The 112,447-nt window shown below is 68.1% G+C and carries 104 protein-coding genes (2 of these 104 running past the window's edge); 41 read left to right on the top strand and 63 right to left on the bottom strand.

From position 1 onward, the window contains the following. The 5 genes from I0K15_RS18210 to I0K15_RS18190 form a co-directional block, all read left to right on the top strand. On the top strand, window positions 1–468 hold the 3' portion of the coding sequence (locus tag I0K15_RS18210) for an HpcH/HpaI aldolase family protein (RefSeq protein ID WP_196102897.1). Its footprint begins 315 nt before the window's first position; the window shows 468 of its 783 coding nt (coding positions 316–783); the start codon falls outside the window, past its left edge; its stop codon occupies window positions 466–468. A gap of 61 nt (window positions 469–529) precedes the next feature. Beyond that, the gene (locus I0K15_RS18205; RefSeq protein WP_196102896.1) at window positions 530–1,444 is read left to right on the top strand and encodes a helix-turn-helix domain-containing protein; all 915 of its coding nucleotides are present in this window, start codon (window positions 530–532) and stop codon (window positions 1,442–1,444) included. Between the two features lie 65 nt (window positions 1,445–1,509). Further along, window positions 1,510–2,535 carry an NAD(P)H-dependent flavin oxidoreductase gene (locus tag I0K15_RS18200; protein WP_230374178.1) on the top strand — a complete coding sequence of 342 codons (1,026 nt, stop codon included), beginning with the start codon at window positions 1,510–1,512 and terminating at the stop codon, window positions 2,533–2,535. Next, a complete protein-coding gene (locus tag I0K15_RS18195) occupies window positions 2,532–3,740 on the top strand; it encodes an amidase family protein (RefSeq protein WP_196102895.1) in 1,209 nt (402 codons plus the stop codon). Before I0K15_RS18200 ends, I0K15_RS18195 begins: the two co-directional genes overlap by 4 nt. Window positions 3,741–3,781: 41 nt before the next feature. Further along, the gene (locus I0K15_RS18190) at window positions 3,782–4,498 is read left to right on the top strand and encodes an MOSC domain-containing protein (RefSeq protein ID WP_230374177.1); all 717 of its coding nucleotides are present in this window, start codon (window positions 3,782–3,784) and stop codon (window positions 4,496–4,498) included. 48 nt (window positions 4,499–4,546) lie between these two features. On the opposite strand, the gene I0K15_RS18185 is transcribed toward I0K15_RS18190, so the two are convergent. The 5 genes from I0K15_RS18185 to I0K15_RS18165 form a co-directional block, all read right to left on the bottom strand. Then, window positions 4,547–6,436 (bottom strand): FAD-dependent monooxygenase, encoded by a 1,890-nt coding sequence (locus I0K15_RS18185; RefSeq protein WP_196102893.1) that lies wholly within the window; start codon window positions 6,434–6,436, stop codon window positions 4,547–4,549. A 158-nt stretch (window positions 6,437–6,594) separates the two neighbouring features. Beyond that, a complete protein-coding gene (locus tag I0K15_RS18180; protein WP_196102892.1) occupies window positions 6,595–9,672 on the bottom strand; it encodes an efflux RND transporter permease subunit in 3,078 nt (1,025 codons plus the stop codon). Further along, on the bottom strand, window positions 9,669–10,850 hold the full coding sequence (locus tag I0K15_RS18175; protein WP_196102891.1) for an efflux RND transporter periplasmic adaptor subunit: 1,182 nt from the start codon (window positions 10,848–10,850) through the stop codon (window positions 9,669–9,671). The genes I0K15_RS18180 and I0K15_RS18175 overlap by 4 nt, the downstream gene beginning before the upstream one ends. Before the next feature lie 329 nt (window positions 10,851–11,179). Beyond that, a complete protein-coding gene (locus I0K15_RS18170; protein ID WP_196102890.1) occupies window positions 11,180–12,520 on the bottom strand; it encodes an ATP-binding protein in 1,341 nt (446 codons plus the stop codon). Next, on the bottom strand, window positions 12,517–13,329 hold the full coding sequence (locus tag I0K15_RS18165) for a response regulator (protein ID WP_196105523.1): 813 nt from the start codon (window positions 13,327–13,329) through the stop codon (window positions 12,517–12,519). The genes I0K15_RS18170 and I0K15_RS18165 overlap by 4 nt, the downstream gene beginning before the upstream one ends. 198 nt (window positions 13,330–13,527) lie before the next feature. On the opposite strand from I0K15_RS18165, the gene I0K15_RS18160 reads away from it, so the two are divergent. The 5 genes from I0K15_RS18160 (at window position 13,528) to I0K15_RS18140 (ending at window position 17,737) form a co-directional block, all read left to right on the top strand. Next, on the top strand, window positions 13,528–13,692 hold the full coding sequence (locus I0K15_RS18160; protein ID WP_196102889.1) for a hypothetical protein: 165 nt from the start codon (window positions 13,528–13,530) through the stop codon (window positions 13,690–13,692). Between the two features lie 229 nt (window positions 13,693–13,921). Continuing rightward, window positions 13,922–14,935, top strand: a complete 1,014-nt coding sequence (locus I0K15_RS18155) for a DUF3500 domain-containing protein (RefSeq protein WP_196102888.1) — start codon at window positions 13,922–13,924, stop codon at window positions 14,933–14,935. Window positions 14,936–14,947: 12 nt separating this feature from the next. Continuing rightward, window positions 14,948–15,817: a hypothetical protein gene (locus I0K15_RS18150; protein WP_196102887.1), complete on the top strand. Its 870-nt coding sequence runs from the start codon at window positions 14,948–14,950 to the stop codon at window positions 15,815–15,817. Between the two features lie 118 nt (window positions 15,818–15,935). Continuing rightward, a complete protein-coding gene (locus I0K15_RS18145; RefSeq protein WP_196102886.1) occupies window positions 15,936–16,556 on the top strand; it encodes a hypothetical protein in 621 nt (206 codons plus the stop codon). 39 nt (window positions 16,557–16,595) lie between these two features. Then, window positions 16,596–17,737, top strand: a protein-coding gene (locus I0K15_RS18140; protein ID WP_422393987.1) for an IS3 family transposase whose coding sequence is annotated in 2 segments (ribosomal slippage) — window positions 16,596–16,856 and window positions 16,859–17,737 — 1,140 coding nt in all. Because the reading frame shifts where the segments join, the coding sequence is not laid out codon by codon here. A gap of 1,020 nt (window positions 17,738–18,757) precedes the next feature. Here I0K15_RS18140 and I0K15_RS18135 read toward each other — a convergent pair. From I0K15_RS18135 to I0K15_RS18085, 11 genes are all read right to left on the bottom strand, one after another. Then, window positions 18,758–19,711: a cupin domain-containing protein gene (locus I0K15_RS18135; RefSeq protein ID WP_196102885.1), complete on the bottom strand. Its 954-nt coding sequence runs from the start codon at window positions 19,709–19,711 to the stop codon at window positions 18,758–18,760. Next, window positions 19,708–20,238, bottom strand: coding sequence for a DUF6653 family protein (locus tag I0K15_RS18130; RefSeq protein ID WP_196102884.1), 531 nt, complete (start codon window positions 20,236–20,238; stop codon window positions 19,708–19,710). The genes I0K15_RS18135 and I0K15_RS18130 overlap by 4 nt, the downstream gene beginning before the upstream one ends. A 269-nt stretch (window positions 20,239–20,507) precedes the next feature. Continuing rightward, window positions 20,508–21,491, bottom strand: coding sequence for a nuclear transport factor 2 family protein (locus I0K15_RS18125; protein ID WP_196102883.1), 984 nt, complete (start codon window positions 21,489–21,491; stop codon window positions 20,508–20,510). Next, entirely contained in the window at window positions 21,488–22,498 is a 1,011-nt protein-coding gene (locus I0K15_RS18120) for a LacI family DNA-binding transcriptional regulator (protein ID WP_196102882.1), read from the bottom strand. The genes I0K15_RS18125 and I0K15_RS18120 overlap by 4 nt, the downstream gene beginning before the upstream one ends. A 349-nt stretch (window positions 22,499–22,847) precedes the next feature. Beyond that, the gene (locus tag I0K15_RS18115) at window positions 22,848–23,612 is read right to left on the bottom strand and encodes an SDR family NAD(P)-dependent oxidoreductase (RefSeq protein ID WP_196105522.1); all 765 of its coding nucleotides are present in this window, start codon (window positions 23,610–23,612) and stop codon (window positions 22,848–22,850) included. Window positions 23,613–23,652: 40 nt separating this feature from the next. Continuing rightward, window positions 23,653–24,081 (bottom strand): VOC family protein, encoded by a 429-nt coding sequence (locus I0K15_RS18110; RefSeq protein WP_196102881.1) that lies wholly within the window; start codon window positions 24,079–24,081, stop codon window positions 23,653–23,655. Further along, entirely contained in the window at window positions 24,081–24,455 is a 375-nt protein-coding gene (locus I0K15_RS18105; protein WP_196102880.1) for a VOC family protein, read from the bottom strand. The genes I0K15_RS18110 and I0K15_RS18105 overlap by 1 nt, the downstream gene beginning before the upstream one ends. Before the next feature lie 24 nt (window positions 24,456–24,479). Then, a complete protein-coding gene (locus I0K15_RS18100) occupies window positions 24,480–25,505 on the bottom strand; it encodes an ester cyclase (protein ID WP_196102879.1) in 1,026 nt (341 codons plus the stop codon). Between the two features lie 126 nt (window positions 25,506–25,631). Further along, entirely contained in the window at window positions 25,632–26,942 is a 1,311-nt protein-coding gene (gene hisD, locus I0K15_RS18095; protein WP_196102878.1) for a histidinol dehydrogenase, read from the bottom strand. Window positions 26,943–27,048: 106 nt separating this feature from the next. Further along, the gene (locus tag I0K15_RS18090) at window positions 27,049–27,573 is read right to left on the bottom strand and encodes an ester cyclase (protein WP_196102877.1); all 525 of its coding nucleotides are present in this window, start codon (window positions 27,571–27,573) and stop codon (window positions 27,049–27,051) included. Window positions 27,574–27,688: 115 nt separating this feature from the next. Further along, entirely contained in the window at window positions 27,689–28,054 is a 366-nt protein-coding gene (locus I0K15_RS18085) for a VOC family protein (protein WP_196102876.1), read from the bottom strand. 169 nt (window positions 28,055–28,223) lie between these two features. Here I0K15_RS18085 and I0K15_RS18080 point away from each other — a divergent pair, with 169 nt between their 5' ends. After that, on the top strand, window positions 28,224–29,513 hold the full coding sequence (locus I0K15_RS18080) for an MFS transporter (protein ID WP_196102875.1): 1,290 nt from the start codon (window positions 28,224–28,226) through the stop codon (window positions 29,511–29,513). A gap of 319 nt (window positions 29,514–29,832) precedes the next feature. Here the strand turns inward: I0K15_RS18080 and I0K15_RS18075 are convergent, their stop codons facing one another. Continuing rightward, the gene (locus tag I0K15_RS18075) at window positions 29,833–30,816 is read right to left on the bottom strand and encodes a nuclear transport factor 2 family protein (protein WP_196102874.1); all 984 of its coding nucleotides are present in this window, start codon (window positions 30,814–30,816) and stop codon (window positions 29,833–29,835) included. A gap of 102 nt (window positions 30,817–30,918) precedes the next feature. Here I0K15_RS18075 and I0K15_RS18070 point away from each other — a divergent pair, with 102 nt between their 5' ends. The 8 genes from I0K15_RS18070 to I0K15_RS18035 all read left to right on the top strand — a co-directional run bounded on the left by I0K15_RS18070 (window position 30,919) and on the right by I0K15_RS18035 (window position 40,064). Next, complete coding sequence (locus tag I0K15_RS18070; protein ID WP_196102873.1) at window positions 30,919–31,992, top strand: ABC transporter ATP-binding protein; 1,074 nt, start codon at window positions 30,919–30,921, stop codon at window positions 31,990–31,992. A 56-nt stretch (window positions 31,993–32,048) separates the two neighbouring features. Continuing rightward, window positions 32,049–33,260 (top strand): ABC transporter substrate-binding protein, encoded by a 1,212-nt coding sequence (locus tag I0K15_RS18065; protein WP_196102872.1) that lies wholly within the window; start codon window positions 32,049–32,051, stop codon window positions 33,258–33,260. A 101-nt stretch (window positions 33,261–33,361) separates the two neighbouring features. Further along, window positions 33,362–33,775: a VOC family protein gene (locus tag I0K15_RS18060; RefSeq protein ID WP_196102871.1), complete on the top strand. Its 414-nt coding sequence runs from the start codon at window positions 33,362–33,364 to the stop codon at window positions 33,773–33,775. Continuing rightward, window positions 33,772–34,791 (top strand): carbohydrate ABC transporter permease, encoded by a 1,020-nt coding sequence (locus I0K15_RS18055; RefSeq protein ID WP_196102870.1) that lies wholly within the window; start codon window positions 33,772–33,774, stop codon window positions 34,789–34,791. Before I0K15_RS18060 ends, I0K15_RS18055 begins: the two co-directional genes overlap by 4 nt. Then, window positions 34,791–35,948, top strand: a complete 1,158-nt coding sequence (locus tag I0K15_RS18050) for a carbohydrate ABC transporter permease (RefSeq protein ID WP_196102869.1) — start codon at window positions 34,791–34,793, stop codon at window positions 35,946–35,948. The genes I0K15_RS18055 and I0K15_RS18050 overlap by 1 nt, the downstream gene beginning before the upstream one ends. Window positions 35,949–36,331: 383 nt before the next feature. Continuing rightward, on the top strand, window positions 36,332–37,024 hold the full coding sequence (locus tag I0K15_RS18045) for a response regulator transcription factor (protein WP_196102868.1): 693 nt from the start codon (window positions 36,332–36,334) through the stop codon (window positions 37,022–37,024). 44 nt (window positions 37,025–37,068) lie between these two features. After that, on the top strand, window positions 37,069–38,247 hold the full coding sequence (locus tag I0K15_RS18040; protein WP_196102867.1) for an FIST N-terminal domain-containing protein: 1,179 nt from the start codon (window positions 37,069–37,071) through the stop codon (window positions 38,245–38,247). Continuing rightward, window positions 38,244–40,064, top strand: a complete 1,821-nt coding sequence (locus tag I0K15_RS18035; RefSeq protein WP_196102866.1) for a sensor histidine kinase — start codon at window positions 38,244–38,246, stop codon at window positions 40,062–40,064. The genes I0K15_RS18040 and I0K15_RS18035 overlap by 4 nt, the downstream gene beginning before the upstream one ends. Here I0K15_RS18035 and I0K15_RS18030 read toward each other — a convergent pair. Beyond that, the gene (locus I0K15_RS18030) at window positions 40,024–40,908 is read right to left on the bottom strand and encodes a LysR family transcriptional regulator (RefSeq protein WP_196102865.1); all 885 of its coding nucleotides are present in this window, start codon (window positions 40,906–40,908) and stop codon (window positions 40,024–40,026) included. The genes I0K15_RS18035 and I0K15_RS18030 overlap by 41 nt on opposite strands. Before the next feature lie 113 nt (window positions 40,909–41,021). Here I0K15_RS18030 and I0K15_RS18025 point away from each other — a divergent pair, with 113 nt between their 5' ends. From I0K15_RS18025 to I0K15_RS18005, 5 genes are all read left to right on the top strand, one after another. Continuing rightward, the gene (locus I0K15_RS18025) at window positions 41,022–42,170 is read left to right on the top strand and encodes an ABC transporter ATP-binding protein (RefSeq protein WP_196102864.1); all 1,149 of its coding nucleotides are present in this window, start codon (window positions 41,022–41,024) and stop codon (window positions 42,168–42,170) included. After that, window positions 42,170–43,075, top strand: coding sequence for a carbohydrate ABC transporter permease (locus I0K15_RS18020; protein ID WP_196102863.1), 906 nt, complete (start codon window positions 42,170–42,172; stop codon window positions 43,073–43,075). The genes I0K15_RS18025 and I0K15_RS18020 overlap by 1 nt, the downstream gene beginning before the upstream one ends. A gap of 118 nt (window positions 43,076–43,193) precedes the next feature. Continuing rightward, window positions 43,194–44,087, top strand: a complete 894-nt coding sequence (locus tag I0K15_RS18015) for a carbohydrate ABC transporter permease (RefSeq protein ID WP_230374415.1) — start codon at window positions 43,194–43,196, stop codon at window positions 44,085–44,087. A 104-nt stretch (window positions 44,088–44,191) separates the two neighbouring features. After that, window positions 44,192–45,448, top strand: coding sequence for an extracellular solute-binding protein (locus tag I0K15_RS18010; RefSeq protein WP_196102861.1), 1,257 nt, complete (start codon window positions 44,192–44,194; stop codon window positions 45,446–45,448). A 65-nt stretch (window positions 45,449–45,513) separates the two neighbouring features. Further along, entirely contained in the window at window positions 45,514–46,338 is an 825-nt protein-coding gene (locus I0K15_RS18005) for a phosphodiesterase (protein ID WP_196102860.1), read from the top strand. Window positions 46,339–46,634: 296 nt separating this feature from the next. Here I0K15_RS18005 and I0K15_RS18000 read toward each other — a convergent pair whose 3' ends face one another. Genes I0K15_RS18000 through egtB form a run of 3 tightly spaced genes read right to left on the bottom strand, consistent with a single transcriptional unit; the run spans window position 46,635 to window position 49,498 of the window. Beyond that, window positions 46,635–47,306, bottom strand: a complete 672-nt coding sequence (locus I0K15_RS18000; protein WP_196102859.1) for a DNA-3-methyladenine glycosylase I — start codon at window positions 47,304–47,306, stop codon at window positions 46,635–46,637. Beyond that, on the bottom strand, window positions 47,306–48,244 hold the full coding sequence (gene egtD, locus I0K15_RS17995; protein WP_196102858.1) for an L-histidine N(alpha)-methyltransferase: 939 nt from the start codon (window positions 48,242–48,244) through the stop codon (window positions 47,306–47,308). The genes I0K15_RS18000 and egtD overlap by 1 nt, the downstream gene beginning before the upstream one ends. 3 nt (window positions 48,245–48,247) lie before the next feature. Beyond that, on the bottom strand, window positions 48,248–49,498 hold the full coding sequence (egtB, locus tag I0K15_RS17990) for an ergothioneine biosynthesis protein EgtB (protein WP_196102857.1): 1,251 nt from the start codon (window positions 49,496–49,498) through the stop codon (window positions 48,248–48,250). Between the two features lie 269 nt (window positions 49,499–49,767). Between egtB and I0K15_RS17985 the strand changes: the two genes are divergently transcribed. Then, window positions 49,768–50,637, top strand: a complete 870-nt coding sequence (locus I0K15_RS17985; RefSeq protein ID WP_196102856.1) for a LysR family transcriptional regulator — start codon at window positions 49,768–49,770, stop codon at window positions 50,635–50,637. An 84-nt stretch (window positions 50,638–50,721) separates the two neighbouring features. Here I0K15_RS17985 and I0K15_RS17980 read toward each other — a convergent pair whose 3' ends face one another. From I0K15_RS17980 to pcaC, 4 genes are read right to left on the bottom strand one after another with little or no spacing between them, the layout of a single operon-like run. After that, window positions 50,722–51,582, bottom strand: coding sequence for a 3-oxoadipate:acetyl-CoA acetyltransferase (locus I0K15_RS17980; protein ID WP_196102855.1), 861 nt, complete (start codon window positions 51,580–51,582; stop codon window positions 50,722–50,724). Beyond that, a complete protein-coding gene (gene pcaG / locus I0K15_RS17975; RefSeq protein WP_196102854.1) occupies window positions 51,575–52,168 on the bottom strand; it encodes a protocatechuate 3,4-dioxygenase subunit alpha in 594 nt (197 codons plus the stop codon). The genes I0K15_RS17980 and pcaG overlap by 8 nt, the downstream gene beginning before the upstream one ends. Next, window positions 52,168–52,887, bottom strand: a complete 720-nt coding sequence (gene pcaH / locus I0K15_RS17970) for a protocatechuate 3,4-dioxygenase subunit beta (RefSeq protein WP_196102853.1) — start codon at window positions 52,885–52,887, stop codon at window positions 52,168–52,170. The genes pcaG and pcaH overlap by 1 nt, the downstream gene beginning before the upstream one ends. Next, entirely contained in the window at window positions 52,884–53,261 is a 378-nt protein-coding gene (gene pcaC / locus I0K15_RS17965; protein WP_196102852.1) for a 4-carboxymuconolactone decarboxylase, read from the bottom strand. Before pcaC ends, pcaH begins: the two co-directional genes overlap by 4 nt. An 84-nt stretch (window positions 53,262–53,345) precedes the next feature. Here pcaC and pcaQ point away from each other — a divergent pair, with 84 nt between their 5' ends. After that, complete coding sequence (gene pcaQ / locus I0K15_RS17960; protein ID WP_196102851.1) at window positions 53,346–54,254, top strand: pca operon transcription factor PcaQ; 909 nt, start codon at window positions 53,346–53,348, stop codon at window positions 54,252–54,254. Here pcaQ and I0K15_RS17955 read toward each other — a convergent pair. Beyond that, window positions 54,238–54,852 carry a TetR/AcrR family transcriptional regulator gene (locus tag I0K15_RS17955; protein WP_230374176.1) on the bottom strand — a complete coding sequence of 205 codons (615 nt, stop codon included), beginning with the start codon at window positions 54,850–54,852 and terminating at the stop codon, window positions 54,238–54,240. The two genes, pcaQ and I0K15_RS17955, sit on opposite strands and share 17 nt — an antisense overlap. 88 nt (window positions 54,853–54,940) lie before the next feature. On the opposite strand from I0K15_RS17955, the gene I0K15_RS17950 reads away from it, so the two are divergent. Next, window positions 54,941–56,080, top strand: a complete 1,140-nt coding sequence (locus I0K15_RS17950) for an efflux RND transporter periplasmic adaptor subunit (protein ID WP_196102849.1) — start codon at window positions 54,941–54,943, stop codon at window positions 56,078–56,080. Between the two features lie 3 nt (window positions 56,081–56,083). Next, complete coding sequence (locus I0K15_RS17945) at window positions 56,084–59,233, top strand: efflux RND transporter permease subunit (protein ID WP_196102848.1); 3,150 nt, start codon at window positions 56,084–56,086, stop codon at window positions 59,231–59,233. Window positions 59,234–59,497: 264 nt separating this feature from the next. Here I0K15_RS17945 and I0K15_RS17940 read toward each other — a convergent pair whose 3' ends face one another. The 10 genes from I0K15_RS17940 to I0K15_RS17895 form a co-directional block, all read right to left on the bottom strand. After that, complete coding sequence (locus tag I0K15_RS17940) at window positions 59,498–62,686, bottom strand: efflux RND transporter permease subunit (protein WP_196102847.1); 3,189 nt, start codon at window positions 62,684–62,686, stop codon at window positions 59,498–59,500. A gap of 4 nt (window positions 62,687–62,690) precedes the next feature. Next, the gene (locus tag I0K15_RS17935) at window positions 62,691–63,824 is read right to left on the bottom strand and encodes an efflux RND transporter periplasmic adaptor subunit (RefSeq protein WP_196102846.1); all 1,134 of its coding nucleotides are present in this window, start codon (window positions 63,822–63,824) and stop codon (window positions 62,691–62,693) included. A gap of 147 nt (window positions 63,825–63,971) precedes the next feature. Then, a complete protein-coding gene (locus I0K15_RS17930; RefSeq protein ID WP_196102845.1) occupies window positions 63,972–64,262 on the bottom strand; it encodes a hypothetical protein in 291 nt (96 codons plus the stop codon). Further along, window positions 64,249–64,986, bottom strand: coding sequence for an HpcH/HpaI aldolase family protein (locus I0K15_RS17925; protein WP_196102844.1), 738 nt, complete (start codon window positions 64,984–64,986; stop codon window positions 64,249–64,251). The genes I0K15_RS17930 and I0K15_RS17925 overlap by 14 nt, the downstream gene beginning before the upstream one ends. A gap of 61 nt (window positions 64,987–65,047) precedes the next feature. Then, a complete protein-coding gene (locus I0K15_RS17920) occupies window positions 65,048–65,953 on the bottom strand; it encodes a histone deacetylase family protein (RefSeq protein ID WP_230374175.1) in 906 nt (301 codons plus the stop codon). A 70-nt stretch (window positions 65,954–66,023) separates the two neighbouring features. Further along, entirely contained in the window at window positions 66,024–68,774 is a 2,751-nt protein-coding gene (locus I0K15_RS17915) for a [protein-PII] uridylyltransferase family protein (protein ID WP_196102843.1), read from the bottom strand. Window positions 68,775–68,839: 65 nt separating this feature from the next. Further along, window positions 68,840–69,616, bottom strand: coding sequence for an enoyl-CoA hydratase-related protein (locus I0K15_RS17910; RefSeq protein ID WP_196102842.1), 777 nt, complete (start codon window positions 69,614–69,616; stop codon window positions 68,840–68,842). Window positions 69,617–69,686: 70 nt separating this feature from the next. Beyond that, the gene (locus I0K15_RS17905) at window positions 69,687–70,136 is read right to left on the bottom strand and encodes a cytochrome c-type biogenesis protein (RefSeq protein ID WP_196102841.1); all 450 of its coding nucleotides are present in this window, start codon (window positions 70,134–70,136) and stop codon (window positions 69,687–69,689) included. Continuing rightward, window positions 70,133–72,109, bottom strand: a complete 1,977-nt coding sequence (locus tag I0K15_RS17900; protein WP_196102840.1) for a heme lyase CcmF/NrfE family subunit — start codon at window positions 72,107–72,109, stop codon at window positions 70,133–70,135. The genes I0K15_RS17905 and I0K15_RS17900 overlap by 4 nt, the downstream gene beginning before the upstream one ends. Before the next feature lie 112 nt (window positions 72,110–72,221). Beyond that, a complete protein-coding gene (locus I0K15_RS17895) occupies window positions 72,222–73,136 on the bottom strand; it encodes a LysR substrate-binding domain-containing protein (protein ID WP_196102839.1) in 915 nt (304 codons plus the stop codon). 148 nt (window positions 73,137–73,284) lie between these two features. Here I0K15_RS17895 and I0K15_RS21195 point away from each other — a divergent pair, with 148 nt between their 5' ends. After that, window positions 73,285–74,007 carry a PAS domain-containing protein gene (locus tag I0K15_RS21195; protein ID WP_196102838.1) on the top strand — a complete coding sequence of 241 codons (723 nt, stop codon included), beginning with the start codon at window positions 73,285–73,287 and terminating at the stop codon, window positions 74,005–74,007. 45 nt (window positions 74,008–74,052) lie between these two features. Here I0K15_RS21195 and lpdA read toward each other — a convergent pair whose 3' ends face one another. Together lpdA and I0K15_RS17880 are read right to left on the bottom strand one after the other, a co-directional pair. Continuing rightward, complete coding sequence (lpdA, locus tag I0K15_RS17885) at window positions 74,053–75,447, bottom strand: dihydrolipoyl dehydrogenase (RefSeq protein WP_196102837.1); 1,395 nt, start codon at window positions 75,445–75,447, stop codon at window positions 74,053–74,055. A gap of 91 nt (window positions 75,448–75,538) precedes the next feature. Beyond that, a complete protein-coding gene (locus I0K15_RS17880; protein WP_196102836.1) occupies window positions 75,539–76,117 on the bottom strand; it encodes a DUF924 family protein in 579 nt (192 codons plus the stop codon). 127 nt (window positions 76,118–76,244) lie between these two features. Here I0K15_RS17880 and I0K15_RS17875 point away from each other — a divergent pair, with 127 nt between their 5' ends. From I0K15_RS17875 to I0K15_RS17865, 3 genes are read left to right on the top strand one after another with little or no spacing between them, the layout of a single operon-like run. Continuing rightward, a complete protein-coding gene (locus I0K15_RS17875; RefSeq protein ID WP_196102835.1) occupies window positions 76,245–77,543 on the top strand; it encodes a mechanosensitive ion channel family protein in 1,299 nt (432 codons plus the stop codon). Further along, window positions 77,536–78,681 carry an NAD(P)/FAD-dependent oxidoreductase gene (locus I0K15_RS17870; RefSeq protein WP_196102834.1) on the top strand — a complete coding sequence of 382 codons (1,146 nt, stop codon included), beginning with the start codon at window positions 77,536–77,538 and terminating at the stop codon, window positions 78,679–78,681. The genes I0K15_RS17875 and I0K15_RS17870 overlap by 8 nt, the downstream gene beginning before the upstream one ends. A 10-nt stretch (window positions 78,682–78,691) precedes the next feature. Further along, complete coding sequence (locus I0K15_RS17865) at window positions 78,692–79,078, top strand: rhodanese-like domain-containing protein (protein WP_196102833.1); 387 nt, start codon at window positions 78,692–78,694, stop codon at window positions 79,076–79,078. A 3-nt stretch (window positions 79,079–79,081) separates the two neighbouring features. Here the strand turns inward: I0K15_RS17865 and I0K15_RS17860 are convergent, their stop codons facing one another. Further along, a complete protein-coding gene (locus I0K15_RS17860; RefSeq protein WP_196102832.1) occupies window positions 79,082–79,810 on the bottom strand; it encodes an RNA methyltransferase in 729 nt (242 codons plus the stop codon). 330 nt (window positions 79,811–80,140) lie between these two features. Here I0K15_RS17860 and I0K15_RS17855 point away from each other — a divergent pair, with 330 nt between their 5' ends. The 4 genes from I0K15_RS17855 (at window position 80,141) to I0K15_RS17840 (ending at window position 83,999) form a co-directional block, all read left to right on the top strand. Continuing rightward, on the top strand, window positions 80,141–81,355 hold the full coding sequence (locus I0K15_RS17855) for an NADP-dependent isocitrate dehydrogenase (RefSeq protein WP_196102831.1): 1,215 nt from the start codon (window positions 80,141–80,143) through the stop codon (window positions 81,353–81,355). Between the two features lie 189 nt (window positions 81,356–81,544). Beyond that, a complete protein-coding gene (locus I0K15_RS17850) occupies window positions 81,545–82,897 on the top strand; it encodes an esterase-like activity of phytase family protein (RefSeq protein WP_196102830.1) in 1,353 nt (450 codons plus the stop codon). 60 nt (window positions 82,898–82,957) lie between these two features. Beyond that, window positions 82,958–83,491, top strand: a complete 534-nt coding sequence (locus I0K15_RS17845) for a DUF2799 domain-containing protein (RefSeq protein WP_196102829.1) — start codon at window positions 82,958–82,960, stop codon at window positions 83,489–83,491. A gap of 70 nt (window positions 83,492–83,561) precedes the next feature. Next, entirely contained in the window at window positions 83,562–83,999 is a 438-nt protein-coding gene (locus tag I0K15_RS17840; RefSeq protein WP_196102828.1) for a hypothetical protein, read from the top strand. On the opposite strand, the gene I0K15_RS17835 is transcribed toward I0K15_RS17840, so the two are convergent. From I0K15_RS17835 to recA, 3 genes are all read right to left on the bottom strand, one after another. Further along, window positions 83,996–84,280, bottom strand: a complete 285-nt coding sequence (locus I0K15_RS17835; RefSeq protein WP_196102827.1) for a DUF1330 domain-containing protein — start codon at window positions 84,278–84,280, stop codon at window positions 83,996–83,998. The two genes, I0K15_RS17840 and I0K15_RS17835, sit on opposite strands and share 4 nt — an antisense overlap. After that, window positions 84,277–86,931, bottom strand: a complete 2,655-nt coding sequence (alaS, locus tag I0K15_RS17830) for an alanine--tRNA ligase (protein ID WP_196102826.1) — start codon at window positions 86,929–86,931, stop codon at window positions 84,277–84,279. The genes I0K15_RS17835 and alaS overlap by 4 nt, the downstream gene beginning before the upstream one ends. A gap of 181 nt (window positions 86,932–87,112) precedes the next feature. Further along, the gene (recA, locus tag I0K15_RS17825) at window positions 87,113–88,144 is read right to left on the bottom strand and encodes a recombinase RecA (protein WP_422393991.1); all 1,032 of its coding nucleotides are present in this window, start codon (window positions 88,142–88,144) and stop codon (window positions 87,113–87,115) included. A gap of 231 nt (window positions 88,145–88,375) precedes the next feature. Here recA and I0K15_RS17820 point away from each other — a divergent pair, with 231 nt between their 5' ends. Then, on the top strand, window positions 88,376–88,966 hold the full coding sequence (locus I0K15_RS17820) for a gamma-glutamyl kinase (protein ID WP_196102824.1): 591 nt from the start codon (window positions 88,376–88,378) through the stop codon (window positions 88,964–88,966). Here the strand turns inward: I0K15_RS17820 and I0K15_RS17815 are convergent. Genes I0K15_RS17815 through I0K15_RS17805 form a run of 3 tightly spaced genes read right to left on the bottom strand, consistent with a single transcriptional unit; the run spans window position 88,951 to window position 92,860 of the window. Beyond that, a complete protein-coding gene (locus tag I0K15_RS17815; RefSeq protein WP_196102823.1) occupies window positions 88,951–91,227 on the bottom strand; it encodes an ATP-binding response regulator in 2,277 nt (758 codons plus the stop codon). The two genes, I0K15_RS17820 and I0K15_RS17815, sit on opposite strands and share 16 nt — an antisense overlap. Before the next feature lie 41 nt (window positions 91,228–91,268). Further along, window positions 91,269–92,441 (bottom strand): RsmB/NOP family class I SAM-dependent RNA methyltransferase, encoded by a 1,173-nt coding sequence (locus tag I0K15_RS17810; protein ID WP_196102822.1) that lies wholly within the window; start codon window positions 92,439–92,441, stop codon window positions 91,269–91,271. After that, window positions 92,438–92,860, bottom strand: a complete 423-nt coding sequence (locus tag I0K15_RS17805) for an MAPEG family protein (protein ID WP_196102821.1) — start codon at window positions 92,858–92,860, stop codon at window positions 92,438–92,440. Before I0K15_RS17805 ends, I0K15_RS17810 begins: the two co-directional genes overlap by 4 nt. A gap of 108 nt (window positions 92,861–92,968) precedes the next feature. On the opposite strand from I0K15_RS17805, the gene I0K15_RS17800 reads away from it, so the two are divergent. After that, on the top strand, window positions 92,969–93,829 hold the full coding sequence (locus tag I0K15_RS17800) for a lytic transglycosylase domain-containing protein (protein WP_196102820.1): 861 nt from the start codon (window positions 92,969–92,971) through the stop codon (window positions 93,827–93,829). A gap of 77 nt (window positions 93,830–93,906) precedes the next feature. On the opposite strand, the gene guaB is transcribed toward I0K15_RS17800, so the two are convergent. From guaB to msrP, 10 genes are all read right to left on the bottom strand, one after another. Further along, the gene (guaB, locus tag I0K15_RS17795; RefSeq protein WP_196102819.1) at window positions 93,907–95,358 is read right to left on the bottom strand and encodes an IMP dehydrogenase; all 1,452 of its coding nucleotides are present in this window, start codon (window positions 95,356–95,358) and stop codon (window positions 93,907–93,909) included. 199 nt (window positions 95,359–95,557) lie between these two features. Beyond that, window positions 95,558–96,742, bottom strand: coding sequence for a CaiB/BaiF CoA transferase family protein (locus I0K15_RS17790; protein ID WP_196102818.1), 1,185 nt, complete (start codon window positions 96,740–96,742; stop codon window positions 95,558–95,560). An 89-nt stretch (window positions 96,743–96,831) separates the two neighbouring features. Continuing rightward, window positions 96,832–97,773 carry an NAD(P)H-dependent flavin oxidoreductase gene (locus I0K15_RS17785; protein WP_196102817.1) on the bottom strand — a complete coding sequence of 314 codons (942 nt, stop codon included), beginning with the start codon at window positions 97,771–97,773 and terminating at the stop codon, window positions 96,832–96,834. After that, the gene (locus I0K15_RS17780) at window positions 97,770–98,777 is read right to left on the bottom strand and encodes a phosphotransferase family protein (protein WP_196102816.1); all 1,008 of its coding nucleotides are present in this window, start codon (window positions 98,775–98,777) and stop codon (window positions 97,770–97,772) included. Before I0K15_RS17780 ends, I0K15_RS17785 begins: the two co-directional genes overlap by 4 nt. After that, window positions 98,758–99,411 carry a histidine phosphatase family protein gene (locus I0K15_RS17775; RefSeq protein WP_196102815.1) on the bottom strand — a complete coding sequence of 218 codons (654 nt, stop codon included), beginning with the start codon at window positions 99,409–99,411 and terminating at the stop codon, window positions 98,758–98,760. The genes I0K15_RS17780 and I0K15_RS17775 overlap by 20 nt, the downstream gene beginning before the upstream one ends. Beyond that, a complete protein-coding gene (locus I0K15_RS17770) occupies window positions 99,411–100,592 on the bottom strand; it encodes an acyl-CoA dehydrogenase family protein (protein ID WP_422394020.1) in 1,182 nt (393 codons plus the stop codon). Before I0K15_RS17770 ends, I0K15_RS17775 begins: the two co-directional genes overlap by 1 nt. 198 nt (window positions 100,593–100,790) lie before the next feature. Next, window positions 100,791–101,270 carry a MaoC family dehydratase gene (locus I0K15_RS17765; protein WP_196102813.1) on the bottom strand — a complete coding sequence of 160 codons (480 nt, stop codon included), beginning with the start codon at window positions 101,268–101,270 and terminating at the stop codon, window positions 100,791–100,793. Window positions 101,271–101,334: 64 nt separating this feature from the next. After that, on the bottom strand, window positions 101,335–102,078 hold the full coding sequence (locus tag I0K15_RS17760; RefSeq protein ID WP_196102812.1) for a hypothetical protein: 744 nt from the start codon (window positions 102,076–102,078) through the stop codon (window positions 101,335–101,337). Continuing rightward, window positions 102,075–102,893, bottom strand: coding sequence for a sulfite exporter TauE/SafE family protein (locus I0K15_RS17755; RefSeq protein WP_196102811.1), 819 nt, complete (start codon window positions 102,891–102,893; stop codon window positions 102,075–102,077). Before I0K15_RS17755 ends, I0K15_RS17760 begins: the two co-directional genes overlap by 4 nt. Window positions 102,894–102,966: 73 nt before the next feature. After that, a complete protein-coding gene (gene msrP, locus I0K15_RS17750) occupies window positions 102,967–103,935 on the bottom strand; it encodes a protein-methionine-sulfoxide reductase catalytic subunit MsrP (protein WP_196102810.1) in 969 nt (322 codons plus the stop codon). A gap of 117 nt (window positions 103,936–104,052) precedes the next feature. Here msrP and I0K15_RS17745 point away from each other — a divergent pair, with 117 nt between their 5' ends. Continuing rightward, entirely contained in the window at window positions 104,053–105,855 is a 1,803-nt protein-coding gene (locus I0K15_RS17745) for a sensor histidine kinase (protein ID WP_196102809.1), read from the top strand. Then, the gene (locus I0K15_RS17740) at window positions 105,848–107,200 is read left to right on the top strand and encodes a sigma-54-dependent transcriptional regulator (RefSeq protein ID WP_196102808.1); all 1,353 of its coding nucleotides are present in this window, start codon (window positions 105,848–105,850) and stop codon (window positions 107,198–107,200) included. The genes I0K15_RS17745 and I0K15_RS17740 overlap by 8 nt, the downstream gene beginning before the upstream one ends. Before the next feature lie 53 nt (window positions 107,201–107,253). Here the strand turns inward: I0K15_RS17740 and I0K15_RS17735 are convergent, their stop codons facing one another. The 4 genes from I0K15_RS17735 to I0K15_RS17720 are packed head-to-tail and all read right to left on the bottom strand — an operon-like array spanning window position 107,254 to window position 108,782. Then, a complete protein-coding gene (locus I0K15_RS17735; protein ID WP_422393990.1) occupies window positions 107,254–107,919 on the bottom strand; it encodes a DUF1638 domain-containing protein in 666 nt (221 codons plus the stop codon). Beyond that, a complete protein-coding gene (locus I0K15_RS17730; RefSeq protein ID WP_196102807.1) occupies window positions 107,916–108,230 on the bottom strand; it encodes a YbjQ family protein in 315 nt (104 codons plus the stop codon). Before I0K15_RS17730 ends, I0K15_RS17735 begins: the two co-directional genes overlap by 4 nt. A gap of 1 nt (window position 108,231) precedes the next feature. Further along, window positions 108,232–108,450, bottom strand: coding sequence for a hypothetical protein (locus tag I0K15_RS17725; protein ID WP_196102806.1), 219 nt, complete (start codon window positions 108,448–108,450; stop codon window positions 108,232–108,234). Further along, window positions 108,447–108,782, bottom strand: coding sequence for a winged helix-turn-helix transcriptional regulator (locus I0K15_RS17720; RefSeq protein WP_196102805.1), 336 nt, complete (start codon window positions 108,780–108,782; stop codon window positions 108,447–108,449). The genes I0K15_RS17725 and I0K15_RS17720 overlap by 4 nt, the downstream gene beginning before the upstream one ends. A 78-nt stretch (window positions 108,783–108,860) precedes the next feature. On the opposite strand from I0K15_RS17720, the gene I0K15_RS17715 reads away from it, so the two are divergent. Then, the gene (locus I0K15_RS17715; protein ID WP_196102804.1) at window positions 108,861–109,700 is read left to right on the top strand and encodes an SDR family oxidoreductase; all 840 of its coding nucleotides are present in this window, start codon (window positions 108,861–108,863) and stop codon (window positions 109,698–109,700) included. A 58-nt stretch (window positions 109,701–109,758) separates the two neighbouring features. Here the strand turns inward: I0K15_RS17715 and alaE are convergent, their stop codons facing one another. The 4 genes from alaE to I0K15_RS17695 all read right to left on the bottom strand — a co-directional run. Then, window positions 109,759–110,205, bottom strand: a complete 447-nt coding sequence (gene alaE / locus I0K15_RS17710; protein WP_196102803.1) for an L-alanine exporter AlaE — start codon at window positions 110,203–110,205, stop codon at window positions 109,759–109,761. A 4-nt stretch (window positions 110,206–110,209) separates the two neighbouring features. Beyond that, complete coding sequence (locus tag I0K15_RS17705; RefSeq protein WP_196102802.1) at window positions 110,210–110,914, bottom strand: corrinoid protein; 705 nt, start codon at window positions 110,912–110,914, stop codon at window positions 110,210–110,212. Between the two features lie 286 nt (window positions 110,915–111,200). Then, on the bottom strand, window positions 111,201–112,214 hold the full coding sequence (gene bmt, locus I0K15_RS17700; RefSeq protein ID WP_196102801.1) for a betaine--homocysteine S-methyltransferase: 1,014 nt from the start codon (window positions 112,212–112,214) through the stop codon (window positions 111,201–111,203). A 9-nt stretch (window positions 112,215–112,223) separates the two neighbouring features. Further along, a protein-coding gene (locus I0K15_RS17695) for a SufE family protein (protein WP_196102800.1) crosses the window boundary here: on the bottom strand, window positions 112,224–112,447 show its 3' portion. The gene runs 193 nt beyond the window's last position; 224 of the gene's 417 nt are visible here — the last part of the coding sequence; its start codon lies beyond the right edge, outside the window; its stop codon occupies window positions 112,224–112,226.

Here is a 112,447-nt window from a genome sequence, read left to right as displayed (position 1 = left end):
GCCGCGACGCGCTTCGCCCCGCACGGCCTGCGGGGCGCCTGCCCCTGCTGCCGGTCGGGCGGGCACTTCATCCGCAACTGGGACGACTACGTCACCGCCGAAGAGGCGCGGGTCGGGATCATCGGTCTCGTCGAAACCGTGGAGGGAAACCGGGCGATCCGGGAGATCTGTGAGACGCAGGGGCTGCGCGCCCTCATGTTCGGCCCCTTCGATCTGTCCGTATCCATGGGTCTGAACGGCAACTGGCGCCACAATGACGTGCGCGCGGCGGTCACAGACATGGTTGCCTGCGCGACCGAGGCGGAAATTCCCGTGATGATGCCGGTGTTTTCGCCCGACCCCTCCGAGTGCGGGGAGCTCATGGCGTTCTGGCGCGAGAAGGGCGTGGACTGCTTCGTCATCGGATCGGACAAGATCCTGATCGCGTCGGCCTTTGCGGAGTGGACGACTGGGCTGGCCCAGACCTGACGAGTTGCAGGCGGAGGCCGTCCGCCTCGCCAAGTCGTCCCGGCGGCGCTAGCCTTGGCGAATGGGAAGCTGGACCGTTCAGCCCGATACGCATGTGACCGCCCTTCGACGCTGGCAGTCGGGTCTGGCGCGTGCCTTCGTCCGGCTCGATGCGGAGGCGGTCGGCAGCCGCGATCTGTTCGGGGGGCGGATCGACCAGGTCCGTGCCGGACGGTTGCGGGTGAGCCGCGTCGCCGCTGACGCGCACCGCGTGATCCGCAGGCGGGAGCACGTCGCGCAGGCGTCCCGCGATGTCGTCTTCGTCAACCTCCAGATCGCGGGCCGCGGCGGCATCACCCTCGGCAACACGACGTGGGACGCCGCCCCCATGGATATCTCGGTCGTTCCAACCGGGGAGCCCTACGCGATCCAGCATGGCTCGGCCTTCGAGCTCATTTCGATCGCGCTGCCGGCCGAGACCCTGCCCGAGAGCTTCGCTCCGGGGCGGCTTGCCCTGTCCGCCCACGCCGCCGGGCGGGAGCTTGCAGGGATGATCGCATCGCTCGCGCGCGTGGCTCGGACGCTGCCCGATGATGGCAAGGCGCTCGAGGCGCAGTTCCTCGGCGCCTTGCAGCTTGTCGCCGCGGTGAACGCGCATCGTGCTCACGAGGATCACACGACGCTCCGCGCGGCGGTGAAGGCTCATATCGCGCGGCGGCACGGTGATCCGTCGCTGTCTGCCGCACCCATCGCCGCCGCGTTCGGTCTGGGCGAGCGTCAGCTTCACGCACTGTTCGCGGGCACAGGCCGCAGCGTGGGCGAGCGCATCGAAGCGGCCCGGATGGAGACCGCGCGCGGGCTGCTGGAGGATACCGATCTGCCGGTCTCGACCGTGGCCGCCCGCTCCGGCTTCCGCGATCCGGCCTATTTCGCCCGGGTCTTCCGACGCGCGCACGGCATGAGCCCACGCGACTGGCGCGCCGCGCAATCGTCCTGATCTCTGGCACATCTGTCCTGATCGCCCGTGTCAGCCTGCTGCGAAGCATCAGCGGGGAGCAGACCATGACCGGACTGAACACCAGACTGACGGAGCGCTATGGCGTACGGCATCCCTTCACGCAGGCCGGCATGGCCTTCGCCGGTGAGAAACCCGACCTCGCGCTTGCGGTGGGCCGCGGCGGCGGGATCGGCGCGATCGGCGTGGGCTTCACGCCACCAGCCGTGCTGCGGGAGCACATCGCCCGCCTGCGTGACGCAGACGCGCCCTACAACATCAACTTCATCACCTGCTTCGGAAATGAGGAGCAGGTGCGCGCCACCGCCGAAGAGCGCGTGCCGATCGTCTCCTTCCACTGGGGCCTGCCGCCGGACGATCAGGTCAAGCGGCTGAAGGACTCCGGCGCCGACATCTGGGTGCAGGTCGGAACGATCGAGGACGGCGAAAGGGCCGTCGCGCTGGGCGCGGACGTGATCGTGGCGCAGGGGTGGGAGGCCGGCGGCCACAACTACGGCGGCATGGGATCGATGGCGCTCATCCCAGCGATGGTCGACGCGGTGGGCGACCGGGCGATGGTCCTCGGATCGGGTGGCATCACGGATGGCCGGGGCGTGGCTGCGGCCCTGGCCCTGGGCGCGGACGGCGTCTGGGTGGGCACCCGCCTCGTCGCGGCGAAGGAGGCATGGGTTCATCCGGAGCATCACCGGCGCCTTGTTGCGGCGACCGGCAGCGATACGACCCGCTCGGGCGTGTTCGGCCCCGAAATGCCCGACTTCAATCCGATGCGGCTGATGCGCGTGCGCCCCACGGAGGAATTCGAGGGCCGTCTGGAGGACGTGCCGGTCGAGCGCTCGGAAGAACCGGTGATCGGGCACACCACCTTCCTCGGTCAGCCGCATGAAAAGCGCCGCTTCGACGTCATCCTGCCGACGCCGGACACGACGGGCGATTTCGAGGAGATGGCGTGGTTGATGGGACAGGGCGTGGGCCTCGTCCACGACATCCGCCCCGCGGCCGACATCGTGGAGCAGATGATGGCCGACGCGGCCCACATATTGGGGAGAACCCCGGCCCCAGTGGCCGCCCAATGACGGCACTCATTCGGGAGGTCCGGGTCAGCGGGGCCGATAGCGGCCCCCTCGCCGGCGAAACACTTGTCGTGAAGGCCAATATCGCGGTGGCGGGTCAGCCTTGGGACGGTGCCTCTCCGGCGCTGGCAAGCGTCATGGCAGAGAGCAACGCCCCCGCGGTCGACCGGGCGCTGGCCGCGGGCGCGTCGATCGTGGGACAAGCGAACATGCACGAACTGGCCTTCGGGATCACCTCCGACAACGCGGCGTTCGGAGCAGTTGAAAGCCCTCACGGCGGCATGGCCGGAGGGTCATCGGGCGGCACCGCTGCCGCGATTGCCGGGGGGCTCGCCACGATGGGCCTCGGGACGGATACAGGTGGATCCGGCCGCATCCCCGCCGCCTTTTGCGGTGTAGTCGGCTTTCGGCCCACGACGGGGCGCTATCCCGCCGGGGGTGTGCTCACGCTGTCCTCGTCGCTCGATACCATCTCCGCCATGGCGGCGGACGTGGCCGGGTTGACCCGGCTGGACGCCGCACTCGCCGGTGGCGGGGAGGAGGCCATGCCGGCGGACCTGTCTGGCATTCGGCTGGGCCGGATCAGGGACCCGTTCTGGATGGACCTCGACGGTCGTGTGGAGCGCCGTGTCGAGGAGGCGCTGGACCTGCTCCGCACCGCAGGGGCGACGGTGGAGGAGCGGGACATCGGCGGCATCACGGACGCCATTGAGGCGACGGCACTGCCTCTCGTTGTTGCGGAGGCGCGGCGCTGGTGGGCGCCTTTCCTGCGCGAGAAGCTGCAGATCGCGCTAGAAGACTTCCCGCCCCGGATCGCCAGCGCCGATGTCGCGGAGGTGTTTCGCGCCATAGCCTCGGACACCACCGACGATGCGACGCTCGAAAAGCTGCGTCGCGACGGCATCTCCCGGATCCGCGGCCTGTTGGAGCAGGCGCTCGATGGGCTGGATGCTCTAGTCTACCCGGCCGTTCCGATCGCGGCGCCGCCGGTCGGCACCACCGAGGTTGAGCTGAACGGCACGACCCATGCCCTCTTTCCCCTGCTGACCAACCGGGCGCTCGCGGCGTCGTTGAGCGGAGCACCGGCCATTTCGCTGCCGATCCGGGGGTTCGACGCGCGCCCGCTGGGCCTGGAGCTTATGGGGCGCCCGCAAGGCGACCGCGCGCTGATCGGTATCGCGCTGGCCGCCGAGCGGGTGATCCGATGATGGGGCGCATCAGGTCGCTCTCCCGGTTTCCGGTGAAGGGCATGACCGCCGAACCGCTCGACGCGGTCGAGCTGGTCGCCGGGCAAGGCATCCGCGGTGATCGCCGCTGGGGCTTCGCGCAGCCCGACAGCGGCTTCGATCCTGCCGATCCGAAACCACTGCCCAAGGATCGCTTCGTCGTGCTGTTGCGCGAGGCCGGGCTCGCCCGCCTGCAAACGCGGCTGGAGGGCGATACGCTCACAATCCGGGACGGCGATGCGGAAGGCCATTTCGAGCTGGAGGATCCGGAGGCACGCGGCGCGGCCGCGGACTTTCTCCGCACCCGGCTCGGGTTGGCGGAGACGCCGACCCTCGTGCGCTCGGATCCCCATCGCTTCACGGACGTCTCCGTTGTCTCACCGGAGCTGATGAACGCGGTTTCGATCCTGTCGCAGGACAGCGTGGCGGCCCTTGGCAGCGCGGTGGGCGCCGATATCGACCCGCGCCGGTTTCGCATGAACGTGGAAATCGAGGGCTGGCCCGCCTGGGCGGAACTCGATGCCGTTGGCAGGGAGATCACGCTCGGCACCGCGCGGCTGCGGATCCTTCTTCGGACACGGCGCTGCGCTGCGACGGAGGTGAACCCGGAAACCGCCGAGCGCGATCTGCCGGTCCCCCGCCTGCTCCACAAAGCGGTCGGACACGTGGATATGGGCGTCTATGCGGAGGTACTGGAGGGCGGCACGATCCGGGTCGGGGAGTCTGCGGAACTGCTCTGAGGCTGGCCGACCCGGAGAGGCGGTGCTCGCGACCACCCCGCGCGCACATCAGGACGCAGCGGCAGCAGCGCGTTGTGTAACCATCAGGAATCGCTCAAAGAAGCGCTCCACCTCCGCGACTGCCGTCAGTGGCAGGACCTGCGCGACATGCTGGTCGGGGCGGGTCACGATGAGGGCGCCGCGGGTCCGGTCGATGCCGCGCAGCTCGAAGATGTCGGGGCCAGCGAGTGAAGGACAGAAGACCTTCTCGTAGTCCGTCAGCCCGAGCGCCCCTTTCTTCGGCAGGAGCAGCCCGGGCAGCGTCTCCACAGCCATGTCCCGATGGCCGATCTGAAAGACCGCGCGGATGTCGAAGACGCTGTCGATATCCGCGCCATCCGGCGTGAACCGCGCAATGAGCCCGGACGGCCCCGCGATGGCGCCGCAGAGCGCCGCGACCGGCCCGCCTGCCGCGCCATCATCGCCTTCGGGCGCAAAGACCATCAGCCGCCAGCGCCCGTCGGCCTTCAGCGCGTGCCCGAGTTGCATCGGCTTCGCGTCGGCCAGCCGGATCACGGGGGCGGAGTGGAAGCGCTTGCCGACGATGAGCCCGCGCGCGAGGTCCTGATGCGCCGCGCCGCCGGTGATCAGCGACGGCGCATAGCGGGTCTCGACCCCCGCGGTGTAGCGGCCGTGCTTCTGGAAATACTGCTGAAAGAGCTCCGCCTCCGCCGCCGTTTCCGGCCTAGCACTGAAGAGGCGCGCCATGTCGCGGTCGAAGTCGATCAGCTCCTTCGCCTTCGCCCGCCGCTCCTCCGAATAGGTGTCGAGCAGCGCGGGTCGGGCCTCACCCCGCAGCACGGCGGCGAGCTTCCAGCCGAGGTTGAAGGCATCGGCCATCGAGACGTTCATCCCCTGCCCCGCCTTCGGACTGTGCGTGTGGCAGGCGTCCCCTGCGATGAAGATCCGGGGCATGCACACGCCGCGCTCCGCCTCCGGCACGTCGTCGAAGGCGTCGCAGACCCGCTGCCCGATCTCGTAAGCCGACCACCAGGCGACCTCGGCCACCTCCAGCGTGTAGGGCGCGAGGATGCGCTGCGCCTTTTCGATGAGCATCCCGGAGGTCACCCCGCGATCCGCGGCCCGTTCGCCCTCCGCCAGCGCATCGAGCTCGATATAGAGGCGCACCATGTAGCCGCCCTCGCGCGGGATGATGAGGACGCTGCCCGCATCCGCCGACTGGATCGCGCATTTGAGGCGGATATCGGGGAAGTCGGTGCGCACCAACGCGTCCATCACGCCCCAGAGCTGACGGGCGGACCCGCCCCTCAGCTCATGCCCCATGGAGCGGCGCACCTGGCTGCGCGCGCCATCGCAGCCGACGACGTAGCGGGCGCGAATGGTCTCCTCGTCTCCGTTGCGGTCGAAGGTGGCCGTGACCGGATGCTCCGGATCGTCGGTGCGCGTGAGGGAGATCAGCTCCATCCCGTAATCCGGCGTCAGGCGGCGCGGCGCGTTGCGCATGATCTCCAGGTAGAAATCGTGGATCCGCGCCTGGCTGAGGATGATATGCGGCATCTCGGAGAGGTCGTCCTCGACGTCCTGGATACGATCCGCGCGGGTGAGCGGCGTACCGTCCGCGCCGGGGCGCCAGAACGTGACCTCGTTGACCTGGTAGCCTTCCTTCACGACCTTCTCGGCGAAGCCGAACGCCTCGAACATCTCGACCGAGCGGCAGGCGATGCCGTCCGCCTGTCCGACCTCCAGAGGCCCCGGCTTGCGCTCGGCGATCCGGACGGAGATGTCGGGAAAGGCCGAGAGCTGCGCGGCCAGCGTCAGCCCCGCGGGTCCGCAGCCGACGATCAGCACGTCGACGTCGCGCAGCGTCTCACCCGCGCCGGGTCCGGCCGGGGCAACCGACGGGTCGCCGGGACGAAAGCCGTTCTGGTGATACTGCATGGCGACCTCGCTGAAGGAGAAGCCCCTGCGATTATTGACGTCGGTCCAGATGCGTCAACATGGTCGCGACCCAGTCGCTGTGCCCGGCCTTGCCCCTGCTGGATACGTCCCGCGGTCGAGTTTCATCACCAAGCAAGATATGACGATACCGATGCCAGCTAGCCCGAGTGATGTCTGCTCTCTACCCAGTCAGTGCTACGGACCTCTGTCTTCCGGCCAGGGAACTGAACAAACAGCGCCGGAACAATGACGAGCGTCAGGAGGGTCGATGCAGCGACGCCCGCCAGCACCACCGTCCCGATCTCGATCCTCGCCTCCGACCCCGCACCGCTGGCCAGTACCATCGGCAGGGCGCCCGCTGCCGTCGACAGGCCGGTCATCAGGATCGGTCTGGCGCGCAGGCGCGCCGCCTCCACCGCCGCGTTGCGCGCCGAGCGGCCCTCGGCCTCGAGCTGTCGTGCGAACTCGACCACGAGGATGCCGTTCTTGGCCGCAAGGCCCACCAGCATCAGCAGGCCGATCTGGCTGTAGACGTTGAGCGATCCCGCCGTGAGGTGCAGGCCGAGGAGCCCGCCGCCCATCGCCAGCGGCACGCCGAGCAAGATCGACGCGGGGCGGATCAGCGAGCCGAACTGCACGACGAGCACGAGGTAGACCAGCCCCAGCGCGGCACCCAGAGTGACGTAAACCGCGGCCCCCGCCTCAACGAATTCCCGACTTTCTCCCTTGTAGGAGACGCGCGTCACCGTTTCGGGGGCCTCCTCGGCAATCGCCTGCTCGATGAAGGCCAGCGCCTCGGCAAGGGTGTAATCGCCGACGAGATCGGCCGTGATCGTCACCGTGCGCATTCGGTCCGTCCGGGGAAGCTGCGGCGCGGTCACGGTCTCTTCGAGATGCACCAGCGACGACAGGGGGACGACAGCGCCGGTCTCCGCGGCGCGCAGCGCCAGCCGGTCCAGATCCGCCGGCTGACGGCGCTCGTCTCCCGAAAGCTGGACGATCACGTCGAGCTCCTCGCCATTGAAGGGGAAGGTGGTGACCTCCCGCCCGCCCATCGCCGTCTCCAATGCCCGCCCGATATCGAGGACAGAGATGCCGAGTGCCGCCGCACGTTCGGTATCGATGAAGAGGTCGATCTGCGGCTTCGTCTCCTCGTAGTCCGTCCGGATCGAGGTCAGCCCCGGATTGTCCCGCGCCCGGCGCATCACCGCCTCCTGCGCTTGCGCGAGATCCGCGTAGGTGGCGCCGCCGAGAACCACCTGGACTGGAGCCCCCTCGCGGATGTTGAAGGGCCGCGGCCCGAACACCGCGAAGCGGACGCCCGGAATGCCAGACAGCGTCTCGCGCACCTCGGCGATCATGTCCTGGGCGGAGCGGGTCCGGACGTCCCACGGGTCGAGGACCATCGTGACCCAGCCGGAATTGTAGATCTCGCGCCCGTCGATGCGGGCCGGCGTGCGGACCAGCACACGAATGGCCTCGCCGCTTTCATGGTAGGGGAGCAGGCGGTCCTCCACGGCGCGCATCACCGACTGGGCGTAGGCGTAGCTCGCACCTTCCGGCGCCGTCATCGCGACGCTGAAGCGGCCCCGATCCTCGGGCGGGGCGAACTGTTCCGGCAGGCTCGTGCCCAATCGCCAGATGCCTGCGAAGGCGGCAAGGACGACGGCCACCGCAACGATCGGCCGCGCGGCGAGCGCGCCAACCACCCCGGCATAGAGCCTCGTGCTTCGGCCTCCCGGCCGTGGCGGCACCGCCGCGGGGCGCAGGAGCCGCGCGCTCAGCATCGGAGCAAGCGTGAGGGCGATCACCGACGAAAACATCACGGCCGCAGACACGGCCACTGCGAGTTCGGTAAAGACGCGCCCGAGATTGCCGTCCATAAAGGCGATGGGAACGAAGACGGCGATCAGCACGAGCGTGGTCGACGCGACGGCTCCGGCGACCTGCCGCGTGCCCTCGATGGCGGCCTTCATCGGCGGGACGCCATCGTCGAGGCGTCGCTGGATGTTCTCGATCACGACGATCGCGTCGTCGACGACAAGGCCGATGGCGAGCACCAGCGCCAGCAGCGTCACGAGGTTGAGCGAATACCCCATCGCCCAGAGAACCGTGAAGGTCGCCACGACAGACAATGGAACGGTAATCGCAGGCACGACCGTGGTGCGCCAGCTTCCCAGAAAGGCCCAGATCACGGCAATCACCATGATGGCGGCCATGGCGAGCGTCATGCCGACCTCCTGCAGGGCGGCGCCGATGAAGAAGGTGGAGTCGTAGCTGGTCGCGAGGGTCAGACCCGCCGGGAGCGCAGCGCGGATGAGCTCGACCTCGGCACGCACGTTCTCCGCAACTTCGACGGCATTGGCGCCGGACCGGCGCACGGTGCCGATCCCGACCATCGGCTCGCCGTTGCCGCGGAACTCCGCGCGCGTGTCCCGCGGACCTATCTCCACATCGGCGACATCCCCGAGACGTGTAGTCCCCCGGTCCGCGGCGTGGTGGATGATCATGTTCCGCATGTCATCGGTCGTGTCGAAGCCGCGTGCGATGCGCATGGCGAGATAGCGTTCGGCGCCGTCGATCCGCCCGGCCGGAACCTCCACGTTCTGGCGCCGGAGCGCATCCTCCACATCGGTCACCGTGAGCCCGCGACCCGCAAGCGCGTCGGGATCGAGCCAGATGCGCAGCGTACGATCCATGCCGCCACTGATGATCACGTTGCCCACGCCCGGCAGCGCGCTCAGCCGCTCCGCGATCACATCGCGCGCGTAGTCGGTCAGCTCCATCGGGGACAGGCGGTCGCTCGCAAGGTTGAACCACATGATCGGGCTCGCATCCGCATCGACCCTTGTGACGACCGGAGGATCGATTCCGGGCGGCAGATCGGCCATCGCGCGACCGACGCGATCGCGCACATCGCTGGCCGCCACATCCACGTCGCGGTCGAGATCGAATTCCAGCCGGATCGAGGAGCGGCCATCCTGACTGGTGGACTCCATGGTCCGGAGGCCCGTCAGACCACCGAGCCGCTCCTCGATCTCGCGGGTCACGCGTGTTTCGACGACGGCGGCGGCCGCGCCCCGGTAATCGGTCTGTACCGTGACGATGGGCGTCTCGGTGTCGGGATACTCGCGCACCGGAAGGGCGAGATAGGCGAGCACGCCGCTCGCAAACAGCAGGACGGAAAGGATGCCGGTGACGAGGGCGTTGCGGGCGAAGGCCTCGATGGAGATCATTCTGCATCCCCTTCCGCGAACGTCGCGGTCACGATGTCGGTCGTGCTGCGGTTCCGGCGCAGCGCCGCCGGAGGGAGTGCCGCGTCGGCAGAGGGTGTCTCCACGACGGGTGCGCCGGGCCGGACCCGCATCGCCCCGTCCACCACCACGCGGTCACCTGCGAAGAGATCTCCGGCGACCTCGACCAGACTCTCGTCGCGGCTGCGCACGGCGATCGGTATCCGCTCCGCGATGCCGTCGCGGATCCGAAAGACGTGCATTCCACCGTTGCCGGTTGTGACAGCACCCGCGGGCACAGCGAGCCCATCCCTGTGGCCAAGCTCGATGGTCAGGTTCAGCAGCATCCCGGGCACGAGCCGGCCCGCCGGGTTGGGAATCTCGGCGCGCAGGGGCGCGGTCCGGGATGCGGTATCCACTCTCGTTCCGACCAGCGTGATCTGCCCTTCGAAGACTTCATCGGGCCAGGCCGCCGCCGTCGCCGTGACACGCAGACCGGCGCGGGCCTGGGCGAGATGCCGCTCCGGCAGCGCGAACTCCGCCCGGACGACGGAGACGTCCTTGAGCTCCGCAAGAGGCATCCCAGGTGTCACGAAGGCGCCGATAGAGACCTCGCGCGCGCTCGCCACACCGTCGAAGGGGGCGCGGACCGTGTGATCCGCAAGCGTCGCGCGCAGCCGCTCCACCTCCGCATTCGCCACCGCCTCGGCGGTCCGCTGTTGGTCCCGGAGAGCTTCGGAGATCACGTTCCTGTCGAGCAGCGCAGCACCCCGCTCCTCGGCGACGGCCGCTTCCAGGGCACGGGCCTCGGCCGCGGCAAGCTCGGCGCGGGCCTGCCCGGCATCCACCTGGAAGAGGGTCGTGCCCGCAGCGACCTCCGCTCCTTCCTCGAACCCGATCTGGGTGATGATGCCGGCTACCAGCGGGGTCAGGACGACAGCCTCCCGCGGCACGACGGTCGCGACCGTGGAATAGATCTGCGTGAACCGATGCGCCTCGACCGCTCTAGTCACGACGGGGACGGATGGCACGCTCACCGAAGATGCGGCATTGGCGGAGGCGACGCCGGTGGGCACCAACCAGTTGCCAGCGGCGGAAAGGAAATCGCCGATCACGTCTTTCCGGGCATAAGCCAGAACCGTCGCGGCAATGACGAGGATGAGCGTGAGAGCACGGATCATGGGGGACCTCCGTCGGGTTTCGTCAGGCCAGCAGGGGGCATGGCCGGCCGGCGCGGCAGCGGTGCGTTGCAGCCGGATAAGCTGCTTCTCGTTTTCGGATTTTAGGTGCCTCGGGCGGCTTCGCCGTCTCAGAAGACCGCGATTATGCGACCGAACGTGTCGGCGACCGCATCTGACATCGTTCGACACCAGAACGGTCGTTTTCGATCGGGCAGCGGCCCGGCAACCGGCGGTTTGACGTCTCAGAACGACGGAATGGAGCCGAACCCCGTCTCGGCAAACCGGAAAGCTCTCTCAGTAACGGCGTCCAGAGTGCGCGCCGTATCAGCTCAGCGGGACGACCCGGACGGCAGCTCCAAGATCGCCGCAAGGCCCCCTTTCGGCCGGTTCCGAAGCAGGAGCGCGCCGCCATGCGCCTCGGCCGTCGCATTGGCCAACGCGAGGCCGAGGCCGCTGCCTCCGGTACGCCGCGCGCGGGATTTCTCGAGGCGGAGAAAGGGCTCGACGACATCGGACAGCCGCTCCTCCGGTATCCCGGGGCCGTCATCGGACACGATGATGCGGAGCCTGTCGGCGTCGGCCTCCAGCGCGAGATGCGCACCGTCGGCGTAGCGGTTCGCGTTCTCCACCAGATTGGTGACCGCGCGCCGCAGGCTGCCCCGCTGAACCGGCGCCGAAACATCGGCCATCGTTCCGAGCGCGACGCTCAGATCCGCGTCCTGAAGATCATCGGCCAAGGTCGTGAGGAACGCGCGCAGATCGGCCCTGCGCATCGGCTCTGCACCACCGCCGCGAGCGAGTTCGAGTGCCCGTTCGGTCAGGTCCTCGATCTCATCGAGATCGCGGAGCACGGGGGCACGCAGGTCGTCCTCCGCGATCAGATGGGCGCGCAGCCGCAGGCGGGTCATCGGGGTGCGCAGGTCGTGGCCGAGGGCGGAGAGCATGCGCGTGCGCTCTCCGACCAGGACGCTGATCCGCTCCAACATCGTGTTGAAGGCGGCGATGCTGCGGCCGACCTCACCCGGTCCGCCGACGGTGACCGGCGTCGGCTGGGCGCCCGCGAAGTTGTCGGCGGCCCGGCCCAAAGCCCGCATGGGCCGGATGACCCGGTGCGAGATGCCAACGGCCGCCGCAATGAGTGCGATGCTCGTGAAGAGGAGAGCCGACCAGCTCTGCTGCGCCCAGGGATCGGTCCAGCGGGGCATGGCCAGCGTAGCATTGAGCCAGCCGCCACCGGGCGCAGGCAGGGTGAGAACGGCGGCACGGCGACCGGCATCTGCCAGCGACACCCCGGCGGGACCGGATCGCCAGTCGAGCGGTCCGGCAGGCTCGTCTGCCCACGCCGCGAAGAATGCAGTCCGCTGCGCGGGCTCCAGTGAGGCGACCGCTTGCGGCGGCGCGTCTGACAGACTGCGCGGGCGTTCGGCCGAGGTCCAGACGTGGACGCCCTCCTGCGGCGGCAGATGCGCGCCGGGACCTGCAGCGGCGAGCAGGGACAACTCCCGCGCCAGCGTCTCCGTCGCGACGCCGCGCAGCATGGCCGCGCGCTCATCACAGAACGCCCAGATCGACGCCCACTGCGCCCCGACGAGACACAGAAGCATGAGCGATGCGGTCTGCGCGGTGAGACTGTCGCGCCAGTACAGTCGCATGTTCCTGAGGAAGGTCATGTCCACTCCACCTCAGCATCGAAACTGTAGCCGCCGCCGCGATGTGTCAGGATGAGGCGCGGATCGGCCGGATCGCGCTCGACCTTCCTGCGCAGGCGGGAGATCTGCGTGTCGATGGCGCGATCGAAGAGGTCGGACGACCGGCCCCGGGTGATGTCGAGGAGCTGATCGCGGCTGAGAATGACACCCGCATGCTCGACCAGCGCGCGGAGCAGGCGCGCCTCCGCCTCCGACAGGACGACGCTCCGGTCGCCATCGGACAGCTCGCGCCGTGTCAGATCGAATGTCCGCCCGTCGAACCGTACCCGACCCGAGGGCGCCTGCGCCATCGGCGGCAGCGCCTGCGCACGGCGCAGCACGGCTCGGATGCGGGCGACGAGCTCGCGCGGGTTGAACGGCTTCGCGACATAGTCGTCGGCGCCCATCTCGAGGCCGACGATCCGGTCCGTATCCTCCGACATCGCGGTGAGCAGGATGACCGGAAGGTCAGAGGTCGCGCGGATGTCGCGACAGAGGGACAGGCCATCCTCGCCGGGCATCATGATGTCGAGCACGACGAGATCGAAGCGCGCAGCGCCTGCCGCCTGCCGGAAGGCGGCGGCACCATCGGCCGTCGTCACCCGGTAGCCGAACCTCCGCAGATGCTGGGCAACGAGCTGCAGGATATCTGGGTCGTCATCCACGACCGCCACATGCAGCGCGGGTTCGGAGGCGGCCGGGCCGTCCGGGACAGGATGGCTCCGTGCCGCAGGCGCATTGGGCGGCCGGCCGTCGCGGACAGCCAGGAGCGGATCTGGGGAGGGCGCCATCGGTCTCATGCCCTTCCTTTTAGCGCATCGCGCGGGCCGGTCGGGGCGGAATTTGGTGACAGTCTGTGTCAGGGACGGCCGCTGTCACCGGGCGTCACAGAACGCGTCGCACGCGGCATCATCGTGGAGAGTCCCTGCTGCAGGTTCGAGGCGTGCCGCGACATGTCCGTCGCGACATTGCAACGAAGGAGACATCTCATGCAGATCCGGACCTTTGCCCTGACCCTCGCCGCACTCGGCTTCATCGCAGCTCCCGTCCTCGCCCAGGGCGGCGGCGGGTGCAACTGGGGCGCCTATGACCGGAGCGCGTCGGCCGAGCAGGACACCAACCCGGTCTTCCCGACCGACGACGCGCGCGGCTGATCTTCTAAGTGCGGGGGAGAGGAAGTCGCCCATGCCCGAGAGGCCATGATCGCTGTCTCGGGTGTTGAGGCACTTCCTCCGCCGATCGGCGAGAAGAGCGCAAAGGCGCCCTCGGTACTCGAAAACGGCCGAGGTCGGTCATGCGCGGGCCTCATCGAGCAGAAGCCGCACTGACGGGGCCGGACGGCCGGCCCCGTCTCCTCAAACCTGATCGGAAGGGAGACGACGAGTGCAACTGAAGAGACGCATGGTTCTGGCCGGCGCTGCCGCGGCCACCGCAGCACTCGCGCTGCCCACGACCGCACAGGCCGTATCATCGACATCGGTGGTTGCCCGGGCGCGTGAGTTCGTCGCGCTGCTCAGCCCTGCCCAGCGCGATGTCGCGTTGTTTGGCTTCGACGACCCGCTACGGGCCCGCTGGAACTACTTCGGAGCCCGCCCCAAGCCCGGCCTGCGGCTGGAACAGATGCGCTCCGACAAGCAGGAGGCCGCCCTCGGTCTGCTGTCCGAGTTGCTCGACCGCGACGGCATGGCGAAGTTCGACCGGGTGCGCGTCCTCCAGGACGTGCTGGCCGAGCGCGGCGCGGGGCCGTCGGATCGCAATGCGGGACGGTTCTCCTTCGCGCTGTTCGGATCACCGTCCGACACGGACCCCTGGGGCCTGCGGGTCGAGGGACATCACCTCTCGCTGTCCTTCACGATGCGCGGCAACGAGGTGGTCTCGGTCGCACCGTCCTCCTTTTCCTCCAACCCCAATGCCGTGCGCGGCGGCCGCCATGACGGTCTGGTGGCCCTGCGGATGGAACATGAGGGCGCAGCCCGCCTGCGGCGCGACCTGTCGGCCCGGAATGCCGAGCGCGCCACGATCGCTGCCCGGCCGTTCCGCAACATCCTCGCCACGGCCGGGCGCGAGGGACGGCTGTTCGACGCCGCGCCCGAAGGTGTCGCACTCGGGGACCTGCACCCCGCACAGCGCGATCTTGCCTTGCGCCTCGTCGAAACCTATGCCGTCGATCATCTCGTGGCACCGCTCGCCGCGCAGCAGGCCGCCCGCATCCGCGAGGGCGATCCGGAGACGATCCGCCTCGGCTGGGCCGGGGGCACCGAGGTCGGGCAACAGATGTACTACCGCCTGCACGGCCCGACCTTCGTGATCGAGCTGGCCACGAACCCGCCCGAGCCCGATCACCTGCACACGATCCGCCATGATCCCGAGCGGCATCTCGGCCGCCACGTCGTGTGAGAGGGAGCGATCATGAAACAACTGCTTGTGATTGCGGTCTCCGCAACCATCGCGGGCACCGCGACCGCCCAGACGGCCCCGCCCTGGGATGTCCAGATGCAGCTCGACCCCGCAACCGGGGAGAACCGGATCACCGCGCTGCTGGTTCAGAGAAACGGCACCGTCGAGACCTACGCACCGGACGAATGGATCCGCCCGGTGCTGGAGGGATACGTGCAGGCCGCCAGCCGTATCCTCGTGGCTTACGGCGAACCCGCGGGCCCCGAGATCGAGATCACGCGCGGTGTCACGCGGTTCGACGGCGTGAGCGGAGAGCCCATGGACCCGGATCGCCGCATGACGCTCGTCACCGATGATCTGGCGAACTCCATGCTGCTCAACATTGCCGATGATCGCGACGGCATGACGCTCCGCTTCGAGGGCGGCCTTCCGAATGGCCCCGGCCCCGATCTCGTCGTGCTGGAGGCGAGCCTGCCCACGGGCAGGATCTCGGGCGGATGCCCCGGTGTCCCGTCGCCGGGCGCCGATCCGATGACCATATCCCGTCCTGGCGGCGATCCCGTGACCCTTCCGGCGGAGGCGTTCTGGGACTTCGGCCCCGCCGGACCACAGTTGAACCATGGCATCGCAGACATGGCCGATCCGGACTTCCGCATGGAGGACATCGACCAGCTTCGGGAGCTCGAACTGCGCCCGCTCGCGGCGCTGCACTACTTCAAGGTCTACGGGACGGCGTTCGATCTGGACGAACTCGGCGTCGGCGCAGGCGAGCGCGTCGAGCGGCTGGTGCTGTCCTCCCTCGGAGAGATCATCGAGACCAGCGACGGTCCGCGCCTGTGCTGGACGGCCGATCCGATCCTCGTCGTCGGACTGCCGTCGTGATCGCGTCGGGTCGGCCGTGGGCTGCGGGTGCAGGCAAAGTGTGGGGTCCAGAGCAGGCCGGGATGGCTGGACGGGATCTCGGCCTGCCGGTGCGTCGGCGTCGCGGCGAGCGCCGGACATGATGCGCCTTCCTGTCTGCGCCTGCGCTGCAGCCGTTCTCGCCACCGCCACGCCCGCCCTTGCGCAAGACGCGCCGGATCTCATCCTGCACGACGCCCGGATCATCACGATGGACCTGGACCGGCCGCGTGCCGAGGCCATGGCGATCGCGGACGGTGCGATCATCGCCGTCGGGTCTGATGCAGAGATCCTCGCGCTCGCGGGAACGGAGACGGACCTGCTGGACCTCGACGGTGCGACTGCCCTCCCGGGCCTGATCGACAATCATACGCATGCCATCCGCGGCGCGGGCGGTGATCCGAACAGCTTCCGGGCCTTGGCGGCAACGCTGAACGCCAGCGGCGTCACCACGATTGTCGATGCGGGCGGCTTCAACTTCGATCGGGGCATGCGGTCCGCCGCGACCCGCCTCGACGACGCGGGCGACCTTGCCGTGCGGGTGCTGTTCCTCGAATGGCTCCCCGGAACCACGCCGGACGCGGCCCGCTCGAATGCGGAGCGCCTGCCGTCGCTTGACACGTCTCCCGACGGGTTCACCCAGATCATCGGCGTGGGCGAGACGCTCTATCGCCCGCTTCATGATCGCCCGGAGCGGCCCATCCGTGTCCTTCCCCCCTAGAACTGGGCCATTACATTGGCCGCGAGAGGGGGATTGGGCATGGCGAGGAAGCGACATTCAGACGAAGACATCTTGAAGCTGCTGCGTGAGATCGAGCTGAAGCTGACGGCGGGCGATGACGTGGCCACTGCATGCCGCGGCGTCGGGATCAGCGACGCGACATACTACAACTGGCGGAAACGGTTTGGCGGGATGGGCCGGTCGCAGCTGTCGGAGATGAAGAGTTTGGAGAAAGAGAACGCCCGACTGAAGAAGATCGTCGCCGAGCTCGAACTGGACAAGCTCATACTCAAGGAAAGCCTGAACCACCTAAAGCCCAGGGCCTGACCACAGAGGAGCTTCGTCAGGCCGTCCTTCACACACGCCAGAAGCTTGCCACGTCTGAGCGGCGGACCTGCCGGGTGATTGGCCTGGCGCGGAGCTCCCTGCAATATCAGCCAACACAGAGAGACGATGATGCGCTACGGTTGGCTCTGATCCGGTTGGCGAAGCAGTACGGGCGATATGGCTACCGCAAGATCACGGAGCTGCTTCACATGGAAGGCTGGCGGGTCAATCACAAGAAGGTCGAGCGGCTCTGGCGTGAGGAAGGATTGCAGCTTCCGCAGCGGCACAAAAAGCGCAAGCGGCTCTACCACAAGGGCAGCTCGATCATCCGGCTTCGGCCCACGCACCCGAACCATGTTTGGGCAATAGACTTCGTGCATGACAAGCTCAGCAATGGGCGCAGTTACAAGATGCTGACGGTTCTCGACGAGTTCACGCGGCAGGCCTTGGCTGTTGTGGTCCGCACCAAGATGGGTGCCGACGAAGTTCTCGAAGCACTCTATCCGCTCCTGCTGCGCCACGGTTCCCCGGAGTATATCCGGTCCGATAACGGACCCGAGTTCGCAGCAGAGGCGATGCAGGGCTGGCTTCGGCGTGTTGGGATCAAGCCCATCCGCATCTACCCAGGATCACCCTGGGAGAACGGATACAACGAGCGCTTCAATGGGACATTACGGCGAGAGGTTCTCAATGCGGAGTGGTTCACGACGACCAAGCAAGCTCAGATCGTCATCAATCACTGGCTCAGGCAGTACAATCACACCCGACCGCATCAGGCACTCAACATGCGCCCACCCGTTCCTGAAACAATATTAGAGAAACCCCTGATCAGTGGCCCAGACACAGGGGGCTAGACAGTTGCCTAGCGCGGTCGGTGCAGCAATAACGGCCAATACCAAAGGATGACGAAGCCGCGCCCGGCAAAACGCTATATGTTCAGGGGTTTCGGGTCGTGTAGCGATTACCCGTACGCGTATTCGCGGTAGCGTGTCAAAGCTTTCAGCGGCTTGTGTCATTGCACAAAACTAGGGCACAACGGCCTCTTGCCCAAAATACGATGTAGAAGCAGCCATACCCAGTGTTGTCCGCTATGTCCAACAAAGTTGCTTTATTGGACACCTTTGCACCCCAATTCTATTGAATTCAGCAGAGCGCAAGAGAGACGGGCTGAACTCTGCAAGGAGGCCTTGGCTGCTGATTGATCCGCACAATTGCTAAGCATCCCGAGATGTATACTCGAAAGCTGAAAAAGTGAGTTGCCTCATGCCTCTGTATGTAGAGCAGATAGGCAACCAAGCCTCCAATGCGTTGATTAACTTATTATAGCTTCAAGACTGGAAGAAAGACATCCATATGCGATAGCACGACCGAAACATGAAGACGAGTTGCGCACTCCACAGACTAAGTTTCTGAAATTTCTTGAAAATCATTTTCATTGTCGTCGAGGTGACGAAGAGCCCCGCGTTCTGTTTGATGTTAACATTCGTCTTCGCCCTGCCCGGGTGAGTGCTCTTACGGGCGTATGTTTCAACGGCATCGACGGCGCAACTCCCAACTTGTTTGAACCGCAACTGAAGGTGCGCGGAATCCGGCCCCGGGAAACTGAGGGGTGGGCAGACCGTCGCGCGCAAAACAACGAGGATTGTAAACAGCACAAGCACTGCGTCCGTGGATCACGCATTCGACTATGCTGTTGAGCAAAGTAGAAAGCTCACCGTCGCTCGTCTCTTAGCTCGACTCTCTCTGTACCTGAGGGCGACTGCCAGGGGCGCCTTCTGCTTCCAGACAGTCGCTGGCCCCCTGGCATCCAACCCATCTGCGAGAAGCTATGAGACGCGGCAGCGTAGTAAGAAGCATCTCGGGGTGATGCGGCACTAACCTCGCCACGTCGGCCCGGCCGGATCGGCGGTCGAGCGCACGCGGTAGAGGCTCGCCTCGCCGGTCATCGCGGGGAAGAGCGTGCGTTCCACGCCCGGCGGGATCAGCGCCGTGTCACCGGGGGCGAGGACCTGGGCGTGACCCTCCCACATCAGCCGCCAGTGGCCGCGCATCGCCATCAGCACCTCGTGGGCCTCGCTGACATAAGGATCGGACGGGATCGAGCCGCGGGTGAGGAAATCGACCTCGAAGCCCGGCTTGTCGCGCAGCACCGCATCCGCGCCGATCACCCGCGCGGGCTTGCGGTCGGCGAGCGCCATCAGGTCCCAGTAGCGCGCCACGTAGTGCGGCACGACCTCCGCCGTCGTGGGCTCCGGGAAGCCCGCCAGTTCCTCCTCCGACAACAGCGGCATGGGGCCGACGCCCTCGGGCAGCGCCTCGCCCCGCTTGGTGTCGTAGAGCCGCCCGGTCTCGGCGAGGATCAGGCCGTGGGCCTCCGCCTCCTCGATCACCTGAGGGGCCCAGATCACGCCGCCGCCCGCGTCGTCCCCGCCGAGGATCGCCATGATCATCCCGTAGTCGGTGCCGATATTCTCGAACCCGCGGAAGATGCCGGTGGGGATGTTGAAGATGTCGCCCTCCTCCAGCACCACCTCGCCGGCCGTCCCGTGCCGCCCCCAGAAGAAGCGCCAGCGGCCCTTGAGCACGAAGAAGACCTCCGCCGTGCGGTGCGAATGCAGCGAGTTGCGGCATTTCGGCGGCTGGCCCGCGGCGCCGATATTGAAGCCCGGCGTCTCCTGAATGTGGACGTGCTGGTCCGCGGCCTCGCTCACGCCACCGCCGATAATGGTGAAGTTCTCCTTCTGGTCGGAGCCCGGCGTATGCGCGTCGATGAAGGCGGTGCGGCAGGGGATCAGCTCCCCGTAACGGACGATCTGCGGTGCGCTCATGCGCGGTCTCCCTTGTCGAGAATGGGTTTGGGCAGCGGCGTGCCGGGGGTGGAGCCGCTAAGGTCGGCGTGCAGCCACACCATGCGGTCGATGAACCACATCTTGCCGCCGAGGCTGAGCGCGAAGCCCGCGAGCGTCCAGCCCGCGTCGAGCACCCAGAGGCCATAAGCGAGCGGGACGATCCCGAGTGCGGAGATCAGGGTGGAGATGTTGGCGGCGGTCCGGTGGTGCCGGGGGATGTCCCGGTTCGCGCGGTCGAGCCAGATGCGCTCCCCCAGCGTGCCGCGGCTCATCCATTCGTCATAGTCCCGCGGCGGCGCGAAGGCGCGGGGATTGAGGAACATCCAGAGGATGCAGAGGCCGAGCGGCACCAGCGCCCACCAGCCGAGCCAGGTACGGCTCCAGATCGCAAGGACGATGAGCGGGGCGTTGGCCGCGCGCGTCCAGCCGCTCCACGGATTGGCATGGCGCGCCCAAGCCGCGTCGTCCATGCCCATGAGGCGCTCGGCCCCCTTGAAGATGTCCATCCTCTCCTCCGGCGGCCGTGTCGGCCGCTTGGGTTCTGCTTCGAGCGGTCCCGGCGCGGGGCCGGGACGGCTGTTCCTCTTGCCACCGCCCCGGACCTGATCCGGGGCCTTTCGCCGGTGCGCGAACCGGTCGGCCGGCTTCCAGCGCCTCGATCCGGGCGGTCCCGGCGCTGCGGCCGGGACGGTTGTTCCTCTTGCCACCGCCCCGGACCTGATCCAGGGCCGCCTGCTTCCGGGCGGCCCCCGGTCGAGCCCGGGACGGATCCTGCTCAACCGGTGCTGAGCAGGATCTGCTTCCACACCGCCGTCTCATCGTAGAGCGTGTATTCCCGCCGCAGGCCCCACGGACCGAACTCCGCATGCGAGGCGCCCAGCACGTAGACCTGCGCCCCCGTCGGCGGGCCGAACACGCCCCAGCCATCGTGGGTGCCCCAGAGGCTCCAGCGCACCGCCGCGCGCGGAGCCATCAGGGGGTCGTCGCGCCCGATCACGTGCTCGACCTTGAACTCGGCAGAAGGGAAGCTCGCGCGCAGGCCCATCCAGAACCGGTCCGCATCACCATGGGAGTGCCCCGTCACCCCGCCCGGGTACTCGAGCTGGCAGGCCCGGTCGTATTCCCGCGGGATCGCCGCGAGATCCGCCGCCATGATCCGGCCCAGGATGTCCGCGTATTTCGCGCCCCACTCATTTTCATTGCCCCGGCCGCAATACGGCCCCTCGACATCGTTAGCGGGCGTGAGCGGCTTCACGCAGGTCTCCGGCCCGCCCTCGCGCGCGATCAGGTCGGCGGCGTAGGCCTTCGGCTCCCACCCGAGCTGGCGCACGATGGCGCCCTGGTCGCGGATCAGCCACTCGTCGTCGATGGTCTGCCCCACCGCGTGGCAGTCAGCGATGATGCGGTAGGTGAGCCGCTTGCCCGTGGCGTTCCCATAGACCCCGTCGCCACTATGGGTCGCGGTCGAAAGCAGCCGGTGCGAGCTCAGATGCCCGCCCGACCGGTCGCACTCGCCGGGGCCGTCGGCACTCCAGATCACGTCCTCGCCGAAGAGCGTGCGGTCGGGAAACTCCGCCAGCGTCGCCATCGTCGCAGCCACCACGCCCTTGTTCCCGCGCACCACCGAGCCGGGCGAGCGGACGGGGATATCGGCCGAGTAATACTCGTCGAGGGTCGCGATGCCGCGATCCTCCCAGATCTCCTTGGTGATGCCGATGATGTAGTCGGGGAAGTCCTTCCACCGGTTGGAGTAGGTCATTCGGGTCTCTCCGGTCGGAGGGTGGAACCGCGTTCGATGAGCTCCCCCTCGATCTCGATGCGGCGGGGGGCGGGGTCGCGCCCCTCGATACGGGCCAGAAGGGCGGTGACGGTCGCCTCCACCATGCGGTTCACCGGCTGGCGCACGGTGGTCAGGTCATAGGCGGGCCAGGCGGCGAGCGCCGTGTCGTCGTAGCCGACCACGGCAACGTCCTGCGGCACGCGCAGCCCCAGCTCGAAGCGCAGCACGTCGATCACGGCGAAGGCCATGTGGTCGTTGCCGACGAAGAGCGCGTCGGGCTTCTCGGCAGTGTCGAAGAGCCGCCGCGTCGCCTCCGCCGCGCCCTCCCGCGTGTAGAGCCCGTCGATCTGGCCGGTGCAGGGCAACCCCGCCTCCGCCAGCCCGGCGAGGAAGCCTGCCGTGCGCTCCTGCCCCGTGGACGAGCCCTGCCAGCCCGCCACATGCGCGATGCGCCGGTGCCCGCAGGCCACGAGGAACTCCGCCACTCGCCGGCCCCCCGCGACATTGGCCGAGGTCACGGTCGAATGTACGCCGCCCGCCTGCCCCCGGTTGAAGAGCACGACCGGGATCCCCGCGCCTTCACAGCGCCGCGCGAGGTCGTGGCTCATCGCGACCGAGGCCATGACGAGCCCGTCGAGCTGATAGCTCAGCATCTCGCCGATCATGCCGTCGATATCGGCCCCGTCATTGGGCGCGATGAAGAGGAGGACGTGGTAACCCTCCTCCTGAAGGCTGCGCGACAGCCGCTCGATCGCGTCGGGATAGAACTGGTTGTCGAGATAGGCGACGACGAGCCCGATGATCCGACTGCGCCCGGTAATCATGGCGCGGGCAAGCACGTTGGGCCGGTAGCCGAGCTCGTCGGCGGCCTTGCGGACCTTCTCCGCCATAGCGGGCGAGACGGAGGCACCGGGGGTGAAGACGCGGGACACCGCGGACTGGCTCACCCCCGCCCGCCGCGCGACATCGGTGGCGGTCACGGGCATGGGCGGCTCCCAGTCGGGCGGTTGGGGTGTCGGGACGGCTGGATTGCGTGCCACCACCCCGGACCTGATCCGGGGTCTTTCGATGCGGGGTTCCCAGATTGGCTGCTACGCCGGAACCAAACGGTAGCATTGAAGGGCGAAAGGTCCCGGCTCTGCGGCCGGGACGGTGGGACGGGTTGCAACGGCCCCGGACTTGATCCGGGGCCGTTGGGTGCGGGGTTCCCAGGTCGGCGGCTACGACGGAACGAACCGCTAGGACTGAGTGGCGAAAGGTCCCGGCGCTGCGGCCGGGACGGTGGCAAGGGGCGCAACGCAGCGCCCCCGAACCCATGTTGCTCCCAACCCCACCTCATCCCGCGGTCCACCCACCATCGACCAGCAGGCTCGTTCCCGTGACCATCCCCGCCGCGTCGGAGGCGAGGAAGACGGTGGCGCCCATGATGTCCTCGACCTCGGCGATGCGGGGCAGCTTGATCTTCTCCTCGATCCACTTGCGACGCACAGGATCCGCGAAGGTGGGGGCCGTGAGCGGCGTGCGGATGAAGGTGGGGCATATCGTGTTCACCCGGATATCGTGCGGCCCCCACTCGATGGCCATGGACTTCGTCATGCCCTCTACCGCGTGCTTGGTCGCCGCATAGACCGCGCGGTCGATCCCGCCGACATGCGCCATCTGGGAGCTGATCTGGATGATGGAGCCCGGACGGCCCGCCGCGACCAGCCGCCGGGCCACCGCCTGTGCAACGAAATAGGCGGCGCGGATGTTGAGCCCGGTCACCGCGTCGAAATCCTCCGCCGTCGTCTCGGTCGCGGGGGTATGCCGGGCGAGACCGGCGGAGTTCACCAGGATCTCGAAGGGCGGGCCTTCGGAGCAGAGCACCCCGGTCGCCTCGATATCCGTGATATCGAGGGTCCGCGCCGTCGCGGACAGGCCCGTCGCGCGAAGGGCCTCGACCGCCTCCGTCAAGGGTGCTTCGCGACGGGCGGCCAGCGTCACGTCGGCCCCGGCTTCGGCGAGGGCAACGGCGCAGCCCAGCCCGATGCCCGAGGAGGCGCCCGTGACCAGCGCGCGACGGCCGTCGAGGCGGAAGGAGGGGGTAGTGAGCAGCATCAGCGTGCGCCTCCGGCGGGCGTATTTTCGGGAAAGATGAAGGTCATGGATATCCGGTCCAGCGAAAGGCGCCCTCGGGCGAGAGCGGCGCGTGCGGGTTCCACGCAACCTCCCACACATGGCCGTCGGGATCGGCGAAATGGCCGTGGTGTCCGCCCCAGAAGACGTCCTGCGCCTCCTTGATGACGCGCGCCCCGGCGGCCCGGGCGCGGTCGAGCAGCAGGGCGACGTCCGCCTTGTCCCGCACGTTGTGGCTCAGCACGATGGCGGAACCGGCGAGCTGATCGGCGCTCACCCCCAGTTCCTCGGCCAGTGCGGCCTTCGGATAGAGGCCGAGCGTCTGCCCGATCAGATCGAAGGCAATGACGCCGTCCGGGCTGTCGACCTCGCGCCAGCCGAGCGCGCGGTAGAAGGTGCGGGACGCCTCCATGTCCGCGACGGCGAGGGTGATGAGGGAGACGCGCTGCTCCATCAGTTGGCCTCCGTATCGGGCGCATAGGTGCCGAAGGACCATTCGTGGCCCTCGGGGTCCTTCGCACGGTAGCGGCGGGTGCCGAAGGGCGTGTCCTCGGGGCCGTAGACGATCTCCGCCCCCGCCTTCACCGCCCGGGCGTGGTGGGCGTCCACATCCTCGACCACGAGGTAGATGCCGGGGCTCACACTCGGCGCGATCTCGGCGGTGCCGAGCATGATGAGCCCGTCGCGCCAGGCCATCTCGCCATGCTGGAGCACGCCCGCATCCTCGTAGGCCGTGACGGTGGTCAGGCCGAACGCCTCGGTCAGGAAGGCCATCGCCGCCTTCGCGTCGCGGTAAGAGAGGTAGGGAACGATGTGGGGCCGGGCCATGGGATCCTCCGTTGCGTCCCGGGACTATAGCGCATGGCCGGTGTCGGGGTCGAAACCGGGGCGGGCCTTGTTGAACTCCCGCATCCGGGCGAGCGCGTCGATGCCCACCTGATCGAGGACGTCGAGCAGATCGACGAGCACCCAGTTCTCGCGGATCAGGCCGCGCTCCAGCCGCCAGAAGTCGAGGGAGCGCATGGTGACGCGCTGGCCCGCAGGTGCGATGCCGAGCCAGCCGGGATCGGTGATCGTCTGGATCATGTTGGGCCAACCGGTGACGGCGGCGTAGTCGCCCTCGCCGAAGAAGTGGTAGGTGATGTCCTCCACATACTGCCCCCGGTCCGGCATCGCGGCGAGGAAGGGGATCTGGTGCCAGTTCCGGAACCCCGCGATGCCGCGGCCGGTGCCGATGCCCGCGGGGCCGTACCAGGTCATGCGGGGGTGCCAGAACCGCTCCATCTCCATCACCTCTGGGCCACCTTGTGAGGGGTGGCGCTTCATGTGGTCGAGCATGGTCTTGATGGTGTCGCGGGTCTCGATCCCGTTCGCGCCATGGGGGCCGAGGCCGTCGCAGGTGGCGGGGCCTGGAACGTGCCAGTCGCGGCCGAGGGAGGGGGCGAGCGGCCAGGCCTTCGCCTGCATCATCAGCTCTGGGATGTCCCAGAGCGCCTGCATCTCCACGATCCGGCCGCCCTCGATGCGGAAGAAGTCGTGGCAGCGCATGTGCGCGAGGTGGCCGGTCGGCGGGATGTCGAGCCACGGGGCGGCGAAGGTGCCGATGAGCGTGGCGCCGGAGCCGACCCAGAGATGGCCGTGATCGTCCTGACCTGCCATACGGATCCACTCGCGGCGCTCGAGGTCGGGCATGGCCCGGCGCAGGGCGGCATAGATCTCGGCAAGGCCGGTGGGCGTCAGGTCACCGAGCGGGTGGCAGAGGTGGACCGTGGCGTCGGGGACGAAGGCGGTGTCGATGGCCTTCGCAATGGCGGCGTCATCGCCGTCATAGAGGGCGGCGGCGAGCGGGGTGAGGAGGGATCTGGCTTCACCCAGCATGGTGCGGCGTCTTCAGATGCTGGCCTCGCGCCCGGCCCGAGGGGGGGTGCGGAACGCGCCCGCCCTGGGGGGCGGGTCGGGCGCGTCCACGATGCAGGGCATCGTGGAAGGAAGGAAGCGAAGGAGTCACTCCGCCGCCCCACCATAGGGCACGTTCTGCCCGCCATAGCGGCGCACGCGCACGTTGGCCTGCTCGGCATGGCCGACGAAGCCCTCCAGCAGGCACAGTCGCGAACAATACGCGCCGATCTCCGCCGCCGCTTCGTCCGTTGTCACGCGCTGATAGGAGTGCGTCTTCAGGAACTTCCCGACCCAGAGGCCACCGGTATAGCGCCCCGCCCTCTTCGTCGGCAGGGTGTGGTTGGTGCCGATCACCTTGTCCCCGTTGGCCACGTTCGTGCGCGGCCCGAGGAACAGCGCCCCGTAGGAGTGCATGTGCTCCAGGAACCAGTCGTCGCGATCGGTCATCACCTGCACGTGCTCGGAGGCGATGTCGTTCGCGACCGCCAGCATCTCGTCGTAGCTGTCGCAGAGGATGACCTCGCCGTAATCCTCCCAACTCTTCCCGGCGGTGTCGGCGGTGGGCAGGATGTGGAGGAGGCGGTCGATCTCGCTCAGCGTATCCCGCGCCAGCCTCTCGGAGTTCGTTACCAGCACGGCCGGAGAGTTGTAGCCGTGCTCCGCCTGACCCAGAAGATCCGTCGCGCACATCTCGCCATCGACCGTGTCGTCCGCGATCACCATGGTCTCCGTCGGACCGGCGAAGAGGTCGATTCCGACGCGACCATAGAGCTGCCGCTTCGCCTCCGCGACGAAGGCATTGCCGGGGCCGACCAGCATGTGCACGGGCTCGATCGTCTCGGTGCCGAGCGCCATCGCCCCCACCGCCTGGATCCCGCCGAGCACGTAGATCTCGTGCGCGCCGCCGAGCTTCATGGCCGCGATCACCGCCGGGTTGGGCTCGCCCTTGAAGGGCGGCGTGGACGCGATGATCCGCGGCACGCCCGCCACGCTCGCCGTGGCCACGCTCATATGGGCGGAAGCGACCATGGGGAACTTGCCGCCGGGCACATAGCAGCCGACGGACTGGACGGGGATGTTCTTGTGGCCGAGGATCACGCCCGGCAGCGTCTCCACCTCGATATCGAGCATCGAGTCCCGCTGGGCCTGCGCGAAGTTCCTAACCTGCTGCTGCGCGAACTTGATATCGGCCATGTCGCGGTCGGAGACCTTGTTCATCAGCGCCTCCACCTCGCCATCGGTCAGGCGGAAGGCGGCCGGCGCGTAGCCGTCGAACTTCTCGCTGAGCTCGCGCACGGCGGCGTCACCCCGCGCCTCGATATCGGCGAGCGTCGCCTCGACGGTGGAGCGGACCTTGGCATCGTCCTCCGCACGATCGGCTTCGGAGCGGGCGGTCTTGAGGTGACGGATGGTCATGCGTTTCCTCCTGCGGCCCCTCCGGGCGTCTCTTGGGACCGCCCCGGACGGGATCCGGGGCCTGTCGAAACGGGTCGGCCCCGGACCGCGTCCGGGACGGTCGTGCCTAGGGCTGCGGCGGCACCTTCTCGCCGCGGTCGAACGCCTCCCAGCCCTCGCCGTTGAACACGTCGATGCCGAGTTGGGCGAGGACGTGCGGGAAATCCACCATCACCCAGTTGTCGACGATCTTGCCGTCCACGACTTTCCAGAAATCCATGTAGCGGATCTCGACCCGCTTGCCGGTGGGCTTCACCCCCATGAAGGGGCCGGAATGCAGCGCCTCCTGCCGGCCGAAGGCCGCAGCCCATTCACCCATGTAGAGCCGCGCCTCGTCCACGCAGACCTTGTCGGAGAAGGCGGCCTGAAACGGTTTCTGCCAGTTCTCCTGGAACTCCCGCAGACCCGTCTTGGTGCCACAGCCCTGGTTGCCGTACCAGCCGAAGCCTTCGGAGAAGAACTCGCCGATATCCGCGATCCGGTGATCGTTGAGCCCGTCCACCATCCCCTCGATGACGGCTCGCGTCTCCGCAGTCTTCGAGAGGTCGGTGTCCCGGGTGAGCGCGGCCTGCTCGGGTCGGCTGCCTTTCATGCGAAGCTCCTTTGCATACGTATTCAAACGTATGGCCGGGGCCTGCGCACGTCAACGCCGCCATTCGCCGCTTTAGGGAGCGCCCGGACACCGGGCGCCCCGATCATGGCACGGGTCAGGCGTAGCTGACCACCTCGATCTCCATCCCGTTCTCGTCGTGGAAGTAGAAGCGGCGGCCGGGCTCGTAGTCGCCGTGGCTCGTCGGCGTGTAGCCCGCGGCCTTCACCCGTTCTTCGGTCGCGTCGAGATCGTCGACCACGACGCCGAGGTGGTTGAGCCGACCGTTGCCCGGCTCCGCCGTCTCGTCAGGACCGGGGGTGAAGACGGCGAGGTAGCTCGCGTCGCTGCCCACGTGGATCGAGTGGCCGCCGTCGCGCGCGCCGCCCTCCCACCGGATCCGCCAGCCGAAGACGTCGCAGAGCATCTGCGCGGTCGCGCGGTTGTCCACGACGGTGACGTTGGCGTGTTCGAGTTCGGTCATCTCTCATCTCCCTGTTCGGATCGCGACTCGGATCCTGCGCCCTCAAGTCCACTTGAGGGCAAGCCCCGATCCGAGGAGGTCGCGGACGAACCGCCCATGTCGTTTCCGGCTTGGAATCGCCCGCACAGCCCTGATACGTCGCGGCCAAACGACGTCGGAGTGCCCCCTGATGCTTGCCGTGCTCGCCAGTTCCTGGGCCCTGTTCCTGGGCCTCCTGCTCCTCATGATCGGCAACGGTCTGCAGGGCACCCTGCTCGGTGTCCGGGGAGAGATCGAGGGCTTCGACGCGCTCACCATGTCCTTCGTGATGTCGGCCTACTTCCTGGGCTTTCTCGGTGGATCGCGCGCGGCCCCGCTGCTGATCCAGCGGGTGGGGCATGTGCGGGTCTTCGCAGCCCTCGCTTCGCTGATCTCGGCGGCGTTCATCCTCTATGCCGCCTTCCCGCATCCGATCGCCTGGGCGGCGATGCGGCTCCTCGTCGGGTTCTGCTTCTCGGGCGTCTACGTGGTCTGCGAGAGCTGGCTCAACGACAGCTCCACGACCGAGACGCGGGGCAAGACGCTGTCGCTCTACATGATCGTGCAGATGCTGGGCGTGGTGAGCGCGCAGTTCATGCTGAACCTCGCCAACCCCGCGGACTACGCGCTCTTCGTCCTGATCTCGGTGCTCGTCTCGATCAGCTTCGCGCCGATCCTGTTGTCGGCGACCCCGGCCCCGATGTTCCAGACGACGAAGCCGATGACGCTGCAGCGGCTGGTGGAGACATCGCCGCTGGGCTCGGTCGGCATGTTTTTCATGGGCCTGATCTTCGCGGGCATGTTCGGCATGGCCGCGGTCTACGGTGCGGAGCGGGGGCTGAGCGTCAGCGACATCTCCCTTTTCGTCGCGACGATCTACACCGGCGGGCTGCTGCTGCAGTATCCGATCGGCTGGCTGAGCGACCGGATGGACCGGCGGCGGCTGATCGCGATCCTCACCGCCATCGGAGCGGTGACGATGGTGATGGGCTTCTTCGCGTCGGAGGCGTTTACCGCGCTGCTGGTCGCCGCGTTCCTTCTGGGCGGGCTGTCGAACCCGCTCTACTCGCTGCTGATCGCCTATACCGCGGACTATCTCGATTACGAGGACATGGCCGCGGCCTCCGGCGGGCTGATGTTCATCAACGGCTGCGGCGCGATCCTGGGGCCGTTCATCGTCGGTGCGATGATGACGACGCTGGGGGCGGACAGCTACTTCCTGTTCATGGCAGCGAACTTCGCGCTGGTCTCGGGCTACGCGCTCTGGCGGATGACGCGCCGCGCGCCGACCCCGGTGGAGGACACGGCGAGCTTCGCCTACGTCGCCCCCCAGGCCTCGCCGGTGGCCGTCGAGGTCGCGACGGAATACGCGATCGAGCAGGCGGAGGGGGAGGAGTTGGAGGAGGACCCTGACCAGCCGGAAACGGCGGGTCCAGTTTAGGCTACTGGCGACGTCATCCTCGGGCTCGACCCGAGGATCTCCGATGCGGGAGATGGCCGGGCCAAGCCCAACCATGACACCCTTCTCCACCGTCCCGGCCGAAGCGCCGGGACCGCTCGGATCGAGGCGCCCAGTAGTGAAAGGCCCCGGATCGAGTCCGGGGCGGTACCGATCAGAAGCACCCCTCCACCCGGCCTATAGGCCGCGCCGCGCCCGCCCGGAGCTACGCCCGTTCACGCCTCAAACGCTCCGCCGGAGCGTTTGCGAGACGGCGCTCACCCTCCCCCCGGAGGGCACGGCCCTCCGCACATCGTTCCGGTTAAAGCGCCGCCGCCTCCGCGATCAGGTCGCGGCCCATCTGGCGGAACAGGTCCACATAATCCAGCAGGACCCAGTTCTCCGCCACCTGCCCGCCCGCGCAGCGGTAGAAGTCCATCACCCGCAGCGTCAGAGCCCGCCCATCCGCCTTCTGCCCCAGATAGTCGCCCTGAAACGTCATCGTCATCGACGGCCAGCCGGAGACGGCGGCGTAGTCCCCGTCCCCGATCCGGCAGTAGTGGTCGCCGCCCACCCGGTCGGGGAAGGCGGTGAGGAACGCCACCCGGTGGTCGCGGTCGAAACCCTCATAGGTGAAGGTCGAGCCGATCCCGCCGGGCCCGTACCAGAACATGTCCTCGGCCCAGTAGCCGTTCTGCCCGGTCTGCCCCTTGCTCGAGAACGTCTCCGGATCGTAGGCGCGCAGGTCGGCGAGCATCGCCTCCACCAGGTCGAGCGTCTGCGCCCCGTGATCGCCCGCGGGCAGCAGCCCGTCCTGCGTGGCGGGCGCGGGCCAGATCATCTCGTGCCCCAATTCCATCGGCAGCGGCATCCGCCCCGCCTGCCGCATCAGGTCGACGAGGTCGGGGATCAGGCGGGCCTGCGTCACGCGGCCCTCCTCCACCCGCCAGAACTCGCCGACCCGCAGGAAGACGAGCTTGCCTGAGGGTGGGATGCCGAAGAGCGGTTCGGCGAAGGTGCCCACCACATGCGTCACGGACGCGCACCAGTCCCCTCCAACCGCCCGCCGATTGGGTCCGCCGAGGAACATCAGGTCCCGCCGATGCGCCCCGTGGATGGCGCGCGAGAGGGGGGCGAAGTAGCCGTCGACCACCGCCTCCACACCCGTTAGCGCGTTCACCGGATGGGCCACATCCACCTGACAGTCTTCGGAAAACAGCGCCCGCGCGGCGTCCATCTGCGCCGCTCCCCGGGCGCGCGTCAGATCGGCCAGCGCCATGCGCAGGACCTGTCGGGCATCTTTCATTGCGTGGATCCAATCGTCTTGCATACGAATGCAAAAAAACCTTGGCAGGAACGTCACAACCTGTCTAGGCTGAAACGCGACTTGCTGGAAAGGGCACGGCGCATGGCGGAAATCCGGCTCGAACACGTCTCCAAACGCTGGGGCAGCTTCGTCGGCGTCAACGACTTCGACCTCACCATCGCCGACCGCGAATTCCTCGTCCTCCTCGGGCCCTCGGGCTGCGGCAAGACCACCACGATGCGCATGATCGCGGGGCTGGAGGATGCGACCGAGGGCAACATCGTCATCGGCGACCGGGTGGTGAACGACCTCGATCCGAAGGACCGCGACGTGGCCATGGTCTTCCAATCCTACGGCCTCTATCCCAACATGAACGTCTACGAGAACATCCGCTTCCCGCTGAAGGTGCGCAAGGTCGACCCCGCCAGCCATGACGAGCGGGTGATGCGCGCGGCCGAGATGGTGGAGCTCACCGAGTTCCTGCACCGCAAGCCGGCCGAGCTCTCGGGCGGTCAGCGCCAGCGCGTGGCGCTTGCGCGGGCCATCGTGCGCGAACCCACGGTCTTCCTGATGGATGAGCCGCTGTCGAACCTCGACGCGAAACTGCGCGTCTCCACCCGCGCGCAGATCAAGAACCTGCAGCACGAGCTGAAGGTGACCACGATCTACGTCACCCATGACCAGATCGAGGCGATGACCCTCGCCGACCGGGTCGTGGTGATGAACAAGGGCGTGGTCCAGCAGGTCGGCACCCCGACGGAGATCTACGACAACCCCGCCAACACCTTCGTCGCGGGCTTCATCGGCTCGCCCGCCATGAACCTGATGGAGGGCGAGGTGACGCAAGGCACCTTCCGCGGCCGGAACGTCGAGATCGCAGGGATCGAGGCGCCCGACGGCCCCGTCACGCTCGGCTTCCGGGCGGAGGACGCGACGCTGGCCGAGGGCGGCGCGGGCCAGATCACGGCGCCGATCTACACGCTGGAGCTGCTGGGCGACGCCACCATGATCTCTGTCCGCGCGGGCGGCGCGCTGGTCGCCGTCAAGGCGCACAAGGAGTTCCGGGCCGAGATCGGCGACACCGTCTCGATCGCGATCCCGCCGGGCATCTGCCACGTCTTCGACACGCAGAGCGGAGCCCGCCTCGACATCAGCAGCGGCGCCCGCGTCGCCTGAACCGAAATACCGGCCCGGATGACGCATCCGGCCGGGCACAACAGGGAGAAGACCAGATGAAACCGATGACGCTGGCGCTGGGCGGCGCGCTCGCCCTCTTTGCCACCACCGCGATGGCCGATTGCGCCTTCGAGAACACCGTCGAGGTGAAGTCGCTGACCGCGGGCTTCGAGGCGTGGAAGGCCGTGACCGACGCCATGGCCGAGTGCGGCAACGTGCAGGCCGAGCTCGACCAGGAGTTCCGGGAGAAGCAGCCGGAGGCCTTCGCCGCCAATCCCTCCCTCTACCATATCGGCGGGGTGGCGAACGGCACGCTGACACCGCTGCTCAATGCAGGCACCATCCGCCCGCTCGACGATCTGGTGGCGGAATACGGCCAGGACCTCGCGCCGAACCAGCTGATCCGCGTGAACGGTGAGATCATGGCGGTGGCCATGATGGTGAATACCCAGCACCTGATGTACCGCTCCGACATCTTCGAGGAGCTGGGGCTGGAGGTGCCGACCACCTATGACGAGGTGCTCGCCGCCGCCGCCGCGATCCAGGAGGCGGGCGTAGTGGACTATCCGATCGGGGCCACCATGGCCTCGGGCTGGAACCTCGCCCAAGACTTCAACAACATGTTCGTGGGCTTCGGCGGCACCTTCGTGAACCCCGACAACACGCCCGCCGTGAACTCCGAGGCCGGCGTCCAGACGCTGGAGATGCTGGGCGCGCTGACCGAGTACATGGATCCGGAATACCTCACCTCCGACTCCACCTATGTCCAGCAGCAGTTCCAGCAGGGCCGGATCGCGATGGCGAACCTCTGGGCCTCGCGCGCCGCGGCGATGAACGACGAGGCCGAAAGCCAGGTCGTGGGCCTCGTCGCCGGGGCGCCCGCGCCCGCCGCGGTCGAGGGCGGCATCCCGGCTACGACGCTCTGGTGGGACGGGCTCGTCATCGCCTCCAACATCCCCGACGAGGAGGCCGAGGCCGCCTTCCGCGTCGCGATGGAGGGCATCGATACCGAGATGGTGACCGCCAACAATGACGACGCGATCTGGCTCATCGACGGCTTCGTGCCCGGCCCGCTGGCCCAGGGTGCCATCGAGACCGCGATGCAGGGCCCGCCCGCCTATCCGTCCACGACGCAGATGGGCCTGATGCACACCGCGATCGGCAACAACGTGGCCGACTTCCTGACCGGCGCGAAATCCGCCGAGGCGACGCTGGAGGCCATCGAGGCCGACTACACCACCGCCGCCGAGGAAGCCGGCCTGCTCTGACGACACCGGGGGCGGCCCCGCGCCGCCCCCCGAAAATCTTCATCCGAAGATTTTCCCAAGAGTTTTCGGCACGAAACTCTTCCGCGCTGGGGGATACCGACGTGAAGCTGAGCTCGATTCATCACTTCGCCCTCGTGGTCGCCGATCTCGACCGGTCGCTGGCCTGGTATGGCGACGTGCTGGGCTTCGCGACCGAAGCACAATGGGACGTGGCGGAGGCAGGCTTGCGCTTCGCCCACATCCACGTCGGCGACATACGGTTCGAGTTGATGGAGCGGGAGGGGGCCGCAGCCGGCCCCGATGAGAGCGCCGACGTATTCGGCGCCCTCGCCACCCGCGGCGCGAAGCATGTCGGCCTGCATGTGGACAATGTGGAGGCCACCGCCGCGGAGCTGCGGGACAAGGGCATCGACATCCTTTTCGGCCCCAACGAGGTGCCGCAGGTGGGCGTCCGGAACCTCTTCATCCGCGACCCGGACGGCAACCAGATCGAGTTCGTGGAGGTCCACCCATGAAATTCCGCACCTTCGCGGCCTTCGTCGCGCCCTCCCTCATCCTGATGCTGATCTTCATCGCGGCCCCGCTCGTCAGCGTCTTCTGGCAGAGCTTCCATCTCACCCAGACCGTGTTCGAGACGGTGGAGGTCGAGAGCTGCACCCCCGGTTTCGTCACCCAGACCTGCGTGACCGAGACGCAGTCGCGGCCCGTGATCGGCGAGGATGGCGAGGTCGAGACCGTGACCTCCTTCGTCGGCCTGCAAAGCTACGGCACCGTGCTGGAGCCGGACCGGGCGGGACAGGCCCTCTCGAACGGCTCAATCACGGAGCTTCTGTCGATCCCGTTCTGGGGCGCGCTGCGCTTCACGCTCACCTTCACGCTCATCACCCTGCCGCTGGTGATCGGGGTGGGGCTCGCCATCGCGCTCAGCGTAAACAATGCGGTCAAGTCGATCCGGGGCCCCGCGATCTTCATCTCGCTTCTGCCCTTCATCATCACCCCGGTGATCGGGGCACTGTCGATCCGCTGGCTCTTCGTCGGGGACGGGATCCTGACCGCGCTGATGGAAAGCTGGAGCGGGCAGGACATCGCCATGTTCGCCCAGGGCTGGACCATCGAGATTCTGATGCTGTTCTACCGCGTCTGGCACGTCGCACCCTTCGCCTTCGTCATCTTCTACGCGGGGCTTCAGACCGTGAATCAGGACACGCTGGAAAGCGCGATCATCGACGGCGCCAGCCGGTTCGAGCGGCTGCGCTTCGTCGTGATCCCGCACCTGATGCCGCTGATCATCTTCATCGCGCTCATCCACCTGATGGACAGCTACCGCGTGTTCGAGGAGGTGATCGGCTTCCGGTCGGAGGCGCACCGGATCTCGCTCCAGTGGCTGACCTTCGACTACCTGACGCCGGACGATGCGGGGAACCGCTCGATCTCCCGCGCGTCGGCCTCGTCCATGCTCACCATGATCGGGATCGTAATCCTGCTCATTCCGCTGCTGCGCCGGACCTGGCGCGACCACAGGGGGAGCTGATGTCCACGCCCCGTGCCATGCGCCAGCCCCTTGGCCTGCGCCTCGCCTCCGGCGGGTTCCTCGCCTTCTGGTGCCTGATCGCGGCCTTCCCGCTGTTCTGGATCGCGGTGATGAGCTTCAAGTCGCCGGTGGACGCCTTCGCCTCGGACCCCGCGGACGTGATCTTCGGCCCGTTCACGCGGGCGGCGGGGCAAGGGGTGTCGGTGCTCGACATCGTGCTGGGCCTCGCGGTGATCGCCGGGGCCTACAAGGTCGCGGCGGATCTGCTGGGCCGCGGGGTGGCCCGGTTCGCGCCGCCGGGCTTCGCCTGGCTCGGCTGGATCATCGCGAGCCTCGTCTTCGCCATCGGCTTCGTGCTCGTCTTCTTCGGAATCCTGCCGCTGATGCTGTCGGTGCTGAACGGGATCGCGGGGCCGCTGGGCGAGCCGGTGATCGGGCTCACGACGGAGCACTACCGCGCCGTCTGGGTCGAGAACGAGTTCTTCCGCAACTTCCTCAACTCCATGCTGGTGACGGCGGGGGTCGTGACGATCTCGCTCACCGTCGGCACGCTGGCGGGCTACGGGCTCGCGCGGTCGGGCTCGAACCTCGCCTTCTGGCTGCTCATCATCGCGCTGATCTTCCGCGCGCTGCCCCATTCGGTGCTGGTGACGGGCTACCTGCCCCCCTTCATCAACTCGGCGGAGATCCTGCGACCCATTTTCGGCGAGGCCGCCCCCACCCTTTACGGCCAGCCCTGGGCGGTGATCGTCGTGCTGGTCTCGATCAACCAGCCCTTCACGATCTGGATGCTGCGGTCCTTCTTCCAGAACATCCCGCAGGAGCTCGACGAGGCCGCGCGGGTCGACGGTTGCTCCCATTTCGGCGCGTTCCGCCGGGTGATCATGCCGGTGATGTGGCCGGGCGTGATCACGACGGGGCTCTTCAGCTTCCTGCTCGCCTATAACGACTACCTGGTGACGGCGCTGCTGCTCGATGCGCAGAACCAGACGATGGTCCCGGCGATCACCGGCTATTTCAACCGGGAGACCACGACCACCGACCAGGTCGAGGCCGTGGCCGCCGCCGTCAGCATCACCGCACCGCTCTTCCTCCTGGTCATGGTCTTCCAACGCCAGATCGTGAGCGGACTTACCGCGGGGGCTGTTAAGGGGTGAGGCGCGCCCGGAAAACGCTCCGGTGGAGCGTTCGAGCCGATCACGCGCGGAGATCTGCAGGTGGGACGATCCAGGAATGGTCCGAGCAACTAGCTGGCCCCGAACCCTGTCAACGGTGCACCGCCCCAGCCTCATGTAGTTCTATGCAGATATTGTAGTGCGCCAGCCAACGGGGATCCTAGGACCTGGGGCAGAGCTAGACCAGCACAACACCGAAGCAGCGCGGCGTTGCGTTGCATCGCACCCTTTCTCTCAGGGTCATCAACTCCCAACACGACCCAATTGCACCACTCCGAGCGGGCGCGACGAAGGTATGGGTGCGACATCCGCGCGCGCCTGCTAGTCTGGTAGGGAGTAAAGACGAGAAGAGCATGGACCGGCACATGACGCCACACCAGGACGGCCCCGCGCGTTTTCAGACCGCGCTGATCGTCGACGACCACCCGCTGTTCCTTGATGCACTGTCCATGACCTTGAAGGCCGTGATCGGAATCCGCCACATCGACACCGCCGACCACCTCGCTGCGGCGATGGCCCTTCTGGAAGGCGGCGCGAAGCCCGACGTGGTGGTGCTCGACCTCAACCTGCCGGATGTCAGCGGCCTCGACGGGCTGGTGCGCCTGCAGGGCGCTGCGGGCGACGTGCCGGTGGTCGTCGTCTCATCGCTGACGGACGCCCGCGTCATCGGTGCTGCGATCCGGGCCGGAGCCGCGGGTTTCGTGCCGAAACATTCGGGACGCGAGCTCTTCCGCACCGCGTTCGAGACGGTGCAGCAGGGCCGGACCTTCGTGCCCGAGGGCATCCTGCTCGACGACGATCAGGAAACCCCCGCCTCGGAGACCGATGCGGCGTTGGAGCGGCTGGCGAGCCTCACCGTCCACCAGGCGCGCATCCTCGAACTGATCTGCGAAGGCAAGCAGAACAAGCAGATCGCCTACGACCTCTCCATCGCGGAGACGACGGTGAAAGCGCATGTGACCGCGATCATGCGCAAACTCGGCGTGCAGAGCCGCACGCAGGCCGTGCTGCTGGCCGGTCAGGCGAGCTTCGGAAAATTGTTGCGTGAAACTTCCTGACCGTCCTACCCTGACGTCAACAAGAATATAATGGGGAGGCACGGATGGACGGGATCGGCGATCCCTCCCTCGGGTCCGTTGACGAATGTGATCTGGTGCTCAGCGCAGAAGCCGAGTGCCGAGATCCCAATGCGATCGACACCATAGCGCGCGAGATCGGCAATACCCCGCTCGCCGTCCTGTTCCTCTTTGTCTCGCCTGAAGCCGACTTCGCCGCCGTGATGCAGAGGGCCACCGTGCGCTTTGCGGACACGAAGGTGATCGGCTGCACCACCGCGGGCGAGATCGGGGCGAAGGGGTACGACGAGGGGCGCATCCTCGCCGTCGGCCTGCCGCTCAGCCATTTCGTGGCGACGACGCTGGTGCTCGACGATCTTGAGAACATCGACAACCGCGCTGTCGTCCGCGAGCTGACGCGCCGCCGCTCCAAGCTGGGGCGGGAGGCGGCGGACTGGACGCAGGAATTCGCCTTCCTGATCAGCGACGGGCTGTCGATCAAGGAGGACGAACTCGTCGCCTCCATGGCCGCAGGGCTGGGGCCGATCCCGCTCTTCGGCGGCTCGGCGGGCGATGGGGAGCGGTTCGAGAACACCTCCGTCTCCATCGACGGGCAGGTGATGCAGAACGCCGCCGTCCTGACGCTGGTACGCACCCGCTGCCGGATCCGGGTCTTCAGCCTCGATCATCTGAAGCCCACCGACCGGCGGATGGTCGTCACCGAAGCGATTCCTGAGAAGCGGATCGCGCGCCAGATCAATGCGGAACCTGCGGCGCGGGAATATGCCCGCCTGCTCGGCAAGGATCCCGAACAGCTCGACCCGTTCACCTTCGCTGCACATCCGGTCGTGGTCCGCTTCGGTGGGCAGCACCATGTGCGCGCGATCCAGCGCGTGGCGGAGAACGGCGACCTCATCTTCTTCTCCGCCATCGACGAGGGGCTGGTCCTGACGCTGGCAGAGGCCGACGACATGGCGGCGCATCTGGAGCGGGAGCTCGCGCAGCTCTCCCGCGGGCGGCCGCCGGCTGCTATCCTCGCCTGCGACTGCCTGCTGCGGAAGATCGAGGCGGCGCAGCGCCAGCAGACCACCGCGATCTCCCGCCTGCTGGCGCGCCACCGGGTGCTCGGCTTCTCCACCTATGGCGAGCAGATCGGGGCGATGCATGTGAACCAGACCATGACGGGGGTCGCACTCTACCCGCCCGACGAGGACAAGAGGTCATGACCCACGCCCTGCTCGATCCGACCGACGACCTCGCCCGGCAGAACGAGAAGCTGCTGAGGATCAGCGAGGTCCTGATGAACCGGGTGGAGCAGGCGACGAACGACAGCGGCGCGGCTTTCGCCCATTTCCAGCGCGCCGCGATGCTCGAGGATCAGGTGCGCGAGCGGACAGCGGATCTGGAACGCGCGCTCGACCTCCTGCACGAATCCAACGCCCGCTACGCGGCCGCAAACGATGAGAAGGAGGCCGCGCGCCGCGACCTCGCCAGCGCGATCGAGACGATCAAGGAGGGTTTCGCGCTCTTCGACGACGAGGACGTGCTGCAGCTCTCCAACAGCCGCTTCGGCATGCACATGCTGGACCTGAAGCCGCACCTGAAGCCGGGGCTGAGCTTCGATGAGTATTCGGCGCGCGTCGCCTCCAGCCGGTATCTCGTCCTGCCCGAAGGCGACACGCAGGAGAGCTGGCTCGCCCGCCGCCGTGCTGCGCATCGCAACCGCCACGTCATGTTCAACGTCGCCATGCGCGGCGACCGCTGGATCCAAGTGAGCGAGCACCGGACCCATGACGGCCAGACCGTCGTCATGCAGACCGACATCACCGACGTGATGCGCATCGAACGGCAGGAGCGGGAGACGCTGCTCGACGATCAGGCCCGTCTGATCCGCGCGACGCTCGACCATATCGAACAGGGCGTGTGCATCTTCGACACGGACCGCCGGCTGATCGGCTGGAACCGTCGCATGGCGGGGCTGCTGCTGGTGCCTTTGGAGCGGCTGCGCATGGGCGCCGATATCCGTGTGCTCTACGACCAGCTCGGGCGGGAGGTGGAGTTCCAGGGCGACATGACCCTCGCCGACGTCAAGGAGTGGGCGCGGACCCGCAGCGGGCGCGAGCCCCTGCGCTTCGAGCTGCGCCACCGGCAGGGGCGGCTCCTCGACGTCTTCGCCGAGGAGATGCCCAACGACGGCTTCGTGATTTCCTTCCGCGACGTGACGGCGGAGCGGGAGGCCGCGCGCGTGCTGCACGAGGCCAACGAGATGCTGGAGCGCAGGGTGCGAGACCGCACGCTGGAGCTGGAGGATGCGCTGAGCGTGGCCGAGCGGGCCAACGCCTCGAAATCGCGCTTCGTGGCGGCGGCGAGCCACGATCTGTTGCAGCCGCTCTCGGCCGCGAAGCTGTACCTTTCCTCGGTGCAGGAGGATATCGGCGACGCCGGACAGGCGCAGGTACTGGGCCGCGCGCAGAACGCGCTCGACAGCGTGGAGGAGATCATCGACGCGCTCCTCGCGATCTCGAAGCTGGAATCGGGCGCGGTCGAGCCGCAGATCCGGCGCTTCGAGCTCACGCCGATGCTGCGCCAGTTGCAGGACGATTTCCGGCCCCATGCGGACCTCGCGGGGCTGGGGCTGCACGTCGTCCCCTGCTCCGCCATGGTAGAAACCGACGCCTTCTACCTGCGCCGCGTGTTGCAGAACCTGATCGCCAACGCGATCCGCTACACGAGGTCCGGCAAGGTCCTCGTCGGCGCGCGCCGCCAGCGCCGGGCCGTGCGGCTCGAGGTCTGGGACACCGGCCCCGGCATTCCGAAGGACGCGCAGGACGACATCTTCAAGGAGTTCCACCGCCTCGGCACCGACGCGAGTGCAGCGCAGGGCATGGGCCTCGGCCTCGCCATCGTCGAGCGGGCCTGTGCCATGATGAACCTGCCGCTGGAGCTCACCTCCACCGTGGGCCGCGGCACCGGCTTCCTCGTCACCGTGCCGCTCGCCGGCGTCAGGCCGCGAGGCCCGAAGGTTCGAGTGCGAGCTCAATGAAGCTGCGCACGGCGCGCATGGTCTTCCGGTCGTTTCGCCGCACGATACAGGTCGCGTAGGTCTCCGGCATCTCGCGGATCGGCACCGTGACCAGCCGGTCGGAGGGATGCATGGAGTCCTCCAGAAAGATGCCGACGCCGACACCGTGCAGCACCGCCTCCTTCATCACCGGGAAATTAGCGGTCTGGATCACCCGCTCCAGCACGATCCCGGTGTCCCGCTGCTTTTCGGAGACGATGCGGAAGGTGAAGGAGCCCGGCTCGGGCAGCAGCACTGTCTCCTCCCGCAGATCGGCGAGGGAGAGGGCGGCGGCCCCGGCCAGCGGATAGTCCGGCCGCATGTAGATGCGATAGCCGTGGCGGGAGACCTCGCGGATATAGCAGTCGCCCAGCCCCCGCGGCTCGGTCACGATGCCGATATCGGCCCGCTGCTCCCGGATCAGCCGCATGGAGTCGGTCCAGCTTTCGAGGGTGAAGTCGATCTCCACCTTCGGAAAGCGGTGGCGGAACCGTTCCATGTATTGCAGCGCGGGCCGCGGCGAGTTCGCGATGATGGAGAGGTGCCCCGCCTCCAGCGTCGCGAAATCCTCGATCCGCTCGGCGATGAGCTGGTCGAGCGTGGCGTAGCGCTCGGCGAGTTCGTAGAACCTCTGCCCCGCGCGCGTGAGCTCCAGCCCCTTGCGGTCGCGGATGAGAAGCGGCGCGCCGACCTCCCGTTCAAGGGCCGCGACATGCTGGGATACCGCGGACTGGCTGACGCCCATGCGCTGGGCGGCGCGGGAGAAGCTGCCCTCGCGCGCGGCATAGGCGAAGGCGGTGACGTGGTAGGGATTGGTGCGGGCCATCGGCGGACCTCCTGAGCGGGACTCTGGCCACCATCAGTCTCACTAATATGACGTTACGAATCTGACGCCTCGTGCCCCTACGGTTGCGCCCATCGGGACCGTAGGGGGCCATCATGGGCGCGCTTCAGCTCACCCAAATCGTGAAGTCGTTCGGGGACACCCGTGTGCTCGGCAGTGTCGACCTGGAGGTGCAGGACGGGGAATTCCTCACTCTGGTCGGGCCGTCGGGCTGCGGGAAATCCACGCTCTTGCGGATCATCGCAGGGCTGGAAGCGCCCGATGGCGGACGGGTGACGCTGGACGGGCGGGACGTGACGGGGCTGCGCGCCGCGGACCGCAACCTTGCCATGGTTTTCCAGTCCTACGCCCTCTACCCGCACCTGACGGTGGCCGAGAACATGGTCACGCCCCTGCGCCTGCGCGACCTGAGCGCGGTGGAGCGGATACCGGTCGCGGGGCCGCTGATCTCCCGCGCCAAGCGGCGCGCGCTGATGGAAAAGGTGCGCGAGGTGGCCGAAGTGCTGCGCATCGAGCCGCTGCTGGGCCGGAAGCCCGGCCAGCTTTCGGGTGGGCAGCGGCAGCGCGTGGCGCTCGGCCGCGCCATGGTGCGTGAGCCCGTCGCCTTTCTGATGGACGAGCCGTTGTCGAACCTCGATGCAGCCCTGCGCGTACACATGCGCGCGGAGCTGAGCGAGCTGCACCGGCGGCTCGCCACCACCTTCATCTACGTCACCCACGATCAGTCCGAGGCGCTGACCATGTCGGACCGGATCGCGGTGATGATGGGCGGTGACATCCTGCAACTCGCCAGCCCGCAGGAAGTCTATGACAATCCGTCGAGCCTCGCCGTGGCGGTGTTCATCGGCTCACCCCGGATCAACACCCTGCCCGGCGAGGTCGATGGCGACGGCGTGGTCCGTGTCGGCGGCCGGGCGCTCGCGCGCCGGGTCACGGGCGCGCCGGGGCCGGTGACGGTCGGGCTGCGGCCGGAGCATCTGGAGCTGCGCGTCGCCCCCGGCGAGGACGCGCTCAGCGGGCGGCTGGTGCATACGGAGAACCTGGGCTCCGACATCTTCCTGCATCTGGCCGTCGAGGACGGCGCGCATCGCCTGATCGCGCGGGCCCAACCGGGAACGGCCACAGCCCTCTCCATCGGCGATACGGTGCATGTGGTCCGGGCCAGCGGCGAGGCCATGGTCTTCGACGCCGCGGGCCGCCGCCTGCCGATGGCCGGCGAGCGCCGCGCGGTGGAGGTCGCCTGATGCGGACCAACGCGCATCTCTGGTTCGTCGGTCCCGCGCTGATCCTGATGGTGCTGATCCTGCTCCTGCCCATCGGGATCGCGGGCGGGCTCAGCCTCACGGACTACGCGCTCGGCAATCCGGGCGCGAACTTCGTCGGGTTGGAGAACTACTCGGACATCTTCACCCGCTCGACCTATGAGCGGATGTTCGGCGCCACCTTCCGCTATGTCCTCGTCGTCGTGCCGCTGACGGTGGGGCTGGGACTGGGGGCGGCACTCCTCATCACCTCCGTCACCCGGTTCGGGGATCTCTACAAGACGATCTACTTCCTGCCTGTGATGGCGGCTCTCATCGCCATGGCCATCGTGTGGGAGTTCGCGCTGCATCCCACCGTGGGCCTCATCAATAACACGCTCGAGAGCCTGTGCGGCACTTGGGCCGAGGCGCTGGTGCGGCATGGCTGTGCCGAGGGCTTCCCGCATTGGCTGGGCGACCGGGACTACGCGATCTGGACGATCTGCTTCATCGGGATCTGGCAGGGCTTCGGCTTCAACATGGTGCTCTACCTCGCCGGTCTCACCTCGATCCCGCGGGAGCTCTACCACGCGGCCGAGATGGACGGCGCGAGGAGCGGGTGGGAGCGGTTCCGCCTCGTCACCTGGCCGATGCTGGGGCCGACCACGGTCTTCGTGGTCACGATCAGCGTCATCCGCTCCTTCCAGGTCTTCGACACAGTGGAGGCGCTGACCGACGGGGGGCCGTCGCGCTCCACCTACGTGATGATGTACGCGATCTACGAGAAGGCGGTGCAGCAGAACCTGATGGGGATCGGTGCCGCCATCACCATCGTGTTCCTGCTCTTCGTCATGGTGCTCACCCTGATCCAGCGCTGGCTGGTGGAGCGGAGGACGCATTATGTCTGACACCGCGATCGCGACGCCTGCCGTGCAGGCCCCGGCCTTCCGCTTCTCGGCCATCGAGACGCTGAAGCATGTCGTGCTGATCCTCGGGGCGCTGGTGGTGCTGCTGCCGTTCTACGTGATGCTGAGCTATTCCTTCAAATCCCCGGCGGAGATCGAGGGGGGCCTGTCCACCGGCTTCTTCGGCGCGCAGGAGCCGATGGTGGACGAGCGCTGCGCGATCCGCAGCGCGCCCGACCGCGCGGACCTCGAAGCCGCCGCCCCCCGCTTTCCAGGGGCGACGGAGCGGGAGATCGCAAACGCGCTAACGGCGGAGGCGGAAGAGGCCTGCACCCTGCGCCCCGTCGTCTTCAACTACACCACCGCGTTCACCGAGGCGCCGCTCTTGCGGTACCTGTTGAACGGGGTGATCGTCACCGTCTCGATCTTCATCATCCAGGTGATCGTCGCCCTGCCCTGCGCCTACGCGCTCGCGAAGCTGCGGTTCTGGGGGCGGGAGGCGGTATTCGGCATCGTCCTCTTCTGCCTGCTGATCCCGGTCCACGCCATCGCCCTGCCGCTGTACATCATGCTGTCGCAACTGGGGCTCACCAACACCTATGCCGCGCTTGTGATCCCGTGGACGATCTCGGTCTTCGGCATCTTCCTGATGCGTCAGTTCTTCATGACCGTGCCCGACGACCTGATCGACGCCGCACGCATGGACGGGATGAGCGAGTATTCGATCGTCTGGAACGTGATGCTGCCCACGGCGATCCCGGCCTTGCTCGCCTTCGGCATCTTCTCGGTCGTGGCCCACTGGAACGACTATTTCTGGCCGCGGATCGTGATCACCGGGGACCGGAGCCTCTTCACCCCGCCGCTGGGGATCCGGGAGTTCCGCTCCGACCTCGACGGCTCCTTCTTCGGGCCGATGATGGCGACCGCCACGGTGATCGTCGTGCCGCTGATCGCCGCCTTCCTGCTCGCACAGCGTCGGTTCATCGAGGGGATCACGCTCACCGGAATGAAATAGGGGCGCCCGTTCGGAGCGCCCCGCCACCGCAATCCCGCAGGGGATCAATCCGGGACCGGCCGATCGCCAAACCCACCGGTCCCACGGCAACAGGAGAGAGCCTAATGCAAAAGACCCTGACCGCAATGGCGCTGGCCCTCACAGCGACCGGTGCCACGGCCCAGCAGATCGAGATCGACTTCGCCTATCCCTACTCCTCCCTCTTCGACGTGACCTATGAGCGGATCCTGCCGAAGTTTCAGGAGGCCTATCCCAACATCACGGTCAACATCCGCGCGACCTACGAGAACTACGAGGACGGGACCAACACCATCCTGCGCGAGGCCGCGGGCGGCGATCTGCCCGATGTGACCATGCAGGGCCTGAACCGCCAGGCGATCCTGGTGGAGCGCGGCATCGCCCGCTCGCTGGAGCCGTTCATCGCCGAGGAAGCCGACTTCACCACCGATGGCTACAACCAGGCGATGCTGTCGCTCTCGACCTTCGAGGATCAGGTCTACGGCCTGCCCTTCTCCGTCTCGCTGCCGGTGGGCTACTACAACATGGACCTCATGGCCGAGGCTGGGATCACCTCCACCGACGATCTGCCCAGCACGTGGGAGGAGGTCGCACAGGTCTGCGAAAGCCTGATCGCGGCCGGAGTCGACACCCCGATGTTCTTCGGCTGGAACATCACCGGCAACTGGTTTCTGCAGGCGCTGATGTGGTCCCAGGGCCAGCCGCTTATGGAGGGCAACGACTTCATGCTCGACACGCCCGAGGGGCTGGCGGCGCTGGAGACGATGGACATGCTCTTCGACCGCTGCGACATGCCCAACTTCTCCACCACCGACGGTCAGGGTGCGTTCACGGCCGGGGACGTCGCGATGATGTTCTGGTCGACCTCCTCCGTCGGCTCGGTCGAGCGGTCGAAGGGTGATTTCGAGCTCGTGACCAACGAGTATCCGGGGATGGGCGCAGCACCGTCGGGCCTGCCCGCGGGCGGCAATGCCGCGATGCTCGTCTCCGACAGCGAGGATCCGGAGGTCCTGGCCGCGGCCTGGGCGTGGCTCACCTTCATCACCTCCGGTGAGGGGGCGGCGGACGTGGCGCGGACCACCGGCTACATGCCGCCGAACTCCGCCGCCAACGAGATCATCCTCGCCGATTTCTACGAGGCGAACCCGACCAAGGCGACGGCCGTGCGCCAGATCGACCTGCTGTCCGACTGGCAGGCCTATCCGGGCGACAACGGCCTCGCGATCACGCAGGTGATCTATGACGGGATCGAGGGCATCGTGACCGGCGACTACGAGGATATGGAGGAGCTTCAGGAAGAGCTCACCGACGAGGTGCAATCGCTGCTTCCGGCCGATTCCTGACCTCTCAGTCCTCCCCGGCCCGCGTCGGGGAGGGCCCAACCGTCCCATGCAAAGGAGGCCGGGCCATGAAGCTGCTGCACCTCACCGACATCCACCTCACGACACCGGGCAACACGATCGCGGGCCGCGATCCCAACGCGAACTTCACGCGGGCGCTGGAGCACGCGGTGAAGATCCATCCCGACGCCGAGGCGATCGTGATCACCGGCGATCTCAGCGACTGGGGCGAGCGCGACGACTACGTCCGCCTGCGCGACCAGATCGCCGACCTACCGCTGCCGGTGCATCTGTGCATCGGCAACCACGACGACCGCGAGACCTTCCTGTCCGTGTTTCCAGACTACCGCGACACGTCGGGCTTCGCGCAGCGCGTCGTGCCGCTCTCGCTCGGCCACGCGGTGCTGCTCGACACTTGGGAGGCCGGAACCCATGCCGGGACGTTCTGCGCGGCGCGGGCGGAGTGGCTCGACACGACGCTCAGCGCACTGCCGGGGCCGGTCTGGCTGTTCCTCCATCACAATCCGCTGCCGCTGGGCATCGCGCCCTTCGACGAGATCATGCTGCTCGACGCGGATCGCCTCGGCGAAGTGCTGGAGCGGCACACGGCCACGCTGCGCCACGTCTTCCACGGTCACACCCATCTGACGCTCTCGGGCAGCTTCCGCGGCGTGCCGCTGACGGGGCTGCGGGGCACGAACCACGCCGGTTGGCCGGACTTCGAGGCGACGCAGTTCCTTGCGGGCTCCGATCTCAACGAATGCTACGGGGTCGTGCTGGCGACGGAGACCGGAACCCTGATCCACCAGGTCGAGTTCGGCTACGACGGCGAGATCCGCCGCGAAGGCTCCCCCGACAAGGCCGACTGGGACCGCCTGACCATGGTGCGGTAGGTTCGGAGCCCTGAGGGCGGCGCCCGACCCTGGGTGGGCGCTGCTGACCAATACCCTGTGGGCAGCGCACGCATCTCTAGCTGAGCGTCCTCCGGCTTGAAACGCCGCAAAGCGCCCTCCCGTGGGGAGGGTCGGGCGCTGCCCGGCGGTGCCGCCGGGCGGAGCGTTGCCTTACGTGGCACCGCCCCGGACTTGATCCGGGGTCGTCCTCTGTGGGGCGATCCGTTGCGAGCGGCCCCGGATCAAGTCCGGGGTGGTCGTTCCCAGAACCGTCCCGACCACCGCGCCGGGCCCCCTTAGCCGATGCTCATCGCGAGGGTCCGGCTGATCTCCGTCAGGGACCTGCCCGACTGCGCCGCCCATTCGTTGAACGCCGCCTGGATCGCCCGCTGCGCCTTCTGCGAGGTCGCGGGGCCGTCGATCACGCCCTCAGCCTCCAGCCGGGCCACTACGTCCTGCGCCAGGATGAAACTATCGCGGCCCATGAAGCGCAGCATGTACTGCGCCGTCGTCCCGCCGAGCCGCGTGCCCCGTTTCTTCAGCATCGCGAGAAGGCCCACATAGTCCTCCGCCGGCCAGCGCGCGATCACGACACCCGCGGGCTGGCCATGTTCCTGCGCAAGCTCTTGAAGAAACGCCGCATTCTCCCGCACCGCGCGGATCTTCGCACCATGCCGCACGATGGAGGTGTCGGAGGTCAGCTCCTCCAGCCGCTCGTCGCTCATCATCGCGCAGTGGCCGACGTCGAAGCCGCGGAAGGCCGTCTCGAAGCCCGGCCACATGCTGTCCACGACCTTCCAGTTGAAGCCCGCCTGGAAGATCGCGCGGGTCATCGCCGATAGCCAGCGGTCGTCCGGCACCGCCTCCAGCTCGGCCTGGGGCATCGGCTTCGTGAGCTTCGCCTCCAGCGCCTCGGCCCCGCCCTGACGTTCGGCGGCGAGGGCGAAGATCTGGTCGTAGGTGCGCATCAGGCCGGTGCCAAGAGGACGACGGAGAACATCTCGTCCGCATCCGACAGCACCGTCTCCACCCGCCAGCCGCCGCGCGCGGCGAGCTCTTCCATCCGGGTGCGGGTGTATTTGTGGCTGTTCTCGGTGTGGATGCTCTCGCCTTCGGCGAAGATGAACTCCGCCGGGCCGACGCGCGCGGTCAGCGGGCGCATTGCCACCAGATGCATCTCGATCCGCTCGGCCTCCCCGTTCCAGCGCGCCTCGTGCCGGAAGGCGTCGAGGTCGAAGGTCCCGCCAAGCTCCCGGTTGATCCGGGCCAGCACGTTGAGATTGAAGCGCGCGGTCACGCCGGCCGCATCGTCATAGGCGGCGATCAGCGTAGCCGCGTCCTTCACCCGGTCCATGCCGAGGATGAAGCCCTCGATCCCGTCCCAGCCGCACACGCGCGCCAGCAGGTCCACGGCATCAGCCTCGCTGAGATTGCCGATGGTGGAGCCGGGGAAGAAGGCGACCTTCGGCACGCCCGCAAGCTGCTCCGGCGGCGCGATATCGCCCATGAAGTCACCCGCCACCGGCACGATGTCGAGCGCCGGGTAGTCGCGGGCGAGCCCGGCGGCGACCTCCGCCAGAAACGCCTCCGAGATGTCCATCGGCAAATAGGCCGAGAGCTGCGTCAGGTGGTCGAGGAGGATGCGCGTCTTCACGCTCGCCCCGCTGCCGAGCTCCACCAGCGCGGCCCCCTCGGGCACCCGCGCCGCGATCTCGCCGACGCTCTCCCGCAGGATCTTCGCCTCGGTCCGCGTGGGGTAGTACTCGGGAAGCTGCGTGATCTCCTCGAACAGCGCGGAGCCGGCCGCGTCATAGAACCACTTGGCCTCCAGCCGCTTCTGCGCGCGGCCGAGCCCGGCGAGGACCGAGGCGAGGAAATCCGGTGCGGGGGCGAGCGTTCCGTCCATGTCTCAAACGTCCTTCGCAAGCCGCAGGCCGAGCATCTGCCAGCGTTGATGGGGATAGAAGAAGGTGCGGTAGGTCGGGCGCATCTGGGCCGCGGGCGTGGCGCACGACCCGCCGCGCAGCACGAACTGGTTCACCATGAACTTGCCGTTGTACTCGCCGATCGCGCCCTCGACGGGGCGGAAGCCGGGATAGGGCGTGAAGGGGCTCTGCGTCCACTCCCACACATCGCCCCACATCCCGCCGCCGGGCAGCGGGCGCAGCGCGCCGTCGTCGAGGAAGTTGCCGCGGATCGGCGTGTCGCGGCCCGCGAGCTCCCATTCCTGCTCCGTCGGCAGGCGCATCCCGGCCCAGCGGGCATAGGCCTCGGCCTCGTAATAGCTCACATGCACCACCGGCGCGTCGAGGTTGACCGGCTGCGGGCCGCGCAGGGTGAAGGACCACCATTGATCCTCCTGCTTCCACCAGTAGAGCGGCGCGTCCCACCCCTCGGCCTGCGCCGTCGCCCAGCCGTCGGAGAGCCAGAGCGGGGCGGTTTCGTACCCCCCGGCTTCCATGAAAGCGATCCACTCGCGGTTGGTGACCGGCCGGTCCGCGAGGGCGAAGGGCGCCACGTAGGTCCGATGACGCGGCCCCTCGCAATCGTAGGCGAAGCCCCCGCTCGCATGGCCGATCTCGACCAGCCCGCCGTCGTGGCTCGTGAAGGTCAGCGGCTGTTCGGAGCTGACCGCCACCGGCTCCGGATCGCGATAGGCCGGCATCAGCGGGTTGAAGGAGAGGCCGTGGAGCAGATCCGTCACCAGCAGCTCCTGATGCTGCATCTCATGATGGCAGCCGAGTTCGACCAATGCTGCGATGTCGTCGGCATCGTCGCGACCCGCGCTCATCAGCCCGCCCATCGCGTCGTCCACATGGGCGCGATAGGCGCGGACATCCTCGACCGTGGGGCGCGAGACGAGACCCCGCTTGTCCCGCGCATGCCGCGGCCCGGCCTGCACGTAGTAGGAGTTGAAGAGGAACGCGAAACGGTCGTCGGGCGAGGCATAGCCCGGCACCCGCTCCTTCAGGATGAACTCCTCGAAGAACCAGGTGGTGTGCGCCAGGTGCCACTTCGCCGGGCTCGCATCCGTCATGGACTGGAGCATCATGTCCTCGGGTGCGAGGGGCTTTGCCAGCCGCTCCGTCGCCGTCCGGGTGTCGTGGAAGAAGTCGAGCGCCTGCGCGGGGGCAAGCGGGGCGGCGGCGGGACGGGTCATAGGCCCCTCCTCTTCGGGACTGCAGGTGTGGGCGAGAGATGGGACGCGGTCGGAGCTCTGCAACGACGCGGACGATCACGTTCGACTGACCGGACAACGGCGCCGGGGCGCCGGTGCCCCAAGGCTGGAAAGGGTGCGGGACGGTCGCGCATGCGGCGCATCCTCCTTTCGCTGTCGGATCACGATACCGGAGCGCGGGGTTTCCAGAACCGCCAATACCGGTCCATAGTGGTGCGTAAACGAACCACCACCAGCGAAAGGTTGCTCAAGTGGACTGGGATCACCTCCGCCTGTTCCTCGCCACCGCCCGCGCGGGCAGCCTGCGTGCCGCCGCCGATGAGCAGAAGGTGAGCCACGCCACCATCCGCCGCGCGCTCGACGGGCTGGAGCAGACGCTCGGCACGACCCTGTTCGAGCGCTCACCGGGCGGGGTGGCGCTGACCGGCTCGGGCGAAGTCCTGCTGCGCCACGCGCAGAGCATGGAGGGCGAGACACGCCAGATCGCCCGCCGCCTCTCCGGCCTCGACGCCGCCCCGCGCGGGCGGATCCGGGTAAGCCTGCCGCCCTCCTTCGCGCTCGGCTTCCTCGCCCCGATCCTCGCGAGCTTCACCGAGGCCTATCCGGAGATCACGGTGGAGATCATCGCGACCAACCGCATCTCCAACCTTACGCGGCACGAGGCCGACATATCGATCCGCGCGGCACATACCGTCGAGGACGACGTGGTGGGCCGCCGTCTGCTGCGCTATGTGGTGGGGGCCTTCGCCTCACCGGCCTATCTGGAGCAGGTCGGCGTGCCGGAGCTTGGCGACGGGCACAAAGCGCACTGGATCGGCTGGGGCCGCGACGGCGAGTGGGTCTCGCAAAGCCCCTACCCCCGCGCCGGGATCCGCCACGTGCTGCCCGAGATCTTCATGCAGCTCGAAGCGGCGGCGCAAGGCATCGGCATGGCCTGGGTCCCGTGCTTTCTCGGCGATCAGGAGCCGCGGCTGGTGCGCGTGCCGGGTCTGCAACCGGTGCCCGATCGCTCTCTCTGGCTGCTACTCCACGGCGACCTGCGCGGTAGTGCGCGGGTGCGCGCCTTCGTCGACCATGCGGCCAAGGCGGTGCTCGCCGATCGGGAGCGGTACACGACATGAGAGGGCGGGACCGCCTCCGGCGGGGATATTTGGACGAATCCGAAGGGGCTTTCGGATTCGCCCAAATATCCAAATCCAACGATATCAAGCCACGCTGGCGGTTGGGACCGGGCGCAGTCCCAGCATCTCACGCGCCTGCGCCGGTGTCGCCACGGGGCGGTCGTACTTCGCACAGAGGTCGGCCGCGCGCGCGATCAGGGCGGCGTTGGAGGGCGCGAGCGTATCGCGGTCGAGGCGGATGTTGTCCTCCAGCCCCGCCCGCGTGTGGCCGCCTGCCGCAATCGCCCATTCGTTGACGGTGATCTGGGTGGCGCCGATGCCCGCGGCGCACCACTGCGCCTCCGCCGCGCGGGTGCGCATGGTCTCCACGTAGAAGTCAAAGACTGTCTTGTCGGCGGGCATCGCGTTCTTCACACCCATGACGAATTGCACGTAGAGCGGCCCGAAGAGCTTCCCCTCCCCATGCAGCCGGATCGCCTGGAGGATGTGGGAGAGGTCGAAGGCCTCGACCTCCGGCACGATCTCGTAGGTCCGCATCTCGCCTGCCAGCCAGTCCACGAGGTCCGGCGGGTTCTCGTAGACGCGGGTCGGGAAGTTGTTCGACCCGACTGAGAGCGACGCCATGTCCGGGCGCAGCGGCAGCATCCCCCCGCGCTCCTTCCCCGCGCCCGAGCGACCGCCGGTGGAGAACTGGACGATCACGCCGGGGCAGTGCTTTTCGAGGCCTTCCTTCAGGCGCGCGAATTTCTCCGGATCGCTGGACGGGCTCTCGTCGTCGTTGCGGACATGGGCGTGGATGATGGAGGCGCCGGCTTCGACCGCCGCGTGCGAGGATTCCACCTGCTCCGACACCGTGATCGGCACGGCCGGATTGTTCGCCTTGCGCGGCAGGGAGCCGGTGATCGCACAGCAGAGGATGCAGGGTTTCCCGGCGACGTCAGACATCGAGAAAGACCGTCTCGCCAGGGCCTTGCAGGTGGATGTTGAAGCAGTACGTGTCGCCCTGTCGCTCCGCCACCAACGTCCGCACCCGGCTCGGGGGGTCAATGCGCGCGAGGAGCGGGTCCCCAGCATTCGCCTCCGCCTCGTCGGCGAAGTAGATGCGGGTGGCGAGGCCCAGGTTGATGCCGCGCGCCACGAGCCAGAGGCTCAGATGCGGCGCCTGCATGCGACCGTCTGGCCAGGGCACGCGGCCCGGCTTGATCGTCTCGAACCGGTAGAGGCCGGTCTCGCCATCGGTCGGCTGCCGCCCCCAGCCGGTGAAGACGGGATCGGCGGTGCCGCGGGTCTCGGCGGGCGAGGCATAGAGCCCGTCCGCGTCGGCCTGCCAGATCTCCAGCAGCGCATCGCGCAGGGGGGCGCCAGCGCCGTCGTAGACGTAGCCCTCCACCGTGATCCGCTCGCCGCGCGTGGCGTCGGTCACCATTGCCGCCCCGAGGTCAGGTCCCCGCCCCTTCAGCCCCGCGAAGCTCGGGACGCAGCCGATATGGACGTAAGGACCGGCGGTCTGGGATGCGCTTTCCTTCGGCATCACGCGCCCTCCACCCGGTTCTCGAAGAAGGTCTGGCGGTGCCCCCGCAACACGAGGTCGAAGCGGTAGGCGCGGGCGTCCATCGGCACGGTCGCGCCCATGTCGAGCCGTGCGGTCAGCGCGTCGATGGCCGCCGGGTCGGGGATCGTCTGTACGATGGGGCAGAGCGCGATGTGGGGATCGCCCTCAAAATACATCTGCGTGATGAGCCGCTGCGCCCAGCCCTGCCCGAAGATCGAGAAGTGGATATGGGCGGGCCGCCAGTCGTTCGCGCCGTTGGGCCAAGGGTACGGGCCGGGGCGGATCGTGCGGAAGGCATACGCCCCGTCAGCGCCGGTGATCACCCGCCCGCAGCCGCCGAAATTCGGATCGAGGGCGGCAAGATAGCCGTCCTTCTTGTGGCGATAACGCCCGCCAGCGTTAGCCTGCCAGACCTCGATCAGCGCGCCGGGCACCGGGCGGGCCTGCTCGTCGAGCAGGCGGCCGTGCACGATGATCCGCTCGCCAATGGCGCTCTCGCCGGGCTGGGCATAGTTCTCGATCAGGTCGTGGTCGAGCGGGCCGAGCAGGTCGTGGCCGAAGACCGGCCCCGTCGCCTCGCTCAGCGAGTTTTCAAACGACAGCTTCGGCAACCGCGGCGACCGCAGGACAGAGCTCTTGTAGCCCGGCGTATGCGCGGGCGGGTGGACCTTCGGGTCGCGGGGCAGGAACGTGGTCATTCGGCCATCTCCGCCAGGGTCTGTTTCGCGAGCTTGATCGCGTGGTTGGCGCGGGGCACGCCCGCATAGATCGCGACGTGCTGGAAAACCTCGGCGATGTCCTGGGGGCTCGCACCCGTTCGGGCGGTGGCGCGGACATGCATCGGGATCTCCTCGAAACTCCCCGTAGCTGCCAGGATCGCGAGGGTGAGCATGGAGCGTTCGCGGCGGGTCAGCGCATCGCTCGCCCAGACCGTGCCCCAGGCGCCTTCGGTGATGAGCTGCTGGAACGGCGCGTCGAACTCGGTGCGCGCCGCCTCGGCCCGATCCACATGCGCGTCGCCGAGCACGGCGCGCCGCGTCGCCTCCCCGGCCCAGCGTCGATCGTTGGTCATGGAGCCTCCCGTTTTGCCTGAGCCTTCCATGCGGGGCCTGCTTGGTCCAATGTCGAATTCCACGTCATTCATAGCGAAACCGATATGCTTCTGTCAGACCGTGTCCGCCTGCGCCACCTGGAGATCTTCGTGGAGGTCGCGCGCCAGGGCAGCGTCACGCGCGCAGCGGACGCGCTGTCGCTGACCCAGCCCGCGGTCAGCCGCAGCTTGCGGGAGCTGGAAGCGACGCTCGGCAAGCCCTTGACGGAGAAGGCCGGGCGCGGGCTGCGCCTCTCCCCCTTCGGCGTGAGCTTCGTGGAGAAGGCGGCGCGGGCCGTTGCACTGGCGCGCGAGGCGGTGGAGGAGACGCGGCGCACCGATGGCCCGCCGGTGACCCTCGGCGCGCTGCCCACGGTGTCGGCGACCATCGTGCCGGAGGCGGTCGCCCGCTTCCGCGCCCTCGCCCTCGGCAGCCGTCTCACCGTGCGCTCGGGCGAGAACGACGTGCTGCTGGAGCAGTTGCAGCGCGGCGCGCTCGATCTGGTGGTCGGGCGCCTGCCCGCGCCGGAGCGGATGCTGGGCCTCACCTTCGAGCCGCTCTATCGCGAACGGGTGGTCGCCGTGGTCGCGCGGGGGCACCGGCTGGCGGGCCAGCCCCTCACGCCCGACGCGCTGGGCACCGGGCCGGTCCTCGTACCGAGCCGCGGCTCGATCATCGAGGGGGCGGTGGCGCGGCTGCTGCTGGAGCATGGGCTCACCCCGCCGCAGGATGCGATCGAGACGGTGTCGGACAGTTTCGGGCGGGCCTTCGTGCTCAACCACGGCGCAGTCTGGTTCATTTCCGAAGGCGTTGTCCGCGCCGATCTTGCCGCCGGGCGGATGACCGCCCTGCCCCTCGATACCGCGACGACGCTCGGCCCCGTCGGCCTCTGCCTGCGGCAGGACGTCACGCTCAGCCCCGCCGCCGCGCGCCTCGCCGACCTGCTGCGCGAGGCCGCTAGCGGTCGATCATGACGCGGCGCGCGATCTCCCACAGCAGGCCTTCCACGTCGATCGGCATATCGATCACGTCGACCTTCTCGTCGATCAGCAGGAACGACAGCCCGTGGACGAAGGTCCAGAGCATGAAGGCCCGGGTCTTCACATCCTCGTCCACCTCGTCGCGGCCGAGATAGAGGGCGACCTCGTTCTCCACCAACGCGTAGTGGCGGGGGGCCTCCTCCATCAGTTCCTCGCGCTTGGCGTGGTCATGGGCGAGGCCGAAAACCAGCCGAAAAACACCGGGTTCCGTGGTGGCGAAGCGGATGTAGACGCGGCCAAGCTGCACGATGCGTTCCAGCTCCCCCTCCGGGCATTCGGCCACGGCGGCGCGCATCATCGCGAACTTGCGCTCCATGCCGGCCATCATGACGGCGGCCAGCATCTCGTCCTTGTCCTTGAAGTGGCGATAGGGAGCGGCCGTGGACACGCCAGCGACCCGGCACGCCTCCGACACAGAGAACTGCTCGGGCCCCTTCTCCTCCACCAGGCGGCGCGTCGCCTCGACGAGCTGCGCGCGCAGATCGCCGTGGTGATAGCCTTCTTTACGTTGGATTTCCGTTTCGCTGCTCATGATCCGGTATGTGGCGGTTTGCGTAGACCTTGTCAAAGTTAGAATGCTTAACATATGTTAGAGGCACTCACATAGCCGGAGCCGGACCATGACCCAGGATGTGCAGTCCCCTTCCTTGTTCCGTCGCGCGCTGCGGCGTACCGGAATTCTCCTCCTCACCACGGCGACGATCGGCGGCGCGGGATATGCCGTGCTCCTCGGCAGCCAGACGATCAGCGCCCGCGCCTCGGCGGTGGAGATCGCGGAGGTCGCCGAGCCCCTGCCCGTCACCGTCCGCGCGCTGGAGCGGGAGGACGGCTACACCGTCACACGCCGCTTCACCGGACAGGTCGAGGCGGCGCAGACCACGGACCTCTCCTTCGAGTTCGGCGGCCGCATGGCGGAGATCACGGTGGACGAAGGCGACATCGTGGAGGAAGGCGACGTCATCGCCAGGCTCGACACGGCGTTGCTGGAAACCGAGCGGCGGCGGTTGGAAGCCGCGCGCGATGCGCTTGTCGCCCAACGCGAATTCGCCCGGCTCTCCACCGAACGGCGCGCGGAACTGAGCGAGCGGGGCTTCGCCTCCACCGAAGCCTTCGACCAGGCCCGCTTCAGCGAGGCGGAGCTCACCGCCCGGATCGCGGAGACCGACGCCGGCATCGCGGAGGTCGATGTGCGGCTCGAGAAATCGGTGCTGGAGGCCCCCTTCTCCGGCCGGGTCGGCGCGCGCGGCGTGGACCTCGGCACCACCGTGTCGGCAGGCGCCCCCGTCATCTCTCTGCTGGAGGAAGCCACCCCCCGCGTCCGCATCGGCCTGCCCGTCTGGCTGGAGCCGCAGGACACCGCCCTGATCGAGATCGCGGGTCGCACCTACGAGGGCGAGCTCCACTCCGTCCGCCCCGATATCGACCCGGTGACGCGGACACGCACGGCGCTCTTCGACCTTGCCCGCGGCTCCACTGCCGCCTTCGGCGAGACCGCGACGCTCATCATCACGCGCGAGGTCGAGGAGGCCGGCACCTGGGTTCCCGTCCGCGCGCTGCGCGAGGGGGCGCAGGGCCTTTGGACCGTGCTCGTCGTCGATGACGAGGACCGCGTCCGCTCCGCCGCCGTCGAGCTGATCCATACGGAGGCGGAGCGCGCATACGTCCGCGGCACCTTCGAGGACGGCACGCGCCTGATCTCCGCCGGGCCGCACCGGGTCACGCCCGGCCAGCTCGTCCGCCCGATCGCCGAGGGGGCCTGAGCCATGGAGACGCTGACCTTCCGCCAGCCGCGCCTCGTCGCGCTGATCCTGCTAGTCCTGATCTCAGCAGGCTTCTCCTCGCTGCTCTCGCTCGGGCGGCAGGAGGATCCGACGATCACCAACCTCTTCGCCACCGTCACCACGGCCTTCCCAGGCGCGGATCCGGCCCGGGTCGAGGCGCTGGTCACGGCGGAGATCGAGGAAGAGCTGCGCGCGATCCCCGAGGTCGACACCCTCGACAGCGTGTCGAGCAACGGCGTCTCCGTCATCTCGGTGGAGCTTCTGGAAACCCTCGACGAGGAAACCATCGAACAGGTCTGGTCCGAGGCGCGCGACGCCGTGGAAGACGCCCGCCGCCAGTTCCCGGACGGCGTGCAGGCCCCCGAATTCGACGCGGACGGCGTCAGCGCCTACTCCACCGTCATCGCGATCAGTGCGGAGCATGACGCAGTGCCGCTCGGCCTGATGTCACGCCACGCACAGGCGCTCGCCGACCGGCTCCGCTCCGTCCCCGGCACCGAGCAGGTCGAGCTCTATGGCGAGCCAGAGGAAGAGGTGCTGGTCGAGGTCGATGCCCGCCGTGCGGCCTCCCTCGGCCTCACCGCCGACGCGATCTCCGCCGCGATCCGCAATGCGGACGGCAAGGTGCAGGCAGGGCGGTTGCGCGCCACGGGCTCCGACCTCGCCATCAACATCTCCGGTGAGGTGGAGGCCATCGACCGCCTGCGCGACGTGGTGTTGCGGGAGAACCCGGACGGCGCCGTCACCCTGCTCGACGATATCGCGACGATCACCCGCGGGCCGCGGCAACCGGCCGAGGAGCTGTCGCTGATGAACGGCCAGCCCGCGATCCTGATCGGCGCGATCGCCGAGGATGGCCTGCAGATCGACACCTGGATGGCCGATGTCCGTGCGCTGCTGGAGGCGGAGGCCGATGCCGTGCCCCTCGGCCTCGACCAGCGCATGGTCTTCGACCAGAGCACCTACACCACCGCCCGCCTCGCCGAGGTCGGCACCAACATGGCGATTGGCGTCGGCCTCGTGATCGCGGTCCTGCTCATCACGCTGGGCGTGCGCGCCGCGGCCATCGTCGCGCTGGTGCTGCCGGTGGTGAGCCTGGCCACGCTGGCCACGATGAACATGATCGGGCTTCCGATCCACCAGATGTCGGTCACCGGCCTGATCGTGGCGCTCGGCCTGCTGGTCGACGCGGCCATCGTGATGACCGACGAGGTGCGTCAGCGGCTGATCGCGGGCCTGTCCCGTCAGGCCGCGGTCGGCCACGCCGTTCGGCGGCTGACGGCCCCGCTGATCGCCTCGACGGTCACCACGGCGCTCAGCTTCACGCCGATGATCCTGCTGCCGGGGCCTGCGGGCGACTTCGTGGGCTCGATCGCCATCGCCGTGGTGCTGATGCTCTTCTGGTCGCTCTTCCTGGCGATCACAGTGACGCCGGCGCTGGCCGGGCGCTTCCTCGCCGCCGGTGAGGGGCGCGGGATGCTCGCACAGGGGATCTCCGGCGGTGCGCTGGGTCGGGTGTTCCACCGTACCATCCGCTGGTCCGTAGCGAACCCGGCGAAATCCATCGCGATCTCGCTGATCCTGCCGGTGATGGGCTTCATGAGCTTTCCGACGCTCACCGCCCAGTTCTTCCCCGGCGTGGACCGCGACCAGTTCTACCTGGAGGTCGAAATGCCCGACGGCACCGCCATCGGGCAAACCGCGCGCGCCGCCGAGCTGATCGACGGCGTGCTGCGCGGCAAGGACGGTGTCGAGAGCGTCTACTGGTCCATCGGCAAATCCGGTCCCGCCTTCTACTACAACATCGTCGGCGGGCGTTCGCGCGAGCCGGGCTTTGCGCAGGCGCTCATCACCTCCGCCTCGCCGGAAGCATCAGCCCGGCTGGTGCCCGAACTGCAGGCCGAGCTCGACGTGCTGGTCCCCGACGCGCGGGTGCTGGTCCGCGGCCTCGTGCAGGGCCCGCCCGTCGCTGCCCCGGTGGAGCTCCGCTTCGTCGGGCAGGACATGGCGGTGCTGCGTGAGCTGGGCGACGAGACGCGCGCTATCATGGCCGATCTCGACATGATCACGCAGGTGCGCAGCTCCATTTCCGGCGGCGCGCCCAAGGTCCGCTACGACATCGACGAGGCGAAGGCGCGGCTGCTTGGCCTCGACCTGACCGGTGTCGCACGGCAGCTCGAGGCCTCGCTGGAGGGCGTCACCGGCGGATCCCTGATCGAGGGGACCGAGCAGATGCCGATCCGCGTGCGTCTGGGCGACGAGATCCGCGGCGACCTCTCGGCCATCACGGATCTGCCGATCCAGTTGCCGAATGCGAGCGCCGTCTCGGCCACCGGCGCCTTCCCTGCCGTTCCCCTATCGGAAATCGCGACGGTGCGGCTGGAGCCTGCGGAAAGCGTAATCACCCGCCGCAACGGCGAACGGGCGAACACGGTGCAGGCCTATCTCGTCCCCGGCGTGCTGCCCGAAGAGGCGCTCAAGGCCGTGCGAGCCGAGCTCGATGCCCGCGGCTTCACCGTGCCCGCGGGCTACCGGATGGAGATCGGGGGCGACAGCGATGCGCGCTCGACGACGGTGCGCAACCTCATGGCCTCCGTCGGGCTGATCGTGACGCTGACCATCGCGACCATCGTTCTCACGTTCAATTCCTTCCGACTGACGGCGGTGGCGCTGGTGGTCACGGTGCTCTCGGCGGGGCTGTCGATGCTCGCCCTCGCGGTGTTCCAGTACCCGTTCGGAATCAACGCGATCATCGGCGTGATCGGCTCCATCGGCGTGTCGATCAACGCGGCGATCATCATCCTGACAGGCCTCAAGGCGGATGAGGACGCGGCCGCCGGCGACCGAGACGCGATGGCGCGGGTGGTGCATGGGTCGAGCCGTCACATCGTCTCGACCACCATCACGACCTTCGGGGGCTTCCTGCCGCTGATCCTGGAGGGCGGCGGCTTCTGGCCCCCCTTCGCGATGTCGATCGCGGGCGGCGTGCTGCTCTCCACGGTGGTGTCCTTCTACTTCACCCCGCCGATGTTCGCGCTGGTCTACCGCCGCAAGCGGGCCGAGCCCGACGTTGTGCAGCCCGAGCTGCCCATCGAAGCTCCACGCTATCCGGCGGCGGTGGCGGCGGAGTGATCAGGTCTCGGCTCAACGAAGAAGGCTGACGCGAAGGTTCGCCGAGACGAAGCTTGACATCCTCCTTCCCCGAAAGGGCGAGAGCCGTAGTTGCTTCACGCCTAGCCTAAAAGAAAGAGCGCGCCGCCCGTCAGGGGCGGCGCGCTTTTGTCTGTGCTGGCAGAGGTGTGATCAGACGCTTCGTCAGCTCACTTGCCCGAAGCAGCCGTACCCAGAAGCCGCACGATGCACCCGCCGGCGCATCGCGCGACCGCCATGATCGATCTATTCCGCCGCGACCGTCTCTTCCTGCCGGCCGCTGCCGCCCAGCGAACCGATCCAGCGGCAGACGACGTAGAACACCGGCGTGAAGATCAGGCCGAAAAAGGTCACGCCCAGCATCCCGAAGAACACCGCCGTCCCCAGCGCCTGGCGCAGCTCCGCGCCCGCGCCGCTCGCGATCATCAGCGGCACCACGCCGAGGATGAAGGCAAACGACGTCATCATGATCGGGCGCAGGCGCAGCCGTGCGGCCTGCGCTGCGGCTTCGACCCGGCTGCGACCCTCCTCCTCCGCCTGTCGGGCGAATTCGACGATCAGGATCGCGTTCTTCGAGGCCAATCCGACAAGGACGATGAAGCCGATCTGGGTGAGCACGTTGTTGTCCATACTTCGGAACAGCACCCCCGATATGCCCGCGAGCAGACACATGGGCACGATGAGGATCACCGCGAGTGGTAGCAACCAACTCTCGTACTGCGCCGCCAGCAGCAGGAACACGAAGATCACCGAGAAGATGAAGGCGAAGACGGCTGTGTTGCCCGCCAACGTCTCCTGCAACGCGATCTCGGTCCATTCGAAGCCGAAGCCGTCGGGCAGCCGCTCACCCAGCAGTTGCTCCATCGCGGCAATCGCCTCACCGGTCGAGAACTGCGGCGTAGTCGAGCCCTGCACGGCGGCCGCCGGGAACAGGTTGTAGCGCGCCACGCGGTACGGCCCCGTGATCCGGTCCAGCTCCGCCACCGAGCCGATGGGCACGATGGAGCCGTTGTCGGACCGGGTCCGCAGGTCGAGGATGTCCTGCGGATTGCCCCGGAACTCGCCATCGGCCTGTGCGGTCACGCGGTAGGTGCGGCCTAGGAAGTTGAAATCGTTCACGAAGGCGGAGCCGAGATAGACCGACAGCGTCTCGAACACCCGCTCGGGCGGCACGCCGAGCTCCTCGGCCTTCACCCGGTCGATATCGGCGTAGATCCGCGGCGTCGCCGTGTTGAACAGGGTGAAGACCGCTTGCAGGCCCTCCACCCCGTTCGCCGCACCGACGATGTCGTTCACCGTCTGCTCCAGCGCGTCGAGGCCGCGGCCCCGCTCATCCTGCACGTAGAGCGTCCAGCCGCCGGAGGTGCCGATGCCGCGCACTGGCGGCGGCGCCACGATGAAGATGTTGGCGTCCGTAATCTGCCCGACGCGGGCGAACGCCTCCTGCGTGATCGCCTCGTTGGTCAGGCCCTGCGGCAGCCGCTCCTCGAACGGATCCGTGACGATGAAGACCGCGCCGGCATTGGGCGCGTTGGTGAAGGTCGCGCCGTCCAGCCCGGTGAAGGCGACGGTGTGCGCCACCCCCTCCATATCGAGCAGCATGTCGGAGGCGCGGGCGACGACCTCGTCGGTCCGCGTCAGCGACGCACCCGGCGGCAACTGCACCACGCCGATCAGGTAGCCCTGATCCTGCTCCGGAATGAAGCCCGCCGGCGCGCGGTTGAACTGGAAGTATGTCAGCGCCATCAGCCCTGCATAAACCAGCAGCATAACCGCCGTGACCCGCAGCGCCATCTGCATGAAGCGGCCATAGCCGGCCGCCAGCTTCTCGAACGCCCAGTTGAAGCCCTCGCCGAACTTGCGGAACGGCCAGCTGATCGCATGGATCACCTGCCCGATCGGACCGCGCTGCGGCTCCTCGCCTTCCTTGTGGGGCTTGAGCAGCATGGCGGCGAGCGCGGGTGAGAGCGTGAGCGACAGGAAGACCGAGATCAGCGTCGCCGTCGCGATCACCACCGCGAACTGACGCATGAACTGACCCGTGATCCCCTCGATGAACGCGGCAGGCACGAAGACCGCCGTGAGCACGAGGCCCATGCCGACCAGCGCGCCCGACACCTCGTCCATCGTCTTGTGGGCGGCGTCCTTCCCGGACATGCCCTCGGCGAGGTATCGCTCCATGTTCTCGACCACGACGATGGCGTCATCGACCACGATCCCCACCGCAAGCACGAGGCCGAAGAGCGAGAGGTTGTTCAGCGAGAAGCCGAAGACCGACATGATGAAGAACGTCCCGACCAGCGAGACCGGGATTGCGAGGATCGGGATCAGCGACGCGCGCAGGTTCTGCAGGAACAGCACGATGACGAGGACCACGAGGATCACGGCCTCGATGATGGTCCGATAGACCTCGTTGACGGATTCCTGGATGAACTCCGTGGGGTTGTAGACGATCTCGTACTCGACGCCGGGCGGGAAGCCGGCCTCGAGATCCTCCATCAGATGCTCCACCGACTCCGCCGTCTCCAGCGCGTTGGTGCCGGGCCGTTGGAAGATGCCGATGGGCAGCGCCGTGGTTCCGTCGAGGTAGCCGTTGGTGGAGTAGTCTTGCGCGCCGAGCTCCACCCGTCCGATATCGCGCACGCGCACGGTGCGGCCGTCATCGGTGGAGAAGAGCACGATGTCCTCGAACTGCTCCGGATCGACGAGGCGGCCTTGGGTCTCCACCGTCAGCTCGAAGGCTCCGGGGCTCGGCATCGGCTGGCGGTTGAGCGTGCCGGAGGCGACCTGCACGTTGTTGGCCTGCAGGGCCGCGACGACCTCACCCGCCGTCAATCCGCGGGCGGAGACGCGATCGGGATCGAGCCAGATGCGCATGGAATAGGCCCGCTCTCCGAAGATCGTCGCCTGGCCCACACCGGGCAGACGCAGCATCCGATCCACGATCTGGGTGCGCGCATAGTTGGAAATGTAGAGCTGGTCGCGCGACTGATCCGGGGACAGAACATGGACCACCATCAGCAGGTCCGGCGAGTTCTGTCGGGTCTGCACACCGAGACGGCGCACCTCTTCCGGCAACCGCGGCTCCGCGATGGCGACGCGGTTCTGCACCAGCACCTGCGCCTCGTCGAGGTCGGTGCCGAGCTCGAAGGTGATCGTCAGCGTCAGCCGCCCGTCCGCCGTGGACTGGCTGAGCATGTAAAGAAAACCCTCTACCCCGTTGATTTCCTGCTCAAGAGGCGTGGCGACGGTATCGGCGACGACCTCCGCCGAGGCGCCGGGATACTGCGCCGACACCTGGATCGTGGGCGGTGCGATCTCGGGATAGGGTGCCACCGGAAGGCGGGTGTAGCTGATGGCGCCGACCAGTGTGATGATGATCGCGAGGACCGCCGCGAAGATCGGGCGGTCGATGAAGAAATGGCTCATCCGCATCGGATCATTCCTCGAGCTGGGCGGTCAGATCCTCGGTCTGCGGAGCTACCGGACTGCCCGGACGCGCGCGCTGGAGGCCGGAGACGATGACCCGGTCCCCCGGCTCCAGACCGTTGCGGATAACGCGCATCCCACGGTGGATCGGCCCGGTCTCGACCGTGCGAATCTCCACCACGTCCTCGCCATTCACGACATAGGCGATCTGGTCCGACTGATCGGCGAGCAGGGCGTCGTCAGGGATCAGCAGCGCCTGGTATTCCGGCGAGCCCTGAACACGGACCCGGCCGAAGGCGCCGGGCTGCAGCAGCCCGTCCGCGTTTTCCAGCGAAGCGCGGCCCAGCAGCGTGCCGGAGTTCGGGTCGAGCTGATTGTCGACGAAGCTGAGCTGGCCCTCCCGCTCCCACGTATCCTCGTCCATGAGCTGGATGTAGACGGGCCGCGGCGTGTCGCGGTTCGAGCGCGGGATCGTCAGCCCTTCGAGGCGGGCGTAGCGCAGGTAGTCCGCCTCCGACACGGTGAAGACGAACTCGATGGGATCGACGCTGACCACATTGGCAAGCTCGGTCGCACCGTTCGGCCCGCCGACCACGAGGTTGCCGACATCGATGTAGTGCTCCGATATCCGCCCGGTGATCGGGGAGGAGACGAGCGTGAATTCCACGTCGAGCCGCGCGCGCGTCACGCCGGCTTCGGCAAGGGCGACGTTTGCCTCGGCCTGCTGGAACTCGGCCAGCGCCTGGTCCGCCTCGCTCTGCGGACGAGCGCCCCGCTCCACAAGCTCGCGCGCACGGTCGAGCTCGATCTGGGCGAGCTCACGCTGTGCGATGTAGACGTCGCGGGTCGCGACCGCCTCATCCAGCGCAGCGTCGAAGGGGCGCTGGTCGATCTCGAAGAGCACCTGCCCCTCCTGGATCAGCTCGCCTTCCTGGAAGTGGATCTCGTTGAGATAGCCGGAGACGCGGGCCTGCAGCATGACCGATTCCACGGCCTGGAAGCGTCCGGTGAAGACGTCCCAGTCGACCACCGTCTCCTCGATCGGGTTGGCGACGACCACGGTCGGTGGCCCCTGCTGCGCAAGGGCGGGTGTGCTCAGGATGAAGCTGGTGGCGAGGGCAAGGCGAAAGGCTGCTGCAGACATGGAGTATCCAGATTGCTCTAGGCGGCCGGCGGGTAAAACCGAACGTGCCGTTTCAGATGAATGCAGCGCCAACGGTCGGACCTGGGTCGCTACAGGATCTCAACATGCAATCGTTGCGGAAGCGTTCTTCCAGATTTCTGCAGCGTTTTATCTGGAATCGTCGTCCGGGCGCAGACGTCCCGCGCGCCCGCCCCGGCGGCCGCCGGGCGGCACCGCCCGCTCCCGCCCCTCGCGCAGGACGGCGGTCATCGGGTGGTCGGGATGGCGCGGCTCGTAGTAAGCCACGAGAATGTCGAGCTTTTCGCGCAGCGTGTCCCCGGCCTCGCCAAGTGCCCAGTCAAAGAAGATCGAGCGGCAATCCTCCGGCCCCACCTCCATGCGGTAGGCTTCTGCGATCAGACCGCGGGGATCCTGGGGCAGCGCATCACTTCTGGACATCGGCAGCCTCCCGCCCGCGGGACAGCGCCGTATCGAGCGCCGTGGTCAGCGCCCCGACATCGCTGGCGACCGATACGTCGGTGAAGCCCATCGCAGCAAGCGTCCCGACATCGCCCGCCGGAAACTCGACGGAGCCGCAGGCGAGCCCGGCGTCCCGCGCGATGCCCGCAAGTTGCCGCGCCGCCTCGCCAACCTCGGGCGCGTCCTTCCGCAAACCGGCCTGTGCCGCGTAGTCCGCGGGGCCGAGGAACAGCATCCCGACCCCCGGTACCGCAGCGATGTCAGCTGCTCGCGAGAGCCCCTCCGGCCCCTCGATCTGAAGGATGAGCTGGTGATCGCCCGGCCAGTTCCGCGCATAGTCCGCGGCAGCACGGCCCCACTGCGCGGCGCGGATCACGCTCTGCGCCTCCCCGCGCGCCCCGCTTGGGGCGTAGTGGAACCAGCGCGCGGCGGCCTCCGCCTGCTCCACACTCTGCACGTTCGGGATCATCACACCGTCCCCGCCCGCGTCGAGCGCGCGCTTGATCCAGGCCTCGCTGAGCTCGGGCACGCGCACGTAGCCGCGCACGCCCGCGCCGCGGATCGCCATCAGGCTGAGCGCCATGGTCTCCACTCCGATGGGTCCGTGCTCCAGATCGACGAGCGCCCAGTCGAAGCCTGTCTGCGCCACGATCTCGGCCACGAAGGGGCTCGGTAGGTCGATCCAGCATCCCAGTCGTGTCATGGCGTCTCCCTCCGCTCGCGTCGCGGGACGATGGCGCAGCGGGTTTCGGGTGGCAAGGGGGCTATGCTGCCGCAGCCGCGGCCTCGACCATCAGGGCGTGGCGCGCGGCGATGGCGCCCGGATCAGGGCCGTAGCCTCCGCCGATCACGCCGACCACAGGGACACCCCGCGCCCGTGCCTCGCCCAGCACGTGGGCATCCCGGGCGGCCAGGCCCGCATCGCTCAGCGCCAGCCGCCCCAGCCGGTCGTTCTCATGGGGATCGACCCCGGCGTTGTAGAAGACGATCTGCGGTCGCACCTGCTCCCAGAGTGGGGCGAGCACCTCGCGCAGCACCTCCAGATAGGCCCGGTCGCCGAGCCCGTCGGGCAGCGCGAAGTCGAGGTCCGAAGACGCCTTGCGCGCCGGATAGTTCTTCTCCGCATGCAGCGAGAGCGTGAAAACCGCCGGATCATCGGCGAAGACCCGCGCAGTGCCGTCGCCCTGATGCACGTCGCAATCGACGACGAGCACCCGGCTCACCTGCCCTTCGGCCACCAGGGCGCGCGCCGCAATGGCGACATCGTTGAAGACGCAGAACCCCGCGCCCTTCCCCGGCCCGGCATGGTGCGAGCCCCCGGCGAGGTTGACCGCGACGCCGTGCTCGATCGCAAGCCGCGCGGCGAGCGCCGTACCGGCGGAGGCGAGGCGGGCCCGGCGCAGCACCCGCTCGGTTTGCGGCAACCCGATCTCGCGCACCTCCGCATCGGTAAGGGCGAGGCGAAACGCCCGGTCGGCATAGTCGAACCCGTGGGCCGCGGCGACCTGCGAGAGCGGCGCCGGGGCGGGCGCGATGAAGCCGCCCGTTTCGGGGAGCACGCCTGCCTGGATGAGGCGCTCGCGCAGGTAGCCGTATTTCGACATCGGGAAGCGATGCCCCGGCTTCAGCGGCGCCATGTAGTCGGGGTGGTAGACGATGGGCAGGGTCACGGCCGTGCGCCTCGGCTGAACGCGATATCGCGCGGCGCAAGCGACATCCGTTCCAAGGCGAGCCGCTCCGTCACGCCGCGAGTCTCCGGTCGATCAGGTCGCCCGCGGCGTGGGCGGCCGCGATCAGGCGCTCCTCCAGCACCGGGATGCTCGTGGTGCCGGTCTGGCGCAGCAGCACCTGTGCGAGGCCCGGCCCGTCCGTCTCCGGCCGGAAGGGGCCGTTCACCGCGACCCGCCCAAGCGCCTGGACGCAGCCCATCAGCGTTCGCGCCTCGGCCAGCACGTCACGCTCGCCCGCGTTGAGCCAGCCCGCCTCGTGCAGGCGCTCCACCGCATCGTGGCCGAGCGGGGCGTCGCCGAGCGGCGTGAGCAGAACGCCCGCCTGCAGGAACAGGTCGAGGTCGAGCAGGCGCCCGCGGCCTTGCTTCACCTCCCACGGGCCCGGCTCCGCCTCACGCGCCTCGAAGAGACGGCGGCGCATGTCGGCAGTCTCGCGCAGGACCTTCTCGACGTCCTGCGGGGTGGTCAGCACGTCCGCCGCGATCCCGGCGACGCGGGCGCGGAGGTCGGCAGGCCCGGCAACCGGCCGCGCGCGGGTCAGCGCCAGATGCTCCCAGACCCAGGCCTCCTCTCGCTGGTAGCGATCGAAGCTCGCGAGCGAGACCGCCACTGGCCCTTGCCGGCCGGAGGGGCGCAGCCGCATATCGACCTCATAGAGCGTGCCCTCCGCCATCGGCGAAGAGAGCGCCGCAACCAGCCGCTTGGTCAGCCGCGCGTAGTATTGCGGCGCGCCGAGCGGCAGGCGGCCCGCGCTCTCCTCCGCCAGATCCGCGTCGTAGATCACGATGAGGTCCAGGTCGGACGCCGCCGTCATCTCCCGCGCGCCGAGCTTGCCGAGGGCGAGGACCATCGCACCCTCGCCCGGCGGCGGACCGTGGCGATGGGCCTGTTCCTCGATCGCGAGCGGCAGCAGGACGGCGAGGCAGGCCTCGGCGAGGTCGGACCACGCCCGCTCCGCCTCGGCGGTCGCCGACAGCCCCCGCAGCAGATGGACGCCGATCCGGAAATGCCGCTCCTTCTGCCAGCGGCGGGCGGCGTCGAGGGCGCGCTCATAGTCCTCGGCATCCTCAACAGCGGCTTCGAGCTCCGCGCGCAGGGTCTCGCAATCCGGCAGCGGGGCGAAGAAATCCCGGTCGAGCACGGCGTCGAACACGGCGGAGTTCCGGCCGAGATATTGCGCGAGCGCCGGGGCCGTCGCGCAGATCTCCACCAGCAGATCGAGCAGCGCGCGGTTCTCATCGAACAGCGAGAACACTTGAACACCCGCCGGCAAGCCTCTGAGAAACCTGTCGAACTGAATAAGCGCTGCCATCGGGTCGGCCGCGTCCGAGAGCCGCGACAGGATCGCGGGCTCAAGCCGCGAGAACAGCATCTCGGCCCGGCTGGAGCGCAGCGCGGGCAGGCGCGGCCACTCGCCCATCAGGCGCTGGGCATCCGGATCACTGCGCAGCGCCGCGGCGGCCTCACCCCCGCCGTCCTCGTGCGGCTCATCGGGCGCGGTAAGCGCGTGGACTCGGGTGAGCCGCGCCTGGAACCCCGCTTGCCAGATCTTGGCATCCGGCTCTCCGCAGAGGGCGGCGAGGCGCGCGCGGTCCTCCTCCCCGGTCGGGACGAGGTGGGTCTGCGCATCGTCGAGCATCTGGATCCGGTGCTCCACGTCGCGCAGCGCGTAGTAGTCGTCGGTGAGCTGTCGGGCCGTGTCATCCTCCACCCACCCGGCCTCCGCCAGCGCCGTCAGGGCCGCGATCGTGCCGCGCTGGCGCAGCTTCGGATCGCGCCCGCCGGTGATGAGCTGCTTGGTCTGGGCGTGGAACTCGATCTCCCGGATGCCGCCGCGCCCCAGTTTCACGTCGTGGCCCGGCACCGTGATCGGCCCGGTGAGCCCCTTGTGGTGGCGGATGCGCGCCAGCATGTCCTCCGCATCGCGGATGGCAGCGAAGTCGAGGTGGCGGCGATAGACGAAGGGCGTGATCCGCTCGAGGAACCGCTCCCCCGCCGCGATGTCCCCTGCACAGGGCCGCGCCTTGATGAAGGCCGCCCGCTCCCATGTCCGGCCCAGCGTCTCGTAGTACCGCTCCGCCCCCTCCATCGAGAGGCAGACCGGCGTCACGCCGGGGTCGGGGCGCAGGCGCAGGTCGGTGCGGAAGACATAACCCTCCTCGGTCACGTCGCCCATCATGCGCACCAGCTTCTTGGTGACGCCGACCAGCACGGCGCGGATCTCGGCCTGGTCGGCGGGGTCGTGCAGGCTCTCGTCGAAGAGGCAGATGATGTCGATGTCGGAGGAGTAGTTGAGCTCTCGCGCGCCGAGCTTGCCCATGGCGAGGGCGACGAAACCCGTAGGCGCACCGGTCAGCTTTCCCCGCGCGCGTTCGACCGCGATGAGACTCGCAAGCGCATGGTCGAGGGCGGCATCGGCGAAGCGGCTCAGCGCGCCCGTCACCTCCGCCGTTGACCAGATCCCGCCGAGATCGCAGAGGGCGGTGAGCAGCGCAAGCCGCCGCTTGGCCCGGCGAAGCACGACCGCGGGATCGCCCTCGCTGAGCTGGCAGAGCGCCTTGAGCGTATCCTCCGGAGCAGCGACGGCGATGGAGGCCAGCCACTCCGCCTCCCGCGTCGCGAGCGCCCCTAGGAACCGCGCGTTTCCGGCCGCGCCCGCCACCAGATCGGCGAGCGGCCCGGCAAAGGGCGCGGCGACCTCGCGTCCGCGGGTAGCGTCCCACGGCACGGGCGCGCGACGTATCCGATCGGAGAGACTCATGGATCTATCGGGCATGGCGCCACAGATAGGGTCAAGCGCGGTCCGGGCCCAGGGGCGGTGACGCCTCAGCGCCCCTCGTACCTCGCCGGCCGCTTTTCGAGGAACGCCATCACGCCCTCGGTGAAATCACGGGTCTGGCCCGCCTCGCCCTGAAGCTTCGCTTCGAGGTTAAGCTGGTCGTCGAGGGTGTTGTCGTAGGTGCCGCGCAGCGCCTGCTTGATGCGGGCATAGGCCTGCGTCGGCCCTTCGGCGAGCTGGCGGGCGCGGCGGGCGATCTCCGCCTCGAACTCGGCATCCGGCACGGCGGCCCAGATCATGCCCCACTCATCGGCCTCGCGCGCGGTGATCTTGTCGGCGAAGAGGGCTGCGCCCATCGCCTTCGCGAACCCCATCTGCCGCGGCAGCCAGTAGGTGCCGCCCGCATCCGGGATCAGGCCGATCCGGGCGAAGGCCTGGAGGAAGAAGGCGCTCTCCGCCGCGATCACCACATCCGCTGCCAGCGCGATATTGGCCCCGGCCCCTGCCGCCGGGCCGTTGACGGCGGAGATCGTCGGGATCGGGCTGTCGTAGATCGCCTTGAGCATCGGCTCGTATTCGTCGCGGAGTGTCCGCTCCAGGTTCACCTGCGCCGCGTTCTTCCGGTCGCCGAGGTCCTGGCCCGAGCAGAAGCCGCGCCCCGCCCCGGTGATGACCAGCACCCGCGCATCCTCCGGCGCGTGGCGCACGGCGTGCAGGATGTCGGCGCGCATCTGCGCGTTCAGCCCGTTCATCACGTCGGGGCGGTTCAGGGTCAGCGTCGCGACGTCGTCCTTCACCTCGTAGAGGATGGTTTCGTAGTTCATCGCGCGCTCCCCGTCTGGTTCGGCGCGATGCTAGCGTGGTGCCGCGGCGGCGCAACAGGCTTTCGTGGCGTCAGGGCTTGGTGAGTGCGTCGAGCCGAGCCTTCTCCTCCGGCGTCAGGGCGTCGGCCGTGGCAACAGCCGCCGTGCCACCGCGGCGACGGGCCACCAGAACGCCGATCACGCCGAGGAACAGCACGGGACCCGCCAGCCACAGCGCGATGTTCGTCGCACTCAGCGGCGGGCGCATCAGGACGTATTCGCCATAGCGCTCGACGAAGAAGGCCTTCACCTCCGCATCCGTCGCCCCCTGCGTCAGCAGCTCGCGCACGATCACCCGCGCGTCGGAGGCCCAGTCGGCGTTGGAGCTCGCGATCGACTCCGACCGGCAGCGCACACAGCGCAGTTCGTCATCGAGCGCCTGCGCCCGCGCCTCCAGCACCGGGTCGTCGAGCATTTCGTGGGGCTGCACCGCGAAGGCCGGGGCCGCCAGAAGGGTCAGGATCAGGACGAGATGTTTCATTCCGCAGGTACCGCCACGCTGCTTCGGGACTTTGCGACGCCGACGCGGAAGCGCCGGTCGCTGAGGCTCAGGAACCCGCCGAGGGACATGATGATGCAGCCTGCCCAGATCCAGTTTGCGAACGGCTTGACCCAGGTCCACATCGCCCAGCTTCCATCCGGCTGCTGATCGCCGATGGAGACGTAGAGGTCACGCAGCGCTCCGCTGGAGATCCCGGCCTCGGTCGTCGGAAAGTTCTGCACCGGGTAGAGGCGCTTTTCGGGGTTCAGCGTCGCCACATACTCCCCGCCGCGCGTCACCTCGACGAACGCCATGTCGGAGAAGTAGTTCGGCCCGCGCACCTGCTCGACCCGGTCGAGGGTGAACGTGTAACCGCCGAGCTCCACGCTCTCACCGGGATTGATGGTGCGGATGTCCTCCAGCTCCCATGCGGTCAGTGCGGACGCGCCGAAGATCAGGATGGCGAGGCCGGAATGGGCGACCGCCTTGCCCCACTCCGCCCGCGGCAGGCCCGAGAGGCGCGCCCAGGCGATGGACGGTTTCGCACGCCAGCCGCCCGCCTTCTGCGCGAGGTCGGCGATGGCGCCGAGGATGATCCACGCCGCCAGCGTCGCCCCGATCGGCGCCAGCATCCGCCCGCCGGTCTGCAGGCTCCACACCAGCGCGCCGAGCGCCACCGACAGCGCCAGCATCCCCCAGAGCGGCTGCATCGACCGGCCGAGCCGCGCCCGCTTCCACGGCATGATCGCGCCCAGCGGCAGCAGCATCGCGAGAGCCACCATGAACGGCGTGAACGTGATGTTGAAGAAGGGCGGCCCGACGGAGACCTTCTCCCCCGTCAGCGCCTCCGCGATCAGCGGCCACATGGTGCCGAGGAACACCACTACGGTGGAGACGGCGAGCAGCACATTGTTGAGCACCAGTGCACTCTCCCGGCTGACCGTCGCGAAGGCGTTGGGCGAGCGCATCCGGTCCGCTCGCAGCGCGTAGAGCGTCAGCGAGCCACCAATAGCGATGGCGAGGATCAGCAGGATGAACACCCCCCGCGTCGGGTCGGACGCGAAGGCGTGGACAGAGGTGATCACCCCCGAGCGCACGATGAACGTCCCGATCAGCGAGAACGAGAAGGCGAGGATCGCAAGCAGGATCGTCCAGCTCTTCAGCGTGTCCCGCTTCTCCACCACGATCGCCGAGTGCAGGAGTGCCGCCGCCAGCAGCCAAGGCATGAAGGAGGCATTCTCCACCGGATCCCAGAACCACCAGCCGCCCCAGCCGAGCTCGTAATAGGCCCACCAGGAACCAAGCGCGATGCCGATTGTCAGCATCACCCAAGCGAGCAGCGCCCAGGGCCGCACCCAGCGGGCCCAGGCCGCATCCACCCGCCCCTCGATCAGGGCCGCCACGGCAAAGCTGAAGGTGATCGAAAGCCCGACATAGCCGAGGTAGAGGAACGGCGGATGGAAGGCGAGGCCGGGATCCTGCAGCAGCGGGTTGAGATCGTTCCCGTCTAGCGGAATGATCTCCAGCCGGTCGAACGGGTTTGACGTGAGCAGCATGAAGAGCATGAAGGCGACGGCCACCGCCGCCTGTACCGCCAGCGTCCGCGCCTTCAGCGCCGCGGGCAGCGCCTGCCCGAACCACGACACCATCGCGCCGAAGAGGGCGAGGATCAGCACCCACAGCAGGAGCGAGCCCTCGTGGTTCCCCCACGTCCCCGTCACCTTGTAGAGCATCGGTTTCGCCGAATGGCTGTTCGCCGTCACGATCCGAAGCGAGAAATCGGAGGTGATGAAGGCCCACATGAGCGCCGCGAAGGACAGCGAGACCAGCACGAACTGAACCGCCGCGGCCATGTCGCCGACCGCCATCCAGTTCGACCAGCGGCGATGCGCACCAACCATCGGAACCACCATCTGGACGAGCGCCACGCACAGCGCGAGGATCAGGGCAAAGTGGCCAAGTTCGGCGGTCATGGGCAGGCTCCTCCGGGTTGTGCGCATCATATAGGAAGGAAAGCCGGCCTCAACGCGCATCCCCGTGATCTGCGACGGTGAAACGCATGTTTTTTCAGCCTTCGGAAGGCGGTCAGACGGTGGCGGCCGCGATCGTCTCGGTCCCCGCACGCTTCAGCAGGTCCGCAAGCTCCTCCACCCACGCCCCCTGGCCGCTGGTTTCGCGCGTGACGAGGCCGATGGTCCGGCATGGCTCCGGCGCCGCAAACCGGGTGAGCGCGAGGCCCTGCATCCGCTGCTCCGCACAGGCGGCGAGCTCGGGCACCAGCGTGACGCCGAAGCCCCCGGCCACCAGCCCGCACAGGGTCGAGAGCGAGGATGCACCGAGATCGACCTGAGTGCGGGAGCGGTCGAGCCCGCAGACCTCCAGCGCCTGGTCGGCGAGGCAGTGCCCCTCCTCCAGTAACAGCAGGCTGTCGGGGTCCATCTCCTCGGGCCGCGGCGTGGCACCTTCGAGCGCGGCCACCCGCGGCGCGCTGCCCGCCAGCAGGAAGCGGTCGGTGAAGAGCGGGTGTTCCGAGAGCCCCCGCACCTTGCTCGGCAGGGCAATCACGGCAGCGTCGAGCGTGCCCCCTTGCAGCTCCGCAATCAGCTCCGCCGTTTGCGCCTCGCGCACCCGCAGGTCGAGCGCGCTGTTGCGGGCGCGGATCAGCGGCAAGGCGGCGGGCAGCAGGTAGGGTGCTACAGTTGGGATCACGCCGAGGGTGAGCTGCCCGGTCAGGCCCCGCTCCTGTCGCCCAACCTCCGCGATGGCCTGCACTTCCTCCATCACGCGCCGGGCGCGCGCGACGACCTCGCGGCCCGCGGGTGTCAGCACGGCCTCGCGCGCCTTGCGCTCGACCAGTCTTGTGCCGATCGCCGCCTCCAGATCCCGGATCTGCACGCTCAGCGCGGGCTGCGAGACGTGAACGCTCTCGGCCGCCCGTCCGAAATGGCGCGCCTCGCCGAGGGCGATAAGATACTGGAGCTGCCGCAGCGTGATTTTCATAAATTTGCCTTATAGAAGCAGATGCGCGGGGCCGCAGCCGAGCCTGCGACATCTGATACCCCGCGCGCGACATGTTGCGCCAAGACGATCTTAACCCACGCGTAACGGTCCCGCCGCTAACCTGCCGCCATCAGGCGAGGAGCAGGTGATGAGCGGCGAGCAAACGAACGACCAGGCGACGCTGCAGCAGTTCGCCAGCGCAGCCTCGCGCCTGCCCGGCTTCTACTTCCAGTGCAACCCGACGACCTACACCTTCAACTGGATCCGGGGCGACGTACGGCGCCTGACGGGGCGCGAGGCGATGGCCTTCACCAGCGGCGCAGTCGCCTTCATCGACCATGTGCACGACGACGACCGCGACGGCGTGGTCGAGGAGGTGCAGGCCCGCATCGACGCGCGGGAGAACTGGTCGGTGCTCTACCGGCTGAAGCGCACCGACGGTCAGCTCGTCTGGGCCCGCGGCTATGGCGGCGCCGTCTACGGTCAGGACGGGACGCCCACAATGCTCGAAGGCATCATCATCGACGTCACAAACCAGCAGACCGAACGCGACGCCTGGATCGCCACGGCCCAGGAGATGAAGACGCGCAACGCCGCGATCATCAACGCGGCCGAGGATGTGCTCGATACGATGCAGTCGCTCAACATGCTCTCGATCAACGCCTCGATCGAGGCTGCGCGGGCGGGGAACTCCGGTCGCGGCTTCGCGATCGTGGCTCAAGAGATGAACCGCCTTGCGGGTGCCGCCGAGAGTGCGGCGGCCTCGATCCGGAAGCTTACGGATCAGACGCCGGACGGACGCAATTCGCGCCGGACCCGGAAGCTGCGGTTGACCCAGACGGCGCGCAGCGACGGTGCCGACGCCGCCTGAGGTGGCACAAGGCCGGACCGCGAGCGATCCGGCCCCACGCAAGGATCAGAAGTGGATGGCCCGGCCGTAGGCGTCGAGCACGCTCTCATGCATCATCTCGCTGAGCGTCGGGTGCGGGAAGACCGTGTGCATCAGGTCCTCTTCCGTCGTCTCGAGCTGGCGCCCGACGACGTAGCCCTGGATCAGCTCCGTCACCTCGGCGCCGACCATGTGTGCGCCGAGAAGCTCGCCGGTCTTCGCATCGAACACGGTCTTCACCATGCCCTCGGGCTCCCCCAGCGCGATCGCCTTGCCGTTGCCGATGAAGGGGAAGTGGCCGACCTTGATGTCGAAGCCCTGCTCCTTCGCCTGCGCTTCGGTCCAACCGACGCTCGCGACCTGCGGGTGGCAGTAGGTGCAGCCCGCGATGCTCTCGGCCTTCACCGGGTGCACGTCGTTCACACCGGCGATCTTCTCGGCGACCATGACGCCCTCGTGGCTCGCCTTGTGCGCCAGCCACGGCGCGCCTGCGATGTCACCGATGGCCCAGATGCCCTGCGCGCCGGTGCGGCAGTACTCGTCGGTCACCACATGGGATTTCTCGACCTTTACGCCCGCTTCTTCGAGGCCCAGCCCCTCCACATTGCCGACGATGCCGACGGCGGAGATCACGGTGTCGAACTCGTGCTTCTCGACCTTGCCCTTCACCTCGATATGCGCGGTCACCGTGCCCTTGCCGCGGTCGAGCTGCTTGACCATGGCCTTTTCCATGATTGTCATGCCCTGCTTGACGAACTGCTTCTTGGCGAAGGCGGAGATCTCCGCATCCTCCACAGGCAGAATGCGGTCCATGACCTCGACCACCACGGTCTCGGCGCCCAGCGTGTTGTAGAAGCTGGCGAACTCGATCCCGATCGCGCCGGAGCCGATGACGAGCAGCTTCTTCGGCATGCGCGGCGGCATCAGCGCGTGCTTGTAGGTCCAGACGAGATCGCCATCGGCCTCCAGCCCCGGCAGTTCGCGGGCCCGCGCGCCGGTGGCGAGGATGATGTCCTTGGCGGCCAGCTCCTCCTCGCCCTTGTCGGTCTTGACGACGACCTTGCCCTTCCCGGCGAGCCGCGCCTCGCCCATGATCGCGGTCACCTTGTTCTTCTTCAGCAAGTGGCCGACACCCTGGTTGAGCTGCTTGGCCACGGCGCGGGAGCGTTTGACGACGGCGTCGAGGTCATAGCCGATCCCCTCCGCCTTGAGCCCAAATTCCTTGGCCCGGTGCATCAGGTGGAAGACCTCGGAGGAACGCAGCATCGCCTTCGTCGGGATGCAGCCCCAGTTGAGGCAGATCCCGCCCATATGCTCCCGCTCGATGACCGCGACCTTGAGGCCGAGTTGTGCGGCGCGGATCCCCGCGACATAGCCCCCCGGCCCCGCTCCGATCACGATCACGTCGTATTGGCTCGCCATGCCTGTTCCTCCCGAGCAAATTCGTTCGACTTCAAACTAGCCTGCGCGTGACGCCACGACAATTGCGGAGCGTGCAGGGCGCCATGCGCCCTCAGGCCGCTTGTTGCAGGTCCCTGACGGTGGCGCCGTAGCCGCCTTCGTCAAGAAACGAGACCTCCGAGGGCGTGCTGGCGCGGCCAAGGGCCGCGTTCCGGTGCGGGAAGCGGCCGAAGCGGCGGATCACGTCGCGATGCGCGCGGGCGTGCAGGATGTTGCTCCCGGCCTCGGGCATCTTCAGCAGGAACTGGCGCAGGCCCCGCTCCTGAAAGCTCAGGCTCTCCGCATGCATCATCGGCAGGTAGAAGAACTGGCGCTGCGGCTCCGGCGTCACCAGATCGTCGCCGCGCCGGATCCCCTTCTGCGCGATGGTTAGCGCGAACCGGTCCGTCGAGAAGGCATGGGGCGAGTCCCGGAACATGTTGCGCGGGAACTGGTCCGTGACGATCAGCAGCGCCAGCGTCCCGTCGCTCGACCGGATCCACGGACACAGCGCCCGGTCCCGCGCCGCGTCCCAGGTCGTCTTGAACCGCTGGCGGATCTCCTCGTCGAGCGCATCGCTCTGTTCGTACCACCCCTTCTCGCCGACCTCGTCGATCCAGAAGCGGAGCACCTCGTCGATCGTCGCAACCATCACTCTGCCCTACCCTTATTGTTTTGCCTGTTAATTCAGCACACGCCCGCGCTCGAGTCGTGTCAAGCGGCGGGCTTGACCGGGCGGCATGCGCCATCCCACTGTCCAATATAGGAAAGGCGGGCCGATGCTCGAGATCTCGGATTTCATCGAGGCGTATGAAGCCTTCGTGCCCTGGGCGCGCAACTGGCTGAACACCATGAGCAGCCCGTGGCGCCTCGGCCAGATCGCCTTCGTCGGGGTGGCGTTCTTTGCCGCGTGGATCATCCGGCGGCAGCTCACCCCGCGATTCAACATCTGGATGCGGGGGCTGACGCTCACCAACCGGCGCGCGCGCTTCCTGATCCTGATCCGAGACCGGATCCGCTGGCTGGTCTTCGTGCTGATCCTGTGGATCGCGGCCCTAGTGCTGGCGGAGGTGACGTGGCCCTCGCGCAGCTACCTCATCCGCTTCGTGGCGGAGCTCTCCACCGCGCTGGTGGCCCTCTCGATCATCTCGCGCCTGATCCGCAACCAGCTCGTGCGGCGCACGGTCCGCTGGGCGGCTTGGATCACCGTGACGCTCTGGATGACCGGCTTCTTCGACGAGACGGTGGCACTGCTCGACGGGGCCGCGATCCGGCTGGGGGAGACGCGGCTCTCCGCCCTCCTGATCCTGCAGACGATGCTGAGTGTGGGGATCACGATCTTCCTCGCGAGCTGGCTGTCGGGCGAGGCGCGGGTCCGGCTCATGCGCAACGAGGAGCTGTCGCCCTCAATGCGGGTGCTCAGCGAGAAACTGATCACGGTGCTGCTCTACGGTCTCGCGCTGGTGATCGGACTGCAGTTCATCGGGTTCGACCTGACCACGCTGACGGTGCTGTCAGGCGCGATCGGGCTGGGGCTCGGCTTCGGTTTGCAGAAGGTGGTGTCGAACCTCGTCTCGGGCGTGATCCTGCTGCTCGACAAGTCGATCAAGCCGGGCGACGTGATCAGCTTGGGCGACACCTTCGGCTGGATCTCGGGGCTGGGCGCCCGCTACGTCTCGGTCGTGACGCGGGACGGGCGGGAGTACCTTATTCCGAACGAGGATCTGATCACCAACCAGGTGGTGAACTGGTCCCATTCCTCGAAGCTCGTCCGCCTCGACATCTTTTTCGGCGTTTCCTATGACAGCGATCCGCACGCGGTGCGCAAGATCGCGGTGGAGGCCGCCAATTCCGTGAGCCGCGTGCAGGCGGAGCCGAAGGCCGTCTGTCACATCGTGGGCTTCGGCGACAGCTCGATCGACTTCATCCTGCGCTTCTGGATCGACGACCCGTCGGGCGGGCTGACCAACATTCGCGGCAACGTCTATCTGGCGCTCTGGGACGCACTGAAGGCCAACGAGGTCGAGATCCCGTTCCCGCGCCGCGACATCACGGTGGTGGAGCGCTCAGATGGCTGAGATCGCGATTGTCGGCGGTGGCATCATGGGCGCCTCGGCCGCCTTCTGGCTGACCCGCGACGGCCACGCGGTCACGGTGCTGGAGCGCGACCCGACGCTCGCCCGCTCCGCCACCGCGCTTTCGGCGAGCGGGGTGCGGCAGCAATTCTCGGACCCCGCCAATGTCGCGCTCTCGCAGGTCACGGTGGAGATGCTGCGCGACATGACGCGCTGGTTCGGGGAGGACGTGGCGCAGCCGGCGTTCCGGGAGCAGGGCTACCTCTACTGCGTGCCGCCGGAGCATGCGGCCGAGATGCGGCGGCGGGTGGAGATGCAGCGCGGTCTCGGTGCGGGGACGGTCTGGCTGGACCCCGATGCGCTCGCGGCCCGGTTTCCGGAGTTGAACACCGAGGGCCTCGCCGGGGGCAGCCTCGGCACCGAAGGCGAAGGCTGGTTCGACGGGATGGCACTGCACGCGGCCTTCCGCAGCGCGGCGCGGGCGCGGGGCGCTGTCTGGCGGCGGGCAGAGGTGGCGGCCATCGACGCGGAGCGGGGCAGGCTCTCCCTCTCGGACGGAGCACACCTCACAGCGGATCTGATCGTGAACGCCGCCGGTCCGGGCGCGGGCGCTCTCGCCGCCAAGGCGGGCTTCGACGTCCCGGTGGAGCCGCGGAAGCGCCATGTCTTCGTCTTCGACTGCGATCATGGCCCCCACGACCTGCCGCTGACCATCGACACGACCGGCGCCTATGTCCGGCCCGAGGGGCGCGGCTTCATCTGCGGGATCTCGCCCGCAGAGGACGGCCCCTGCGACCCCGACGATTTCGAGACCGACTGGTCGCTTTTCGAAGAGGTCCTGTGGCCCGCCCTCGCCCACCGCATCCCCGCTTTCGAGCGGCTTCGCCTGCGCACGGCCTGGACCGGGCATTACGACTACAATCCGGTCGACTGCAACGCGCTGATCGGGCCGCATCCGGACTGCGACCAGTTCTGGCTGCTGACCGGCTTCACCGGGCATGGGCTGCAGCAGGCGGCCGGTGCGGGACGCGGACTGGCGGAGCGGATCACCCATGGGCGCTGGCGAACACTTGATCTGACGCCGTTCGATCCACTTCGTATGCTCCACGACAACACCGGTGCCGAGCGCGCCGTGATCTGAAGGAGCCGCCATGTACCGTTACCTGATCCCTGCCCTCGTCATCGCCCTGCCCGCCTCTGCGGAGGTCGAGATGATGTCGCCGCAGGAGGTGCGCGCCGCCTCCCTCGCCGGGGACGTGGTGCTGATCGACGTGCGCCGCCCCGATGAGTGGGCAGCGACCGGGATCGCCGACGTCGCCGTGCCGCTCGACATGACTGCCGACGGGTTCTCGGAGCGCCTCGCCGCCCTGCGCGCGGAGAATGCCGACAAGCGCGTGGCGATCATCTGCCGCTCCGGCCGCCGCTCCGCCCGGCTTGCGGGTGAGCTGGAGAATGCCGGCTGGGACAACCTGATCGACGTGGAGGGCGGCACGCTCGCCTGGATCGAGGACGGCCTGCCGATCACGACGGCGGAGTGAGCCTTACTCCTCCGGCCGCCGCTCCGCCAGGTGGCGTATGACACCGTGCAGCGTGCGCGTGTCGGTCTCGGTCAGCGGCAGGCGGCGCAGCAGGTTCTCTAGATTGGCGCGCATGGAGGCGGCCTTCGCCTCCGGCCAGAAGAAGCGGCGATCCTCAAGGGCGGCGAACAGCCGGTCGCGCAGGCGATCGACCTCCGCCCCTTCGGCCCAGCGGGCGCCGGCGAGCTCGGCCACTTCTGGCGGCACGTCAGAGGTCTGGCGGCCCCACTCGTAGGCCACCAGCAGCACACATTGGGCGAGGTTGAGCGACGGGAAATCCGGGTTCACCGGCACGGTGATGATCGCGTCGGCGCGGATCACATCCTCGTTCTCCAGCCCTGCCCGCTCCGGCCCGAACATAACGCCGACCTTCTGCCCGTCGGCGGCGAGCGCGCGGGCATGCTCCATCGCGCGCTCCGGCGTCATCACGGTCTTGGTGAGGTCCCGCGGCCTGGCGGTGGTAGCGAAGACGTAATTGAGGTCGGCGCAGGTCTCCTCCAGCGTCTCGCGCACCATCGCGGCGTCGAGCACGCGGCCCGCACCGCTCGCGAGCGCCACGGCCCGCTCGTTCGGCCAGCCGTCGCGGGGCGCCACGACCCGCATCCGGTCGAGGCCGAAATTCAGCATGGCGCGGGCGGCCGCGCCGATGTTCTCGCCCATCTGCGGGCGCACGAGGATGAAGGCAGGTGTCATGCGCCGCGCCATACGCGGAGCGCGCGCCGGTGGCAAGCGGCGGGTCCGCCTCCGGCGGGCGTGTTTGGACAAAGAAGAAGGGGGAAGGTGGGGCTCGGAGACGTGAGTCGGCGAGTGGATTTGAAGACTGAAGGAGCCACGGCCACACGAGTGCACCTAGTCCGGCGACCTGCAGCCCCAAGTCTCGTCACGAACCGCGACAGGCAGCCCGTAGCTCTACGACGAAAGAGCAGATCGCGCCCCGGCATACGGCGGCATACCGCCCTTCCCAAGCGGGATCGCATCGTCTAAGAGAGCGCCAGCGTAACCGCCAAGTCGGAGGCAATCCCCGTGACCAAGATCAAGGTAGAGAACCCCGTCGTCGAGCTCGACGGCGACGAGATGACCCGGATCATCTGGCAGTTCATCAAGGACAAGCTGATCCTGCCCTATCTCGATGTGGACCTGCTCTACTACGACCTGGGCATCGAATCCCGCGACGAGACCAATGACCAGATCACCATCGACGCCGCCGAGAAGATCAAGGAGATCGGCGTCGGCGTGAAATGCGCCACCATCACGCCCGATGAGGCGCGCGTCGAGGAGTTCGGCCTCAAGAAGATGTGGCGCTCGCCCAACGGCACCATCCGCAACATCCTGGGCGGCGTCGTCTTCCGCGAGCCGATCATCTGCAAGAACGTGCCGCGCCTCGTGCCCGGCTGGACCAAGCCCATCGTGATCGGCCGCCATGCCTTCGGCGATCAGTACCGCGCGACCGACATCAAGTTCCCCGGCCCGGGCAAGCTGAGCATGAAGTTCGTGGGCGAGGACGGCACCGTGGAGGAGCACGAGGTCTTCGACGCGCCCTCCTCCGGCGTCTTCATGTCGATGTACAACCTCGACAAGTCGATCGAGGACTTCGCCCGCGCGTCCTTCAACTACGGCCTGAAGCGCGGCTACCCGGTGTACCTGTCCACCAAGAACACCATCATGAAGCAGTATGACGGCCAGTTCATGCTGATCTTCCAACGGATCTTCGACGCGGAGTTCAAGGCGCAGTTCGACGAGGCGGGCCTGACCTACGAGCACCGCCTGATCGACGACATGGTGGCCTCCGCCATGAAGTGGTCCGGCGGCTATGTCTGGGCCTGCAAGAACTACGACGGCGACGTGCAGTCCGACACCGTGGCGCAGGGCTTCGGCTCGCTGGGTCTGATGACCTCGCAGCTCATGACGCCGGACGGCAAGATCGTGGAGGCCGAGGCCGCCCACGGCACCGTCACGCGCCACTACCGCCAGCATCAGGCGGGCAAGGAGACGTCGACGAACTCCATCGCCTCGATCTTCGCCTGGACGGGCGGGCTGAAGCACCGCGCGAAGCTCGACGACAACGCGGCCCTCGCCAACTTCGCGGAGACGCTGGAGAAGACGGTGGTCAGCACGGTCGAGAGCGGCTCGATGACCAAGGACCTCGCCCTGCTCGTAGGCCCGGATCAGCAGTGGCTGACTACGATGGGCTTCCTCGAAAAGGTGGACGAGAACCTGAACAAGGCGCTCGCGGGCTGAGATCGCCGTGACATTCGAGATCGGAGGGCGCGGCCGCGAGGCTGCGCCCTTTTTGCTGGTTCAGACGGCAAGCCTGTCGGCTTTGAAACCTGCGCCGGACGGTGTGGCGTTCTTGATTACGCCCCCGTCACGCGCCAGTTGCACAGCAACGGTAAACTCCCGCCGTGATTGCACGAACGGAGGTTTCCCATGCGTCTGACCCTTGCCCTGACCGCCCTTGCCGCGCCGCTGATGGCGCAGGAGGCCCAGCAGTTCGATGCGACGCTGGCCGGTCACGCGATCCTCCCGGCGGAGACCTTCGTGCTGCCGCCCGAGCCGCTGTGGCGCACCTTCGGCATCTCGGGCCGCTTCACGAGCGGCGAGCGCGTCGACATGCCGTTCACGGTGCCCGGCGTCTCGTCGAGCGGTCCGCGCGATGCGCGGCGCTCCACCGGCCTCTCGCTCCCCTTCGTCGGCCAGCCGGTGCAAGGGTTTTCCGGCGTGAAGGCGATCGGGGACGGGCGCTACTGGTCGCTGTCGGACAACGGCTTCGGCTCCAAGCTCAACTCCCCCGACGCGCTCCTGATGGCCCACATCATCGCGCCCGATTGGCAGAGCGGCGAGGTGCTGGTGGAGCGGACCGTCTTCCTGTCCGATCCGGGCCGCCTGCTCCCCTTCAAGCTCGTCAACGAGTTCACGGCCGAGCGCTATCTGACCGGCGCCGATTTCGACCTCGAATCCATCCAGCCCGTCGGTGACCTGCTCTGGTTCGGGGAGGAGTTCGGCCCCTACCTCTTCGCCACCGACCTCGAAGGCCGCGTCGTGTTCTTCACCGACGTGATCGCGGATGGCGAGGTGATCGAGTCGCCCGACCGGCCCGATCAGCGCCTGCCCTCCGCCCCGGACCGGGAGCTCGATTTCACCGCCCGCAGGTCCCGCGGGTTGGAGGGGATGGCCCAGTCGCCGGACGGCAGCACGCTCTACCCGATGCTCGAAGGCCCGATCTGGGACGCGGAGGCCGGCGCGTTCGAGACGGTGGAGGACGGGCGCGCAGCGCTTCGGCTCCTCGAATTCGACATCGACAACCGCGAATACACCGGACGCCACTGGTTCTATCCTCTTGAGGCGGACAACCACGCCATCGGCGATTTCAACATGATCGACGGCACCCGCGGCCTCGTCATCGAGCGCGATGGTGGCGAGGGCAGCGCCGCACTTGCCTGCCCTGAAGACGCCGCGACGACCGAGTGCTTCGCCCGTCCGGCGGAGTTCAAGCGGGTCTACCTCATCAGCCTCGATGTCGAGCCCGGCCAGCCGGTGGAAAAGCGCGCCTATATCGATCTGCTCGACATCGCCGACCCGGACGGCGTGGCGCGGCAAGGCGGCGCCGACGGCCGCTTCGACTTCCCCTTCGTGACGATCGAGAACGTGGACCGCGTCAGCGAGACCGAGATCATCGTGGGCAACGACAACAACCTGCCTTTCTCTGCCGGGCGCTTCCTCGACCGGGCCGACGACAACGAGTGGATCCTGCTGGAGGTCGGCGACTTCCTGCAACAGTAAGGGGCTGATCGGCAACAGCAGCGCTTGCGGGCGGCGGCGGCGCGGGGCAAGCTCCGCCCCATGACACGCCTTTTCCTGTTGCTCTGCGTCCTCGCGCTCGGCTCCTGCGCCACCCTGTCCGAAGATGAATGCCGCGCCGGCGACTGGCGCGCGATCGGGTTCGAAGACGGGGCCGCGGGCCGCGACGCCGCCTTCATCAGCCGCCATCGGGAGGCCTGCGCCGCCTTTGGGCTATCGCCGGACCTGAACGCGTGGCTCGCCGGACGGCAATCGGGACTGCAACAGTACTGCACGCCCGCCAACGCCTACGCGATCGGGCAGCGCGGCGGCAGCGTGAACCCGGTCTGCCCCGTCGGCGCGGCGCAGGCGATGGGCCCGGCGTTCCAGCAGGGGCAGCTTTGGTACACGTTGGGGCAGGAGATCTCCGACGTGGAACGGGAGCTTGACGAAACGCGCACCGCGCTTGCCGATCTCGACCCGGCGGCGGAGAATGCCGACGTGCTGGAGCGGAGCCTGCGCGCCGCCATCACCCGGGCCGAGGCCGACCGCAACCGGCTGGAGGCCGAGCGCCGCGCCGCCGCCTCCTGGCCCTGAGCGCTTCACGTCTGCACGATGGAGGAGTGAGCCGCCTTTAAGCGGTGCGCCGGCTTGCTATCTGTCGGTCATGCGCCACGCCATCCCGCCCCTCGTCGCCGTCGCCCTGCTCGCCGCCTGCGCCTCCGAACCCATCGTGGAGTGCGGCGATGCCACCGGCCGGGTCGGCTACATCGACACCGACGAGCCCTGCGCGGGGATCGTGGACGTTCCGGAGCTCGCCGTGATCGGCGACGATACGGTGGTCGCCGCGGCCCGTCCCGTGAACCTGCCGCGCTACAGCACCGTCACCATCGGCTCCGACAATGCCCAACAAAGCCGAGCGCTGGAGCGGGAGATCGGCCGGGTGCGGCAGGACATCAGCCGCGACCGCTTCGAGCTGAGCCGCCTGCCCGAGCGGGCGACACAGAACCGGTCAGCGCGGGAGATCCAGTCGGACATCGATCGCAGCCGCGGCAACCTCGCCGTGCTACGGGCCGAGCGTCACCGGCTGCGATTGCAGCCCTAGACGCCTTCGACGATCACCAGGTCCCGTTCGGAGGCCGCGAGCGCGATCGGCAGGATCTTCGCGTATTCGTCGGAACCGTAGAAGCGTTCAGCGTCGGCAACGGACGGGAACCGGATGACCACGTGGCGGTCGGGGCCGGAGCCCTCTTTCTGGATCATCGGGCCGCCCTTCACGAGAAACTCGCCACCGAATTTCTCCGCCAACGCAACGGTTTGTGCGGCGTACTTCGTGTAGCCTTCCGGGTCGGTCACGCGGATGCGGGCGATGACATAGGCGCTCATGCCGCCACCACCTTCTCCGCCGCGGCGATCGCTTCGGCCGCCTTCGAGGCGTCCGCACCGCCCGCCTGCGCCATGTCGGGCCGGCCGCCTCCACCCTTGCCGCCGAGCTCCGCAGCCGCGGCCTTCACGATGTCCACCGCGCTGATCCGGTCGGTCAGATCCTCGGTCACACCCGCGGCCACTGCTGCCTTGCCGCCCGTGTCGGCAATCAAGAGCACCACACCGGAGCCGAGCCGCGCCTTCTGCTCGTCGATCAGCCCGCGCAGGTCCTTGCCGGACACACCGGTGAGAGCGCGGCCGAGGAACTTGACCCCGTTCACCTCGCGCGCCTCCTCTTCGGACGCACCACCGCCGCCCATGGCCAGCTGACGGCGAAGCTCGGCGACCTCCCGCTCCAGCGCGCGGCGCTCGTCCATCAGCGCCTTCACCCGGTCCACCACCTCGCCGCGTTGCGCCTTCATGGCGAGTGCGATCTCCGCGACCGTGCGGTCCTGCTCGGCGAGATAGGTCCGCGCCGCCTCCCCGGTCAGCGCCTCGATCCGCCGGATGCCGGAGGCCGAGGCGCTTTCGCCCACGACGACGAAGAGGCCGATATCGCCGGTCTGCTTCACATGGGTGCCGCCGCAGAGCTCGATGGAGTAGGTCTCCCCATCGCTGCCCTTCCCCGTCGGCGCACGGCCCATCGAGACCACCCGCACTTCATCGCCGTACTTCTCGCCGAAGAGCGCCTGCGCGCCGAGGTCCCGCGCATCGTCGGGGGCCATGATCCGGGTGGTCACAGCCGTGTTCTGGCGGATGTAGTCGTTCACGTCGCGCTCGATGGCGCCGATCTCCTCCAGGCTCATCCCCTTCTGATGCGAGAAGTCGAAGCGCAGCCGGTCGTCGGCGTTCAGCGACCCGCGCTGCGCGACGTGATCGCCCAGCCGCTCGCGCAGCGCCTCGTGCAGGAGGTGCGTTGCGGAGTGGTTGGCGCGGATCGCGGTGCGGCGGGCGTGGTCCACCTCCAGCTCGGCTGCGGCGCCAGGCGCGATCTGGCCCTCCGTGACTTCCGCGATGTGGACGAAAACCCCGGCCTTCTTCTTCGTGTCGGTGATGCGCGCCGTGCCGCCTTCCGTCTTCAGCGTGCCGGTATCGCCGACCTGGCCGCCGCTCTCGGCATAGAACGGCGTCTGGTTCAGCACGATCTGCACGCGGTCGCCCTTGGACGCAGTGTTCACCCGGTCGCCGCCCTTCACGATGGCGAGGATCTCGCCCTCCGCCGCCTCGGTCTCGTAGCCCAGGAACTCCGTCGAGCCGTGGGCGTCGGCGATGTCGAACCACACGCTCTCGTCCGCCGCCTCACCGGAGCCCGCCCAGGCCGCGCGCGCCTTCGCCTTCTGCTCGGCCATGGCGGCGTCGAAGCCTGCGACGTCCACCGAGCGCCCCTGCTCGCGCAGTGCGTCCTGCGTGAGGTCGAGCGGGAAGCCGTAGGTGTCGTAGAGGCGGAACGCGGTCTCGCCGGGCAGCGTTGCGCCGTCGGGCAGCTTGGCGAGCTCGTCGTCGAGGAGCCGCAAACCGCGGTCGAGGGTCTGGCGAAACTTCACCTCCTCCCCCTTCAGCGTCTCCTCGATCAGGGCCTGCGCCCGACCGAGCTCCGCGAAATGGCCGCCCATCTGCCGGACCAGCGCGGGCACCAGCCGGTGCATCAGCGGGTCTTGCGTGCCGAGCAGATGCGCGTGCCGCATCGCGCGCCGCATGATCCGGCGCAGCACGTAGCCGCGCCCCTCGTTCGAGGGCAGCACCCCGTCCGCGATTAGGAAGGACGTCGAGCGCAGATGGTCCGCGATCACCCGGTGGTGGATGTTGCCCGGCCCGTCCGGGTCGGTGCTGGACGCATTCGCCGATGCCTCAATCAGGTCACGCATCAGGTCGGTGTCGTAATTGTCGTGCTTGCCCTGCAGGATCGCGCCGATCCGCTCCAGCCCCATGCCGGTGTCGATGGAAGGCTTGGGCAGGTTCTCCCGCCGGCCATCCGCGAACTGCTCGAACTGCATGAAGACGAGGTTCCAGATCTCGATGAACCGGTCGCCGTCCTCGTCCGGGGAGCCCGGCGGACCGCCCGGAATCTCCGGCCCGTGGTCGAAGAAGATCTCGGAGCACGGGCCGCACGGCCCCGTATCGCCCATGGTCCAGAAGTTGTCAGCGGTCGCGATGCGGATGATCCGCTCGTCGGGCAGGCCCGCATGCTTCTTCCAGATCTCCGCCGCCTCGTCATCGTCGTGGTAGATGGTGACGAGGAGCTTGTCCTTGGGCAGTCCGAACTCCTTGGTCACGAGATCCCAGGCGAAGGGGATCGCGTCGGACTTGAAGTAGTCGCCGAAAGAGAAGTTGCCGAGCATCTCGAAGAACGTATGGTGCCTCGCGGTGTAACCCACATTGTCGAGATCGTTGTGCTTGCCGCCGGCCCGCACGCATTTCTGGGAGCTCGCCGCGCGGGTGTAGTCGCGCGTCTCCACCCCGGTGAAGAGGTTCTTGAACGGCACCATGCCCGCATTGGTGAAGAGCAGCGTCGGGTCGTTGCGGGGGACCAGCGGGGCGCTCTCGACCGCGGTGTGACCGTTCTTCACGAAGTAGTCGAGGAAGGTCGTGCGGATGTCGTTCAGGCTGGCCATCGGGGTCTCTTCTTGAGCTTCAAGCTGTGTCTGCTCTGACTATCCCCGCCCCGGAGCGCTGTCCACTGCCAGCGGTGTTGCGCAAGAATCTTCCCAGGAAGATTTTTGCTGCAAATTTTTCATCCACAAAAATTTGGGGCCGCTCCCGAAGGAACGGCCCCGCATCCGATTGTCCGGAGGATCAGTCGTCCACGACATCCGCGTCTGGGTCGTCCGGCGCCATGTCGAAGTCGAGCCCGTGGGCCGCGCGGATCTTGTCCTCGATCGCGATGGCGATGTTCGGATTATCCTTCAGGAACTGCTTGGCGTTCTCGCGCCCCTGCCCGATCCGCTCATCCCCATAGGAGAACCAGGAGCCGGACTTGTCTACAACACCGGCCTTCACGCCGAGGTCGAGCAGCTCACCCGTCTTCGAGACGCCCTCGCCATACATGATGTCGAACTCGACCTGCTTAAACGGCGGGGCGACCTTGTTCTTCACCACCTTCACGCGGGTCTGGTTGCCCACGACCTCGTCGCGGTCCTTGATCGCGCCGATGCGACGGATGTCGAGGCGGACGGAGGAGTAGAATTTCAGCGCGTTGCCACCCGTCGTCGTCTCGGGCGAGCCGAACATCACGCCGATCTTCATGCGGATCTGGTTGATGAAGATCACCATGCACTTCGAGCGACTGATGGAGCCAGTGAGCTTCCGCATCGCCTGGCTCATCAGGCGGGCCTGCACGCCGACATTGCTGTCGCCCATGTCGCCTTCGAGCTCGCTTTTGGGCGTCAGGGCCGCAACCGAGTCGACCACAACGACCGAGACCGCGCCGGAGCGCACCAGCGTGTCCGTGATCTCCAGCGCCTGCTCACCCGCATCGGGCTGGGAGATCAGGAGCTCGTCGAGATCGACGCCCAGCTTGCGGGCATAGGACGGGTCGAGCGCGTGCTCCGCGTCGACGAAAGCGCACACACCGCCGCGCTTCTGCTCCTCGGCCACGACATGGAGGGCCAGCGTGGTTTTACCGGAGGATTCAGGGCCGTAGATCTCGATGATCCGCCCTTTCGGCAGGCCACCGATGCCGAGCGCGATGTCCAGCCCCAGGCTGCCTGTCGGAATCGCCTCGATATCCATGACCGCGTCGCGCTGACCGAGCTTCATGATGGAGCCCTTGCCGAAGCTCCGCTCGATCTGCGCCAGCGCCGAATCCAGCGCCTTCTGCTTGTCCATTCCGCGTCTCTCGTCCAGTTTCAGAACGGCGTCTGCCATTGCTCTCATCCTCTTCATGTCACGTTTGCCAAGGGGCGGCAATCGGCGGGTGTGTTCACCTCTTGTTCGAACGCTAGCACCAGAACACATCGCGAACAAGAGAAACGGATCTGTGCGGATAAAATTGCTGCCATGAAGGTTGAGAAACGGTAAAACCGTCGAACGCCTTGATAGGATGCAAAGAACCCGCCGATGATCGTCTCCTTCCGCGCACGCCTCGCCGTGCTGGCCCTGCCCAAGACCGGGACGACGGCGTTGGAAAGCGTGCTGGCCCCGCGGGCCGACATCGCGATGACGGGCGATCCGAAATTCAAGCACATGCGGCTCCGGCGCTTCGAGCGGGACATCCGGCCGATGCTCAACGCCTCCGGCTTCGAAGATATCGAGACGCTCGCCGTGATCCGCGAACCGGTGGAGTGGCTGGGAAGCTGGTATCGCTACCGCACGCGGCCGGTGCTCCTGGGCACGCCGCGCTCGACGGCGGCGATCAGCTTCGATGCGTTCGTGGAGGCGTATCTGTCGAATGACCCGCCCGTCTTCGCCCGTGTGGGGCGGCCGTCCCGTTTTCTGGAGCCGACCCCGTCGGGCCGCGGGATCACGCACCTGATGCGCTACGACCGGCCCAAGGTGCTCCTCGACTTTCTGTCCGACCGCTTCGGCTGCACCGTCGCCCCGGCGCAGGAGAACGTCTCACCCAGCCTGCCGCTGGAGCTCTCGCCCGACCTGCGCCGCCGGCTGGAGCTGGAGATGGCGCCGGATTTCGAGCTCTACGAAGGGGCCTGACGACCGAGCTCCAGCCGCTCCTTCACCCTCAGCGTCAGGTCGTTGAGCGAGAAGGGTTTGGCGAGGAAGCTGCTGTTGGGCATCAGGTCCATGCCGTCGCGGAACATGTCCTCCGCGTAGCCGGAGACGAAGATGACCTGCACGTCCGGATAGGCCTCGCGCGCCTGAGCCACCCAGCTCGGCCCGTCGAGACCGGGCATGATGACGTCGGAGACGAAGATGTCGACGGCGGGCTTTTCGGCCAGCAGCTCCAACGCCTCCTCCCCGCTTGCGGCCTCCAGCACGTGGTAGCCGCGCAGCTTGAGGGCGCGGGCGGCGAAGGCGCGCACGGGCGCCTCGTCCTCGACCAGCAGCACGGTGCCGCTGCCCGTCGCGTCGCCCGGCTCGCCGGAGCGCTTGTCGCCCTCCAGCAGACGCGGCTGCTCGCCGGGTCCCGGCACGAAGCGTGGCAGGTAGATGGAGAACGTCGTCCCCTCCCCCACGATGCTGTCGACGAAGATGAACCCGCCCGTCTGCTTGACGATGCCGTAAGCGGTGGAGAGGCCGAGGCCCGTCCCCTCGCCCACCCGCTTCGTGGTGAAGAACGGGTCGAAGATCTTGTCGAGGCGCCATTCCGGGATGCCGACGCCGGTATCACTCACCTCGATTACCACCCAGTCGCCCGGGGTGATGGTGGCACGGTCGCGCTTGAGCTCATCGGCCAGATGCTCGTAGCGGGCGTGGAGCGAGACCTCGCCGCCGTCGGGCATGGCGTCGCGAGCATTCACGACGAGGTTCATGATGACCTGCTCGAACTGCCTGAGGTCGACGCGGACGGCGGGCAGATCCTCCCGGTAGTCGAGGCGCAGCGTCACCTTCTCCCCCAGCAGCCGGTTGAGCAGGTGGGAGAGGTCGCCGAGCACGTCCGCCAGATGCAGCACCTTCGGCTGCAAGGTCTGCTTGCGGGAGAAGGCGAGGAGCTGGCCCACCAGCGCCGCCGCCCGGTCCGCGTTCTGGCGGATCTGGATGAGATCCGAGTAATCGCGATCCCCCGGCGCGTGGCGCAGTAGCAGGAGGTCGCAGTGGCCGGAGAGCGCCGTCAGCAGGTTGTTGAAGTCGTGCGCCACACCACCCGCGAGCTGACCGACCGCCTGCATCTTCTGGCTCTGCACGAACTGCGCCTCGAGCGTCTTGAGCTCCGTCGCGTCGCTCATCACCACGAGGAGGGAGAAGTCGCCTGCCACCTCGATCGGCGAGAACGACACCTGCAGGAACCGCTCGATATCACCGTCGAGGATGCGGGAGACCTCGGGCCGCGCCGGACGGCGGGTCGCCGCGACCTCGCGGATCCGCTGGGCGACAGGCTGCGCCAGGCCCTCCATCAGATCGGCGAGCCGCGCGCCGGGCTCCATCTGCCGCCCAACGAGGCCCTGCGCCGCCGCATTGGCGATGATGACCCGGCCCTCCACATCGATGCGCGCGAGCGCGATGGGAAGCTGGGCGAGGAACTGGTCGGGATTGGCCGCTGCCAGCTCCGCATCGGCCACGGGGTAGAGGAAGACGTCGCGCACCCCGTGCACATCGGGGTCGGCGAGTTGGGCGCGCACCAGCATGGACGGATCGGCGCGCAGGCGGTGGATGCTGCCCGCGCGCATCGGCAAGTCGTTCACAACGTCCGCATCGCGCGCCACCCGCCGCCCGGCCCAGCGCCGCACCTGCGCGTTCGCGGCGACCACGGCGCCCGTCTCGTCGATCCGCATCTGGCCGAAGCCCGCATCGGGTAGCGTCTGATCGCTGTCGACCATGGTGGGCAGCGGCAGAACGCTCCAGCTCAGCCGCTCATCGCCCAGGGGACGGACGGAGAGCAGATGCCGGCTCCCCTGCCCCGCCAGCGTGACGAAGGCGGTGGCACCGCCGGTCTCCCGCGCTTCACGGGCGAGGCGGTAGATCAGGCTCGCGGGCGTCTCGGCCCGGTCGTTCAGCAATTCCTCCAGCCGCCCGCCGGGTCCGGCGAGGCTGCGTGCCGCGGCGCTGATCTGCAGGAGCTGTCCGTCCGCGTCGGTCACGATGACCGCCTCGTCGCCACCGAGCCCCACCCGCTGCCCGCGCGTCTGCCAGATCCGCAGACCCGCCACACCGGTCAGGGCGAGCCCCACCAGCGCGAGGCCGACATTCTGCTCATAGGCACCGTACGCCGCCAGCGCGAGCGCACCGGTGCCGATGATCGTGTCGAGGGCACTGCCGCCGGGGCGCGGCAGGGGCCGGGAGATCCCGGAGTGCATGACGGATGGCTCCCGCGTGAATGGCACTGACGGCCACTCTGTCAGGCCGAATCGCGCTTCTCAAGCCACGCTGCGAAGAATCCGTCCGCTCCGTCGAGTGGCGACAACGACAGGCTGCGCGAACAGTGCCATCCGGCAACCTCCGACAGAAAAGCGTTAACGCGCCCCTCGTTTTCATCCGGGAGAATCGAGCACGTCGCATAGACCAGCCGCCCATCGGGGGCGACGTGGCGGGCCGCATTGCGGAGTACATCGTCCTGCGCGGCGTTGAGTTCGGCAAGGCGACCGGCGTCGAAGCGGATCTTGCCTTCGGGATCGCGCCGCCACGAGCCACTGCCTGAACAGGGCGCGTCGGCGAAAACGAGCGGGACCTGTAGGTCGCCGAGCGTTCCCGGTTCGGCGAGGCGAACCTGAGCGCCTGCCCGGCGCGCCCGCTCCGGCAGATCCTTCATCCGGCGCGGTGCGATGTCGTGGGCGATGACCTGTGCGTTCGTGCGGGCGGCAAGTGCGAGCGCCTTGCCGCCGCCCCCCGCGCAGTAGTCGAGCACGACCTCACCCGGCTGCGCCTCGGCGAAATCGGCCACGGCCTGGCTCGCGGCATCCTGCAACTCGACGAGGCCATCCGCGTACGCCCGCGACCGCTCGATCCCCCGCGTCCCGGCGGTCACGCGCAGTGCGGTTGCGCTGAGCGGCCCCGGCTCCACCTCGATCCCGTCTTCGGCGAGGGCGGCCCGGGCGCTTTCAGGCGTCGCGCGGAGCAGGTTCACCCGCAGATCGACCGGCGCGCGGTGGCGCATCACGTCGGCGAGCGCGGGTAGATCGGCGCCGAAGCGCGCCTCCAGCATCGACAGGACACTCTCGGGCAGATCGAAGGCAGCCGGTCCGGTGCTCGGCGATTCCGGAACCGCCTGCTCCGCATCGGTCAGAGGCAGCGGAGCATGGCCCTCGCCACTGAACACCCTCTCCACCGGAACATCCGTCAGCCGCAACAGCCCCAGCACCCGCGCGCGCCCGTCCTCGCCCCCTCCGGCGGCAGCGGTCGACCACCAGCAGCGCAGCACGTCGAAGACGATGTCCCGGATCGCCCGCCGGTCCTTGGAGCCCGCGAAACGGTGACTGCGCCCCCACTCCTTCAACGCCGCCTCTGCCCGCGCGCCCGCGCGGATCGCGTCGATCACCTCGATGGCGGCGGCGTGGCGCGCGGCGGGGGTCACACCACCAGCGCCCAAGCGAGCGACAGCCACATCACGGCCAGCGCCACCAGCCCGCCCAGGAACACGTTGAACCGCGTCGGCAGGTGGTTGGAGCCCACATGGATCACCCGGTGCAGCAAGCGCGAGACCGCATAGCCCGCCGCCCCCAGCGCCACGCCCCAGTTCACCGCGCCCAGCGCCGCCGCAAGCGCCACACCGCCATAGAGCAGGATCGGCGTCTCGAACTGGTTGTGCGCGTTGTTCTGCCAGGCCCTCACGTCGGGCGCGAAGTTCATCGGGTCGAGCGCGATGTCGCCCATCTGCGTCTCCCGCCGCTTGAGCGAGGCGAGCCGCCGCCGGCCCATCGTCACGATGGCCCAGAAGGTGAGCCCCACCTGCACGAAGACGGCGATCACGGCGATGGCGAGCGGTGCGGTCATGGGCGTCTCCCTCAAACAAGCCCTCCTTTTGAGCTTCGGCGGGGGAGGATGCAAGCGGACGCGGAACTGTCACGCGCCCGGCGACCGGATCGTGCTACTCTCTCATCCATGATTGTGCGCACCCTCCTCATCCTGCTCCTCGCGCTGCCCGTGCTCGCCGAAGAGACGCCGGACCAGCGCTGCTCCGCCGACGGGGCGCAGTGCATCCGGCTCGACAGCTACATCCCCGACACCTGCCGGATGATCGAGACGGCGTCGGAGGCGGCAGCGCTCGACACCGCCTTCTTCGCCCGGCTGATCTGGAAGGAGAGCCTGTTCGACGCCACCGCCGTCAGCCATGCGGGCGCGCAAGGCATCGCGCAGTTCATGCCCGGCACCGCGGCGCTCCGCGGGCTGGAGGATCCCTTCAACCCGGTCGAGGCGCTGGACGCCTCCGCTACCTATCTGGCGGAGCTGAGCGAGCGCTTCGGCAATATCGGCCTCGCCGCCGTCGCCTATAATGGTGGCGAGGACCGCGCCGCCCGCTTCATCGCGCGCGAGGGCGGCCTGCCGTTCGAGACGCAGGACTACGTCTTTTCCATCACCGGCCACTCGGCCGAGACTTGGCGCGACGAACCGCCCGAGAGCGTGGATCTGAGCCTCGACGGCGACACCCCGTTCGGTGAGGCCTGCATGGAGCTCGCCGCCAACCGCACCCTGCGGGAGTTCGCGGCCCCGGTGCGCGCGTGGGGCGTGGTGGTCGCGGCCCAGCGCACGCGAGGGGCCGCGCGGCGCAGTTACGACCGGGTGCGGCGCCAGCATCCGGGCCTGCTCGGCACCGAAAGCCCTGCCTTCGTCCGCACCCGCCCGCCGGGCTCACCGGTGCCGCGCTACACCGCCCAGATCGGCCGCGACAGCCGGTCCGAGGCGCTGGCGGTCTGCAACCAGCTCCGCTCCGCCGGAGGGACCTGCCTGGTAATGCGCAACTGAGACGGCGGCGCGGGCGCCCGACCCCGAGATGCGCGTATTTGGACAAAGAAGAAGGCGGGGGGCCTCCCTCGTCAGTCTCAGCGGGTGGCGCGGTAGTTCGGCGCCTCGCGGGTGATCTGCACGTCGTGGACGTGGCTCTCGCCGAGGCCCGCATTGGTGATCTGCACGAACTGGCAATTCGCCCGCATCTCCGGCACCGTCCGGTTGCCCGTGTAGCCCATCGCAGCCCGCAGCCCGCCGACGAGCTGGTGCAGCACCGCGCCCGCCTGCCCCTTGTAGGGCACCTGCCCCTCGATCCCCTCGGGCACCAGCTTCTCGCTCGACACCTCCTTCTGGAAGTAGCGGTCGGCCGATCCGCGGGCCATCGCGCCCACCGAGCCCATGCCGCGATAGGCCTTGAAGCTACGGCCCTGGTAAAGGATCACCTCGCCCGGCGCCTCGTCGGTGCCCGCGAGCATCGATCCCACCATGGCGCAGGACGCGCCCGCCGCGATCGCCTTCGCGAAATCGCCGGAATACTTGATGCCGCCATCGGCGATCACGGGAACGTCGCCCGCCGCCGCGGCACAGTCGGAGATCGCCGTGAGCTGCGGCACGCCGACACCTGCCACGATCCGCGTGGTGCAGATCGAGCCCGGTCCGATGCCGACCTTCACCGCGTCCGCGCCTGCGTCGATCAGCGCCTTGGTGGCATCGCCGGTCACCACGTTGCCCGCGACCACCTGCACGTCGTTGGAGAGCCGTTTCACCCGCTCCACGGCGGCCAGCACGGCGGAGGAATGGCCGTGCGCCGTGTCGATCACGATCAGGTCGCAGCCCGCGTCGATGAGCTGTTCGGAGCGTTCGAAGCCGCTGTCGCCCACCGTGGTGGCGGCAGCAACGCGCAGGCGGCCAAGCTCGTCCTTGCAGGCCTGCGGGTTCAGAACCGCCTGCTCGATATCCTTGATGGTGAGGAGCCCCGTCAGCCGGTTCTCCCCATCGACGATCAGCACCTTCTCGATCCGCCGGTCGCGCATCAGCCGCTTGGCATCCTGATGGTCCGCAGGCTCGCGCAGGATCGCGAGATTGTCCTTGGTCATCAGGGCGGAAACCGACGTCGTGTCATCCTCGCAGAACGCCATGTCGCGATTGGTCAGGATCCCCACCAGCCGCCGCCCCTCGCCCACCACCGGGAAGCCAGTGATGCGGTAGCGCTCCTGCAGCGCACGCGCATCGGCGATGGTCTGGTCGGCGGTCAGGGTGATGGGGTTGTAGACGACGCCACTCTCGAAGCGCTTCACCGCGCGGACCTGCCGCGCCTGCTCCTCGATATCGAGATTGCGGTGGAGCACGCCGAGGCCCCCGGCCTGCGCCATGGCGATCGCCATCTTGCGCTCGGTCACCGTGTCCATAGCGCTCGAGAGCAAGGGAATGTTCATCGCGATCCGCTGTGTCACCCGCGTGCGCGTATCGGCATCGGCGGGCTGCACCTCCGATGCGCCGGGCACCAGGAGCACGTCGTCGAAGGTCAGGGCGGGGCGGATGTCCATGGGCGGAAACTCCTGCACGAGAGGGCGGCGTTTCCTCAGGCTCTATTCCATGGTGCGCCGCGAAAGAAAAGCCCTCGCGTCGCCTCGCCCTCCGCGAATGAAGGCGGCCCTCACCCTTCCACCTTGTCGAAATATCCCGGGGAGTTCGGGCCGTCCCGGAAACGCATGGCGTTTCAGGCCCAAACGGGGCGCAGCCCCTTCAGCCGTCGAGCGCCGCGCCGTCGCCGATCAATGCCTCGATCTCTGCGTCAGAGTAACCTGCCTCGCTGAGAATCGCCCGCGTGTCCTGGCCGAAGCCCGGCGGGCGGCGGCGGCTGGCATCGGGGGCGGTGCGGCTCATCTTCACCGGGTTGCCGAGGGTGCGCACGCCGTCGACCTCAATCGCCATCTCGCGGTGCACGGTATGCGCGTCCTCCACGACCTGCTGGACGTTCAGAAGCGGACCGGCAGGAACGCCGACCGCCATCAGCTTCTCGGCGAGTTCTTGCCCGTCCCATTCAGCGAGGTACGGCTCCAGCGCCACCCGCGTCTCCGTCTTGTGACGGTTGCGCGCGGGATGGTCGGCGAAGCGGGCGTCCTCCAGCAGCGCCTCCGCTCCGATCACCTCGCAGAGGCGCGCGAACTGGCCATCATTCGCTGCGGCGATGTAGATCTGTGCGCCCCGGGTCGGAAACACGTCATAGGGCGTGATGTTGGGATGCGCGTTCCCGGTCGGCCCCGGCACCTTGCCGCTCAGGAAGTGGTTCGCGGCATAGGGATGCAGCAGGCTAACCGCCACATCGAAGAGCGTGAGGTCGAGGAACTGGCCCTGTCCCGACTTCTCCCGCTCGTAGAGCGCCATGCCGATCCCTGCGAGTGCGGAGAGCCCCGTGGAGATGTCCACCAGCGGAATGCCGAGGCGCAGCCCGGTGCCGCCCACCTCGCCATTGACGCTCATCAGCCCGGCTTGCGCCTGCACCACCGCGTCGTAGCCCGGCAGGCCGCCATAGGGCCCGTCCGCGCCGAAGCCGGAGATGCGGCAGTGGATCAGACGCGGGAAGCGCTCCTTGAGGGTGTCATAGCCGATCCCCCACTTCTCCATCCCGCCGGGCTTGAAGTTCTCCACCAACACGTCGGCATCCGTCAGCAGGCGCAGCAGAACCTCGCGCCCCGCCTCCTGCCGCAGGTCGAGCGCCATGCCGCGCTTGTTGCGGTTCACACCGATAAAGTAGCTCGCCGCCCCGGTCGCCTCCTCGAAGGGAGGGCCCCAGTGGCGGGTCTCGTCACCCTGCGGCGGCTCGATCTTGATCACGTCCGCGCCGTGATCGCCGAGCCACTGGGTGCAGAACGGCCCGCCCAGCACCCGGGTCAGGTCGATCACCTTCACGCCGTCAAGGGCTCCCATATGCGCGCTCCTTCACCTGTGCCGCGACAGGCCCGCCGGGGCTCTGCACGTCCTAGGGCGGTCCTTTGCGTATTTGAAGAGAGTGATGATCACGAAAGCAGGCGCTTGCGGGCGGCGGTGTACTCCTCGGCGAGTTTCGCGACGAGATCGGCGGCGGGCTGCACCCGGTCCACGGCGCCGATGCCCTGGCCCGCGCCCCAGATATCCTTCCACGCCTTGGGCTTCTCCCGTTCGGAGCCGAAACTCATAGTGCTCACGTCGCCTTCGGGCAGGTTGTCGGGGTCCATCCCCGCATTCTCGATCGAGCGGCGCAGGTAGTTGCCGTGCACGCCGGTGAAGAGGTTGGAGTAGACGATGTCCTCCGCTCCGCCCTCGACGATGCCCTGCTTGTAGGCCTCGGCCGCCCGCGCCTCCTCCGTCGCGATGAAAGGAGAGCCGATATAGGCGTAGTCCGCGCCCATCGCCTGTGCCGCAAGCACCGCGTCGCCGGTGGCGATGGAGCCCGAGAGCAGAAGCGGGCCGTCGAACCAGGCGCGGATCTCGCGGACCAGCGCGAAGGGGCTGAGGCGCCCGGCATGGCCGCCCGCGCCCCAGGCCACCGCGATCAGGCCGTCCGCCCCCTTCTCGATCGCCTTTTTCGCGAAGTGGTTGTTGATGACGTCGTGCAGCGTGATCCCGCCCCAGGCGTGAACCGCGTCGTTCAGCTCCGTCCGCGCGCCGAGCGAGGTGATGGTGATCGGCGGGCAGTACTTCGCGCAGGTCTCCAGATCCGCCTCCAGCCGGTCGTTGGAGCGGTGGACGATCTGGTTGACGGCAAAGGGCGCGGCGGGCTGGTCGGGGTGGTCGCGGTCGTGCGCCGCCAGCGCCTCCGTGATCTCGGCCAGCCATTCGTCGAGCTGGCTTTGCGGGCGGGCGTTCAGCGCCGGGAAGGAGCCGACGATCCCCGCCTTGCACTGGGCGATCACCAGCGCGGGGTTGGAGATGATGAAGAGCGGCGCGCCGACGACCGGGATACGAAGGCCCTCGATCATTTGATCCTCGCCAGGGCGGCCTGTGCGAACATCGGCACGTAAGCCCCCATGCGCAAACCCGCTTCGGGGTTCGAGGCATTGCCGTCGAGCGCCCGTTTCTTCACCCCCTGGATGATCGCCGCCATGCGGAAGAAGGCGAAGGCGACCGGGTAATCCAGATCCGGAACGTCGGCCAATCCGGCGCGGGCGGCATAGCGCTCGGCATATTCGGCGTCGGAGGGGATGCCGAGTGCCGCTCTGTCCACACCCATCAGCCCGCGCCCCTCGCTGCCGGGCGGGAGCTGCCATTGCATGATCTGAGAACCGAGATCGGCGAGCGGATGGCCGAGCGTCGAGAGCTCCCAGTCGAGCACCGCGTTGCAGGTGCCCGCAGGGTCGAAGAGCAGGTTGTCGATGCGCCAGTCGCCGTGGACGAGCCGCGCCGGACCTTCCGGCGGGGTCTGCGCCTCGAGCCAGGCGATCAGATCCTCCATCGGCTTCAGCGTCTCGGTCTCTGTCGCGCGGTACTGCTTGGTCCAGCGCGCGACCTGCCGCTCGAAGTAGTTGCCGGGCGGGCCGTAGTCGCCGAGGCCCACGGCCTCGACATCGACCGAGTGCAGGGCGGCGAGCGTCGCGTTCATGCTGTCATAGACCGCGGCGCGCATCTCGTTGGTCTCGTCCTTCAGCCGGGGGTCGACCCAGTTGCGGCCTTCGATGAAGGACATGACGTAGAACATTGTTCCCAGGACACTTTCGTCCTCGCAGAGATGCAGTGCATCGGGCACCGGCACGTCCGTATCGCGCAGGGCCGAGAGCACCCGGAACTCCCGGTCCACCGCGTGAGCGGACTTCAGAAGCTCGCCCTCGGGTTTGCGCCGCAGCACGTATTTCCCGCTCGCCGCCGTCAGGATGAAGGTCGGGTTGGATTGGCCCTGCGCCGTCTTCTGCACCTCGGTGATCGGGCCTTCGAAGCCCGGGACCTGCGCCTCCAGATACGGCGCGATCTCAGATATAGGTTCGGGCATGGGCACGCTCCTGCGGGTCGAGATGCGGGCTCGCGTTGAAGAGGCTGAGGCGCAGCCGCCCGTCCTCCAGCACCAGGCGGTGCAGGCTCGCATTGTGGATGTTGAGGGTGAGGTCGGCCGTCGCCTCCGGCGTGAGGCCCAGTACCCGGCCCAGCGTCGCGCCGATCACGCCGCCGGAGGTCACGATCAGCGTGCGGCCCCCGGCGCTGACGGCGGTGTCGAGTGCCGCCTCGATCCGGTTGCGGAACGCCGCGTAAGTCTCTCCCGCTCCTGTGAATTCCCCCCGCTCCCACGCGGTGTAGATCGTGGGGAAGCGGCGGATGAAATCGATGCGGGAGGTCGCGGCGGTCGAGCCGGTGGCGGCGATGTAGTCCTCCTCCAGCCCGCTGTAGTGGAACTCGTCGAGGCGCGGATCCTCCGCGATGTCGGGCAGCGGATGAGCGGCAGCGATGCCCTCCACCGTCTCGCGATGGCGCCGCAATCCGCCGCGGATCACCCGGTCGAAGCCGAGGTCGTGGGCGGCCATGTAACCGCCCAGCCAGCGGGCCTGTTCGTGGCCGAGATCGCTGAGCTTGTCGTAGTCGTCCGCGCCGAAACTCGCCTGTGCGTGGCGCACGAGCAGGATATCGGCCATCAGGCGACGGGCGCGTTGGTGTAGGGCTTGAGCTCTGCCCGCGCGACCTGCCTGCGGTGCACTGCGTCCGGCCCGTCGGCGAGGCGCAGCGTGCGCACATGGGTCCAGGCCTGCGCCAGCGGCGTGTCTTGGCTGACGCCTGCCCCGCCATGCATTTGCACCGCCTCGTCAATGACTTCGAGCGCGACGCGGGGCGCGATCACCTTGATCTGGCTGATCCAGGGTGCTGCGGCGCGGGCGTCGCCCTGGTCCATCATCCACGCGGCCTTGAGGCAGAGGAGTCGGGCCTGCTCGATCTTCATCCGCGCTTCGGCGATGATGTCGAAATTCGCGCCGAGGCGGGCGAGCGGCTTGCCGAAGGCCTCGCGCTGGGTGGAGCGGCGGCACATTAGCTCCAGCGCCGCCTCCGCCTGGCCGATGGCGCGCATGCAGTGGTGGATGCGGCCCGGGCCGAGGCGGCCCTGGCTGATCTCGAAGCCGCGCCCCTCGCCGAGGAGCATGTTTTCTGCTGGTACACGCACGTCCATGAATTTCAAGTGAAGATGGCCATGCGGCGCGTCGTCGTGACCATAAACCTCCATCGCGCGCAGCTTCTCGATCCCGGGCGTGTCGGCGGGGACCACGATCATGGAGTGCTGCTGGTGCTTGCCGCGATCCGTGGAGGGCGTCGAAACCATGACGATGTAGACGGCGCAGCGCGGGTCGCCCGCGCCGCTGATCCACCATTTTTCTCCATTGAGAACATAGTCTTGCCCGTCGCGGACGCAGGTCATCGACATGTTGGTGGCGTCCGAGCTCGCGACGTTCGGCTCGGTCATGGCATAGGCGGAGCGGATCTCGCCGCTCAGGAGGGGCTTGAGCCACCGCTCCTTCATCTCGGGCGTGCCATAGCGCTCGAACACCTCCATGTTGCCGGTGTCCGGAGCGGAGCAGTTGAAGACCTCGGCGGCGAGGTGGACCTTGCCCATTTCCTCGGCCAGATAGGCATATTCGACGGTGGTCAGCCCATAGCCCCTGTCACTGTCGGTGAGCCAGAAGTTCCAGAGATTTCGGGACTTTGCGAGGTCCTTCAACCCTTCGAGGATCTCGGTCTGACGCGCGGTATAGGTGAAGCGGTCGCCCTCGGAGCCCACCAGCGAGAGGAACTCGTCGGAGAGGGGCGCGATCTCGGTCTGCACCATCTCGCGCACCTGCGCGATGAGCGGTTTCACCTTCGGCGTGATGCCCAGATCCATATCGTCCTCCCCTTCGTTTTGCCCGGAGAGTGACGTGGCGTGAGACGCGGGGCAAGGGGGCCGTTACGGCAGGTGTGAGATGGAAAACCCGGCGTATGAAAAGCGTATGATATGCGTGCACCGGGCGTATGACACCCGTGCACCCTACTCTGCTCCTGCGAGATAGGCGCGGGTGATCCAGAGCGCGACAAGCGCGGGCTTGTCCTGTCCCTCGATCTCGACCGTGACAGCGTGGCGGGTGGTGATCTGGGCGCCGTCCTCCTCCACCCCCTCCAGCACGAAGCGGCCGCGGATCTGGGCGCCGCTTGGCACGGGCGCGAGGAAGCGGATGCGGTCGAAGCCGCAGTTGACCCCGAAGGTCGCGCCCTCCGGCACCGGAACCGCGTCGTAGGCCATGGCCGAGAGCAGCGAGAGCGTCAGGAAGCCATGGGCGATCGGGCCGCCGAACGGGGTCCCGGCCGCGCGGTCGATGTCGGTGTGGATGAACTGGTCATCCTCGGTGATCGTGGCGAAGACGTTGATGCGGGACTGGTCGACGGTGAACCAGCGCGAGAGGCCGACCTCCTCCCCCACCTGCACGCGGAGGATCTCGAGAGGCGCGGTGTGGCGGTGGGGGAGCGTCATGGGAGGACCTTTCGCTGGGAGGCCGCGTGCGCCTCCGGCGGGGATATTGGGAGCAAGAAGAAGATCAGGGCGCGTTCAGCCAGGCAAGCCGGTCGGCGGTTTCGGGGCGGAAATAGGCGATGAGGCGGCCTTCGGGCGGGGCATGGGCCGTCGTGGCGAAGGGGGCGGTGCCGTGCAGGGCGAGGCGGTGGACGGTGTAGGCCTCGCCACGTTTCGCGTGGATTTCGCGACGGGGACAGGTCGCGAAGATCTCGCGGCGGGCGGCGTGGTAGGGTTCGGTGAGGTCGGTGTCGCCCCAGTACTCCGGGTCCGACGGCAGGTGGGTGCGGAGCATGCTGCGGATGATCTCGTGGCTCCCCTCCCAGATCACGAAGGGAGCGGCGTCGGCACCGTGGTCGCTCAGCGGAATACCGAGGAGCCAGGCGTGGTGCTCGCGCAGATGGCGGCGGCGGGCGGCCCCCTCGGGGAGCAGGCCGTCGAGATGGGCCGCGGCGCGGTCGCGGCGAAAGCGGTGGGCGGCCTCGGGCTCGTCCGGTTCGCGGCGGGGATAGCCGGGCAGGACGGCGGAGAGCTGGCCGCGGTCGAGCGGATGCGGCGGCAGGTTATCGAGGGCGGCGCAGGCGAGCGGTGGGCCGCCTGCGACGCGGCCTTGCGCATCGTTCGGGAGCAGGTTCACGCCGGGGCGCCAGGTGCCGCCGTGGCGCGCCTCGTCGGCGGCGGACAGCATGATGGCGGTGGGCCGGACCGCCTCGACCCAGTCGAGCAGGCGCTGCTCGAAGGGGAAGAGGCGCCAGCCCGGATCGCTCATCCCGTCAGCCCCTCGCGCAGCATGTTGAGCGCCATGACCAGGATGAAGCCCGCGAAGATCAGGCGCAGCGGGCGGACCGGCAGCGCGTGGGCGAGGCGCACGCCGAGCGGGGCGGTGACCAACGTCATCGCGATCACGATCAGGAAGGCGGGGATGTTGACGAGACCGAGCGTGAAGGGCGGTACCTCGTTCGCCGGGCGCAGCAGGAAGCCTGCGACGGACGGCACCGCGATCAGGATGCCGAAGCCCGCCGCGGTGGCCACGGCCCGGTGGATCGGCGTGCCGTAGAGCGTCATCAGCGGCACCCCGAAGGAGCCGCCGCCGATGCCCATCAGCACCGACAGGAGCCCGATGACCGGTGAGACCACGGCGCGGGCGAGGCCACCTGGCATCTGGTCGCCGAGCCGCCATTCACTCTTCCCGAAGGCGAAGTAGGCGGCGATGACGCAGCCGAGGATGCCGAAGATCATCTGGAGGGTCCGGCTCTCCAGCCCCTCCACGGCGAAGACGCCGATCAGCGCGCCGATCACGATGCCCGGGCCCCAGCGGCGCAGGATGACCCAGTCCACCGCACCCTTCTTCGCATGGCTCGACACCGAGCGGGCGGAGGTCACGATGATCGTGGCAAGCGAGGTGGCGAGACAGACGCGCATGAGCTCCGCGCTTTCGTAGCCCGCGACCGAGAAGACATAGAAGAAGACGGGGACGAGGACGATGCCGCCGCCGACGCCGAGCAGGCCCGCGACCACGCCAGCAAGAGCTCCGGTGGCGAGCAGCAGCAGGACCAGCGGCAGAAGATCGGCGATGGGGGGCATGGGCGGACGCTCCAAAAGGAAGGAGGCCAAGGGCTAAGCCCTCGGCCTCCGTTCCGCAAGCGTCGCGTGGGGCTCAGCGCCAGAAGCGCTCGCCAACCTCCTCGGGCAGGCCCGCATACATATCGGCGACCCACTCGCCGTACCCGTTGTAGAGCTGGGTCGGGATCTTCTCCTCCGTGCCGAGGACGAGCTCCTCGGCCTGGCTCCAGCGCGGATGGGCAACCTCGGGGTTCACGTTGGCCCAGAAGCCGTACTCCTTCTCGGCCAGCTCCTCCCAGAAGCTGAGCGGGCGCTCGGACGTGAACTCGATATGATCGATCGATTTGATCGACTTGAAGCCGTACTTCCACGGGGTGTGGAGGCGGATCGGGGCGCCGAACTGCTTGTGGAGCACCTTGCCGTAGGCGCCGACCACCATGAAGGACAGCTCGTTCTTCGCCTCGTCCATCGTCAGACCCTCGGTATAGGGCCAGGGCCACCAGCTCGCGCGCTGCTCGGTGGCGACGTCGGGGTTCATGAAGGTCTGCATCTTTACGTACTGCGCAGACGACAGCGGGCGGGCCTTCTCGATGAGCGCAGACATGGGGAAGCCGATCCACGGCACCACCATCGACCAGGCCTCGACGCAGCGGAGGCGGACGATGCGCTCTTCCATCGGCATCTCAGTCAGCAGGTCCTCGACGGAGATCTCCATCTCCTCCTCGACCTCGCCGGTGATGCGGATGGTCCAGCCGTCGGTCTCGAGCTTCTGCGCCTCCTCGAAGATGCGCTTGGACGAGCCGAATTCGTAGAAGTTGTTGTAGGTGGAGGTGAGGGCTTCGTCGGTCGGCGGCATGCCGGCATCGGCGAATGCCTCGTGCAGGTCGGGCATCGGGTCGAACGCGCTTTCGGCCTGCGGCATCGCGCGGAGCGCACCCGGTGCGGCCAGAAGTCCCGCGCCCATACCCATGCCCGCGAGGATCTGACGTCGGTTCAGAAAGACGGATTCAGGCGTCACGGCGGATTCGGGCAGGGCCCATCCGGGGCGACGGTGATAGTGCATGATATGCTCCTTTGCCGGACCACGGTCCTTTGGGGTTTGTGGTACATATGTGCTACGTTCCACCCCAATCAAAGTTGCTTGAACGAAGCGTGACGCCTACGGTCCCGCCCCATGGACATGTCAACCATAGCGGCACCGACCCAGTCGGCACTCTCGCGGGTTCGCGCGCGCCTGCGCAGCCTGCGGCGTGCACAGGTGATCCTGATCGCACTGTGCTCCGCCCTGGTTGTGATCACGCTCTGGGCGAGCGCGATGGTCGTGTCCAACCGGTTCATGGACACGCTGGGCACGCGGGCGGCGGTGCGCTCGACGCTCTACACGAACTCCATCGAGTCGGTGCTAAGTACCTATACTGTCGCATCTTCCCTGCTGGCGCAGGACCGTCTGCTGGTGGGCGCGCTGTCCGGTGCGGCGGAAGATCAGATCCGGCTGATCCTCGGCAACGTGCAGTCCACGACCGGGGCACTGTCGATTAGCCTCTACACCGCGGCGGGCGGATTGGTGGCCGATACCCAGCCCGAGGGTGCGGCAATCAACCACGCCCTTGCCCCCTATTTTCAGCTCGCGCTCGAACAGGACATCTCGATTTTCGCGACCGTCGCGATCTCCGAGGTCGAGCAGCGCTTCTTTTTCGCGCGACGAATTCTGCAGAGTGGAACGATTCTAGGTGTGGTGATCATCGAGGTGGACCTCGCCAGCGTTCAGGACGAGTGGGTGGCGACGCCCGATCAGGTCTTCGTCACCAATTCCGAGGATCTGATCCTGCTCTCGTCGCGCCCCGAATGGCGCTACCGCTCGCTGTCGCCCTTCCTCGATCCGCTGTCGGCGCAGGGGGCGGGGCGCTTCGCGCTCCTCCCGATGCTGAACCTGGAACCGGCGCAGGCCGGGCAACGGGTGGCGATCGACGGGGAGGTCTATCTGCGTGTCGACCGGCCGGTGGAGTTCCGCGGCTGGACCGTCACCTACCTCGCCCCCGTGGCCGAGGTGCGCGAGCGGGTGCGCGGCGTGCTCGCCATCGAGGTCATGGCCATCGCGATCCTCGCCTCCCTCGCCTTCTTCCAGATCTCGCGCCGGGCCGCGCGGCAGTCGCTGCGGCTGAAGCGGGAATCCGAGGAGTTGCGTGCGCTCAACGCCCGCCTCTCCAGCGAGATCGAGGAGCGGCTGAAGGTCGAACAATCCTTGCAGGCCGCCGAGGAATCGCTGGAGCAAAGCTCCAAGCTTGCCGCCCTCGGCCAGATGTCGGCGGCGATCAGCCATGAGCTCAACCAGCCGCTGGCCGCAATGAAGACCTATCTGGCGGGCGCGCAGCTGCTGATCCAGCGCAACCGGCCGGGCGAGGCGCTGACCTCGTTCCAGCGGATCGACGATCTGATCACGCGGATGGGGGCGATCACGCGGCAGCTCAAGACCTTTGCGAGAAAGGGCGGGACCGACCTCTTGGACGTGGACCTGCGGGCCTCGCTCAGCTCCGCGCTCGCCATCATGTCCCCGCAGATCGGGCAGTCCAACATTGCCATCGTGCGGCGCGAGCCGGAGCACCCGGTGATGGTCAACGTGGACACGGTGCGGCTGGAGCAGGTGCTCATCAACCTCTTGCGCAACGCCATCGACGCGATGCGTGGCCAGTCCGATCCGCAGGTGACGGTCGAGATCTTCGCCGGACCCCAGATGGCCCGCATCCAGGTGCGCGATACCGGGCCGGGCTTTGAGGGGCCGCCAAGTGCGCTATTTGAACCGTTCTACACGACGAAGGCGCCGGGTGAGGGCGTGGGGCTGGGCCTCGCAATCTCGGCCGGCATCGCGCGGGACATGGGCGGCAGCCTCACAGCGCGCAACGGCCGGGAGCGCGGGGCGGTGTTCGAACTGAGCCTGCCGCGCGTGACGGGAAGACCGGAAAGGGGGTCCGGAGACCATGAGTGAAGCAACGATGCCGGTGGCGATCATCGACGACGAGGAGGACATGCGCGCCTCCATCAGCCAGTGGATGGACCTGTCGGGCTTCCGCCCGCAGACCTATGCCGACGCGGTGGCGGCCCTCGACGACGTGGACGAGGACTTTCCGGGTGTCGTCATCACCGACGTGCGGATGCCGGGGATCGACGGGCTGGAGCTGCTGGCGCGCCTTCAGAAGAAGGACCGCACCCTGCCCGTCATCATGATCACCGGCCATGGCGACGTGGCAATGGCGGTCGAGGCGATGCGCGCGGGCGCCTACGATTTTGTCGAGAAGCCGTTTGATCCCGAGCGGCTGGCGGACCTCGCCCGGCGCGCGGCGGAGGCGCGGCGGCTGACCATCGACAACCGGCTGCTCCGGCGCGAGCTCGCGGACGGCACGGTACTCTTGCGCCGGATCATGGGCGACAGCGCGCCGGTCGCCCGGCTGCGCGACGCGATCCTCGACTATGCCCGCGCCGAGGCGCCGGTGCTGATCCGCGGCGAGCGCGGCTCGGGCCGTTCGCTGGTCGCCCGCGCGCTCCACGCCGCGGGGCCTCAGGCGGGCCAGCCCTTCCTGACGCTCAACTGCGCGGCGGAGCCGCCGGCGCATATCGAGGAGCGGGTGTTTTCCAAGGACCGCTCCGGCAACCCACCGCTCCTGATCGCGGCCGGTGGCGGCATGGTGGTGCTGGAAAACGTCGCCGCCCTGCCCGCGCGGCTGCAGACCCGGCTCGGCCAGACGATCACTGATGGCAAGATGGCCGACGGCACGCCGATCCGCGCGCGCATCTGCACCATCGCGGATGAGACGGTGAACGACGAGGTGGCCGATGGCAGCTTCTCCCCCTCGCTCTTCTACGTGCTGTCCGCGCTGGAGATCGCGGTGCCGCCGCTCCGCGCCTGCGGGCAGGATATCCTCAAACTCTTCGAACACTACGTGGACCGTTTCGCGCAGGATTACGGCACGCCGCGCCCGGACGTGAGTGCGGAGGACGCGGCGGAACTGCTCGCACAGCCCTGGCCCGGCAACCACCGCCAGCTCATCAACATGGCCGAGCGCTACGTGCTGCGGAACCGCCAGTCGCCGCATTCCCTGCGGGCGCTGCTGGGCGAGGAGGCCGCGGATGCGCCGGAGGAGGAAAACCCGGTCGAGATCGAGAAGCGGCCGCTGAAGGACCATGTCGAGGCCTTCGAGCGCCTGCAGATCGAGGCGGCCCTGCGCCGCCACCGCGGCGCGATCTCCGCCGTGATGGAGGAGCTTGCCCTGCCCCGCCGGACGCTCAACGAGAAGATGGCGAAATACGGGATCAGCCGCGCGGATTTCGTCTGAAGCCGGGGGCGCTGCCCCCGCACCCCCCGGGATACTTCCGGACAGATGAAGGATCAGCGGCGGGCGAGGTCCGCCGCGAGATCGCCGTAGCCGGTGGAACGGCGTTCATAGGCGAGGCCGAGAGTTGCGGCGGCGGCACGCGCGGCGTCGTCGAGGGCCGGATCCTCGGTCTGGGCGAGGTAGACAAGGCTGTCATAGTTGCCGAAGTAAGTCTCGGCGAGCTCCGGGTGGCGGTCGAGGCCCAGCGGTTTCGTCACGAACGCATCGAACTGGCGGGCGAGGAAGTCGGTGAGGTAGAAGGCCCGCATCTCGCCCCGCGCCGCGAACCGCTCGACCCCGTCGAAGAAGGCATAGCAGTGGGGGCCCGCAATGCGTTCGACGCCCGCGGCCGCGCAGACCCGGTCGAGCGCGCCGCCCGTCCCGCAATCGGCATAGAGCACGAAGATGTCAGCAAAGCCCTCGGCGCGGCCGCGCGCGATCTCGGCCTCCACCGCCGGGGCGATGCGCTCGGGGTGGTTGTGCAGGATCGCCGGCAGGCAGCGCAGGGTGAAGTGCTCTGCCCCGTTCGCGTGGTTGATCGCGATGATCTCGCGGGCGAGCGCGCCGCAGGCGATGAGGAGCACCCGGCCCGCGCCGAACTCGGCCCCTTGCGTGACCAGCGGCTCGACGGCGGGAGGTGGAGCAGCCGGGCGGCGCGCGCTGCGGCCGCCGCGTCTCACCGGAAGGTCACCGCGGTGCCGTAGAAGGCGACCTCGCTCGCCTTCTCGGTGATGGTGGAGGTCTGCATCCGGGTGCAGACCACGGCGTCGGCGCCCAGCGCCTGCGCCTCGGCAATCATCCGGTCGAGCGCCTGCTCCCGTGAGCCGGCGAGGAGCGCGCCGTATTCCTTGACCTCGCCGCCGACGAGATTGCGCAAGCTCGCCACGATGTCGGAGCCGATATGCTTTGCCCGCACCGTGGAGCCGCGGACGAGGCCCAGCGCCTCACCGATCTCGCGGCCCGGCACGGTCTCGGTCGTCACGACAAGCATGTCATTTCTCGATGCGGTCATAGTAGTCGTCCTCGGCATTTCCGGCGCGATCCGTGATCACGCGGATCACGACATAGGCGACGATGCCCGCAGGCACGGCCACGATCAAGGCAAGGCCGGGGGTGAAGACCGCCCCGGCGAGGAAGACCAGTACCGCGATCGCCACGGCGGCGAGCGACAGCGTGCTGACGATGATCAGGACAAACTGGTCGAGCTTCATGCCGCACCCTCCGCCGGATGGGCCGTGCCCCACTCGGCCATCGCATCCAGAAGCGGGATCAGCGTGCGGCCCAGATCCGTGAGGCGGTAGTCCACATGGGGTGGCATTGGCGCATGGATCGTACGTATGACGATGCCATCGGCCTCCAGCTCGCGCAGGGACTGGGTCAGCATTCGCTGGGTGATGTCGGGCAGGAGACGGCGGAGGGCTCCGAAGCGACGCGGCTCCTCCTGCAGGTGGTAGAGGATCATCCCCTTCCAGCGCCCGTTGATGATCGAGAGCGTGCGCGACACGGGGCAGTTGTCGGGGGTCTTGCAGGTATCGTCGAGCATACCGGTTCCGAAAAAGTGCCTGATTTCCGGATCCAGTGTCGCGTGCAATCCCTGTGGCAGCAACATGGGAGATGCATCATGACCGGAACAATCCTGATCCCCTCGATCACCGGCGCGCAGCAGGCGGCGATTGCGGAGGGCTTTCGCACGGCGGGTTGGCGCGTGCGGGGGACGTCGCGGCGCACCGGGGCCGATCACGTGGCCGATCTGGAGAGCGGCGCGGGGCTGGCCGAGGCGATGGCAGGCTGCGAGGCGGTCGCGATGACGCTGGTGCAGGACCACCGCGACGGGGCGATGCCTCGGATCGTGGAGCGGGTCGCCGGGGCCGCGCGGGAGGCGGGTGTGCGGCGGTTGGTGCTCAACACCGCGGGCAGCATCGACGAGGGGTCGGACGACGCGCTCTTCCGCGACATGCGTGCGGCGCGCGATGCGGCGCTCGGCGCGGGGATTGAGGCGGTGGTGGTCGTGCCGACGGTGTTTCTGGAGAACCTCGCGCAGGACTGGTCGCGGCAGGCGATCGCGGCCGGAACGCTGGTCTATCCAGCCCCGGCGGAGGCGCCGGTGTCCTGGATCTCCCACTGCGATCTGGCGGCGTTCACGGTCTGGGCGATGGAGCATGCCAAGGCCGGGGCGCAGGTCCGGGTCGGCGGGCCGGAGCCGCTGACCGGGGTGCAGCTCGCGGATCGGATCGGCGGGGCGCTGGGGCGGGACTTGCAGTACGTGCAGCTCCCGCTCGACGATTTTGCGGCGGCGATGAGTGCGGCGCTGGGGGCGGAGGCCGGGCCGCGCTTGCGGCAGCACTACGCGGCGGCCGATCGGGATCCGGAGTTCCTGCGGGTGGATCCCGCGCGGCTGCCGCTGGCGGCGGATACGTTGGAAAGCGCCGAGGCGTTCGCGCGGCGGGTGCTTGCGGAGTAACGGCCGGTCGTGGCGTTAGCGCAGAGCAGCTTCACCGTCCTGCGCCCGGAGGTCGTCGTCAGAGCGGGCCTGGTCCGTTCGGCGACATCGGGCGCAGGCCGCCGGGCGGCAGGCCGAAGCGGCTGCGCACGAAGTCGAGCCACAGGCCGTAGGGCCGGCCGAGGCAGAGCATGAGGAGCGCCGCCCCCGCGATGCCGCGCCACAGCTCCGCACCCTCGGCCCCGCCGAACCAGATGATCGCGGCGTAAATCGGGACCTGGAAGACCAGGAGCACGATGCTGTCCCAAATCACGAGGCGGGTTCCCGTGGGCCAGCCGAGCCGCCCTATCGCCCAGTCGCGCCACAGGCCGTAGGGGCGCGCCGTCAGCACCATGAGCGGCGCGCCGATGCCGCGCGAGACCGCGATCTCGTCCCAGGACATGCCCGCGACGAAACGTTCGTTGAGGATGCCGGTCAGCGTGAAGAAGGTGACGAGCGCGAGCGTGTCGGCCAGAAACGCCCGCACCGGGTCAGGCGGAGACGAGCTGGTTGTGCTTGCGCGCCATGAACTCCTTGGCCGTCTCGACCGCCACAGCGGCGTCGCGGCAATAGGCGTCCGCACCGATGGCCTTGCCGAACTCCTCGTTCAGCGGCGCGCCACCGACCAGCACCACGTAGTCGTCGCGGATGCCCTGCTCCACCATCGTGTCGATCACGACCTTCATGTAGGGCATCGTGGTGGTGAGCAGTGCCGACATGCCGAGGATGTCGGGCTTCTCGCTCTCCATCGCCTCCAGGTAGCTTTCGACCGCGTTGTTGATGCCGAGATCGACGACCTCGAAGCCCGCGCCCTCCATCATCATCGAGACGAGGTTCTTGCCGATGTCGTGGATGTCGCCCTTCACGGTGCCGATCACCATCTTGCCGAGGCGCGGCGCGCCGGTCTCGGCGAGGAGCGGCTTCAGGATGCCCATGCCCGCCTTCATCGCATTAGCGGCCAGCAGCACCTCGGGCACGAAGAGGATGCCGTCGCGGAAGTCGATGCCGACGATGCGCATCCCCTCGACGAGGGCCTTCGTCAGGATGTCGTAGGGCTGCCAGCCCCGCTCCAGCAGGATCTCGACCGCCTCGACGATCTCGTCCTTGAGCCCGTCATAGAGGTCGTCATGCATCTGCAGCACGAGCTCTTCGTCATCGAGCTCGGAGAGGATGATGTCCTGTTCTTCTTCGGCCATGGCTCGTATCCCACAAGACGTGTGTTCGTCGTTCCGGTCAGCTTTGGCGATGCCGGGTCGTCCGCGCAGGGCGAAAGGCGACACGCACATGCCTTGCTGCGACCAAATCGCTTGGCGTGCGGCTTTAACCTATCGCAACCGGGCCGACCAGCGTGAATCCAAAGGTGCGACATGCTGCATCGCAATAGGGATAGAGGCGTGGCGGCCACGTCCCGTTTTGGTCGCTGCGGTGGGCCTAGATCTGAGGATCCGCGCCCACCGCGTTGATTTCACGCGAGGCTTTCCGTCAGGCCCGGCGACGGCGGCGTTCGCGGCGGGGCGCTGCTTCGGCGGCCGCACCGGTGCCGTCGCTCTCGGACGAGAAGCCGCCGAGGGCCTGTGCGATGCGGTCGAGGGTCGGGCGCGGGCCCGGCGGGGTCTCTTCCAGCGCCTTGCGCATGGCCGAAAGGTGCTCCGGCATGGTGCCGCAGCAGCCGCCGATGATCTTCGCCCCGCTGTCGCGGGCGAGCACGGCGTAATCGGCCATCAGGTCCGGCGTGCCGTCATAGTGGATGTGGCCGTCGACATATTTCGGAATGCCAGCATTGCCCTTCGCGATCAGGGCGGAGCCGTTGGCCGCGTCCGAAAGCCCCAGCATGGTGCGCAGCAGGTCCGAGGCCCCCACCCCGCAATTGGCGCCATAGGCGACGGGGGCATGCGGCAGGCTCTCCATGAACCCGGCGAGGCCGGTGGAGGTGACGCCCATCATGGTGCGGCCCGCCGTGTCGAAGCTCATCGTCCCGGCCCAGGGCGCGTCGAGATTGGCGCAGGCCTCGGCGGCGGCGCGCATCTCCTCTTCCGAAGAAATCGTCTCGATCCAGAGGACGTCGGCACCGCCTTCGATGAGGCCAGAGGCCGCTTCCTCGAAGATCTCCACCGCCTCGGCGTGGCTGAGGGAGCCCACCGGCTCCAGGATATCGCCGGTCGGGCCCATGGAGCCTGCGACGACGATCTTGCGGCCGGAGGCGTCGGCGGCCTCCCGCGCGATCTCGGCCGCGATCCGGTTGAGCTCCCGCACCCGGTGCTGCGCGTCGTGCAGCTTCAGCCGGGAGGCGTTGCCGCCGAAAGAGTTGGTGAGGAACAGGTCCGAGCCCGCGTTTACCGCCCCATCGTAGAGCGCGCGGATCTTCGCGGGCTCGTCGGTGTTCCAGAGCTCCGGCGCATCCCCCGACGCCAGACCCATGTTGAAGAGATTCGTTCCCGTGGCGCCATCCGCCAGCAGCCAGTCGCGCTCCGCCAGGAGCTCGCTCAATGCAGTCATAACCACCCCCTATGCGGCGCGCGCGGACGCCGCGATCTGACGTACACGTTCGATCATAGCACGCAGTCCGTTGGACCGCTGTGCCGACAAATGCTTGTCGAGGCCGAGGCGCGCGAACTGTGACGCTGCGTCCACGGACAGGACCTCGTCCGGCGTCCGGCCCGAATAGAGCGTGCGCAGGATGGCGATCAGCCCCCGCACGATCATCGCGTCGCTGTCGCCGTCGAAGGCGA

Source organism: Pontivivens ytuae, assembly GCF_015679265.1.
Lineage (GTDB): Bacteria > Pseudomonadota > Alphaproteobacteria > Rhodobacterales > Rhodobacteraceae > Pontivivens > Pontivivens ytuae.
This window is presented reverse-complemented; position numbering and strand designations above follow the sequence as displayed.

Coding starts and splice junctions, on each gene's coding strand:
- lpdA (WP_196102837.1), bottom strand. CDS start 75,447: ATGGCGAGCCAATACGACGTGATCGTGATCGGAGCGGGGCCGGGGGGC.
- I0K15_RS18100 (WP_196102879.1), bottom strand. CDS start 25,505: ATGCTGGGTGAAGCCAGATCCCTCCTCACCCCGCTCGCCGCCGCCCTC.
- I0K15_RS17720 (WP_196102805.1), bottom strand. CDS start 108,782: ATGCTCGACGATACCTGCAAGACCCCCGACAACTGCCCCGTGTCGCGC.
- I0K15_RS17835 (WP_196102827.1), bottom strand. CDS start 84,280: ATGAGCGCCTATGTCATCGCCCGCATCCGCGTGACCGACCCGGAAGGC.
- I0K15_RS18190 (WP_230374177.1), top strand. CDS start 3,782: ATGACCGCCGAACCGCTCGACGCGGTCGAGCTGGTCGCCGGGCAAGGC.
- I0K15_RS17760 (WP_196102812.1), bottom strand. CDS start 102,078: ATGAGCGATCCGGGCTGGCGCCTCTTCCCCTTCGAGCAGCGCCTGCTC.
- I0K15_RS17945 (WP_196102848.1), top strand. CDS start 56,084: ATGGAGACGCTGACCTTCCGCCAGCCGCGCCTCGTCGCGCTGATCCTG.
- I0K15_RS17895 (WP_196102839.1), bottom strand. CDS start 73,136: ATGAAAATCACGCTGCGGCAGCTCCAGTATCTTATCGCCCTCGGCGAG.
- I0K15_RS17725 (WP_196102806.1), bottom strand. CDS start 108,450: ATGAAGCTCGACCAGTTTGTCCTGATCATCGTCAGCACGCTGTCGCTC.
- guaB (WP_196102819.1), bottom strand. CDS start 95,358: ATGGACATCCGCCCCGCCCTGACCTTCGACGACGTGCTCCTGGTGCCC.
- I0K15_RS18195 (WP_196102895.1), top strand. CDS start 2,532: ATGACGGCACTCATTCGGGAGGTCCGGGTCAGCGGGGCCGATAGCGGC.
- egtD (WP_196102858.1), bottom strand. CDS start 48,244: ATGGACGGAACGCTCGCCCCCGCACCGGATTTCCTCGCCTCGGTCCTC.
- I0K15_RS17740 (WP_196102808.1), top strand. CDS start 105,848: ATGAGTGAAGCAACGATGCCGGTGGCGATCATCGACGACGAGGAGGAC.
- I0K15_RS18165 (WP_196105523.1), bottom strand. CDS start 13,329: ATGGCGCCCTCCCCAGATCCGCTCCTGGCTGTCCGCGACGGCCGGCCG.
- I0K15_RS18065 (WP_196102872.1), top strand. CDS start 32,049: ATGAAACCGATGACGCTGGCGCTGGGCGGCGCGCTCGCCCTCTTTGCC.
- I0K15_RS18160 (WP_196102889.1), top strand. CDS start 13,528: ATGCAGATCCGGACCTTTGCCCTGACCCTCGCCGCACTCGGCTTCATC.
- pcaG (WP_196102854.1), bottom strand. CDS start 52,168: ATGCCGAAGGAAAGCGCATCCCAGACCGCCGGTCCTTACGTCCATATC.
- msrP (WP_196102810.1), bottom strand. CDS start 103,935: ATGCACTATCACCGTCGCCCCGGATGGGCCCTGCCCGAATCCGCCGTG.
- I0K15_RS17770 (WP_422394020.1), bottom strand. CDS start 100,592: ATGGTGCAGACCGAGATCGCGCCCCTCTCCGACGAGTTCCTCTCGCTG.
- I0K15_RS18080 (WP_196102875.1), top strand. CDS start 28,224: ATGCTTGCCGTGCTCGCCAGTTCCTGGGCCCTGTTCCTGGGCCTCCTG.
- I0K15_RS17815 (WP_196102823.1), bottom strand. CDS start 91,227: ATGCACTCCGGGATCTCCCGGCCCCTGCCGCGCCCCGGCGGCAGTGCC.
- I0K15_RS17905 (WP_196102841.1), bottom strand. CDS start 70,136: ATGAAACATCTCGTCCTGATCCTGACCCTTCTGGCGGCCCCGGCCTTC.
- I0K15_RS18075 (WP_196102874.1), bottom strand. CDS start 30,816: ATGAAAGATGCCCGACAGGTCCTGCGCATGGCGCTGGCCGATCTGACG.
- I0K15_RS17980 (WP_196102855.1), bottom strand. CDS start 51,582: ATGTCTGACGTCGCCGGGAAACCCTGCATCCTCTGCTGTGCGATCACC.
- I0K15_RS18000 (WP_196102859.1), bottom strand. CDS start 47,306: ATGCGCACCTACGACCAGATCTTCGCCCTCGCCGCCGAACGTCAGGGC.
- I0K15_RS17925 (WP_196102844.1), bottom strand. CDS start 64,986: ATGACACGACTGGGATGCTGGATCGACCTACCGAGCCCCTTCGTGGCC.
- I0K15_RS18105 (WP_196102880.1), bottom strand. CDS start 24,455: ATGGCCCGGCCCCACATCGTTCCCTACCTCTCTTACCGCGACGCGAAG.
- I0K15_RS17730 (WP_196102807.1), bottom strand. CDS start 108,230: ATGCTTGTCGTGACGACCGAGACCGTGCCGGGCCGCGAGATCGGTGAG.
- I0K15_RS18170 (WP_196102890.1), bottom strand. CDS start 12,520: ATGACCTTCCTCAGGAACATGCGACTGTACTGGCGCGACAGTCTCACC.
- I0K15_RS18150 (WP_196102887.1), top strand. CDS start 14,948: ATGAAACAACTGCTTGTGATTGCGGTCTCCGCAACCATCGCGGGCACC.
- I0K15_RS18040 (WP_196102867.1), top strand. CDS start 37,069: ATGGACGGGATCGGCGATCCCTCCCTCGGGTCCGTTGACGAATGTGAT.
- I0K15_RS18005 (WP_196102860.1), top strand. CDS start 45,514: ATGAAGCTGCTGCACCTCACCGACATCCACCTCACGACACCGGGCAAC.
- I0K15_RS18085 (WP_196102876.1), bottom strand. CDS start 28,054: ATGACCGAACTCGAACACGCCAACGTCACCGTCGTGGACAACCGCGCG.
- I0K15_RS17870 (WP_196102834.1), top strand. CDS start 77,536: ATGGCTGAGATCGCGATTGTCGGCGGTGGCATCATGGGCGCCTCGGCC.
- I0K15_RS18185 (WP_196102893.1), bottom strand. CDS start 6,436: ATGCAGTATCACCAGAACGGCTTTCGTCCCGGCGACCCGTCGGTTGCC.
- I0K15_RS18145 (WP_196102886.1), top strand. CDS start 15,936: ATGATGCGCCTTCCTGTCTGCGCCTGCGCTGCAGCCGTTCTCGCCACC.
- I0K15_RS18025 (WP_196102864.1), top strand. CDS start 41,022: ATGGGCGCGCTTCAGCTCACCCAAATCGTGAAGTCGTTCGGGGACACC.
- I0K15_RS18055 (WP_196102870.1), top strand. CDS start 33,772: ATGAAATTCCGCACCTTCGCGGCCTTCGTCGCGCCCTCCCTCATCCTG.
- I0K15_RS17805 (WP_196102821.1), bottom strand. CDS start 92,860: ATGACCGCACCGCTCGCCATCGCCGTGATCGCCGTCTTCGTGCAGGTG.
- I0K15_RS18045 (WP_196102868.1), top strand. CDS start 36,332: ATGACGCCACACCAGGACGGCCCCGCGCGTTTTCAGACCGCGCTGATC.
- I0K15_RS18050 (WP_196102869.1), top strand. CDS start 34,791: ATGTCCACGCCCCGTGCCATGCGCCAGCCCCTTGGCCTGCGCCTCGCC.
- I0K15_RS21195 (WP_196102838.1), top strand. CDS start 73,285: ATGAGCGGCGAGCAAACGAACGACCAGGCGACGCTGCAGCAGTTCGCC.
- I0K15_RS17850 (WP_196102830.1), top strand. CDS start 81,545: ATGCGTCTGACCCTTGCCCTGACCGCCCTTGCCGCGCCGCTGATGGCG.
- I0K15_RS17705 (WP_196102802.1), bottom strand. CDS start 110,914: ATGGCCGAAGAAGAACAGGACATCATCCTCTCCGAGCTCGATGACGAA.
- I0K15_RS17940 (WP_196102847.1), bottom strand. CDS start 62,686: ATGCGGATGAGCCATTTCTTCATCGACCGCCCGATCTTCGCGGCGGTC.
- I0K15_RS17800 (WP_196102820.1), top strand. CDS start 92,969: ATGATTGTGCGCACCCTCCTCATCCTGCTCCTCGCGCTGCCCGTGCTC.
- I0K15_RS18180 (WP_196102892.1), bottom strand. CDS start 9,672: ATGATCTCCATCGAGGCCTTCGCCCGCAACGCCCTCGTCACCGGCATC.
- I0K15_RS18205 (WP_196102896.1), top strand. CDS start 530: ATGGGAAGCTGGACCGTTCAGCCCGATACGCATGTGACCGCCCTTCGA.
- pcaQ (WP_196102851.1), top strand. CDS start 53,346: ATGCTTCTGTCAGACCGTGTCCGCCTGCGCCACCTGGAGATCTTCGTG.
- I0K15_RS17745 (WP_196102809.1), top strand. CDS start 104,053: ATGTCAACCATAGCGGCACCGACCCAGTCGGCACTCTCGCGGGTTCGC.
- I0K15_RS17865 (WP_196102833.1), top strand. CDS start 78,692: ATGTACCGTTACCTGATCCCTGCCCTCGTCATCGCCCTGCCCGCCTCT.
- I0K15_RS18125 (WP_196102883.1), bottom strand. CDS start 21,491: ATGACCTACTCCAACCGGTGGAAGGACTTCCCCGACTACATCATCGGC.
- I0K15_RS17755 (WP_196102811.1), bottom strand. CDS start 102,893: ATGCCCCCCATCGCCGATCTTCTGCCGCTGGTCCTGCTGCTGCTCGCC.
- I0K15_RS18130 (WP_196102884.1), bottom strand. CDS start 20,238: ATGGACATCTTCAAGGGGGCCGAGCGCCTCATGGGCATGGACGACGCG.
- I0K15_RS17910 (WP_196102842.1), bottom strand. CDS start 69,616: ATGAACTACGAAACCATCCTCTACGAGGTGAAGGACGACGTCGCGACG.
- I0K15_RS17840 (WP_196102828.1), top strand. CDS start 83,562: ATGCGCCACGCCATCCCGCCCCTCGTCGCCGTCGCCCTGCTCGCCGCC.
- I0K15_RS18135 (WP_196102885.1), bottom strand. CDS start 19,711: ATGAGCGCACCGCAGATCGTCCGTTACGGGGAGCTGATCCCCTGCCGC.
- I0K15_RS17955 (WP_230374176.1), bottom strand. CDS start 54,852: ATGAGCAGCGAAACGGAAATCCAACGTAAAGAAGGCTATCACCACGGC.
- egtB (WP_196102857.1), bottom strand. CDS start 49,498: ATGACCCGTCCCGCCGCCGCCCCGCTTGCCCCCGCGCAGGCGCTCGAC.
- I0K15_RS18035 (WP_196102866.1), top strand. CDS start 38,244: ATGACCCACGCCCTGCTCGATCCGACCGACGACCTCGCCCGGCAGAAC.
- I0K15_RS17790 (WP_196102818.1), bottom strand. CDS start 96,742: ATGGGAGCCCTTGACGGCGTGAAGGTGATCGACCTGACCCGGGTGCTG.
- alaS (WP_196102826.1), bottom strand. CDS start 86,931: ATGGCCAGCCTGAACGACATCCGCACGACCTTCCTCGACTACTTCGTG.
- I0K15_RS18200 (WP_230374178.1), top strand. CDS start 1,510: ATGACCGGACTGAACACCAGACTGACGGAGCGCTATGGCGTACGGCAT.
- I0K15_RS18175 (WP_196102891.1), bottom strand. CDS start 10,850: ATGATCCGTGCTCTCACGCTCATCCTCGTCATTGCCGCGACGGTTCTG.
- I0K15_RS17950 (WP_196102849.1), top strand. CDS start 54,941: ATGACCCAGGATGTGCAGTCCCCTTCCTTGTTCCGTCGCGCGCTGCGG.
- I0K15_RS18010 (WP_196102861.1), top strand. CDS start 44,192: ATGCAAAAGACCCTGACCGCAATGGCGCTGGCCCTCACAGCGACCGGT.
- I0K15_RS17860 (WP_196102832.1), bottom strand. CDS start 79,810: ATGACACCTGCCTTCATCCTCGTGCGCCCGCAGATGGGCGAGAACATC.
- pcaH (WP_196102853.1), bottom strand. CDS start 52,887: ATGACCACGTTCCTGCCCCGCGACCCGAAGGTCCACCCGCCCGCGCAT.
- I0K15_RS17900 (WP_196102840.1), bottom strand. CDS start 72,109: ATGACCGCCGAACTTGGCCACTTTGCCCTGATCCTCGCGCTGTGCGTG.
- I0K15_RS17915 (WP_196102843.1), bottom strand. CDS start 68,774: ATGAGTCTCTCCGATCGGATACGTCGCGCGCCCGTGCCGTGGGACGCT.
- I0K15_RS18120 (WP_196102882.1), bottom strand. CDS start 22,498: ATGCCCGTGACCGCCACCGATGTCGCGCGGCGGGCGGGGGTGAGCCAG.
- I0K15_RS17785 (WP_196102817.1), bottom strand. CDS start 97,773: ATGATCGAGGGCCTTCGTATCCCGGTCGTCGGCGCGCCGCTCTTCATC.
- I0K15_RS17880 (WP_196102836.1), bottom strand. CDS start 76,117: ATGGTTGCGACGATCGACGAGGTGCTCCGCTTCTGGATCGACGAGGTC.
- I0K15_RS18110 (WP_196102881.1), bottom strand. CDS start 24,081: ATGGAGCAGCGCGTCTCCCTCATCACCCTCGCCGTCGCGGACATGGAG.
- I0K15_RS17935 (WP_196102846.1), bottom strand. CDS start 63,824: ATGTCTGCAGCAGCCTTTCGCCTTGCCCTCGCCACCAGCTTCATCCTG.
- I0K15_RS18030 (WP_196102865.1), bottom strand. CDS start 40,908: ATGGCCCGCACCAATCCCTACCACGTCACCGCCTTCGCCTATGCCGCG.
- I0K15_RS17715 (WP_196102804.1), top strand. CDS start 108,861: ATGACCGGAACAATCCTGATCCCCTCGATCACCGGCGCGCAGCAGGCG.
- I0K15_RS17780 (WP_196102816.1), bottom strand. CDS start 98,777: ATGCCCGAACCTATATCTGAGATCGCGCCGTATCTGGAGGCGCAGGTC.
- I0K15_RS17875 (WP_196102835.1), top strand. CDS start 76,245: ATGCTCGAGATCTCGGATTTCATCGAGGCGTATGAAGCCTTCGTGCCC.
- I0K15_RS17845 (WP_196102829.1), top strand. CDS start 82,958: ATGACACGCCTTTTCCTGTTGCTCTGCGTCCTCGCGCTCGGCTCCTGC.
- I0K15_RS17765 (WP_196102813.1), bottom strand. CDS start 101,270: ATGACGCTCCCCCACCGCCACACCGCGCCTCTCGAGATCCTCCGCGTG.
- I0K15_RS18015 (WP_230374415.1), top strand. CDS start 43,194: ATGCTGAGCTATTCCTTCAAATCCCCGGCGGAGATCGAGGGGGGCCTG.
- hisD (WP_196102878.1), bottom strand. CDS start 26,942: ATGACCATCCGTCACCTCAAGACCGCCCGCTCCGAAGCCGATCGTGCG.
- I0K15_RS18020 (WP_196102863.1), top strand. CDS start 42,170: ATGCGGACCAACGCGCATCTCTGGTTCGTCGGTCCCGCGCTGATCCTG.
- I0K15_RS17930 (WP_196102845.1), bottom strand. CDS start 64,262: ATGTCCAGAAGTGATGCGCTGCCCCAGGATCCCCGCGGTCTGATCGCA.
- I0K15_RS18070 (WP_196102873.1), top strand. CDS start 30,919: ATGGCGGAAATCCGGCTCGAACACGTCTCCAAACGCTGGGGCAGCTTC.
- pcaC (WP_196102852.1), bottom strand. CDS start 53,261: ATGACCAACGATCGACGCTGGGCCGGGGAGGCGACGCGGCGCGCCGTG.
- I0K15_RS17775 (WP_196102815.1), bottom strand. CDS start 99,411: ATGGCCGATATCCTGCTCGTGCGCCACGCACAGGCGAGTTTCGGCGCG.
- recA (WP_422393991.1), bottom strand. CDS start 88,144: ATGGACAAGCAGAAGGCGCTGGATTCGGCGCTGGCGCAGATCGAGCGG.
- I0K15_RS18090 (WP_196102877.1), bottom strand. CDS start 27,573: ATGAAAGGCAGCCGACCCGAGCAGGCCGCGCTCACCCGGGACACCGAC.
- bmt (WP_196102801.1), bottom strand. CDS start 112,214: ATGACTGCATTGAGCGAGCTCCTGGCGGAGCGCGACTGGCTGCTGGCG.
- I0K15_RS17820 (WP_196102824.1), top strand. CDS start 88,376: ATGATCGTCTCCTTCCGCGCACGCCTCGCCGTGCTGGCCCTGCCCAAG.